At 56.5% G+C, this 115,343-nt stretch carries 103 protein-coding genes and 1 pseudogene (2 of these 104 only partly in view); 54 read left to right on the forward strand and 50 right to left on the reverse strand.

Annotation, left to right across the window (positions count from 1 at the left end):
- The 9 genes from RBB82_RS20240 to RBB82_RS20280 form a co-directional block, all read left to right on the forward strand.
- On the forward strand, window positions 1-602 hold the 3' portion of the coding sequence (locus tag RBB82_RS20240) for a sugar transferase (protein ID WP_433972544.1). Its footprint begins 178 nt before the window's first position; the window shows 602 of its 780 coding nt (coding positions 179-780); its start codon lies beyond the left edge, outside the window; the stop codon is at window positions 600-602.
- Between the two features lie 170 nt (window positions 603-772).
- The gene (locus RBB82_RS20245) at window positions 773-2,728 is read left to right on the forward strand and encodes a glycosyltransferase 87 family protein (protein WP_433972545.1); all 1,956 of its coding nucleotides are present in this window, start codon (window positions 773-775) and stop codon (window positions 2,726-2,728) included.
- 242 nt (window positions 2,729-2,970) lie between these two features.
- The gene (locus RBB82_RS20250; protein ID WP_433972546.1) at window positions 2,971-3,654 is read left to right on the forward strand and encodes a response regulator transcription factor; all 684 of its coding nucleotides are present in this window, start codon (window positions 2,971-2,973) and stop codon (window positions 3,652-3,654) included.
- A gap of 112 nt (window positions 3,655-3,766) precedes the next feature.
- A complete protein-coding gene (locus RBB82_RS20255) occupies window positions 3,767-5,509 on the forward strand; it encodes an ATP-binding protein (RefSeq protein WP_433972547.1) in 1,743 nt (580 codons plus the stop codon).
- Window positions 5,506-7,086: a hypothetical protein gene (locus tag RBB82_RS20260; protein ID WP_433972548.1), complete on the forward strand. Its 1,581-nt coding sequence runs from the start codon at window positions 5,506-5,508 to the stop codon at window positions 7,084-7,086. Before RBB82_RS20255 ends, RBB82_RS20260 begins: the two co-directional genes overlap by 4 nt.
- 11 nt (window positions 7,087-7,097) lie before the next feature.
- Window positions 7,098-7,835, forward strand: a complete 738-nt coding sequence (locus RBB82_RS20265) for a hypothetical protein (RefSeq protein WP_433972549.1) — start codon at window positions 7,098-7,100, stop codon at window positions 7,833-7,835.
- A gap of 176 nt (window positions 7,836-8,011) precedes the next feature.
- Window positions 8,012-8,821 (forward strand): cytochrome c biogenesis protein CcsA, encoded by an 810-nt coding sequence (gene ccsA, locus RBB82_RS20270; RefSeq protein WP_433972550.1) that lies wholly within the window; start codon window positions 8,012-8,014, stop codon window positions 8,819-8,821.
- On the forward strand, window positions 8,818-10,107 hold the full coding sequence (gene hemA / locus RBB82_RS20275) for a glutamyl-tRNA reductase (protein WP_433972551.1): 1,290 nt from the start codon (window positions 8,818-8,820) through the stop codon (window positions 10,105-10,107). The genes ccsA and hemA overlap by 4 nt, the downstream gene beginning before the upstream one ends.
- A 143-nt stretch (window positions 10,108-10,250) precedes the next feature.
- Window positions 10,251-11,186: an NADP-dependent oxidoreductase gene (locus tag RBB82_RS20280; RefSeq protein WP_433972552.1), complete on the forward strand. Its 936-nt coding sequence runs from the start codon at window positions 10,251-10,253 to the stop codon at window positions 11,184-11,186.
- A gap of 22 nt (window positions 11,187-11,208) precedes the next feature.
- Here RBB82_RS20280 and RBB82_RS20285 read toward each other — a convergent pair whose 3' ends face one another.
- The gene (locus RBB82_RS20285; protein WP_433975427.1) at window positions 11,209-11,706 is read right to left on the reverse strand and encodes a DinB family protein; all 498 of its coding nucleotides are present in this window, start codon (window positions 11,704-11,706) and stop codon (window positions 11,209-11,211) included.
- A gap of 69 nt (window positions 11,707-11,775) precedes the next feature.
- A pseudogene (locus RBB82_RS20290) lies at window positions 11,776-11,853 on the reverse strand (twin-arginine translocation signal domain-containing protein); the annotation flags it as partial.
- Window positions 11,854-12,072: 219 nt separating this feature from the next.
- Here RBB82_RS20290 and hemC point away from each other — a divergent pair.
- Window positions 12,073-13,059 (forward strand): hydroxymethylbilane synthase, encoded by a 987-nt coding sequence (gene hemC / locus RBB82_RS20295; RefSeq protein ID WP_433972553.1) that lies wholly within the window; start codon window positions 12,073-12,075, stop codon window positions 13,057-13,059.
- 8 nt (window positions 13,060-13,067) lie between these two features.
- Here hemC and RBB82_RS20300 read toward each other — a convergent pair whose 3' ends face one another.
- Window positions 13,068-15,197: a TonB-dependent receptor plug domain-containing protein gene (locus tag RBB82_RS20300; protein ID WP_433972554.1), complete on the reverse strand. Its 2,130-nt coding sequence runs from the start codon at window positions 15,195-15,197 to the stop codon at window positions 13,068-13,070.
- Between the two features lie 257 nt (window positions 15,198-15,454).
- On the opposite strand from RBB82_RS20300, the gene RBB82_RS20305 reads away from it, so the two are divergent.
- Window positions 15,455-15,802: a cupin domain-containing protein gene (locus RBB82_RS20305; protein ID WP_433972555.1), complete on the forward strand. Its 348-nt coding sequence runs from the start codon at window positions 15,455-15,457 to the stop codon at window positions 15,800-15,802.
- 106 nt (window positions 15,803-15,908) lie between these two features.
- Window positions 15,909-16,670 carry a uroporphyrinogen-III synthase gene (locus RBB82_RS20310; protein WP_433972556.1) on the forward strand — a complete coding sequence of 254 codons (762 nt, stop codon included), beginning with the start codon at window positions 15,909-15,911 and terminating at the stop codon, window positions 16,668-16,670.
- Window positions 16,671-17,079: 409 nt separating this feature from the next.
- On the opposite strand, the gene nth is transcribed toward RBB82_RS20310, so the two are convergent.
- The gene (nth, locus tag RBB82_RS20315) at window positions 17,080-17,850 is read right to left on the reverse strand and encodes an endonuclease III (protein ID WP_433972557.1); all 771 of its coding nucleotides are present in this window, start codon (window positions 17,848-17,850) and stop codon (window positions 17,080-17,082) included.
- A gap of 5 nt (window positions 17,851-17,855) precedes the next feature.
- On the reverse strand, window positions 17,856-18,698 hold the full coding sequence (locus RBB82_RS20320) for a chlorite dismutase family protein (RefSeq protein WP_433972558.1): 843 nt from the start codon (window positions 18,696-18,698) through the stop codon (window positions 17,856-17,858).
- 69 nt (window positions 18,699-18,767) lie between these two features.
- Between RBB82_RS20320 and RBB82_RS20325 the strand changes: the two genes are divergently transcribed.
- Window positions 18,768-19,394 (forward strand): DedA family protein, encoded by a 627-nt coding sequence (locus RBB82_RS20325; RefSeq protein WP_433972559.1) that lies wholly within the window; start codon window positions 18,768-18,770, stop codon window positions 19,392-19,394.
- A 53-nt stretch (window positions 19,395-19,447) separates the two neighbouring features.
- On the opposite strand, the gene RBB82_RS20330 is transcribed toward RBB82_RS20325, so the two are convergent.
- Window positions 19,448-19,930: a hypothetical protein gene (locus tag RBB82_RS20330; protein WP_433972560.1), complete on the reverse strand. Its 483-nt coding sequence runs from the start codon at window positions 19,928-19,930 to the stop codon at window positions 19,448-19,450.
- Window positions 19,931-20,040: 110 nt separating this feature from the next.
- Window positions 20,041-20,661: a YceI family protein gene (locus tag RBB82_RS20335; RefSeq protein ID WP_433972561.1), complete on the reverse strand. Its 621-nt coding sequence runs from the start codon at window positions 20,659-20,661 to the stop codon at window positions 20,041-20,043.
- Between the two features lie 334 nt (window positions 20,662-20,995).
- Between RBB82_RS20335 and RBB82_RS20340 the strand changes: the two genes are divergently transcribed.
- Together RBB82_RS20340 and RBB82_RS20345 are read left to right on the forward strand one after the other, a co-directional pair.
- Complete coding sequence (locus RBB82_RS20340; RefSeq protein WP_433972562.1) at window positions 20,996-21,964, forward strand: winged helix-turn-helix domain-containing protein; 969 nt, start codon at window positions 20,996-20,998, stop codon at window positions 21,962-21,964.
- Window positions 21,965-22,062: 98 nt separating this feature from the next.
- Window positions 22,063-23,418 carry an inositol-3-phosphate synthase gene (locus RBB82_RS20345; protein WP_433972563.1) on the forward strand — a complete coding sequence of 452 codons (1,356 nt, stop codon included), beginning with the start codon at window positions 22,063-22,065 and terminating at the stop codon, window positions 23,416-23,418.
- An 83-nt stretch (window positions 23,419-23,501) separates the two neighbouring features.
- On the opposite strand, the gene RBB82_RS20350 is transcribed toward RBB82_RS20345, so the two are convergent.
- From RBB82_RS20350 to RBB82_RS20360, 3 genes are all read right to left on the reverse strand, one after another.
- Window positions 23,502-23,990, reverse strand: a complete 489-nt coding sequence (locus RBB82_RS20350) for a hypothetical protein (protein ID WP_433972564.1) — start codon at window positions 23,988-23,990, stop codon at window positions 23,502-23,504.
- Window positions 23,991-24,201: 211 nt separating this feature from the next.
- Window positions 24,202-24,813 (reverse strand): ribosome biogenesis GTP-binding protein YihA/YsxC, encoded by a 612-nt coding sequence (gene yihA / locus RBB82_RS20355; protein ID WP_433972565.1) that lies wholly within the window; start codon window positions 24,811-24,813, stop codon window positions 24,202-24,204.
- Window positions 24,814-24,918: 105 nt separating this feature from the next.
- Entirely contained in the window at window positions 24,919-25,728 is an 810-nt protein-coding gene (locus tag RBB82_RS20360) for a hypothetical protein (protein WP_433972566.1), read from the reverse strand.
- Between the two features lie 811 nt (window positions 25,729-26,539).
- Between RBB82_RS20360 and RBB82_RS20365 the strand changes: the two genes are divergently transcribed.
- The gene (locus tag RBB82_RS20365) at window positions 26,540-28,663 is read left to right on the forward strand and encodes a hypothetical protein (protein WP_433972567.1); all 2,124 of its coding nucleotides are present in this window, start codon (window positions 26,540-26,542) and stop codon (window positions 28,661-28,663) included.
- A gap of 109 nt (window positions 28,664-28,772) precedes the next feature.
- Here the strand turns inward: RBB82_RS20365 and RBB82_RS20370 are convergent, their stop codons facing one another.
- The gene (locus RBB82_RS20370; protein ID WP_433972569.1) at window positions 28,773-28,862 is read right to left on the reverse strand and encodes a hypothetical protein; all 90 of its coding nucleotides are present in this window, start codon (window positions 28,860-28,862) and stop codon (window positions 28,773-28,775) included.
- Window positions 28,822-29,085: an L-rhamnose mutarotase gene (locus RBB82_RS20375; protein WP_433972570.1), complete on the reverse strand. Its 264-nt coding sequence runs from the start codon at window positions 29,083-29,085 to the stop codon at window positions 28,822-28,824. The genes RBB82_RS20370 and RBB82_RS20375 overlap by 41 nt, the downstream gene beginning before the upstream one ends.
- Window positions 29,086-29,441: 356 nt before the next feature.
- Between RBB82_RS20375 and RBB82_RS20380 the strand changes: the two genes are divergently transcribed.
- Complete coding sequence (locus RBB82_RS20380; protein WP_433972571.1) at window positions 29,442-31,757, forward strand: Ig-like domain repeat protein; 2,316 nt, start codon at window positions 29,442-29,444, stop codon at window positions 31,755-31,757.
- 16 nt (window positions 31,758-31,773) lie between these two features.
- Here RBB82_RS20380 and RBB82_RS20385 read toward each other — a convergent pair whose 3' ends face one another.
- The 8 genes from RBB82_RS20385 to RBB82_RS20420 form a co-directional block, all read right to left on the reverse strand.
- On the reverse strand, window positions 31,774-32,502 hold the full coding sequence (locus RBB82_RS20385) for a ZIP family metal transporter (RefSeq protein ID WP_433972572.1): 729 nt from the start codon (window positions 32,500-32,502) through the stop codon (window positions 31,774-31,776).
- 94 nt (window positions 32,503-32,596) lie between these two features.
- Window positions 32,597-33,112 (reverse strand): DUF4149 domain-containing protein, encoded by a 516-nt coding sequence (locus RBB82_RS20390; protein WP_433972573.1) that lies wholly within the window; start codon window positions 33,110-33,112, stop codon window positions 32,597-32,599.
- Window positions 33,113-33,961, reverse strand: a complete 849-nt coding sequence (locus RBB82_RS20395; RefSeq protein WP_433972574.1) for a zinc metalloprotease HtpX — start codon at window positions 33,959-33,961, stop codon at window positions 33,113-33,115. It lies immediately after the preceding gene.
- A gap of 10 nt (window positions 33,962-33,971) precedes the next feature.
- Window positions 33,972-35,258: a carboxypeptidase regulatory-like domain-containing protein gene (locus tag RBB82_RS20400; protein ID WP_433972575.1), complete on the reverse strand. Its 1,287-nt coding sequence runs from the start codon at window positions 35,256-35,258 to the stop codon at window positions 33,972-33,974.
- A 73-nt stretch (window positions 35,259-35,331) separates the two neighbouring features.
- The gene (locus RBB82_RS20405; protein WP_260738705.1) at window positions 35,332-35,625 is read right to left on the reverse strand and encodes a hypothetical protein; all 294 of its coding nucleotides are present in this window, start codon (window positions 35,623-35,625) and stop codon (window positions 35,332-35,334) included.
- Window positions 35,625-36,101, reverse strand: a complete 477-nt coding sequence (locus RBB82_RS20410; RefSeq protein ID WP_433972576.1) for a cytochrome c-type biogenesis protein CcmH — start codon at window positions 36,099-36,101, stop codon at window positions 35,625-35,627. Before RBB82_RS20410 ends, RBB82_RS20405 begins: the two co-directional genes overlap by 1 nt.
- Window positions 36,094-38,163, reverse strand: coding sequence for a heme lyase CcmF/NrfE family subunit (locus RBB82_RS20415; RefSeq protein ID WP_433972577.1), 2,070 nt, complete (start codon window positions 38,161-38,163; stop codon window positions 36,094-36,096). Before RBB82_RS20415 ends, RBB82_RS20410 begins: the two co-directional genes overlap by 8 nt.
- Window positions 38,164-38,241: 78 nt before the next feature.
- Window positions 38,242-38,637, reverse strand: a complete 396-nt coding sequence (locus tag RBB82_RS20420; protein ID WP_433972578.1) for a response regulator — start codon at window positions 38,635-38,637, stop codon at window positions 38,242-38,244.
- A gap of 335 nt (window positions 38,638-38,972) precedes the next feature.
- Here RBB82_RS20420 and RBB82_RS20425 point away from each other — a divergent pair, with 335 nt between their 5' ends.
- The 4 genes from RBB82_RS20425 (at window position 38,973) to RBB82_RS20440 (ending at window position 44,860) form a co-directional block, all read left to right on the forward strand.
- Window positions 38,973-40,778: a sodium:solute symporter family protein gene (locus RBB82_RS20425; RefSeq protein ID WP_433972579.1), complete on the forward strand. Its 1,806-nt coding sequence runs from the start codon at window positions 38,973-38,975 to the stop codon at window positions 40,776-40,778.
- Window positions 40,779-40,907: 129 nt separating this feature from the next.
- On the forward strand, window positions 40,908-41,162 hold the full coding sequence (locus RBB82_RS20430; protein ID WP_433972580.1) for a hypothetical protein: 255 nt from the start codon (window positions 40,908-40,910) through the stop codon (window positions 41,160-41,162).
- 160 nt (window positions 41,163-41,322) lie between these two features.
- The gene (locus RBB82_RS20435; RefSeq protein WP_433972581.1) at window positions 41,323-42,144 is read left to right on the forward strand and encodes an alpha/beta fold hydrolase; all 822 of its coding nucleotides are present in this window, start codon (window positions 41,323-41,325) and stop codon (window positions 42,142-42,144) included.
- Between the two features lie 229 nt (window positions 42,145-42,373).
- Entirely contained in the window at window positions 42,374-44,860 is a 2,487-nt protein-coding gene (locus RBB82_RS20440; protein ID WP_433972582.1) for a protein kinase domain-containing protein, read from the forward strand.
- Between the two features lie 139 nt (window positions 44,861-44,999).
- Here the strand turns inward: RBB82_RS20440 and RBB82_RS20445 are convergent, their stop codons facing one another.
- Entirely contained in the window at window positions 45,000-45,923 is a 924-nt protein-coding gene (locus tag RBB82_RS20445; RefSeq protein WP_433972583.1) for a hypothetical protein, read from the reverse strand.
- A gap of 201 nt (window positions 45,924-46,124) precedes the next feature.
- Window positions 46,125-46,277 carry a hypothetical protein gene (locus RBB82_RS20450; RefSeq protein ID WP_433972584.1) on the reverse strand — a complete coding sequence of 51 codons (153 nt, stop codon included), beginning with the start codon at window positions 46,275-46,277 and terminating at the stop codon, window positions 46,125-46,127.
- Here RBB82_RS20450 and eno point away from each other — a divergent pair.
- Window positions 46,276-47,568, forward strand: coding sequence for a phosphopyruvate hydratase (gene eno, locus RBB82_RS20455; protein ID WP_433972585.1), 1,293 nt, complete (start codon window positions 46,276-46,278; stop codon window positions 47,566-47,568). The genes RBB82_RS20450 and eno overlap by 2 nt on opposite strands.
- 139 nt (window positions 47,569-47,707) lie before the next feature.
- On the opposite strand, the gene RBB82_RS20460 is transcribed toward eno, so the two are convergent.
- Window positions 47,708-48,043: a cupin domain-containing protein gene (locus tag RBB82_RS20460; RefSeq protein ID WP_433972586.1), complete on the reverse strand. Its 336-nt coding sequence runs from the start codon at window positions 48,041-48,043 to the stop codon at window positions 47,708-47,710.
- Window positions 48,044-48,230: 187 nt separating this feature from the next.
- On the opposite strand from RBB82_RS20460, the gene RBB82_RS20465 reads away from it, so the two are divergent.
- Together RBB82_RS20465 and RBB82_RS20470 are read left to right on the forward strand one after the other, a co-directional pair.
- Complete coding sequence (locus RBB82_RS20465; RefSeq protein ID WP_433972587.1) at window positions 48,231-49,736, forward strand: hypothetical protein; 1,506 nt, start codon at window positions 48,231-48,233, stop codon at window positions 49,734-49,736.
- A 127-nt stretch (window positions 49,737-49,863) separates the two neighbouring features.
- Window positions 49,864-50,577, forward strand: a complete 714-nt coding sequence (locus RBB82_RS20470; RefSeq protein ID WP_433972588.1) for an SIR2 family NAD-dependent protein deacylase — start codon at window positions 49,864-49,866, stop codon at window positions 50,575-50,577.
- Here the strand turns inward: RBB82_RS20470 and RBB82_RS20475 are convergent.
- The gene (locus tag RBB82_RS20475; RefSeq protein WP_433972589.1) at window positions 50,574-51,359 is read right to left on the reverse strand and encodes a PP2C family protein-serine/threonine phosphatase; all 786 of its coding nucleotides are present in this window, start codon (window positions 51,357-51,359) and stop codon (window positions 50,574-50,576) included. The genes RBB82_RS20470 and RBB82_RS20475 overlap by 4 nt on opposite strands.
- Window positions 51,360-51,551: 192 nt before the next feature.
- Here RBB82_RS20475 and gpmI point away from each other — a divergent pair, with 192 nt between their 5' ends.
- The gene (gene gpmI / locus RBB82_RS20480; protein ID WP_433972590.1) at window positions 51,552-53,192 is read left to right on the forward strand and encodes a 2,3-bisphosphoglycerate-independent phosphoglycerate mutase; all 1,641 of its coding nucleotides are present in this window, start codon (window positions 51,552-51,554) and stop codon (window positions 53,190-53,192) included.
- 216 nt (window positions 53,193-53,408) lie between these two features.
- On the forward strand, window positions 53,409-53,669 hold the full coding sequence (locus RBB82_RS20485) for a lysozyme inhibitor LprI family protein (protein WP_433972591.1): 261 nt from the start codon (window positions 53,409-53,411) through the stop codon (window positions 53,667-53,669).
- An 89-nt stretch (window positions 53,670-53,758) separates the two neighbouring features.
- On the opposite strand, the gene RBB82_RS20490 is transcribed toward RBB82_RS20485, so the two are convergent.
- From RBB82_RS20490 to RBB82_RS20510, 5 genes are all read right to left on the reverse strand, one after another.
- The gene (locus tag RBB82_RS20490; protein WP_433972592.1) at window positions 53,759-54,775 is read right to left on the reverse strand and encodes a metallophosphoesterase; all 1,017 of its coding nucleotides are present in this window, start codon (window positions 54,773-54,775) and stop codon (window positions 53,759-53,761) included.
- A 73-nt stretch (window positions 54,776-54,848) separates the two neighbouring features.
- Entirely contained in the window at window positions 54,849-55,472 is a 624-nt protein-coding gene (recR, locus tag RBB82_RS20495; RefSeq protein WP_433972593.1) for a recombination mediator RecR, read from the reverse strand.
- The gene (locus RBB82_RS20500; RefSeq protein ID WP_433975428.1) at window positions 55,473-55,805 is read right to left on the reverse strand and encodes a YbaB/EbfC family nucleoid-associated protein; all 333 of its coding nucleotides are present in this window, start codon (window positions 55,803-55,805) and stop codon (window positions 55,473-55,475) included. It abuts the gene before it with no gap.
- A gap of 29 nt (window positions 55,806-55,834) precedes the next feature.
- Window positions 55,835-57,874, reverse strand: coding sequence for a DNA polymerase III subunit gamma/tau (gene dnaX / locus RBB82_RS20505; protein WP_433972594.1), 2,040 nt, complete (start codon window positions 57,872-57,874; stop codon window positions 55,835-55,837).
- Window positions 57,875-58,056: 182 nt separating this feature from the next.
- Window positions 58,057-58,518, reverse strand: coding sequence for an SET domain-containing protein (locus tag RBB82_RS20510; protein ID WP_433975429.1), 462 nt, complete (start codon window positions 58,516-58,518; stop codon window positions 58,057-58,059).
- A 112-nt stretch (window positions 58,519-58,630) separates the two neighbouring features.
- Here RBB82_RS20510 and RBB82_RS20515 point away from each other — a divergent pair, with 112 nt between their 5' ends.
- Together RBB82_RS20515 and RBB82_RS20520 are read left to right on the forward strand one after the other, a co-directional pair.
- A complete protein-coding gene (locus tag RBB82_RS20515) occupies window positions 58,631-59,365 on the forward strand; it encodes a hypothetical protein (protein ID WP_433972595.1) in 735 nt (244 codons plus the stop codon).
- Between the two features lie 269 nt (window positions 59,366-59,634).
- The gene (locus RBB82_RS20520; RefSeq protein ID WP_433972596.1) at window positions 59,635-60,168 is read left to right on the forward strand and encodes a DUF1569 domain-containing protein; all 534 of its coding nucleotides are present in this window, start codon (window positions 59,635-59,637) and stop codon (window positions 60,166-60,168) included.
- Window positions 60,169-60,176: 8 nt separating this feature from the next.
- On the opposite strand, the gene RBB82_RS20525 is transcribed toward RBB82_RS20520, so the two are convergent.
- Entirely contained in the window at window positions 60,177-60,614 is a 438-nt protein-coding gene (locus RBB82_RS20525) for a hypothetical protein (protein WP_433972597.1), read from the reverse strand.
- Window positions 60,615-60,665: 51 nt separating this feature from the next.
- Between RBB82_RS20525 and RBB82_RS20530 the strand changes: the two genes are divergently transcribed.
- A complete protein-coding gene (locus RBB82_RS20530; protein ID WP_433972598.1) occupies window positions 60,666-62,021 on the forward strand; it encodes a tetratricopeptide repeat protein in 1,356 nt (451 codons plus the stop codon).
- Between the two features lie 139 nt (window positions 62,022-62,160).
- Here RBB82_RS20530 and RBB82_RS20535 read toward each other — a convergent pair whose 3' ends face one another.
- Complete coding sequence (locus RBB82_RS20535) at window positions 62,161-62,391, reverse strand: hypothetical protein (protein WP_433972599.1); 231 nt, start codon at window positions 62,389-62,391, stop codon at window positions 62,161-62,163.
- A 198-nt stretch (window positions 62,392-62,589) separates the two neighbouring features.
- On the opposite strand from RBB82_RS20535, the gene RBB82_RS20540 reads away from it, so the two are divergent.
- From RBB82_RS20540 to lysA, 3 genes are all read left to right on the forward strand, one after another.
- Window positions 62,590-63,618 (forward strand): alpha/beta hydrolase, encoded by a 1,029-nt coding sequence (locus RBB82_RS20540; RefSeq protein ID WP_433972600.1) that lies wholly within the window; start codon window positions 62,590-62,592, stop codon window positions 63,616-63,618.
- A gap of 149 nt (window positions 63,619-63,767) precedes the next feature.
- A complete protein-coding gene (locus RBB82_RS20545; protein ID WP_433972601.1) occupies window positions 63,768-64,109 on the forward strand; it encodes a PspC domain-containing protein in 342 nt (113 codons plus the stop codon).
- A gap of 269 nt (window positions 64,110-64,378) precedes the next feature.
- The gene (lysA, locus tag RBB82_RS20550; protein ID WP_433972602.1) at window positions 64,379-65,743 is read left to right on the forward strand and encodes a diaminopimelate decarboxylase; all 1,365 of its coding nucleotides are present in this window, start codon (window positions 64,379-64,381) and stop codon (window positions 65,741-65,743) included.
- A 1,071-nt stretch (window positions 65,744-66,814) separates the two neighbouring features.
- On the opposite strand, the gene RBB82_RS20555 is transcribed toward lysA, so the two are convergent.
- Window positions 66,815-67,819: a hypothetical protein gene (locus RBB82_RS20555; RefSeq protein WP_433972603.1), complete on the reverse strand. Its 1,005-nt coding sequence runs from the start codon at window positions 67,817-67,819 to the stop codon at window positions 66,815-66,817.
- Window positions 67,820-68,290: 471 nt separating this feature from the next.
- On the opposite strand from RBB82_RS20555, the gene RBB82_RS20560 reads away from it, so the two are divergent.
- From RBB82_RS20560 to RBB82_RS20575, 4 genes are all read left to right on the forward strand, one after another.
- Window positions 68,291-69,043 carry a YebC/PmpR family DNA-binding transcriptional regulator gene (locus tag RBB82_RS20560; protein ID WP_433972604.1) on the forward strand — a complete coding sequence of 251 codons (753 nt, stop codon included), beginning with the start codon at window positions 68,291-68,293 and terminating at the stop codon, window positions 69,041-69,043.
- A gap of 83 nt (window positions 69,044-69,126) precedes the next feature.
- A complete protein-coding gene (locus RBB82_RS20565) occupies window positions 69,127-69,873 on the forward strand; it encodes an acyloxyacyl hydrolase (protein ID WP_433972605.1) in 747 nt (248 codons plus the stop codon).
- Window positions 69,874-69,992: 119 nt separating this feature from the next.
- Window positions 69,993-70,907 (forward strand): glutamate formimidoyltransferase, encoded by a 915-nt coding sequence (gene ftcD, locus RBB82_RS20570; protein ID WP_433972606.1) that lies wholly within the window; start codon window positions 69,993-69,995, stop codon window positions 70,905-70,907.
- 179 nt (window positions 70,908-71,086) lie between these two features.
- Window positions 71,087-72,046 (forward strand): hypothetical protein, encoded by a 960-nt coding sequence (locus tag RBB82_RS20575; RefSeq protein WP_433972607.1) that lies wholly within the window; start codon window positions 71,087-71,089, stop codon window positions 72,044-72,046.
- Between the two features lie 678 nt (window positions 72,047-72,724).
- Here the strand turns inward: RBB82_RS20575 and RBB82_RS20580 are convergent.
- Entirely contained in the window at window positions 72,725-73,441 is a 717-nt protein-coding gene (locus RBB82_RS20580) for a lipid-binding SYLF domain-containing protein (protein WP_433972608.1), read from the reverse strand.
- Window positions 73,442-73,573: 132 nt separating this feature from the next.
- Between RBB82_RS20580 and RBB82_RS20585 the strand changes: the two genes are divergently transcribed.
- Together RBB82_RS20585 and RBB82_RS20590 are read left to right on the forward strand one after the other, a co-directional pair.
- Window positions 73,574-74,350 (forward strand): SDR family NAD(P)-dependent oxidoreductase, encoded by a 777-nt coding sequence (locus RBB82_RS20585; RefSeq protein ID WP_433972609.1) that lies wholly within the window; start codon window positions 73,574-73,576, stop codon window positions 74,348-74,350.
- Window positions 74,351-74,595: 245 nt separating this feature from the next.
- A complete protein-coding gene (locus RBB82_RS20590) occupies window positions 74,596-75,675 on the forward strand; it encodes a twin-arginine translocation signal domain-containing protein (RefSeq protein ID WP_433972610.1) in 1,080 nt (359 codons plus the stop codon).
- 96 nt (window positions 75,676-75,771) lie between these two features.
- Here RBB82_RS20590 and pdxS read toward each other — a convergent pair whose 3' ends face one another.
- Window positions 75,772-76,731: a pyridoxal 5'-phosphate synthase lyase subunit PdxS gene (pdxS, locus tag RBB82_RS20595; protein ID WP_433972611.1), complete on the reverse strand. Its 960-nt coding sequence runs from the start codon at window positions 76,729-76,731 to the stop codon at window positions 75,772-75,774.
- Window positions 76,732-76,961: 230 nt separating this feature from the next.
- Between pdxS and RBB82_RS20600 the strand changes: the two genes are divergently transcribed.
- The gene (locus tag RBB82_RS20600; protein WP_433972612.1) at window positions 76,962-77,681 is read left to right on the forward strand and encodes a glycosyltransferase; all 720 of its coding nucleotides are present in this window, start codon (window positions 76,962-76,964) and stop codon (window positions 77,679-77,681) included.
- Window positions 77,682-77,687: 6 nt separating this feature from the next.
- Here the strand turns inward: RBB82_RS20600 and RBB82_RS20605 are convergent, their stop codons facing one another.
- The 3 genes from RBB82_RS20605 to RBB82_RS20615 form a co-directional block, all read right to left on the reverse strand.
- The gene (locus RBB82_RS20605; RefSeq protein WP_433972613.1) at window positions 77,688-78,233 is read right to left on the reverse strand and encodes a PaaI family thioesterase; all 546 of its coding nucleotides are present in this window, start codon (window positions 78,231-78,233) and stop codon (window positions 77,688-77,690) included.
- A 98-nt stretch (window positions 78,234-78,331) separates the two neighbouring features.
- On the reverse strand, window positions 78,332-78,709 hold the full coding sequence (locus RBB82_RS20610) for a VOC family protein (protein ID WP_433972614.1): 378 nt from the start codon (window positions 78,707-78,709) through the stop codon (window positions 78,332-78,334).
- 93 nt (window positions 78,710-78,802) lie between these two features.
- The gene (locus tag RBB82_RS20615) at window positions 78,803-81,385 is read right to left on the reverse strand and encodes a RecQ family ATP-dependent DNA helicase (protein WP_433972615.1); all 2,583 of its coding nucleotides are present in this window, start codon (window positions 81,383-81,385) and stop codon (window positions 78,803-78,805) included.
- A 217-nt stretch (window positions 81,386-81,602) separates the two neighbouring features.
- On the opposite strand from RBB82_RS20615, the gene RBB82_RS20620 reads away from it, so the two are divergent.
- The 3 genes from RBB82_RS20620 (at window position 81,603) to RBB82_RS20630 (ending at window position 83,808) form a co-directional block, all read left to right on the forward strand.
- A complete protein-coding gene (locus RBB82_RS20620; protein WP_433972616.1) occupies window positions 81,603-81,944 on the forward strand; it encodes a YciI family protein in 342 nt (113 codons plus the stop codon).
- Between the two features lie 14 nt (window positions 81,945-81,958).
- Window positions 81,959-83,266 (forward strand): RNA polymerase sigma factor, encoded by a 1,308-nt coding sequence (locus RBB82_RS20625; protein WP_433972617.1) that lies wholly within the window; start codon window positions 81,959-81,961, stop codon window positions 83,264-83,266.
- A 92-nt stretch (window positions 83,267-83,358) separates the two neighbouring features.
- Entirely contained in the window at window positions 83,359-83,808 is a 450-nt protein-coding gene (locus tag RBB82_RS20630; RefSeq protein ID WP_433972618.1) for a rhodanese-like domain-containing protein, read from the forward strand.
- Here the strand turns inward: RBB82_RS20630 and RBB82_RS20635 are convergent.
- Window positions 83,805-84,266, reverse strand: coding sequence for a DUF1761 domain-containing protein (locus tag RBB82_RS20635; protein ID WP_433972619.1), 462 nt, complete (start codon window positions 84,264-84,266; stop codon window positions 83,805-83,807). The genes RBB82_RS20630 and RBB82_RS20635 overlap by 4 nt on opposite strands.
- Before the next feature lie 209 nt (window positions 84,267-84,475).
- On the opposite strand from RBB82_RS20635, the gene RBB82_RS20640 reads away from it, so the two are divergent.
- Both RBB82_RS20640 and RBB82_RS20645 read left to right on the forward strand, forming a co-directional pair.
- Window positions 84,476-85,573, forward strand: a complete 1,098-nt coding sequence (locus tag RBB82_RS20640) for a Dyp-type peroxidase (protein ID WP_433972620.1) — start codon at window positions 84,476-84,478, stop codon at window positions 85,571-85,573.
- Complete coding sequence (locus RBB82_RS20645; RefSeq protein ID WP_433972621.1) at window positions 85,566-86,378, forward strand: family 1 encapsulin nanocompartment shell protein; 813 nt, start codon at window positions 85,566-85,568, stop codon at window positions 86,376-86,378. The genes RBB82_RS20640 and RBB82_RS20645 overlap by 8 nt, the downstream gene beginning before the upstream one ends.
- A gap of 13 nt (window positions 86,379-86,391) precedes the next feature.
- Here the strand turns inward: RBB82_RS20645 and RBB82_RS20650 are convergent, their stop codons facing one another.
- The 5 genes from RBB82_RS20650 to RBB82_RS20670 all read right to left on the reverse strand — a co-directional run bounded on the left by RBB82_RS20650 (window position 86,392) and on the right by RBB82_RS20670 (window position 91,717).
- On the reverse strand, window positions 86,392-87,081 hold the full coding sequence (locus tag RBB82_RS20650) for a hypothetical protein (RefSeq protein WP_433972622.1): 690 nt from the start codon (window positions 87,079-87,081) through the stop codon (window positions 86,392-86,394).
- A 201-nt stretch (window positions 87,082-87,282) separates the two neighbouring features.
- On the reverse strand, window positions 87,283-89,838 hold the full coding sequence (locus RBB82_RS20655; RefSeq protein WP_433972623.1) for an ABC transporter permease: 2,556 nt from the start codon (window positions 89,836-89,838) through the stop codon (window positions 87,283-87,285).
- Between the two features lie 179 nt (window positions 89,839-90,017).
- Window positions 90,018-90,170: a hypothetical protein gene (locus RBB82_RS20660; protein WP_433972624.1), complete on the reverse strand. Its 153-nt coding sequence runs from the start codon at window positions 90,168-90,170 to the stop codon at window positions 90,018-90,020.
- Window positions 90,171-90,315: 145 nt separating this feature from the next.
- Window positions 90,316-91,116, reverse strand: a complete 801-nt coding sequence (locus tag RBB82_RS20665; protein WP_433972625.1) for a hypothetical protein — start codon at window positions 91,114-91,116, stop codon at window positions 90,316-90,318.
- A gap of 4 nt (window positions 91,117-91,120) precedes the next feature.
- Window positions 91,121-91,717 carry an RNA polymerase sigma factor gene (locus tag RBB82_RS20670; RefSeq protein WP_433972626.1) on the reverse strand — a complete coding sequence of 199 codons (597 nt, stop codon included), beginning with the start codon at window positions 91,715-91,717 and terminating at the stop codon, window positions 91,121-91,123.
- A gap of 293 nt (window positions 91,718-92,010) precedes the next feature.
- On the opposite strand from RBB82_RS20670, the gene RBB82_RS20675 reads away from it, so the two are divergent.
- Window positions 92,011-94,626, forward strand: coding sequence for a TonB-dependent receptor (locus RBB82_RS20675; protein WP_433972627.1), 2,616 nt, complete (start codon window positions 92,011-92,013; stop codon window positions 94,624-94,626).
- A gap of 220 nt (window positions 94,627-94,846) precedes the next feature.
- Here the strand turns inward: RBB82_RS20675 and RBB82_RS20680 are convergent, their stop codons facing one another.
- The gene (locus tag RBB82_RS20680; RefSeq protein WP_433972628.1) at window positions 94,847-95,548 is read right to left on the reverse strand and encodes a hypothetical protein; all 702 of its coding nucleotides are present in this window, start codon (window positions 95,546-95,548) and stop codon (window positions 94,847-94,849) included.
- 293 nt (window positions 95,549-95,841) lie between these two features.
- On the opposite strand from RBB82_RS20680, the gene RBB82_RS20685 reads away from it, so the two are divergent.
- A complete protein-coding gene (locus tag RBB82_RS20685) occupies window positions 95,842-97,773 on the forward strand; it encodes a winged helix-turn-helix domain-containing protein (RefSeq protein ID WP_433972629.1) in 1,932 nt (643 codons plus the stop codon).
- A 315-nt stretch (window positions 97,774-98,088) separates the two neighbouring features.
- Here RBB82_RS20685 and RBB82_RS20690 read toward each other — a convergent pair whose 3' ends face one another.
- Together RBB82_RS20690 and RBB82_RS20695 are read right to left on the reverse strand one after the other, a co-directional pair.
- Window positions 98,089-99,588 (reverse strand): hypothetical protein, encoded by a 1,500-nt coding sequence (locus RBB82_RS20690; RefSeq protein ID WP_433972630.1) that lies wholly within the window; start codon window positions 99,586-99,588, stop codon window positions 98,089-98,091.
- On the reverse strand, window positions 99,585-99,905 hold the full coding sequence (locus RBB82_RS20695; RefSeq protein WP_433972631.1) for a PadR family transcriptional regulator: 321 nt from the start codon (window positions 99,903-99,905) through the stop codon (window positions 99,585-99,587). The genes RBB82_RS20690 and RBB82_RS20695 overlap by 4 nt, the downstream gene beginning before the upstream one ends.
- 78 nt (window positions 99,906-99,983) lie before the next feature.
- Between RBB82_RS20695 and RBB82_RS20700 the strand changes: the two genes are divergently transcribed.
- The 4 genes from RBB82_RS20700 to RBB82_RS20715 all read left to right on the forward strand — a co-directional run bounded on the left by RBB82_RS20700 (window position 99,984) and on the right by RBB82_RS20715 (window position 105,336).
- Window positions 99,984-100,757: an ABC transporter ATP-binding protein gene (locus tag RBB82_RS20700; RefSeq protein ID WP_433972632.1), complete on the forward strand. Its 774-nt coding sequence runs from the start codon at window positions 99,984-99,986 to the stop codon at window positions 100,755-100,757.
- Window positions 100,750-102,540: a hypothetical protein gene (locus RBB82_RS20705; RefSeq protein WP_433972633.1), complete on the forward strand. Its 1,791-nt coding sequence runs from the start codon at window positions 100,750-100,752 to the stop codon at window positions 102,538-102,540. Before RBB82_RS20700 ends, RBB82_RS20705 begins: the two co-directional genes overlap by 8 nt.
- A 98-nt stretch (window positions 102,541-102,638) precedes the next feature.
- Window positions 102,639-102,887, forward strand: coding sequence for a hypothetical protein (locus tag RBB82_RS20710; RefSeq protein ID WP_433975469.1), 249 nt, complete (start codon window positions 102,639-102,641; stop codon window positions 102,885-102,887).
- A gap of 94 nt (window positions 102,888-102,981) precedes the next feature.
- Window positions 102,982-105,336: a hypothetical protein gene (locus tag RBB82_RS20715; protein WP_433972634.1), complete on the forward strand. Its 2,355-nt coding sequence runs from the start codon at window positions 102,982-102,984 to the stop codon at window positions 105,334-105,336.
- A 133-nt stretch (window positions 105,337-105,469) separates the two neighbouring features.
- Here the strand turns inward: RBB82_RS20715 and RBB82_RS20720 are convergent, their stop codons facing one another.
- From RBB82_RS20720 to RBB82_RS20730, 3 genes are all read right to left on the reverse strand, one after another.
- Window positions 105,470-105,712 (reverse strand): IS110 family transposase, encoded by a 243-nt coding sequence (locus tag RBB82_RS20720; protein WP_433972635.1) that lies wholly within the window; start codon window positions 105,710-105,712, stop codon window positions 105,470-105,472.
- A 44-nt stretch (window positions 105,713-105,756) separates the two neighbouring features.
- On the reverse strand, window positions 105,757-105,957 hold the full coding sequence (locus RBB82_RS20725; RefSeq protein ID WP_433972636.1) for an IS110 family transposase: 201 nt from the start codon (window positions 105,955-105,957) through the stop codon (window positions 105,757-105,759).
- A gap of 869 nt (window positions 105,958-106,826) precedes the next feature.
- Window positions 106,827-109,022 (reverse strand): hypothetical protein, encoded by a 2,196-nt coding sequence (locus RBB82_RS20730; RefSeq protein ID WP_433972637.1) that lies wholly within the window; start codon window positions 109,020-109,022, stop codon window positions 106,827-106,829.
- A gap of 141 nt (window positions 109,023-109,163) precedes the next feature.
- Here RBB82_RS20730 and RBB82_RS20735 point away from each other — a divergent pair, with 141 nt between their 5' ends.
- Window positions 109,164-109,625 carry a hypothetical protein gene (locus RBB82_RS20735; RefSeq protein ID WP_433972638.1) on the forward strand — a complete coding sequence of 154 codons (462 nt, stop codon included), beginning with the start codon at window positions 109,164-109,166 and terminating at the stop codon, window positions 109,623-109,625.
- A 611-nt stretch (window positions 109,626-110,236) separates the two neighbouring features.
- Here RBB82_RS20735 and RBB82_RS20740 read toward each other — a convergent pair.
- Window positions 110,237-111,322, reverse strand: a complete 1,086-nt coding sequence (locus RBB82_RS20740) for a hypothetical protein (protein ID WP_433972639.1) — start codon at window positions 111,320-111,322, stop codon at window positions 110,237-110,239.
- Window positions 111,323-112,345: 1,023 nt separating this feature from the next.
- Between RBB82_RS20740 and RBB82_RS20745 the strand changes: the two genes are divergently transcribed.
- The 3 genes from RBB82_RS20745 to RBB82_RS20755 form a co-directional block, all read left to right on the forward strand.
- The gene (locus RBB82_RS20745; protein WP_433972640.1) at window positions 112,346-113,389 is read left to right on the forward strand and encodes a hypothetical protein; all 1,044 of its coding nucleotides are present in this window, start codon (window positions 112,346-112,348) and stop codon (window positions 113,387-113,389) included.
- A gap of 187 nt (window positions 113,390-113,576) precedes the next feature.
- On the forward strand, window positions 113,577-114,644 hold the full coding sequence (locus tag RBB82_RS20750) for a hypothetical protein (RefSeq protein WP_433972641.1): 1,068 nt from the start codon (window positions 113,577-113,579) through the stop codon (window positions 114,642-114,644).
- Between the two features lie 332 nt (window positions 114,645-114,976).
- Window positions 114,977-115,343, forward strand: partial view of a glycosyltransferase gene (locus RBB82_RS20755; protein ID WP_433972642.1) — the start only. Its footprint extends 398 nt past the window's final position; only the first 367 of its 765 coding nucleotides appear in the window; the start codon lies at window positions 114,977-114,979; the stop codon falls past the right edge of the window.

Here is a 115,343-nt window from a genome sequence, read left to right on the forward strand (position 1 = left end):
TTAAAACAGATCTCGTCAGAAAATTCTCGCCCCGATGTTATGGCTTGACTAAACGTAGCTGTGACATCGTAGGGTCGTCTATCCTATTAATTGCGTTGCTTCCTCTTTGTCTTATGATTGCAGTTTTAATCAAATTGGACACGTCTGGTCCGGTATTGTTTCGGCATCATCGCATCGGACGGAATGGCAGGCAGTTTGTTCTGTGGAAGTTTCGAAGTATGCGGAAAGATGTGCCGAGATATGGAATCTCTCCTTGTAATGTGGAAGATCTGCGGCTAACTCGTGTTGGCCGCTTGATTCGTCGCCTCAGCATTGACGAGTTGCCGCAGCTTATCAATGTTTTACGAGGTGAGATGAGTTTCGTCGGCCCGCGACCCGAAATGCCGTTTATTGTGGATCGGTATCGCCCCTTTGAACGCGAACGTCTCGTCGCCAAGCCAGGTATAACTGGTTTGTGGCAAATTAGCCCAGCTCGGGCACTCCCAATTCACGAGAATCTGCAGTACGATCTGCATTACATCAAAAACCAAAATATCTTGCTCGACTGTGCAATTCTACTTCGAACGCTCGCTGCGGTCGCGCGCGGTGTTGGCGCTGTATGAGTGCTTTGACACCTACAGGGATAAAGCGCTGCCAACGGGCAGAAACGCAGGTCGCTGTATGGGTTCGGCTGACAGAGTGGCTGCTATTCGTATTGATGCTTTCTTACCTCGGCCTTCATACGCTGCCTGCCGCATGGAAGACTCTCAACACTGACTTTCCAAACTACTATTTGACGGCGCGTATCGCTCGGGAGAAAGAAAGCACATCCCGTATTTATGAGTGGGTATGGCTTCAACGGCAGAAAGATCATCGCGACATCGATCAACGTATCATAGGGTTAGTCCCAATTACACCGTTCTCGACTCTCACGGTATGGCCATTAGCTTCACTTCTTCCGCTGACGGCCAAGCACTATTGGCTAATCATCAACATGGCAATGGTCGGCGCGATTGCTGTCATCCTGCGATTGATAACTCGACTGTCATGGAGACACATTGCGTTAGTAATAGTTCTGAGCGTACCTCTAAACAAAAATTTTTTATTTGGGCAATACTACGTCCTACTCCTGTTCACACTGACGCTAGCCTGTTGGTGCTATGTACGCCAAAAGCGGCTAGTTGCTGGACTTCTTATAGGTCTTGCCTTTGGATTGAAGTTGTTTCCGCTGCTTTATCTTGGCTATTTCTTACGCAAGAAGGATTTCAGAGCCTTTATTGGTGGTGTTATCGGTAGCTCTGCTGCGGTAATTGCTTCGATTGCCGTCTTCGGGATTCAAGCGAACCGAGTACTTTCGATTCAGGTCTTACCTTGGGCTATGCGTGGTGAAGGGATGAGCCCGTACGACATCTCAAGCGCGTCGGTTGCTACCTTACTTCACCGGTTATTCATCTATGAGCCACAGTGGAATCCGAACCCTCCGATACATGCTCCATGGATGTTCGCCATACTGCTTCCCCTTGTGCAAACTTTATTGTTCGCTCCCGCGCTGTTATTGGCGAAGCCGAACAACATGGATCCCAGAAGACTGCATCTTGAATGGTCGGGCGTTTTGATCAGCAGTTTAGCGATCTCTACTCTCCCTGCTGGCTACCATTTCACTCTTCTAATTCTTCCGGTATGTCTTATGTGGGACTCAGCTCGAAAAAGGGCTGGATGGATTGGAACTGCTGCTCTTTTATTTTTGTTCGCAGCAATCGGATACCCAGGCTGGAAGGCGCTCGGAGCCACTTCTAATTCAGTCTTGTTCAGCGTGCCGCGATTGTATGTTGTGGTTGCATTGTGCATGTGTAGTTATTGGCTACTAGCCTCGGAGCAACGCGGTGCAAGACAAGATCGTGAAACCCTTTTCTGGGCCGGCGCATTTGCAATGATGGCGTTCCTTAACATCGCATTGGGTTTGCGCCATCAGCATGAACTATACGCAGACTATCCATGGCGTCTTCCGATTGCGAGCAACGTGTTGCAGGCCGACAATCCCATAGCGCAGAACAACACAGTGTTATTTACTGCAATGCTGCCTGATGGATATCATGCGGCCACGCAGAACAAAGACGTGGTTCATTTTGATAAGAACTATAGCGATCAACTCGCATTAGCTGCGACCTCTTCCGAACGGTGGACAGAAGAGGTCGACTCCGAATCGATGATTGTCTCCAGCCATTCCGATCGAGAGGTCATTCATCAAGCTGAGTCTCCCGTAGCTTCACCCAATGGCAGGTGGTTAGCGTTTCTCCGCGAGGAACATGGCCGCAATCGTATCTGGCTCCGTGTTCTTGACAAACCGGGAAGCGCAGATAGAATCCTCACTCCGGTTGCGCTGAACGTATCGGAGATGTCATTCCTCCCAAATGGCTCGCTTATCTTTTCGGCCGAGCCAAACGGAGGACATCCCGCCCTGTTCCTCGTCGATCAGGTAGGCTCCATCAGTTCGCTCGGTCCCGAGGAGAGCCGCTACCCAGCCGTTTCTCCTGATGGCCACTGGTTGGCATACAGCAAATTGGTAGGTGGCAACTGGCACCTGCAACTCCGCAATCTAAACAACGGCCAGACCGACACTCTCACCCAAGCTGATTGCAATAACGTGGAACCGGCGTGGCCACCTGATTCGAAGACGTTGATCTACGGCAGCGATTGTGGACGGGCGCTCTGGTTTTACGCTCTCTGTCGCCGCCCTATCCCTCAATAACTCAAAGTCAACCAAACCCGTCAGGCATTCATGAAGCATCTGTATCCGGAATGTGCCTTCGATCAACTACAAAACCGTTGGCATCAGGTATGAGATGTCTCCAACGTGTCACGATCTTGTCATTTGATGATATGAATCAGATACTTAGCCGCATTCGGCCAGAAAATCATCAGCCTATCTATATAGAATGAAGGAGTCGGAGATTCGCACAATCTGGTGACTGCGAATCTCGGGAGATAATCGTGAGTTTGATTCTGGTAATTGAGGACGATCCAAGAATACAAAAGGCGCTCCACAGGCAGTTCACGACGGAGGGCTATGAGGTACACGTAACCGGTGACGGCGCACAGGGGTTGGCCAGTTGCAAGAGCCTCAAACCTGCCGGGGTCGTTCTCGATCTCATGCTGCCGAACATGTCAGGGCTTGAGGTCTGCAAAGGCATCAAGAGCTGGTCGGCGAGTACTCCGGTAGTCGTTCTCAGTGCCGTCTCGGAGGTGGCCGATAAGGTGCTGCTCCTCGAACTGGGCGCAGACGACTATGTTACAAAGCCATTCAGCCCACGCGAGCTGATGGCCCGCGTTCAGGCCGCAATTCGAAGAACGAAGAAACCAGCAACCCACACTCAAGCAAGCTTCGGGACCGTCACGGCAGACTTCTCTGGGATGGAAGTGTTTAAGGATGGTGCGCCGGTTCTCCTGACCGCACATGAGATCAAGCTCCTGCAATACTTTGTTGAGCATCCCGAACGAGTCATCACTCGGGAGGAACTATTGAACGATGTCTGGAACTATACCTCGTATCCTACGACTCGCACTGTCGATAATCACATTATGAAGCTGCGGCAGAAGTTGGAAGTCGATCCGGCGAAACCTGTATACTTCCGCACCATCCATGGCATTGGCTACAAATTCGTCCGCGGAAATTGACGATACCATCGTTCGTGGGAGGACGAGGCTGATGGACAGGCTGCGGATGCGAACCACGCTGTTGATCCCTCTGCTCATCCTTTCCTTAGGCTGTACAGTCTTGAGTCTTTTGGTGATTCGCACCATCGTTCAACAACAGACGCAGGCGAATCTTGCTTCGGATCTCCAGCATTCAGTAAAAACCTACCAGAACTTCCAACATCAGCAGCGCGAACTTCTGTCGCGCGAGTCTGCTCTGTTAGCCGACCTGCCGAGTCTGAAGTCCTTGATGACCACCTACGATCAGAGAACGATCGAAGACGGTGGAGTTGAGTTCTGGCAAGTGAGCGGATGCGATTTTTTTGCCCTGCTCGACCTGAACGGAAAACTGATCGCATCCTACAATCGAGGTCCTGCGCTCGATCAATCCGGCGTAGCCAGAGGCCTGGAGATAGGGCAGCGCAGGTCTGAGGAACCGACCCTCCTCGTCCTTGACAATCGTATCTACGGGGTATCGACGCAGCCGCTTTACTTCGGGCCGAAGGAGCGCGGAACTCTCCTCGGCTTTGTCACGGTCGGTTACGCCATCGATGAACATGTTGCACAGGCAGTCAGTGAAGCCGCAGCCGCTGAGGTTGGTTTTGCTGTCGACGGCAAAGTCGTCGCCAGCACACTGACACCAATGCTCCAGCAGCAACTCATCGAGCGCGGCGGCGAACTACTGCAACTGCCGACTCAGAACAGAATGATTCGGCTCGGGAAAGTAGATTATCTGGCAGCATCGGAACATCTCACAAACTCCGGCGCGTCAGAGAGCCCAGGTCAGGTCCCACAACTCGTCGTCCTCAAGTCATTCGAACAGGCCACTCAACTGGTGGATAGGGTTAATCGGTGGGTGCTGGCACTGGCTCTTCTAGCCTTGGTCGTTGGATCAGGCATGCTTGTTTCCATCTCGCGCACACTGACTCGGCCCATCGAAACCCTTGTAGGAGGGACTCGAGCCCTTGCACAGGGCAACTTCGACTATCAACTCAGTGAGGATGGTGCTGAAGAGATAAGAGAACTTAGCCGAGCATTTGAACGCATGCGAGTTCAACTGCGACGGTCTCAGAAAGAGCTCCTCGACTCAGAGAGGCTCGCCACGATCGGTAGAATGGCTAGTTCCATCTCGCACGATCTCAGGCACTATCTCTCTGCAATGTACGCCAATGCGGAGTTCATGAGCGATGGCAACATCTCTCAGTTCGAACGAGAAGAACTCATGTTGGAAGTGAAGTCAGCCGTCCAGGGCATGACCGATCTTCTGGATTCACTGCTCCTCTTCACCCAGACCGGCAGGGCGCTCCACCCGGAGTACGAATCGATTGCGCTGATGATCCAGCGTGCTGTCAGTATGGTCCGTTCTCATCCCGCGGGCCGCGATGTCAAAATCAACTTAAGTGGACTTTCTTCCCTGCAAGCGTGGGTCGACGCAAAAAAACTCGGACGCGCCGTCTACAATTTGCTGCTGAACGCGTGCCAGGCGGCGAAACGCGGCAATGGATCTCCCACGGTAACCCTGAGCCTCATCGAAGGTGAGCGAGCGATTGAGATTAGAATTGCAGATAATGGTCCTGGGGTGCCTACGCCTGTTCGTCAGAAGATCTTCCTACCCTTCGTGAGCGAGGGACGGGAGAGCGGCATCGGGCTTGGACTCACCCTCGCGCAGCAAATCGCACAGGAGCATGGCGGCGGTATCGAGTTGGAAGAGACAGCCGAAAGCGAAACAGTCTTCACCATCCATCTACCCAAGGCCTCCCTGCAGGCACTTGGTGCTGTGGTTGAAAAAAGATCTCGCCCGCTCGCGCTCCGGCAGACGGAGAAGGTCGAAGAATGAGAGTGGCTCGATCTCTACTGATCGTCTGTCTGGCGATGGTCACGACGCAAGCTCCGTTGCGTGCGCAATCAACGGAACCTTCGCACAGTGTAGCCTCTTCATCCGCATCTACAACCAATGCCCAATCACTCGAACTACAACAGAAGCTGGAAGCGATCTCGTCAGATCTAGTTAGCACTCACCAGCAATTAGAGCAGTCTCAGAAGGAAATCGAGCAACTGCGAGAGCAGCTCGCTCTGATCAAGAAGCAACTCGCCTCCACCCAATCTGGCGTCGCTCAACCATCCAATCCAGTCAGCGACACAGATACAGCGAAGGCGACCGCTGCAGCGATCGAAGACGTGCAAGAACAGCAACAGGCGCTCGAGGCGCAGGTTAAGCTCCACGAGCAGACGAAGGTTGAAAGCGAATCAAAGTATCCGATCCGCGTCACAGGCTTGATCCTATTCAACTCGTTTATCAACCGGGGAATTGTTGACGACATCGACCTTCCGGAGGCAGCCCTCGCTCCAAGCGACGAGACCACTAACGGCAGTGCGGGAGCGAGCTTGCGCCAAACCATTCTGGGGCTCGAAGGGTTCGGCCCACGAATCGCCGGCGCGCGTACCTCCGCAGACATCAACGTAGATTTCTTCGGTGGTCTCGCTTATTCCAGCTCCTCAACCTCGGCCGGAATCGTTCGCATGAGAACAGCAAGCATCAATCTGGACTGGAGCCACGACTCGATCCAGGTTGGCATGACCACCCCGCTCATCTCGCCCCTGTCACCCACATCCTATGCGACGGTCGCCGAACCCAGCATGGCGGGAGCAGGGAATCTTTGGACGTGGTCGCCGCAACTTAGATACGCCCACCAATTTCAAATTCAAACCCACCGGCAACTACAACTGGAGTTTGGACTGTGGGATCCTCCGGCCGCTGGCTACAGTACCACTCTGACAACTAGAGTGCCAAGTCCCGGCGAGCAATCAAAACAGCCAGCCTACGAATCGCGCATCTCGTACGGTGCGCCTTCGGATAATAACTACGGGCCAGCGTCGGACGATCACTCCTTCCACGTCGGGCTCAGCGGATACTACAGCCGTCAAAGTTATCCGTACGATCACAGCGTAGACTCCTGGGCATTCACCACCGATTTTCGAGTACCGCTCACTCACCGTTTTGAAGTAAGCGGAGAAGGATATCGTGGTCGATCTCTCGGTGGCCTGGGGGGTGGAGTCTACAAGGACGTTCTATATGGAACCAGCCCAATCACAGGCTTGGCTTCCTATAGCGCACTGAACGCCATCGGCGGATGGACTCAACTGAAAACACGCTTCGGTCAGTCGTTCGAGGCGAATGCGGTCATTGGCATCGACAACGGTTTCGCAGGCGACTTTCATACCCTCATCTTTCCGGCAACAGCGACCGCGATACAGCTGCGTGCCCGCAACGAAATGGTTGTAGGCAACCTTATCTTCCGCCCAAAGACTTATCTCATCTTCTCGCCGGAGTATCGCAGAATCTTGACGTGGCCAATCTACGGCCTTGGCAACACGGCCAATATCTTTACACTCTCTGCTGGATATCAATTCTAGGAGATCCGATCGTGCGCAGCCCGCAACACTCGATGGCCGTTCTATGCTGCTTCCTTCTGCTCGGTCTCGCTGCGCCGCAGTTGCACGCGCAGGGAGTAGAAGTCACGGCAAAGATCGTCGTGAACAAAATGCTGGCTCCAGTTGCCAAAAAGCATACAGACCCTCCGAGTGCGGCAAACGTGGTCGTCTGGCTATCAGCCTTGAAGCCCGGCTCACCTGTCCCGCCGTGGACCGCTCATCCGACTCCCTATCGCCTGGTGCAAAAAGACAAGATGTTCACTCCCCATCTGCTTGTCATCCCCACGGGCACCTCGGTCCAGTTTCCTAACGAAGACCCCTTCTTCCACAATGTATTCTCGCTCTTCAACGGTAAGCGCTTCGACCTCGGTCTCTACGAATCCGGCACCACCCGCTCGGTACGTTTTGATCGCGAAGGAATCTCCTACATCTTCTGTAACATTCATCCGGAGATGGGAGCCGTCGTTTTGGCGCTCAGTACCCCATACTTCGGCATCTCATCGGAGACCGGCGGCGTTGCTATCCACAATGTTCTTCCAGGAAGCTACCGGGTGAATGTGTGGAGTGAGAACGGACAATCGATTGATCCAGCCGCAGCCGAGCAAGTCGTCCAGATCTCATCGGAGCCGGTTCACCTTGGCAATATCTCGCTCCTACCCACTACGAACGTTCTTGCGAACCACAAGAACAAGTTCGGCGAGGACTATCAGCCAAGTCACGACTCCCATTAACCCGTCCTGTGGCAAATGATCGCATAAGGCACAAAGAAGGTACCCGTATAGGCTCTGCGTAGTTTGAGGCTCCACGCCTGCAGCTCCAGGCATAGGCGTCTGTCAGATAACCTTGCAAAGCGATATACTTGACGTTTGCGGCTAACATTGCAACCAGCAACACCTTGTACCCACTTATGTCTCTCCTCTGGCTCCGAGTCGCGGTCTTTCTCTACGGCATCGCCGCGCTTGCGGTGCTACCGGCGGCTCTGTACGACCGCCCACGCTGGCGCCACGTCGCTATTCCCGCCACCATCGCCGCGGTCCTCTTTCACTTTGTCTCGCTGGCCGAGATGCTCAACGCCGCCCACCATTCTTTACCGATCGACACCCACGAAACCCAAACATTCCTCGGTCTCATCCTCGCGCTCGCCTTCCTTCTGGTCTTCTGGCGCTATCGCACGGTCTCGCTCGGCATCTTCCTTCTGCCCATCTGCTTCCTTCTTGGTCTTGTCCCTGCCTTCCATCCTGGTCAGGAGCTCACGACCTTTCCTCTCCTCCACACACGCTGGATCTTTCTCCATGTGGTTCTCCTTTTAGCTGCCTACGCCGCGCTGCTGCTCTCTCTTCTGGCCTCGCTTCTATACCTCATTCAAGAGCGCCGTCTCAAGCAGAAGTCACCTACCGTCTCCTGGCTCCCCCCGCTCGAAACTACAGATCAGATCGCTCTCAAAGCTCTGCTCTTCGGATTGCCTTGCATGACTGCCGGCCTGCTCATCGGCTCGCTCATTGCCCAGGCTACCGTTGGCTCCTCGTACTTCCGCGATCCAAAGATCCTCCTCGCCTTCGCCATGTGGCTCGCTTACATCGCGATGATCTATATCCGGCGGCACTCTGGTCTTCGTGGGCGGCGCGCCGTCTATCTCTCCAGCTTTGTATTTCTCGTGGTGCTGGCAGTCTGGGCCGCAAACCAGTTCTCCGCGGTCCACAGGTTCACCGCGCCATGACCACAAACAACATCAAACCGGGCAGCCTGGTCCTCCTCGGCATCAATCACAACACCGCGCCCATCGAGGTCCGCGAGCGCCTTGCCATTCCCGCCGAGCGCCTCGCCGATGCCACACGCACCCTCCTCCATCAACCCGGTATTCGCGAAGGCCTCATCCTCTCCACCTGCAATCGCGTCGAACTCCTCACGCTTCAGGAGGAGAACACCGACACCGACACCTCCGGCGTGCAAGCAAAGAACACAACAGACCTCCTCCGCTTCCTCCACGAATACTTTGCTGTCCCGCCCAGCGACATCCAGCCCCACCTCTACGAGTTCCGCGAGCGCGAGGCAGTTCGCCATCTATTCCGTGTCGCCAGTTCGCTCGACAGCATGGTCGTCGGTGAGCCCCAGATCCTTGGCCAGGTCAAAGAGGCCTACACCATCGCCCGCGACGCCGGTGCCGTCTCTACTCATCTAGAAGCCCTTCTTCAACGCACCTTCACCGTCGCAAAGAAAATTCGCACCGAGACCCAGATCGGCTCCAGCAGTGTCTCCATCGCCTCGGTCGCGGTCGACCTCGCAAGAAAAATCTTCGGTTCTCTGCAGGGAAAGACCGTCCTCCTCGTAGGCGCTGGCAAGATGTCCGAGCTTGCCGCACGTCACCTCATCCAGCAAGGCGCGTCCTCGATTCTCGTCGCCAACCGCACTCAATCCCGCGCAGAAAAGATCGCGGCCACCTTCTCCAGCGCCTCCGTACTCACAGCCGTCATACCTTTTGAAGCCCTGTACGAGCAGGCCGATCGGGCCGACATCGTCATCGCCTCCACAGGCGCTCCGCAAAAGCTCTTTGACCGATCTCATGGTCAGCACTTCCTGCAGCGCCGTCGCAACCGCCCCATGTTCTTCATCGATATCGCCGTCCCCCGTGACGTCGACCCGCGCATGAACGAGGTCGAAGGGTGCTTCGTCTACGACATCGATGACCTCCAGCAGGTGGCCGCCGCAAATCTCGCCGATCGCAGCCGCGAAGCCGAAGCGGCTGAGAGCATTGTCAGCAGGGAAGTCGACAAGTACCAGGAACGCCTCCAGTCGCGCGACGCAGTGCCTGCCATCAAGGCCCTTCAGCTGCAGGCAGAAGAACTTCGTCAAGCTGAACTCGCCCGTTCACAATCCAAACTCGCTGACCTCACCCCGCAACAACGCGAAGCAGTCGAAGCACTCACTCGCTCGCTCACCGCAAAGCTTCTCCACCCTCAACTCACGGCCCTTCGCGAATCCGTCCGCACCAAAGACTCCGACTAGGCTCCGTCGCAACAGTAATAAACTACAACCGGCCGCACTCAGAAGGCATCTGTGCAATAGATCGCTTCAGTTCGTAAGATCAGCGTGCGCGTTGCGTTGAAACTCGATCGTCGTTGAAACTCAAAGCCAAGGTGGCGATACGTATGAAAGCGATGCAGGTGCGTGATTCCTCGCAAGGCCTCACCCTCTATACGGCACAACTTCCTCAGCCGACACCCGCCGCCGGAGAGGTGTTGATCAGAGTTCGTGCAGCAGGCGTAACAACCACTGAACTCGAGTGGTATCCGACAACCCATCAAAAAAGCGCCGAACCACGTACAAACGCCATCCCCGGCCACGAGTTTTCCGGTGTCATCGAAGCGCTCGGAGATGGCGTGCAAAGCTTCACCGTTGGACAAGAGGTCTACGGCATGAACGACTGGTTCGCCGATGGAGCAACGGCGGAGTTCTGCCTCACCCAGCCGTCCAGCATCGCTCCAAAGCCAGCCAGCCTGAACCATGATGAAGCTGCCACCGTTCCAATTGGGGCGTTGACCGCATGGCAGGGCCTATTCGACCACGCAAAGCTTCAGCCAAACGAACGTGTGCTGATCCAGGGTGCTGCTGGTGGCGTTGGCCTCTTCGCGATACAACTTGCTCGACAGCACGGAGCGTACGTCATCGCAACCACATCCACACCAAACGTCGATCTGATCAGGCAACTCGGAGCCAACGAAGTCATCGACTACCAAAAGTCCCGCTTTCAGGATCTGGTGCGAGATGTCGATGTTGTCTTCGATACCGTAGGCGGAGAAACCCGCGATCTCTCCTGGTCCTCTCTCAAACCGAACGGACGAATGATTACGATCGCCGCCGACGGCGAAAGCAGCACCGATCCACGAATCAAGGAGCACTACTTCATCGTCGAACCAAACCAGAAACAACTGACAGAGATAGCGACCCTGATTGACGCCGGTTCACTTAAGACATACGTGAGGGCTGCCGTTTCACTTGAAGACGCCGCAAAGGCCTACGCAAAGTCGATTCCGCAAAAACTAAGTTACGGCAAGGTCGTTATCACCATCCCCGGCGTTAGCTAACCCCCAAACGTACCAATTCACTCTAACCCGCGTTCGAGGCCGCCCCGGGTAGACGCTTAAGCAGCAGATCGATCTGTCCAGCGTGATGCGATTCGTGTTCGCACACATGAAACCACTTGCAGTAGTTGTTGGTAGGCCCCCATGGCCAGGTCTTATCCACCGACATCAACCACGCATCGTCTCGCTTCTTGAACTCTGCGAGCGACTTCTCCCTCACCTCTTGCAACGTATCCAGATAAAACTTCAGGTCGTGGCCCTTGATGGTCTTCCGGCCTGCATCCCCAAGCTCCATCGCCGCATCCCACTTCTGCTTTACCGCGTCCGGCCAACTCCCCCAGTTCATTCCATCAAACGTATTCATCTGGTAGTAAGTCTCAGTGGCCGCGAGATGCAACAGCAGCGCGCCAATACTATTGGCGTCTTTGTCGAATAGATAATCCAGGTTCGCTTGGCTGATCTCTCGCGTGTACCTCGTTACGGCGGGCCGCATCCAGGTCAACATCGACACAAGTGTTCCCACCTGAGGGGTATATCCAGGCCTTGGCCCCAGAATATTTATTTCCTTAACTGGTGCGGCTGCTCCGAGAGGCGGCAGTAGCATCACAGCGGAAGCTGCAGCTGTCGTCCTAAGAAAATTTCTACGGTTGGTGACATTCGAATTCGTCAAGAAGCGGACCTCTCAGATGAAATTAAAAACAGGGCCCCTTACTGATCGCGCAAGTATATCGAACGCCCGAGAGCTTTCGACGTAACGCACTCTCAAAAACAAGAAAAATAAGAAATGCCGCTTCATTTACTCAACCGATGGTGTGTTTGACCGGTAAATCCGATCAACGCCAACAATGACCGAACAATTGTTCCCCACATCTCGTATCCTAGTTAAGACATGAGTTCCGAACACAACAATCCTCGCAATCCGATCCGCATCGGAAGCCGCGGCTCGCAACTAGCTCTCTGGCAGGCCAACCACATCCTCTACGCCCTCCGCGACGCCGGCTACCACGTTGAGCTCGAAGTCATCCGCACCACTGGCGATCGCATGCAGCAACCCGGCTTCGTCGCTCCTCCAAACCTTGACGGCAAAGGCATCTTCATCAAAGAAATAGAGGAAGCCCTCGAAGAGGGCCGCATTGATCTCGCCGTTCACTCGCTCAAGGATCTCCCAACCAAACTCGCCCCTCAGTTCACCCTCGCGGCGATACCCAAGCGCGCCGACGCACGCGACGTCTGGGTCTGCGAGCCCTACTGGGCGCTCCACACCCTCCCCGCCGGAGGCCGCATTGGCACGACCAGCCCGCGCCGTCGCGCACAGATCCTCGCGCTCCGCCCCGACGTCACCTTCGTCGAAGTTCGCGGCAACATCGACACCCGCCTCAAAAAACTAGCCTCCGGCCAATGCGACGCCCTCGTCCTCGCCGCCGCCGGCCTCGACCGCCTCAAGCGCGCCGAGTGGGTCCACCAGCGCTTCTGCCCAACAGAGATGTGCCCCGCTCCCGGCCAGGGAGCGTTGGCCCTCGAAACCCGCAGCCCCGAGCACTCCATCGACGAGTCACGCGACGCCTACATCCGCAACGCCATCGCCTTCCTCGAACACCCTCACACCCGCTTCGCCATCAACGCCGAGCGCACCACACTCGATGCCTTAGGCGGTGGCTGCTCACTCCCCATCGGCGCACACTGCATCCCCCCGACAGACGAGTTCGGCAAGTGGCGCATGATCGCCCAGGTCGTCGCGCCCGATGGCGAAGCAATGGTCCAAATCGACACCGAAGCTCCTTACAACATCGATCCCATCGCCCTGGGCCAGAGCGTCGCAGACAACCTCAAATCCAAGGGCGCCCTCGACCTCCTCTCGGCCGTCGCAATCAGCTAAGCTCCAACTCAAAACACATACTTGATCCCACCATCGGGAAATCTTGGCATCTGGTCTTGTTCCAGTACGCCGAGATCTCCCGCTCGTGGCCGCCATTGGTTCGAATAAAAGTTACTCGACCCCAACGCATTGTCAAGCCCAACGTGCCACGTGAACACACCTCGTCGTATCGGACGACTCTGCTCCAACCTGAAGTCCAGCCGATGATATGCAGCAGATCTCGCCGCGTTAATCATGCTCAGATCGTAAACGTCGCGATCCTGCGCGTTGCTGAGCATCAGGTTATCCGGCGTATACGGTCGGCCAGATGTCTGGCTATACCGGCAAGAGAGCACCGTCCTCCTGCGCAAAGCCAGTGTCCCCGCAATATTCGCGACGAACGGTATGTCATAGTTGCCGCGCCGCAACACTCCATCCAATCCCGAGTACCAGCTCCTCGCATACGTCACCGCACTCGTCACCGTAAATCCCGACGTAGGTTTATAGCGAACGGATAGCTCCGCCCCCTGCGCAAGCCCGAGCCCTGCACTCGTCATAGGAAATAATAAGAAGGCCTGCCCAAAGGTATCGGCAATATTAGCCAGAGAAAGCTGTGGGTAGTTAGTAGCAACCGGATAATCCATGTATCTCTTCCGATAAGTCTCGATAGAAATTCCGACATGCGAGCTCCGCACGACATCGATCCCAGCCGTAATCTGCCTGGAACGAATCGGCTTCAACGTCTGCTGGTTTGCAAACGCGACGAGATAAAGATTGGGCGGCAGCTGGGCATACTCGGCGTACCCTGCATGTACGAGCCGGCCCAGAACAGGTGCCATAAACAAAACCTTCGGCGTCCAGATCGTACTTCCAGTGATAGCCCACTGCGAGAGCCGTTCCCCTCCCACCACCTTCATGCCATGTGGTAGCAACACGCTGGCTTGTCCATATGCGGCCGAAGAGAACGGTGCAAATCTTCGATTCAGCGCCATCGCATCCAGCGGGGCCGGATCTTCACTGTAAGGATTCTGCAAACCCAGCGGTTGATCAACGCGATAGTTCAAACGATCGAGCGAAGCCCGCCCACCTGAGGTCACAGTCAACCATTGCTTCGCCTGCAAAGTCCAGTCATACTTCAACGTGCTTACACCATCTCTGGTGTCTTCTGAATAGATAGGTGCTCCATCCAACAGTTGTGCATCTTCGACCACGTTCTGCGACTGCTCTGAGTTACTCACACTCAGCACGCCAAACGACCGAGCCGAAAGCACATGCTGCCAGTTCAAGCCAGTAGTATTTCTCCAACCCTGGTAATGAATATCGTAAGGATTTGTCTCAAACGGATCCGTCGGACTTGGGTGAATCTTGATCGAATCAATTCCCGTCAGCGATAACCCCCACCAGGTATTCTTATCGTCCACGCGCCTGTCCGCTCTGATCAACGCGTTGGAATAGATAGGTACCCCGTTGAGCCCGATATCGTCAGTCAGCAGGTTCAGAATGCTTCGCCTCGCCGACACAAACAACGACCCATCTCCCCACGGCACACTCCTCGACCCTCCCATTCCAGCGATGCCTATCTCCGATTCGGAGTGGGGCACAGTCTTGCCCTCGGGTATGGTTGAGAACTCCACAACAGAAGATAGCCGCTGATCATATTTGCTGTCGTAAGCATCCGTGTGCAACGTCATCTTCTGAACGGCAGCATTATCGATCATCGACACGAAACCGCCGGTCGTATCGGAGAGAGCAAGCTGGTTGATCGAAGGGACCTCGATGTTATCGACCAGGAAAAGCGTCTCATCCGGGTTTCCTCCGCGGACGATAAAGTCGTTGTACTGATCGTTATCAGAGACCACACCCGGCAGCACCTGCATAAACCGCGACGGATCGCCAAACGTGCCCGCAGACTCCTCAATCTCCTTCTCGCTGACCTTTCGTTCAAACCCCTCCGTCGAATCCGTATTGGTTGGTCTACCTTCCACCTTGATCGTCGTTCTCAACATGCCAACAACACTTGAGGTCTTCAACTCCGCAGATGGAGATACTGCATCCGGGGCGTCTATTGTTGGCTTCCGATCGTCTTTTGCAACTGCAACGGTAGTTGTTGTCGCTGGTTTTGCAGGCCCTCCTGCAAGACAACCTGTAGCTATTGTCACGGAGTTAGTATCTGCTATCGCCCCGGCCACTCCGGCACAACTGGTGTTAGCAATATCGGATGCAAGTAGCCTGTGCGAGTAGTTGCCAGCTAGGCAACCGTAGAAAAACAAAACTAACTTCGAAGTACGGTTCACGGAATACCTCTAGGACGAGCGATAGTCGTCTTATCGGCATGGAAGGCTCTTTGGTAATACCTAAAGTGAGATCAAGTCCCACAATGGAACTCTGAGCATTCCACCGCAATACAATGATCCGCATGAACCCTAATCCCTTTTCTGCGGCAGGTGTTTCGTTTGAAGTTCACGAGTGGCGAGGTAGCGGACCAGCAGCCTTGCACGTCCATCATGCCGACGACGAGGCGTGGCACATCCTGGAAGGAGAGTTAACCTTTCGCTACTCGGACCGATCCAAGACGGTTGGCCCCGGGACCACAGTGTTCGTGCCAGCAGGCATCGCGCACACCTACACCGCAACAGAAGATGCCCGATACCTGATCATTCTCACCCCGCGACTGAGCGCTCTTATCACCGCACTCCAGTCAGAGCGAGACCGAAGTCGCCACGGCGACATCTACAAACACTTCAACTCCGAGTTGTTGGAATAAAAGCAAAAGTCATACGGCAGCTATGATTCCGGACTATCCAGATGATCAGCAACGCCGAAACGAACACCTCCATCCATCGAACTCCAGTAGTTACAATCGATCACAGATGTCACTCAAGAACAAACGCATCCTCATCACGCGAAGCCGTCACCAAGCCTCCGAGCTAGCCACTCAGCTCGAAGCGCTCGGAGCCACACCCATTCTTATCCCTGCTATCGAAATCATTCCTCCCACCTCCTTTTCAGCACTCGACGCAGCCCTCACCTGTCTTCGAACATACGATTGGCTCATCCTCACCAGCGCGAACGCCGTCGAAGCCTTCCACCGCCGCGCCCAGTTTCAACACCTCACCCAGCTGCCCAAAAAGATCGCCGTCATTGGACCCGCCACCGCTCGCGCCGCCAACGCAATTGGCCTGACCGTCGACCTCATCCCTCCTCGGTACATCTCCGAGTCGCTCGCCGAAGCCCTCCTTCCCGAAGCAGCCGGCAAATCCTTCCTCCTTGTCCGCGCCGCCGAAGCTCGCGACACAGTGCCAGAAGCCCTCACTGCCGCCGGTGCCACCGTCACCGTGGCGGAAGCCTACAGTAACCAGATCCCTCCAGATTCCGTCTCCGCACTGCGATCGTTCTTCAGCGATCCAGCGAACTATCCCGATGTCATCACCTTCACCAGTGCGTCAACAGCACGAAATCTCATTGCTCTCCTCGACACTGCGAACCTGACTCTCCCATCACAGATCTCACTTGCCTCAATAGGACCCATCACCAGTCAAGCTCTCCGCGAACTCGGTTACGAGCCCACGATCGAAGCAGCCGAACCAACTATCCCCGCCCTCATTCAATCCATCGCCGATCTCAAGGAATAAGCACCACTCAATCACCACAACTCACCACCGAAACCACCACAACTTACCAACAGAAGAAGCAATGGTAACCAGGAGCATCGCCAGCTGCGATGCTTTTGGTCGTTAGCATGCGAAAATTCTGTCAAGCCCCTGACGCTACAAAACCCGCGCCAACCGCCAACAATCGCGTGGCGTATGAGTTCCATTCAAACCGTTATCATTAAGAGTAGGAGTTGAATGACTTGAGTTGATCTGTGGAGTGAGCAGCCGAGCGGTTCTGTCGGAAGCGACCGCTAAGTTGAACAGAGCAAGTATTTTGTGCGCAAGTGGCCTAGAATCAATATTTTGCAGAGGGGTTTCGTCGCTAAATAACACAAAATAAAAGAGATGCCTGCAAGATACCCCAAGAGGGGAGGGGGAGGGCAGTGCGCTAGTGGGAACTCCAGGTCTTATCCCCTGAGTTACATAGCTTTTCAAGCGTACAGTCCACGCACCGAGGCTTCCGCGCCACACATACCTGCCGCCCATGATGGATCAACTCATGCGAAAACGCGATCCATCGATCCTGCGGAAGGATCTTCATCAAATCTCTCTCTACCTTTTCGGGAGATGTCTCCCTGGTCAACTCCAGGCGCCCCGACAACCGCATAACATGCGTATCGACGACAACTCCCACCGCAATGTTGAACCATGACCCGAGCACCACATTCCCTGTCTTCCGAGCCACCCCGGGAAGTGTCAGGATCTCCTCCATCGTCTGAGGCACCTTCCCCCCAAACTCCTCAGTCACAACCCGTGCTGCCCCCTGAATCGACCTCGCCTTATTCCGAAAAAATCCCGTCGTCCGAATCAGCTCCTCAAGCTCCGGAAGGGAAGCCGCAGCCATCGCCTTAGGAGTAGGAAACGCCTTGAACAGCGCCGGAGTTACTAGATTTACCCGGACATCGGTACACTGCGCAGAAAGAATCGTAGCCACCGTCAACTCCCACGCGCTCTTGTGATTCAGGGCACAAACGACTCCGGGATAAGTGTTCCGCAAAGCATCCAGAATCGCTGCAATCCGCTCCGGCGCAAGTGGATTCTGCGTCTTTCCAGCTCTCTTCTTCGCCGAAACCGGCTCCGACTTCGCGATAGCGCGAGCCTTCGCTCCAATAGCAGCCTTAGTCTTTGCAATAGTCTGAACCACGGTCGTCTTGGCCATGCACTTTAGCCCAGACGATCCAGCATCTCCGCCGCCGGAACACGCACACAGCTGAAAATCGGCGTGTCCTGCAGTGTGTACATGCTGATCTCGGTCTCACGTAGCTGCTGCACCAGATCCAGAAAGTCCTCCGGAAAGTTGGTCTCGAACGCAACCACAAACTCCTGGTCGTCGATCCCGAACGAGTAGGTCGTATTCAGCTTCACCCGCGGATACATCAGGCCAATCCGAATATGCTCATCCATCAGCCGCTTCCGCTCCGTTGCAGGCAGCAGATACCACGGCCGAGTCTTCCAGAACGGATAGATAAAGATGTACTTCTGTCCACCCGGACGAATCGCTCCACGTCCTTCACCCTCGCTCTCATCCGGCCGGTCAATCTGGTACTGCGAGCGCTTCGTCATAGCCAGAAAGTTGTGTGGCGAGTTCAGATACCCGCCAAGCGGCGTCCTCATCAACTCACTCCGCATCTCGTTCAGCTCATCCACACCATAACCAATCGACCAGACGCACATATCCACGTCGCCGCGCGTGCCAATCGTCGAGTACGTCAGCGATACGAATTCCCCCGGCTTATTCCACTTTGCCAGGATCTCGGCGAACGCAGCCTTATGTGCCGCCTTCTCTTCAGCCGGCAATCTCCGCCACTCGGGCATCACCTTATAGAAGCTGAAGCACACAATCTGTCGCTTCACAGGCGGCTTTGACGGATCATGGGGCGCCGCCCCATAGCTGCTTGCGGGCCTTCCCGCCTGCGCAGTAACGGAAGTGGCGGAAGCAGAGCTTGTGGAGGCAGAATGCTCAGTGGTAACGGCGGTTGCAGAGGCATCGGTGACAGTGTTCGACATGGGTACATCTCCTAACTCTTCCATGCTAGCTCATCCTTACCAAACCCTCACCTCGTATACTGGAGCTACATGTCAGAGAAGATCATCGCCCTCCTGATTGGCGCCATTGCCAGCGGCGGCTACGCCAGTGTCGTCCTACTGATGGCAATCCAGTCCGCCTGCATCCCCATTCCTTCCGAAGTCATCATGCCGCTCGCGGGTTACGCTCTAGCCCACACGCAGGGGCAGCTCATCATCCTCGCAACCGTCGCATCGCTGGCCTCCAACCTCGGCTCCATTCCCGCATACTGGGTCGGAGCAAGGGGCGGACGCCCCATGGTCGAGCGCTACGGCAGCATGATGCTCCTCAGTCGCCGCGATCTTGACCTCGTCGATCACTTCTTCTCCAAGTACGGCTCCATCACCGTGCTCATCGGACGCATGCTTCCCATCGTCCGCACCTTCATCGCCTTCCCAGCGGGTGTTGCGAAGATGAACCAGCTCCGCTTCCATATCTATACCTTCATCGGCTCCTGGCCCTGGTGCTACGCCCTCGCCTACATCGGCATGAAGCTAGGCGCAACATGGAACACCAACCCTCGGTTCAAAGAGATATTCCACCGTTTCCACCTAGGCGTAGAAGCTGTTATAGTCATCGGCTTCATCTGGTTTGTAATCTCCCACTGGAAGAACCGAATCCGCACCGAACCTGCCTGAAACAACGATCTGTCGTCCTAAGACAACAGATAGCGTGCCTCAGTACGGGCGATTCATTTTGCAAAGCGGCGAATGCCATAAGCGACCGGCAATCCGAACACGACCATATGAATCAGCAGGCCATAGCGCATGCCGCGAATGGTGATCGGATCGTATTGGTGCAGAGCAGACAGCGGCAGCACGATCAGCATCATGACGAGCTGAACACCTGCGCCAAAGCAAAGCCCACAGACGAACCAATACTCCGTCATAAATCGCAGCCTGCGGCTTACCACGTAGTAAAACGCCGAGAAGATAAGAGAGATAATGATGTGCAGCAACACACCCAAAGCATAGTTGCCAAAGCCTCCCTTAAGCGCCTTCTCCCCCACCAGCCCATACGTAATCACGAGGATGATGTCATGGCCCGCAAGGATGCAAGCCTGTAAAAGATCAAGTGCTGCGGCGGCAAGCCCTGCTACACCGATCGCCAATAGTGCGTTTTCTCTTGTTGTTCGTGCCGGCGCGGACTCTTCAATCGCGGACTCTTGAATCATTAGCATCTCCCTTTTCACATCTGGTTGGTTTGCAACACCGTTGTTAACCAACCGACCTCGTCAATTCGCTTGAGTTTGTAGTCGAGGCAGCCGGGCGGAAGACGACGGAATTACTGTTGAGGAGTCGAGGTATTCGCGTCCGCTTCGACGTCAATCTCAATATCGACATCGGGTACAGTAGAATTGCCGACTTCCGCCGAGTTATCTCGCACCCCCATCTCGAAAGCGGCACGCTTCAACCCTGCGGTTCCATGGAACGCCACTCTTGCAGGTTCGTTCGGCTCGGTATCGGAGAAGGTCCCATTGAACTTGAACGTGAGCGGCACCACCTTGGTAACGCCGTGCATGGTCAGTAAGCCGTCCATTCTCCACAGATCCGATGAAATACGTTTAATGCCCCGTCCTCGATAGTTCATGGTCAGAAATTTCTTCGCATCAAAGTATGCGTCGCTGCGGAGGTCCTCATCACGTTTGCCGATCTGCGTGCTGATTGTGGAAACGTTGATCGCGACGTCTACCCTGCAAGCCGCTGGGTCCGGCGATACGGTGATAGTCCCTGTAACCTTATCGAACCGGCCGCGCACACGCCCGACCAGATGGTGCCACGCGCTGAAGTAGGCGAAGCTGTGAGCGGGATCGATCTTGTATGTTCCCGGAGTTGGAAGCGCCTCTCCCTTAGTGCTCTTTTGGACGGGTTTCTGAGGCTCCGCCACCGCGAAGGTCCAGGACATCGCGCAAGTTGCCAAAGCCAGAGCACTGACCCCGAAGAAATCGTGCAGTTTCTCTAAGACCGATCTTCCTGCTTTTCTACCGACCATCTCGCTTGCCTCCGATTGATGCAACTTGCGTTTCGGTTCTTACGCTACGCAGAGAAGTTCGCGGAAGTCCTGAATCCAGTCTGAAATACTCTGAATAGTTCTGAATTCAGGCCGAAAGTGGGTAACTGGCAGATTCGCCGTCGTTGGAGGAATTAGCTGCCTGTGGACGGTGGCATCGGTATAATCGGCAAGCGCCGATTTTCTATGCCGCCCTCTATAAAAAGACAGAGAGTAGTCCCGGACCTGTATGCAACGTTCCCCCACCACAATGCTTCGCATCGGCACCTGGTGCGTTAATCCGACATCTGGCCAAATCTCTCGAGATGGCGAGACCGCTCGACTGGAAGCTCGAACGATGCGGCTGCTACTCTGTCTTGCCGAACACGCTGGCGAAGTGGTCAGCATCGACGACCTGCTCAATCAGGCCTGGTCCGGCGTAGCGGTCTCCTCTGACTCGGTCTATCAGGCCGTCGCGTCGCTGCGACGGTTACTTGGCGACGACCCAAAGCAGCCTACCTACATCGCGACCGTGCCGAGGCTGGGGTACCGGATGGTGGCAACTGTCAGTCCTTGGACCGAGGAACCGGCTATACCGCCGAGCACACAAGCAATTGCGCCAGCGGTCTATCCAATGCCTTCAGAGATCGAGGCGATAGACGCTGTACCTCTCAACGCCCCAAACCTGGGCTTACACAGCAGAGCCTTATGGGCTGTCGGTGCTGTGGTCTGTCTTGCGATTGCCGTTGACTTTCTGCCTCGTGCCCACACTGCCAACCACAGTCACGAGGAGTCGCCTGTGGCCACCCCTGTGCAGGCGCAGAAATTTATCGCGGTCCTGCCATTCTCCGATCTGACTGAAGGAATGAAGGAAGGCGAGTTCGCCGATGGTATGACAGAGGAACTGATCGACAAGCTTAGTAAACTACCCGGGCTACACGTTCCCTCTCCCACATCTTCGTTCTATTACAGAGACAAAGAGATGCCGGTGGCCGATATCGCGAGGGCGTTGGGTGTCGTATACATCCTCGACGGGAGTGTGCGCAAGTCTGGCGCTCGGGTACGAGTAGCGGCGCGCCTTGTTCGAGCGGACAACGGATACGTCATCTGGTCAGAGACATACGACCGGCCATTCCACGACCTGCTGATGGTTCAAGACGACATCGCGGGCGAGGTGACGAAGGCTCTAGGTTCAGCGACAGGGCTCAAGGCAGGCTGACGTGCAGTCGCCTCCATTTGCCCCCACCCTCCCCCCTAAGCGATACTAAAGAGTCCGCATTACACGGAATATCGCACGATAGAAGGGTACCGCCAAGAATGTCTACACCCCCGGCCGCTAAGCCAGCATCCGCTGCGCAAGAAGCGGCAGCCATCAAGCCTGCCACTGGAAAACTAGGCGTCATGATTCCCGGCATGGGAGCCGTCGCCACCACACTCATTGCCGGAGTAGAAGCCATTCGCCGCGGCTTCGCCAAACCCATCGGTTCCACCTCGCAGATGGCCACCATCCGCCTCGGCAAACGCACCGACGCACGCAGCCCCCTCATCAAAGAGTTCATTCCCCTCGCAGACCTCAACGACCTCGTCTTCACCGGCTGGGACATCTTCGGCGGCAACCTGTACGACGCCGCCAAAACCGCGCAGGTCCTCGACCGCGACCAACTCGAACAGATGCGCCCCTTTCTCGAGTCGATCGAGCCCATGCCCGCCGTCTTCGACCAGCACTACGTCAAACGCCTCACCGGCCAGAAGGTCAAGACCGGCAAGAACAAGTGCGACCTCGCCAACCAGATCCGCAACGACATCGCCGAGTTCAAAACCAAGACCGACCGCCAGGTCATGATCTGGTGCGGCTCCACCGAGATTTACCTCGAGCAGACCGCCGTCCACCAGACCCTTGAAGCCTTCGAGAAGGGCCTCGTCGACAACGACCCCGGCATCTCCCCCTCGATGTTGTACGCCTGGGCCGCTCTCAAGGAAGGCATCCCCTTCGCCAACGGCGCACCCAACCTCACCGTCGACATCCCCGCACTGCAAGAGCTTTCGAAAAAGATGAACGCTCCCATCTGCGGCAAGGACTTCAAGACCGGCCAGACCTTTATCAAGACCGTTCTCGCTCCCGCATTCAAGGTCCGCAACCTCGGGGTCAGCGGCTGGTACTCCACCAACATCCTCGGCAACCGCGACGGCGAAGTCCTCGACGATCCCGACTCCTTCAAGACCAAAGAGGTCTCGAAGCTCGGCGTCCTCGAGCACATCTTCCAGCCCGAACTACACCCCGACCTCTACAAGGATCTCTACCACAAGGTCCGCATCAACTACTACCCACCTCGCGGCGACAATAAAGAGGGCTGGGACAACATCGACATCTTTGGCTGGCTCGGCTACCCAATGCAGCTCAAAGTAGACTTCCTCTGCCGCGACTCCATCCTTGCCGCACCTCTCGCCCTCGACCTGATCCTCTTCATGGATCTCGCAGCCCGCACACCGCTACTGCGCGGCCTCGGTATTCAGGAGTGGCTCAGCTTCTACTTCAAAGATCCCGACTCCGCACCTGGTGTCTATCCAGAGCATGACCTCTTCATCCAGCACATCAAGTTGAAGAATACCCTCCGCCACATCATGGGAGAAGACCTCATCACCCACCTCGGCCTCGACTACTACGGCGACTAACGCACTCGAAACGAAAGCACAAAAGGCGACTGTGAAGAAACTCTTTCACAGCCGCCTTTTGCAGTTAACGAGATGCGTGTATCCTAAGGTTGGACCATCGGAATCTGCGAGGCTAGCTGAAGGTCAATCAGCATGACCAGCCGCCGATCCAGCTGGAAAAATAATGCGGTTTTTTTGCCGGTTACTACCTTGCCGAATAGGGGTACGTATTTCAGTCGCAACTGTGCAACCGATTGATCAACCCCGAGCGTCTGGCGCGCCAAACTCAATGCTTGATCGTCGCTAAGCGTGGCATAGTTGGTAGCGTATTCCTTAATCGCCGCATACTTCGCATCGTTGATCTTCACCAACTCAGCAGTGTACTGGTCGTAGACCGGCCAGAACTTCACCGCTTCTGCGTCCGTAAGCTGGAGATTTGCCGCAATGATTTGCTTCTTCTGCGAGCGAATGTCCTTCCTGAGTAAATCAATATCCTGATCCGTAATGCTCTGGGCCGAATTGTTTGCAGGTGTTTGCGCCGAACTTTGACCTCGCGAGATGCCAGTCAAAATCACGACAGCTGCCAAGCTCATCGATAGAAGTTTGTTCCTAATCACAGATCGCTCCTCCTCAAAGCATGCTTTCATTTCATGTCGACCCGCCATTTGGCCCGGGAGGCGGATGGGTGCAATCTGATATCACGGCGATCAAACTGTCAACTATCTTTGTGCTCTGCTGAAGCTTCAGTGCGGCAGCACATCCGAAGTCGACGTGCGCCAACCAGCGATGCAAATCACCCAAAAACTACTCTGACACTTCCATCAGCTTCGCCCAAAGCAACTTCGTTCCGGCGTCAGTCTTCGCCGAAACGGGCAGTATGCCGTCCACCTCATGCGCCTTCTTCAGCGCCGCAACCGACTTTGCGAGTTGATTATTCGATAGCCGGTCCGCCTTAGTTCCCACCACAAGATAAGGTCTTTGCGTTTGCTTGAAATATGTAATCAATTGAGTATCATTTTCCTGTGGCGGAATATTCGTATCCACCAGGCAGATACAGAGCGCCAATGTCTCCCGCGCCGCAAGATAAGGCTCAATAAACGAGGGCCACTCCGATGAGATTGATTTCGAGATCTTGGCATACCCGTATCCGGGTAGGTCTGCAAAGATCAACAGGGGCCTCACCTTCATCTTGTCGCCCGCGCCCTCATGAAGCGCAAAGAAGTTGATCGCTCGCGTTCTTCCCGGAGTTGACGACACCTTCGCCTCCCGCGACCCGAGCAAAGAATTGATCAACGAAGATTTACCCACATTAGAGCGTCCAAGAAATGCAACCTCGGGCGCGCCATAGGTCTTGGCTTCAGAAGGGAAGTGCGCGACGTCGGTCGCAGACAACAGAAAAACAGGGTTCAGTCGCATGCCTCAAGTCTACCGCCAGCAACCTCCGCTCTCCGCAACAGCGCAGCGGCAAAAAAAGAAGGCACCTACCCTAAACAAAAGGATAGGTGCCCGTACCGCTCCAATTTATTGTTGAGGCGGGGGGGCGGCCTCTGTCTGCTGTGGCTCCTTAGCCTTCACTGTAATCGTGACCGGCGCCGTCAGGTGAAAGCTTATAGTGGACTCGGACGGGATCACAACATCCTTGTTGCCCGTAAAGGCCGCGCCAGCTGTTCCAGCACCTGCACCGATAAGGCCGCCGATTAGAGCACCTTTTCCGCCGCCAGCTAATCCCCCAATGAGAGCGCCACCACCAGCTCCGCCGCCGATAAAGCCAGCTGTCCTCTTGCCTTTGCCTTTCTGCTCCTTCTCATAGGCGCTTGTACTAACCTGCATGCCTGAGATCGACGTGACTTGAATACCAAGCGCCCCCGATCCCTTAAACTTTCCTTGCCCCTTCGCGGCTACCACGGTACCCACCACGTGAGCCCCGCGTGGGAAGACTGTTCCACCACCGGAACTTTTCACCGGGGCCGCCAGAACACCCGTAAATCCGTCGCCAACATTGTTCTTGCTTGCGCTCAACTGTTCGGTCACTGTTACGGTCACAGCGGCGCCAGCCGGTGCGGTTAGTTTTACCGGAGGTGGCGGGGGCGGCGGAACTTCCGCCACAGGAGTAGGGGCAACTGCCGGAGCGCCTGATGGTGCCGCGGGTGGAGGTGGCTCAGGAGCAGTCGCTGTTGTTGGCGAAGTCGCCGGTGCAGCGCTAGGCGCGGTTCCATCGGGGGTTGCACTCTGAGTTGGCGCTGGAGTAGGCGTCGAACTTTTGCATCCACCCAGAAACAGGGCTGCTGAAAGAGCCAGGCTTGTCGCAAGAGACATCGATTTCAAGCGCATTATTTTCTCCGGTCACTGGGATCTGGATTTCAAGCTCGATCTACAGGGATAGATTAGCCTTCTTTGGTGAAAGTTGTCCGTAAAATTCGCACGTGCGTTGGTCAGTCCGTCTTGAAGGGGAAGGACGAACATGCGATCCGTAACTCCAACCATAAACCTCTCTATTACGAGACCAAAAAAATATACCCGCGCATGTCGAACGACGGCAAGTGAAAGAAATGACGATCCATTGATGGAGGTCCATTGAGTTGCGAATTTAATCGAGTGCGGGAGAACATCAAACCGGCAGTAAAGTTTGTATAAGTTTTATTTGTCAAATTGTTGATGAGCAGTCACTTATGGTCTATCGCTTGCATCTTCGCTTGGTACGGGTATACCTTGCCACGAGATCCAGACTAGTCGGTTCATGTGCTGAACGCTCATCCACCGTGAGTGTTGCTCGAACTCCATAGCCAGAGTCACAACACAGCCACACAAATCTCTGCACTCATGAATGACCCAAAAGTATTACGAGTAATTAAGCAACAGAATGGCTAACCTCGTTTATGCTCCATCTTGAGACGTTGAAGATTTCTCCTTTGTGCTGTACCTATCCTCCCCACTGGGAGCTGCGCTCCCAAGAAGGGCTCTTGAAATCGAAGGAAGCGTTAGATGTTTTACAGAATTCATCCGGTCGCCTCTCAATCAGATACCTTTTCCCTAAGGCCGTCTTCTCCTTGACTGACGTTCTCCCCAGATCTCTATGACCTGCCGCTGAGGCAACTACACATTGAACAGCAACCCGTATTACCACCTTTCGGAGGGAACACCCATGATTGGCAATAACTTCGCCCGGCTGACGGGCTCAAAGCGAAATCTGCTCGCGCTACTGGCATCGAGCGCTTTATTCACGGCTGGTTGCGCGAATATGGCGACGACCGCTCCGGACGCAAATCCTTTCAGCTCAGCTGCCACCCTTAGCGGGAATATTCACGGCGGTAGTCAGCCAGTGGTGAACGCTGTCGTAACCCTGTACTACGCAGGCCAGAAGGGCTCGTCGGGCTTTCCAGTCACCCCGGCAGCTACAACCACGACTGACGTTAACGGGAACTTCACTTTTCTCAAAGATCCCACCGACGGGGACACGACCACTGGCAACACCTACTCCTGCCCTCTACCCGGGACGGTCTCAAGTCCCCTCGTCTATGTGATCTCTAAGGGCGGAAACACTGCGGGTAACGTTACTGGTCCAAGCAACGATGGCGCCGCGTTCATCGGTGTCTATGGCAGCTGCAATAAGCTCAGCGCTTCGAACCAGCTCTTTCTGAACGAAGTGACGACGGTCGCCACTCTCGCCGTCATGCAGCAGTTCTTTGAGCCAATCGGTGAGGGCATCACTGCCGACGGAACCCTCCAGCAATACAACGTTCTCAACAACGTTCCCAATACGATCAATCTCCTCGCTAATACGACTACTGGTCAGGTTGTTCCTTCGACGGTACTCAAGGCGCCCGTGAACGGGCATCTCATCAAACCGTCGGTCCAGATAACCGCGACTTCTGAGTCCACCAAAATCAATCTGCTTGCGAACATTATGTCTACCTGTATCAACCAGGCAACCGCGACAGGCTGCGCCCCACTATTTGCTGCTGCCGTTCCAGGGAACAGTGGGTATACCAGCAATTTTAGTGATGGTACGTTCCCAGCTGCATCGGATACTCTTCAGGCTATCTACTACCTTCTCACCAATCCTAGCAATGGCGGTCCGGCCTTTATGACGGCAACCTTCGGATTGGCGCCTGGAGTCGGTGCACCTTATCAGCCGGCACTCGCAACCCAGCCTACCGACTGGACGATTGCCATCAACTATGCAAGCACCGGCAGCACCTGCGGTACCACAACAGGCGGCTCGGGCGGCTTCATCAGCTCGCCGTCCGATATTGCCATCGACTTCCAGAACAACGTGTGGATCGCAAACTCACAGGCTGCCTCAGGTAATCTCTCTGAACTCTCATGGGCCGGCATTCCAACGACCTGCGTTTTCCTCGGAAGCGGCGGATTGACGGGAGTGACCATCGACTCGGCAAATCCGACAACGACGGGCGGCAACATCTGGGTTGGCTCTGGCAATAATATGTACCGCTTCAACCCTCTTAACTTCCAAACATCCACTTATCCAGTTGGCGCGGGTGTAACGCCGCTCGCAGTGGGAGCCGACGGCTTGGGTAACATCTACTTCACCTCAGCTGCGACTACTTCACTCTACCAACTTCCCCTCGCAGCGAGCACAACAGGTGTGGCACCACTTCAGATCTCCAATAGCGTTGGTGCCAATCCGATCCGCTTGATGCCTGACTTTCAAGGTAGGACGGTTGCCAGCAATATCTTTGTCTCCTCGGGCGCACCCACTGTCTCAAAGGTCTCACTCGGTGCTGGTGGCCTCAATGGCTATGTCACAACCCCGATCACAACTGTAGGCAACTCCTATGGACTATCGTTGGGACCCGACAACAGCCTTTACGTCTCCGCTATCGATACCGGTGCGATCACTGGATTGCTCGCTGGTACAGGTGGAGTCTATACAACAGCTGTAAACAGCAACTATCCCTTTACGGCCGCAACCGCCGGTATCGCTGCCCCCACTTCCATCTCAATCGATGGGCGCTCAAACGTTTGGATTCCCAATAACACCAACGGCACCGATGCCAGCAGCAACCCGGCAGGCAGTCTCAGCTATATCAGCAGAGACGCGACGCCACTTTCACCGGCTACGGGATTTCAGAAAGATCCAACCTACCTAAACTCCAGCCGCGCCTTGGCTGTTGATCAGGCTGGAAACGTATGGGTCGCAGGCGACGGGAACACCTTTATCACCGAGATCGTCGGCGCAGGTGTTCCTATCTTCCAACCCTATGCGGCTGGCATCGCAGTCGGCAGATTCCAGAGCATCCCATAACCAACGCACTCAACCTCAAAAGGCCCCGGGACATGCTCTCGGGGCTTTTTGCATTGATCCATCTAGGCATCATCGTATCCACCGTCGCCGGATTCGATCAAGTTCTGTCCTACTGCTCATCCAGAGTGAATATCTTGTCCATGACCATCCACCACTGGTCATGGCGAGCTTTGGGCAGCCGCTGCTGAAACTGCTGCATTGTCGCCTCCCACTCTTGGAACCTTCACGTTAACCGCATCTGCGGCGACCTTGGCCGACGGCGAAAACGCATCATCCACATCCATGATCATGAAGTTCCTGGTCCCAAGAAGATAGATCTCCATCGCAACTATTCCAGAGTCGAGCAAACTCTGTTTAACTTCGGGCCATATCTTGATGTGATAGCGCTTATATTCCGCGATCGCGGCTTTGTTATCTTTCAAATCCAGCGTTAGGTAATAACGTTGCGTCTGCTCTCAATCCTTCATCGGATGCTCGGCACGGACCAACAACGAAGCACCAAAGTAGTATCCTGCTCGAAGTGATTCAGGTAAAGTAAGACAAGTTTGGCTATATCGCAGACTAATTTCTCCCCGCAGATTGCGCTTAACAATTCTCCATGGGTATGCAGAGCACCACTCACCCTTCTTGGCCCAAGCACTTTCCAATCCGGATCGCATTTTTTCTCCTGCTCTGCTGCATACTCCGCACTGCGTCCTTCGCTCAAACTCCTACCGTTTCGGCCCTGACTGTTCCTCTCTTCATCCCCTCCGCGATAGTCTTTGATGCAACAGGCAATTTGTATTTCGCTGAGACGGGGCATCACCTCATCCGCAAGCTCGATTCACTCGGCAACATAACAACGATCGCCGGCACCGGCACGCAAGACCTCTCCGGTGATGCTGGACCAGCGACTGCCGCTGCCCTAGACTCCCCGCAGGGCCTGGCACTCGACACCGCCAACAACCTCTACATCGCCGACACCCACAACCATCGCATCCGTAAACTCAACCTCACTACCGGCACCCTTGTCACCGTAGCTGGCACCACTTCAGGCTTCTCCGGGGACACGGGTCCTGCCACATCGGCCCAACTCACTCTCCCCACCGCCCTCGCCCTCGACGCCGTCGGCAACCTTTACATAGCTGACACCGGAAATCACCGTATTCGCAAGCTCACTCTCGCAACCGGCATCATCACAACGATCGCAGGCATTGGCACACAAGGCTTTTCAGGCGACAACGGCCCTGCCACGTCAACTGCAATTGACTCGCCAACAGGTCTTGCCGTAGACATTGCCGGAAACCTTTACCTGGCCGACACTCACAATCACCTTATCCGCAAGATCACTGCCAGTACCGGAACAATCACCACGATCGCTGGCAACGGATCACCCGGGTTCTCCGGCGACGCTGCAGCTGCTACCACCGCTACTTTGGCATTTCCTCACGGCCTTTCGCTGGACGCCACTGGCAACATCTACCTGGCTGACACAGAAAATCATCGCATCCGCCGCATCGATGCCATCACCGGTATCATCACCACGGTAGCCGGCGACGGCACACAAGCATTTTCGGGGGACAACGGTCCAGCCATTGCCGCCTCGCTCGATAGCCCCAGCGCAACCTCACTTTCTCCAACCAACCTCCTTACCCTCTCCGACACTGGCAACCAGCGTATTCGGCAACTCACCGCGCAGCCCGCTGCCAACACAACAATCAAGACCATCGCCGGTCTCGGCATCCAATCTCCCGAAGCTCTTATCCTCAGCGCCCCGGCTGTCATACCTTACGGCTCCGGCCAACTAAGCGCCTCCCTAACTGCAGGATCACTTATCAACGGCAGCATTACCTTTGTTGATATCACTAATGCCGCCGCGAATGCCACGACGACTCTCGGCACTGCTACCCTACTCTCAAACGTCGCCAACCTCCCCGTCACAACTTTGGCTGTTGGCCTCCATACCATCATCGCCACATACTCGGGCGACCAGGCCCATCCCTCCACGCAAAGTCAAATTCTCACGCTGACGATTACCCCTCTACCGATCACCGCGACCTCGGTCTCCATCACCCGCTTGTATGGTCAGCCAATCCCCGTCATCAATGGATCTGTCACCGGCATCCTCCCACAGGACGCTGCGAATATCACTGCTATCTTTACGACCACCGCCGTCTCAACGTCATCGGTCGGAACATATCCCATTACGGCAATGCTTAGTGGTCCAGCAGCAGGGAACTACACCGTCACGATGACACCTGTTGCACTTACGATTAATCCTGCTTCCACCTCGATAACCCTCAGCAACCTCATCGCCAGTGCAGCCAGTGGATCAACAGTTCCGCTTACCGCTTATGTCGCTAGCACCACCTCTGGCACGCCAACCGGTTCAATCACTCTTCTTGATGGGACGATTCCACTCTTCACCACACCGATCTCCACCACTGGCGTCGCAGTCTTCACTATCAGTTCACTCGCTGCTGGCTCTCACACATTGAGTGCCGTCTATAACGGCAGTACAAACTTCACGCCTAGCGCTTCCTCTCCACAACAGATCACTATCGGAACAAGCTCAAATTCGAATCCCGACTTCACCCTCGCGGCCACCGGCCTTATGAGTCAGACCATCCTCTCCGGGGCCAGCGCCAGCTATACTTTTTCGGTTCAGATGCAGGGTAATCTCTCCAGCGCAATCACTTTGGCTGCATCCGGGCTGCCGAATCTTGCCACCGCATCGTTCAATCCCCCCACTCTTCCACCCGGCATCAACATCTTCACCCTGACGATCGCAACTCCAAACACCACAGCCTTCAATAGACCCGGCGGCATGCGACCTCACCCGTCGATCGCCTGGGCACTTCTGTTATGTCCCATTGCCTGTGTTGCAATCGGCCACCGGAAACGAAACGTCATAACAAGCATCTTGATGATCGGAATCATAAGTCTTCCCCTCATGTTCGTGGCAGGTTGTGGAGATCGTATCGATGCAGCCGACGCACTTTCTCTCTCCGCGAAAACCTACACTATCACGATCACCGGTACTGCCACTGCGCCGACCGGCAGCACACTTCAACACTCCACGACAGTTACCCTGCTTGTAGAGCAAGGCAACTAACATCAAACAAAGCAATTTATCCCGGTCCCAGTAGACGCAGCAGAAAAAACACAATCACACCGGCAAAGAAGACAAGCGCCATTCGAATCCCCGGCTCCCGGTTTACCTCCGGCACCAAGTCTGTCGCTGCGACATAGATTGTCACCCCGGCTGAAAGAGGCAATCCCACCCGCACCCAACTCGGCTCCAAGTTAATCACGAGCACGCCCAGCACCGTCATCGCGCCGAGAAATAGTGCCGAGTTCAGCGCCATCGCCGCACCCCGCCCACCGGCCAGCATGACGCTCGCCATCGTAAAACCTTCTGGAATCTTGTGCAAAAACACTGCGAAGAACAGAATCCAACCCAGCCAGTGCGACAGCACGAATCCCGACCCGATCGCCACGCCATCGAAGAACGTATGTGTCGCCAACCCGAGCAACACCGAGTAACTGGTCTTCGCCGAAAGAAACTCATGATGGTGCGTCTCTTCGCCAAAGTGGAAGTGCGGCACCAGCGAATGCTCCAACAGATGCACCCCACAGTACCCGGCAAGAATCAGCAACGGAGCGAACCGGGGATTTACATGCATTCCCTCCGGGATCATCTCCAGCACGGCAGCGGCGAGCATAAAACCGGCGCCCAGTGCGACGAAATATCGCAACGCTCGTGCCGAAGGGGACCGTCGCACCAGCAGAAAACCACCCAGGAAGTCCGCGAGTCCTGCAACTAATCCCAACGTCAGGCTCAACCAAAGCGCTGACACGACTACGCCTTGTGGCGGATGGTCAACGCATCGCCGCCCATCATCGTGAAGATATGCGCCGCGCTGACTCGCAGCGACCTTACCATTCTACTTTTCATATCCTTTCAATCTTACCTGTCTCAGGCCATTGCGACTCGCGAGACAACACAAACACCACGCCCAGCCCACAAAAGAAGACAAACCCTTCCAGCCGTTCAGACAGTATGTGCAGTCGCTCGAAGTCAACACGCCCAGCATCTCCCAACGGCGCTGACTCCACCACACCACCGGCCAGGGCGCGATCCACCTCCATTGCTGGCAAAATCTTGAACTGCGAGTAGAACGTTGCCGCCATCATCATGCCCGTCAAAATCATCTCAATCGCGAACCCAAGCCTCGCAGTCACACCCGCCCGCAACCATAACAGCGCCGTCGAAACGTAAAACACGCCGCCGCCGACGAGTCCTATCCAATGCAAAACCCGCAACGTCCCCCCAACAACAATCCCCGCCTCATGCGAACTCGGCAGACTATGAAAAGCCACCGGCGCAACCACAAAGGCAAAAAATCCGAGCCCGCCCACCCATGCCACCATCGCAAACAACCGCAAGGCCCGCAACAAAGTTTGCATCTAGACGTGGTCCCTTCCAATCAACCGTTGAATCCGTTCTTTCATAGGCGGGTGGGTCGAAAAAAGATTCCCGATCCCTCCACTCCCCAGCAGCGGAGCCACAATAAACAGATGCGCGTTCGAAGGCGAAGCCTGCATCGGAATCCGCTTCGAGTAGTCCTCCAGCTTTTGCAGCGCACGAGCCAGCGCGTAAGGATTTCCCGTCGTCGCAGCCCCCGTCGCGTCCGCCTCAAACTCCCGTGTACGCGAGATCCACAACTGAATCAATGAGGCCGCAATTGGCGCCACGATGATCATTAGAAGCGCGCTCAGCCCACCTCCGCCGCGCTCCCGACCTCGCCCACCACCACCAAACAGCGAAGCCCAATACCCCATGCGCGCGACCATCGTGATTGCCCCGGCAAGCGTCGCTGCGATCGAACTGGTCAGAATATCTCTGTTACGCACATGTCCTAACTCATGCGCGAGAACGCCCTCGAGTTCTTCATCATCCAACAACTGAAGTATTCCATGTGTAACCGCTACCGAAGCATGCTGCGGATTCCGTCCTGTCGCGAATGCATTTGGGGACTCTGTCGGCAGCACATAGATCTTCGGCATCGGAAGGCCTTGCTTTGCCGTCAGCCTCTCCACCGCCGCATACGCCCGGGGTAACTGCTCTCGTGTCACCGGCTGCGCGTTGTACATCTTCAGCGCGATCTTGTCAGAGAAGAAGTAACTCCCAAAGTTAAAGGCAATGGAGATAACAAACGCAAGCAACATTCCGTTGCGACCACCAATTCGGTCTCCAAGGAAGATAAGAAACAACGTCAGCAGAACGAGCAGCAACGTCGACTTAAACGTGTTCATCGCGATTACCTCAAACAGCTGGGCCCGCTACATTAGACGTATCGGCACTACGTTCGCCGCGCCCGAGCGCGCGCCGCAGCACCACCTCAAGCGCTGCCTTCTGTTCGACGTACTCGGTTTCGGTTAATCGGCCCTGCAGTTTATCGGTCTCCAGCGCAAAAAGCTCTTCCTTCATTGCCGCGAGCAGGGAATCGGGACCAGTCGCAACTGTCGCTGCGCCGACCGGATTCACTGTCTGCACTGGACCGTTCTTCAGCATCACACCCGCGCCAACCGCCATCACCAGCCCCAGTCCGCCGAGGATCCACCACTTATACTTCGCCCAAGGATCGTTGGTTCCTTCGGGGTCGAGCGGAACTCCCAACCCGCCTCCAGGCCGCGTATCACTAGCCGCCGTGCCACTAGCTCCAGCCTGCGCCGAAGCATCCGCCGGAGCCGGTCCGCCCTCACCAGCCGTAGTAGGAGTACCGGTATCCCGTGGCATCTGTCCCGTACCTGAAATCGTAAAATCCAGCGCCTGCGAGGGCTGCACCGAGCGTGCCACATACGTCTGCGCCGTGGTCTCTTCAGTCACCGGCGTATAAGGTGCAGACGGACCCGGCTTAAACGTCATACTCTTCGGCATCATGACCGCAACAGTATCCGTCGGCATCATCACACGCGGGGCAAACTTCAAGCTCCCGCTATAGGGCAACCGATACGTAATTTGAAACCGCGTCTCCCCCGGCCGAATCGGAAAGATAAAGGCATAATGATTCGGCTCACCCAGAGGTACTGGCGAAGCCTGCACCGGCATCCCTCCAGGTGACAACGCAGCCGACCCCTCGACCACTGCGCCGTCCGGAAGGTAAAACTCAAACGGTCTGTCGCTGAACTGGGTCAACGGAGGATTCGACTCATTCTTTACAAAGAAATTCTCAACGATATGCAGCGCCTTCCCACTCTCGTCCGTCTGCAGACGCATCACATCGGCCTCGCTGCTCACGCCCTTCACCTTGGCAGCAGCGTTATAGACGTCCACTTCAACCGACTGCGTTCCCGGAGGTGCCGGACGAAAATAATTCGCCTTATCATGCGTCACCCGCACCAGATGAATTCCGTTATCCGGAAGATCCAAAGTAAAGTGCCCCTTCGAATCGGTCTTGGTCCGCGCCGCTTCCTGCATGCCTTGTTGCAGACGGATCAGAACAACATCATCTCCAACCGCAGGCTTATTCGTCGTCTTATTTGTAACTGTGCCGGTGATCGAGTCAGCAAATGCAAAGCCGGAAAAGGCTGCCGTCACTGCAGCAGCCATAACAACACGTCGGAGGAAAGAAGGTAAAAAGGTCACGCTTAAGTTTACGTCAAACTAGCCGCCACCAACGACGTCAGGCCCTGCTTCGCCGCCCAAAATCACCACGAGCCTGCAGCGCATCCATCTCAGCGATCACCCGTGCCGCTTCATCTTCCAATCCTGCCCGCTGTTCCGCATAGTCCTGCTCCGGATACTTCCCAGCAAGAAACTCGAAGTTCAAATCCCGCAGGTTTTCGTAGATGACATCCTTCCGCTCGCGCAGATAGTCGACCCGTGTCTTATCTGCCTGCACAAAAGGATTGCGCTCCGGCCAGAAGATGAACACGAACAACGCAAACGTCAGCACCACTCCCGCAATCATGCCCATCAGTACTCCGTCTCCCGTCGAATCCGTTCCCGCAATGCGTCACCGGCAACATTCGGCACTGCAACACTAACCGGAAGTTGTCGACCCGAACGCAGCTTCCACATCCGGATCAATAATCCGGTTCCCACTGTAGCCAAAAAGAACACCGCCATCGGCGCAATCCACGCCACGTTATCGAAGCCACCGCGAATCGGAGCTGCCAGTACGGTAGACCCATACTTCGCCGCAAACCAATTGAAGATCGAAGTAGCCGACCCGCCACCATCCACCTGTGCGTGCAGTTCCCCAATCATCACCGGCGAAACCGGGCATCCGACATGGTTGCACTCCAGCAACACCTGTCCGCATCCACAGGTGCAGATCATCTCGTGGCCAATTTTCTCGAACCGCGACGAGGGAGTCGCGCCGAGCATTACCACCGCCAATAAACAAACCAACCCAGCCTGCATCCACCGACGGAACGAGAGTCTAAACATGGTGGACCTCAGCTTCAACCATCGGCGTCTCAGGCACGACACGCGCCGCCGTTCGTGTGAGGTTCGGCACCAGCGCCAGGAACGTACCCCCCACCACAATCAACACCCCAATCCAGATCCAATTCATCAGCGGATTCAGGAACACCTTGATGATTGGCCGATCCGTATCCGGATTCTTTCCCTCATAGATCACATACAGATCGCTGGCCAAAGTCGAATGCAGCGCTACCATCGTCGACGAAGTCTGACTCGCCTGATAAAAACGCTTCTCTGGCGCAAGCTGCGTAATCTGCTTGTTGCGCTTGAACACATCTAACAGGGCATACTCCGTGTCGTAGTTCTTGTTGCTGTCCTGCGTGAAGCTCTTGCACACCAGCCGATACGGCCCAAGCTTCAGCGTATCGCCATAGCCCATCTCCTGCTCATGCGACTGGTTGAACGCCCCACCTGCGATCCCGATAAACATTACGACAATTCCGAAGTGAACAATGTACCCGCCGTATCGCCGCGTGTTTCGCCTCACAAGAAGCACAGTCGAAGCCAGCAAATTCTTCCCGGTCTGCGTTCGCACCACAGAAGCGCCACGCAGAAACTCTGCCGTGATTGCCGTAATTACTCCAGCGGCCAGCGTAAACGTCACTAGAGAAAACAAGGTAGCCTGCCAGTCGTCACCAGCCTCCCAAGGTCGCACGCCAACAATCAACAGCACAACTAACGTCACACCCATCGCGATCGAGGGCAGAATAAAATTCCGGCGAATCGATCGCAGCGACGTGGACCGCCAAGCCAAAAGGGGGCCAATCCCAGTAAGAAACAACAAAAACAGACCAATGGGAAGGTTCACGCGGTTATAAAACGGCGCTCCCATCGTAACCTTCGTGCCCTGCACATACTCCGAAAGCACAGGAAACAAAGTCCCCCACAGCACTGTAAAACAAGCCGCCAGCAAAATCAGATTATTGAACAGAAAGCTGGATTCGCGGCTAACCAGCGACTCAAGCTTGTTTTCCGACTTCAAATGATCCTTCTGCTTGAAGAACGTAAACAAACAAACCGCAAACACGATCAGGATGAACCCATAAAACCAGTCACCAATCGAACTCTGCGCAAACGCATGCACCGAGCTAACGATCCCCGATCGCGTAAGCAGCGTCCCCAGAATCGTCAACATAAACGTCGAGAAGATGAGCCACACATTCCAGCTCTTCATCATCCCGCGCTTCTCTTGCATCATCACCGAGTGCAGAAACGCCGTTCCCGTCAGCCATGGCATCAACGAAGCATTCTCTACCGGATCCCAACCCCAGTACCCGCCCCAACCCAGCACGCTGTAAGCCCAATGCGCGCCAAGAAAGATCCCGCACGTCAAAAACAGCCACGTCACCATCGTCCAGCGCCGGGTAATGTGAATCCACTTCTCACCCGGGTACCGCATCATCAGCGCACCCAGTGCAAACGCAAACGGCACCGAAAACCCCACGTATCCCAGATAAAGCATGGGCGGATGAATCACCATCTCCGGATACTGCAGCAGCGGATTCAACCCGAACCCATCCGTCGCTACCGGCCCAGGCTGAATCGCAAACGGCGGTGCCGCAAAGTTCAGCAGAAGCAGAAAGAAGACCTGAATCCCAGCCAGAATCGTTGACGCAAACGCCGAGAGCCGCACATCCACCTTGTGTCGCAGCCGCAGCACAAACCCATACGCCGAAAGCAGCCACGCCCAAAGCAGCAGCGAGCCTTCCTGTCCCGACCATAAGGCGGAAAACTTATAAGCCGTATTCAGGTCCCGATTGGTATGGTGCAAAATGTACGAGACAGAATAATCATTAGTAAATGAGGCCCACACCAGCGCAAACGCAGCGCAACTCAACGCTACAAAGCTGCTGATTCCTGCCCGCCTGGCCGTCTCGCCCAGACGCCCCGCCCCGCCGTCCACACCTGCGGAGAGCCCGCGCGTACGCCATAGGGCCACCCCACCCATCACTAGGGTGTAGACGCTCAGCGCCAAGGCCAGCAACAGCGTGAAACTACCAAACTCCGGCATCGGATGCAGTCGCATGTATTCCTCTACCCTATTCTCTCAAGGGTAGCGTGTAACGGCAATCGGCCATGGGGTGGATGAGAGTTTACCGGCGAACTAATTGACGGTTGGGGGCACTGAACCAGGACTATCCCGCACCAATTGATGTACCGTCGCCAACAGTTGGTCCGGCAACAGCGGTTTCATCCGGAAGGTTACATTCAATCCGTCATACTCCTGCTCCGCTTCTTCCAGACCGCTAATCACCATCACAGGCAAAGCCGGATGCGTCTTGCGCAAAGCTCGAACAAAATCCGAGCCATTCAACCCTGGCATCAGGTGATCAGTAATCACCAGCCGGATCTCGGTAGGGAAATCTCCACCCTGAAACTGTTCCAGTGCACGCGCCGGATTTAAAGCCGCAATTACGAAGTAGCCGGCACGTTTCAGAATCGTCTGCCGCGTCGCTGCTTGTATAGCGTTGTCGTCGATAAGAAGAAGGGTAGCTGCCATGCGGGAAACCGTTTGCTCCAAGGGAGAGTTCGACAATAAATTCACTTTCACACCTATCGGTGGAACATATTTCTCTGCGTGAGCAGAGCTAGCTGGACAACTCAACTGCTACATGTGATGCATGATCTTGATTCTACGTTGGTAGCAGCCTCTTTTTTTGAGACTAAGGTTGTATGGCCCGCGTGCGTTACGTGGCGGCACTCGTGCCATTGAAAAAGGCACCTGTCAGACAATATCCACGCGAGACTTGGACGCCTACCCCTAAAACATTTAGAGTTGGCCCCAGCACATATCGATCCTCACAATTCAGATTGTTGTAAACACTAAGGGTTACCGTGAATCTCTCCATCATCGACTGGCTCATCATGCTGGTCTATTTCGTCTTCGTTCTGGGCATCGGCTTCGCGCTCAAGCGCTACATGCGTACCTCGAACGATTTTTTCCTCGCGGGCCGTTCTATACCCGCCTGGGTCTGCGGCCTTGCCTTCATCTCCGCCAACCTCGGTGCTCAGGAGGTAATCGGCATGGGGGCTTCCGGTGCGAAGTATGGCATCATCACCAGCCACTTCTATTGGATCGGTGCCATCCCCGCTATGGTGTTCGTCGGCATCTTCATGATGCCCTTCTACTACGGGTCAAAAGCCCGCTCCGTCCCCGAATACCTCCGCATGCGCTTCGACGAGAAGACCCGCGCCGTCAATGCCTTCTCCTTCGCCATCATGACCGTCCTAAGCTCCGGCATCTCGATGTACGCGATGGCGCTGCTCATCCAGACCCTCGGTCTCCTCCACGGCGTCATCCCCGATGCCTACATCTTTCACGTCTCCGTCTTCTTATCGGCAATCATCGTCCTGGGCTATATCTTCCTCGGAGGCCTTACCAGTGCCATCTACAACGAAGTCCTCCAGTTCTTCCTCATCGTCGCCGGCTTCGCCCCTCTGGTCTGGATCGGCCTGCGCAACGTAGGCGGCTGGCAGGGAATCAAGCACACTCTCCCCGCCAACATGACGCACTCCTGGCGCGGGATGGCCCATGCTTCCACCAACACGCTCGGCGTTGAGTGGGTCGGTCTCGCAATGGGTCTCGGCTTCGTCCTCTCCTTCGGCTACTGGTGCACCGACTTCCTCGTCATCCAGCGAGCTATGGCGGCAGACTCCGAGGTCTCCGCCCGTCGCGTACCTCTCATCGCCGCCATCCCGAAGATGTTCTTCCCCTTCCTGGTCATCATGCCCGGCCTGATCGCTGTCACAGTCACGAGCCACATGGCCGGAGCGGGCACTCCTACGACTATCTCCACCGTTGCCCCTGACGGCACCCCGCTTCCACTCGATGACCAGCACCCCCACGGCATTATCCCCGTAAAGACCGACCCACTCAGCGGCAAACCCGTCTTGAACAGCAACGGCACCCCCGTCTATAACTACGACCTCGCAATACCGGTTATGCTCCTGCACTTCTTCCCAACCGGCATCCTTGGTCTTGGCCTGACGGCGCTGCTCGCTAGCTTTATGTCCGGCATGGCTGGCAATGTCACAGCCTTCAACACAGTCTGGACCTACGACATCTACCAGGCTTATATCAACAAGAAAGCAACCGACGCACACTACCTGTGGATGGGTCGAATGGCCACCATAGGTGGCGTCGCTCTCTCTGTCGCGGCAGCCTACATCGTCACCAACTTCAACAACATCATGGACGCGCTCCAGCTCGTCTTCTCCATTGTCAACGCGCCTCTCTTCGCAACCTTCCTCCTCGGCATGTTCTGGAAGCGCACCACAGGCCACGGAGCCTTCACCGGCCTCCTCGCCGGTACAGGAGCCGCGCTGCTGCATCACGGCCTCACCATCCCCACCGACGCCCACCCCGGCATCCACGGCGGCTGGATCGCCATCGTCCACCACTACCCCAGCGACATGGCGCAGAACTTCTGGACAGCCATCTTCGCTTTCACGGTCAATCTGCTCATCACTACCGCGGTCTCACTCGTCACCAAGCCCCGCCCCGAGCCCGAACTCGTAGGCCTCGTCTACTCCCTCACCCCCAGACCGATCGATACCCATCTGAACTGGTATCAAAAACCCGCAATCCTTGGTGTCGTCGTCCTCGCCATGCTCATTGCCCTCAATCTTGTCTTCGCATGATGTCCACGCTGTCATTTCGAGTGGAGCAAGGAACCCCGCACTAACGTGTCTGCCGTTGCCTTTCTTGTTGTCTCCCCGCAGGGGATCTGCTGTTGCACTTCGGAATACTCAAACTTACTGGAGCACCAAATGGGACTCGACATCCGCATCCCCCTCGGCCTGATCTTCCTCCTCATCGGCGGCCTCATGAGCGTCTACGGCTTCCTCACCCGCACCAGCGCCGCTATCTACGAAAAATCGATGGGCATTAACCTCAATCTCACATGGGGCCTCCTCATGTTCGTCTTCGGCCTCGTCATGTTCCTCGTAGGGCGACGTCAGAAGTGGCAAGACGACCCCGTCAATCCCCGTCCCTGGGAGCAGGGAAACCGTCCCAATCACTAAGCATTCCATTCCCTGAACCCAGCAACTCGGCCATCATTCCTGGGCAGCAAGCATAGCGGTCGGTGCCGGTACACCATCGCATACATGCGGCTCGTAAAAAAACACATCCGGTTTCCTCTTCGAAGAGTCAAACCGCGAAGAATCAACTAAGGAGAACACCATGAGTACATTCACCACCAAAGACGGCACTGAAATCTTCTACAAAGATTGGGGCACTGGAAGCCCTGTCGTCTTTTCGCACGGCTGGCCCCTGAACGCCGACGCCTGGGATCTCCAGATGATGTTTCTTGCCGACAAAGGCTATCGCGTCATCGCGCACGACCGCCGCGGGCACGGCCGCTCAAGCCAACCATGGAACGGCAATAACATGGACACCTACGCCGACGATCTCGCTGAACTCGCCGAACACCTCGATCTGAAGGGGGCAACCCACGTCGGCCACTCCACCGGCGGAGGCGAAGTCGCCCGCTACATCGGCCGTCACGGCACCAAGCGCGTTGCCAAAGCCGTCCTCATCGGCGCCGTCCCTCCGATTATGTTGAAGACCGACGCGAACCCGGCCGGTTTGCCCATCTCTGCCTTCGACGGCATTCGAGCCGGAGTTCTCGCCGACCGTTCCCAATTTTTCAAAGACCTCAGCCTGCCCTTCTACGGCTATAACAAGCCAGACGCAAAGCCTTCCCAGGGCGTCCGCGACGAGTTCTGGCGCGAGGGAATGCTTATGTCGATCAAGGGTGCCTACGACTGCATCAAGCAGTTTTCTGAGACCGACTTCACGGAAGATCTGAAAAAGATCGACGTTCCCACCCTCGTTCTTCACGGTGACGCCGATCAGATCGTCCCAATCGTCGCATCTGGCCTGCTCACAGCGAAGATCGTCAAAAACGCAACCCTAAAGGTTTATCCCGGTGCGCCGCACGGCATGTGTACGACGCAAGCCGACAAGGTCAATGCGGACCTACTGGCCTTCCTCATGTCTTAACCACAAAACTGTGACAAAGACTGGCCACCTCACCTGTTCGAGGAGGCCAGATCAAAATCATTGCGTCGCATTTGAGCGAAAGAAGCTAACAAAGTTCTTTGTTGCCCGAAAACGGTGAAAGCAAACGCGAGCTTCGTATCTTTGCCGCATCGTTCCCATCTTTGCATCAATGAACGGCAAATAACGCTCCCTAAACCATCCACACCTCGTCACTTGCGATAATGGACTGATGAAGCGCCGCGAAATCAAGCAGTACGAGTTTGTCCGCAAGATAGGCGCAGGCGGCAGCGGCGTTGTCTTTTTGGCCAACGACACCCTCCTCCAGCGCCCCGTCGTCCTCAAACTCCTTAAACGCGGCAACCTCACCATCGAGCAGATGCGCGCCACCCAGCTCCGCGAAGCCCGTCTTGCCTCAGCCATCGACCACCCTAACGTCTGCGCCATCTACGACGTAGGCGAAGCCCCCGAAGAGGACGGCAACGGAGAAGAAGCCTACATCGTCATGCAGTACATCCCCGGCAAGAGCCTTGACAAGCTCATCGCCGAGGGCCCCGCCAGCCTCCAACTCGTCCTCTCTGCCGGCATCCAGACCTCCGACGGGCTCTCTGCCGCCCACAACCTCGGCATCTTCCACCGGGACCTCAAGCCCGCTAACGTCATGCTCACCGACGGCGGCCTCATCAAGATCCTCGACTTCGGCCTCGCCCGCCGCCTCCGTCCCGACCAGGCCGAGTTCGACCCCTCCGGCCCCACCAACAAGCGCACACCCGCCGCCCCCGGAGCGACCTACACCGCCCGCGGCGGCACCATCGCCTACATGGCGCCCGAGCAGTTCGTCACCGGCCAATCCAGCGTCCAGTCCGACATCTTCGCCCTTGGCCTCATCCTCTACGAACTCGCCACCGGCCGTCACCCCTTCCATCGTCCCGACGCAGCCGAGTTCCAATCGATCCGCGCCATCCAGTTCGCCGATCCACCCTCTATCCGTGAGATAGCCCCCAACCTCCCCGTCGAACTTGAATCCGTCATCCTGCGCTGTCTCGAAAAACAACCATCCGCCCGCTTCGGCTCCGCTGCCGAGGTTCGCGAAGCCCTCAAGACCATCATGATGGCCATGCAGCTCGACTCCGTCCTGCTCCCCGGAGACAACATCTCCCTCCGCCCCACCCAGGGCCGTCTCGCCCTCGATACCCCCGAAGAAGAGAAGCGCACCACCGGCATCCTCTCTATGCTCGCCGAGCGCTTCCGCGAGTCAGGCAACGCCTCCGTCAGCAACCAGAACAGCATCGTCGTGCTCCCCTTCGTCAACTTTGGCCCCGCCGACGTCGCTCCTCTCTACGGCTACGCCCTCGCCGACGCCATCGCCACACGCCTCACCCGCATGTCCACCCTGGTCGTTCGCCCGTCCAGCTCCTTCATGAACATCCCCACCCATCAGCTTGATCCGCTCAGCATCGGCAAAAAGCTCCTGGTCAACTTCGTCCTCGCCGGCAACTTCCTCCGCTCCGATCAGGGATTCGACCTCAACTGGCAGCTCCTCGACGTCCCCGGCCAGAGCGTCCGTGCCGGAGGCTCCATCAACGTCGCCTCCTTCGATCTAGTCTCCGTTCAATCCGAGATCTGCAACGAGGTCTTCAGCACCCTGCAAGGCTTCGGAGATCTCGCCTCACACGACACTCCCCGCGCCGCCTCGCTCTCCGAAGACGTCTCCGAGGAATACCTTCAGGCTCGCGCCGTTCTCTCCTCCTTCATGACCCGCACCGGCAGTCGCGAAGACCTCGATCGCGCCTGCGAACTCTTTACCAATGTCACCAAACAGAACGAGAAGTATGCCCCAAGCTGGTCCGGCCTCGGCATCACCCACCTTCAGTACGCCCGCCACGGTCTCGGCGGCCAGATGCACGTACTCGAAGCCCGTCGCGCCTTCGACAAGGCCCTCGCTCTCGATCCCGGCTCCGTCGAAGCCAACCTCTACCGCGTCTACATGCTCCTCTCCCGCGGCGAAAAAGAGTCTGCCCGGCACGGCATCGAGAACCTCCTCCAGACCGCCGGCAACGACTGGAACGTCCGCCTCGTCGCCGGTCAGACTCTTCGCATCGACGGCATGTATGACGAAGCTCTCGACCAGTTCAATGCCTCACTCCGCATGAACCCCTCGAACGCGGCGATGATTTACAACCATCGCGCCCGAGTCTACCAGTACCAGAACCAGATGGAACTCGCCGCTGACGAGATAGAAAAGGGTCTCACCCTCGAACCCCGTCAGCCACTCCTCCGCATCTCCCTCGGCTACCAGCAGATGCGTACCGGCGACCTCCCAAAGGCCATCGAAACCCTCGAAAACGTCATCCGCGACGACTCCTCCCTCCGCATCGTTTTTCCCACGATTGCCCTCTGCTACGTCCAGCTAGGCGACCGCCCAAAGGCCGCTAGCTTTATCGTCGACGAGACCCTCTCTGCAGCGGAGGCCGACAGCGAGATGGCCTACCGCCTGGCCACCTACTTCGCGCTTGAAGGCGACGAGTCTGAGGCTCTCCACTGGCTCCGCCGTGCCATCTACCTCGGCAACGAGAACTATCCGTGGTTCAGCAAAAACCCCGCATGGCGCAAGCTTCAAGGCCACGGTGACTTCGAACGAATCCTCGAAGACCTCAAAAAAAGCTACCGCCGCAACCAAAAAAACTGGAAGCGCCTCCTGGCTCAAGTTCGCAACTAGTAGGGTCCTGGCGCCGAAGGCGCGTCAGCCTCGATGGCAGATCGCGCCGTGCGCGCAGCACGCCGTTGTAGTTAGTCTTGAAGCGTTAAAGAAAAAAAGCCGGGAAGATATCCCGGCCTCCGGATCAAATAAATGAAGCCTACTGAGAAGCGCCTACTCCACCCACAACGCTCGTATTCAAGCTGCCAACGGGCGAGCCACTCAGCGGAGTCAAAATCATCGGTGTCGTCAGGCTGAACACCAACTTTGCATCTGTTGGAAGCGTCGCCTGACGATCCTGCTTCAGCCAGATCACTGTACTCACACCCGCGCCAATCCCCGCACCAACCGCGGCCCCAACCCCTCCGCCAATCAACGCGCCGGTTGCCGCTCCGGCACCCGTAACGCCACCAATAATCGCAAGCGTCTCCTTGGTGTGGCTCTTGCGCTTTAGCGTTCCCTCGTTATCCACGCTGAACTCATTCTTTCCCGTATCGATCAGCTGTGCATGCACGATGTAGTGCGTCCCATCCGGCAGCGTCACGTTCCTGGTCTCCAGATGCAGCAGCGCCGCACCTGAAATCACCTTCCCGCCATGAACCTCCGTTACCTGCCCATCGAGAATCGAGCCAACAGGAATGATCACGCGTCCATTTCTTTCGATAGGCTCCGTCACCTCCGCAGTAAATCTGGTCCCCACCACCGTCGAACTAGTAGAAAGCGTATTTAGAACCTTCGTTCTCAGCAGCGTTCCTTCGCGGAGTTCGCCCGCGCGTTCCGGCACGCTGGTAACGATCATAGCGTCCAGATCATTCGCCGGCGGATCATTACTGACAAAACTGGTGGCAGTGGTCGTGGAACCCGCAGCCTTATAAGGGACATACGGCCCATACACCGTCGCGTCCGTTGTCGAGGACGTCGATACGGCAGCACTTGGCTTGGGCGCTACCGGCGTCACCGGAGCCGCATCGTCTGTACTTGAGATCACCGCAGGGTCAGGACGGGAGACCCCCATAGTCGGGTTCTGGGAGAATGCGGGAACAGCAGCAAGCACAAGAGCGGCGGTCGTGATCTGTATCTTCATCGGTAGATCCTCGTTGGACAGATTCGAGCACTGGCTCATCCAGCACTCCTATCAATACAAAGGTTAGAACTCCTACCTCAACCGTGCAGCAAATTCGCCAGCAGGGAATCGAGCCTGCTAATAAGCCCTTCAACGCCTCCCACAGCCTAGTCAATTCACCGTACATTGCGGCACTACCTGCTTTCCCTTTGCTAAAATTCGTCAGGTGAGCCCATCCGACGCAAAGCTGGTGCAATCCATCTCCATAGCAGGTGGCCGCACCGTCCCAGTCGACCGTCGTCCAAAGTTAAACGAACGGTTGAACCACCGCGTCGTCTCCCAACATTCAGCCCCATCTACAAACAGGAGCAACATGACCGAGATCGTTTCTATCCACGCACGCGAAATTCTGGACTCACGCGGTAATCCAACCGTCGAGGCCGACGTCATCCTCGACGGCGGTGCCAAAGGCCGCGCCGCCGTACCCAGCGGAGCCTCCACCGGCGAGCACGAAGCCGTAGAACTTCGTGACGGAGACAAAGACCATTACCTCGGCAAAGGCGTCCTCCAGGCCGTCGAAAACGTCGAGACCATCCTCGGACCCGAACTCACCGGCATGGACGCCAGCAACCAGCGCCTCATCGACGCCACCATGATCTCCATCGACGGCACGGAAAATAAATCCAAGCTAGGCGCCAACGCCATCCTCGCCGTCTCCATGGCCGTAGCCCGCGCGAGCGCCGAAGCCCTCAAGCTCCCCCTCTACCGCTACCTCGGCGGAGTCAATGCCTGTCTCCTCCCAACGCCCATGATGAACATCCTCAACGGCGGCTCCCACGCCGACTCCAACGTCGACTTCCAGGAGTTCATGGTCATGCCCGTCGGCGCCGAGACCTTCTCCGACGCACTCCGCTGGGGCGCCGAAGTCTTCCACACCTTGAAGGGCGTTCTCAAGAAGAAGGGCTACAACACCGCCGTCGGCGACGAAGGTGGATTTGCCCCCTCGCTCAAATCCAACGACGAAGCTCTCGACCTAGTCCTCGAAGCCATTCACCTCGCTGGCTACACCGCAGGCGAAGACATCTCCATCGCGCTCGACCCGGCTTCCAGCGAGTTCTACAACAAAGAGACCGGCAAGTACGTCTTCAAGAAGTCTGACAAACGCGAGCTCTCCTCCGAAGAGATGACCGCGTTCTGGGAGAGCTGGGTCAAGAACTACCCCATCATCTCCATCGAAGACGGCCTCGCGGAAGACGACTGGACCGGCTGGGCGCACCTTACTCAAGTCCTCGGCGACAAAGTCCAGCTCGTAGGCGACGACCTCTTCGTCACCAACACCCAGCGTCTCCAGCAGGGAATCGAGCAGAAGGTCGCCAACTCCATCCTCATCAAGGTCAACCAGATTGGCACCGTCAGCGAAACCCTCGAAGCCATCGAGCTTGCTCGTCGCTTCGGCTACACATCGATCATCAGCCATCGCAGCGGCGAGACCGAAGACACCTTCATCGCCGACCTCGCGGTAGGCACCGGAGCAGGTCAGATCAAAACCGGCAGCGCATCCCGCACCGACCGCATAGCGAAATACAACCAGCTCCTCCGTATCGAAGAAGAGCTAGGCCAATCCGCTGAATTCCTCGGCATCGAATCGGTCAACTTCGGGGAATAAGTATCCCGAAGCTGCCTTCTCATCGTCAGCTAAAACCGCGTCATCCCGACCGAAGCCGCTCACAGTCTCATCGTGAGCGGCGCAGCGGAGGCCCCCCCGCATTTTGCCCTGTAGCGACAACACGATCCAACGAGCTACGTTAGCCCGCAACCGTCTCAGACTGTGCCAACTCAAACGTGAGATTCACTGACCGTGCTCCCACCGGCCGCGTCCGATGTCGTACCCCACGAGGAATCGTAAGCATCTGTCCCGGAGAGAGCTCCCGCGATCCGCCCTCAAACTCGATGCAGAGTCGACCTTCGACCATCAGAAACGTCTCATCCGAGTTTGGATGAAAGTGCCAATGGTACGGCTCGACCATAGTGGCAATCCGAACGACATGGTCATTCACTTTACCAATCGGATGATTGTCGTATCCGACATGCGATGAAGACTCTGCCGTCAGCGTGATGATCTCTGGAAGCTCTCCATTCATCGTCGACCCTCACTTCCAATCTAATCCCGCAAGTCTCAGCGTAACCGTTTGATCGAAGTTCTCTCGAAGTGCAATCGCGCAACGAGAGCCCGAAATGCAACCGCATCGCCTCAGTTTACAAACGATTGAATACCCATTCATAATGGCCAGCGACAGAAAACCCTAGCCTCGTCGGTACGGAGAACGCATGCTAAGTCCCCGCAAGCGCACCACTCTCACCCTGCTCTTCGCAATCATCCTTGTGGCCCATCACCTTCCTGCCCAAACCGACGCCTTCGTCCAGCGCATCGGAACCAAACTCACCCTCGGTAGCTCTCCCTTCCGCTACAGCGGCCCCAACATCGAGTGGCTAGGCCTCGAAGGCTATGGCCCCCACGACCCAATGGGCCCCCGCTATCCAAGCCGTTTTGAGATCGACGATGCCTTCGCCACCGCCTCCGAGATGGGCGCAAAGGTCGTCCGAGCCCAAACCATGGGTGACACCGTAGGCTGCCCTCTCTGCATCGAGCCCGAAGAAGGCAAGTTCAACGAAGCTGCCTTCCAAGCCAGCGACTACGCTGTCGCCGCCGCGCAAAAGCACGGCATCAAGCTCATCATCCCTCTCGTCGGCGACTGTGCCACCTGCGCGGGCGGTGGCATTGGCCAATACCTCGCATGGCACCGCAAACCCAACCCACAGGACTTCTTCATCGATCCCGCTCTCATCGCCGCCTACGAAAAACACATCGATGCTGTCCTCAATCACATCAACCCACTCACCGGAATCCGCTACAAAGATGACCCAACCATCATGGCGTGGGAGAACTGCAACATGTGCGGCCTCATCACCATGCTCTCCGGCGGAGGCCCAGCCGCCCTCGCGCAGGTTTCTGCGTGGTCCGAAACCATCGGCGCTCACATCAACCAGGTAGACTCACGCCACCTCTACCTCGACACCACCGGTATATTCCGCGTCTACCCACTCATCCTCGACAACAAGAGCATCGATCTTGTCACCTTCGAGTTCTATCCGCACTGGGATGCGCTCCTCGGCCCCAACCAACCTCCCACCACCGCAGCCACCTTCACCAAAGACGCCGCAGTCGTCACCAGCCACAGCAAGGCATTCATCGTGAATGAATTCGGCTGGGACCGCACCGACTGGAAGACTACCCAAGACTTCCAATCTGTTCTGGACACCATCGCCTCCGATCCGAACATCTCCGGCGATGGCTTCTGGGCGCTTCAGGCGCACCTGGACAACTTCGGATTCCAACCTATCCCCGCCGATGCCACGAACCCTACATTCGCGGAGCACGGTGAGAGCGGGCAGTGGTGGGCGCTCTACTATCCCGGCGTCAAAACCCTCGTCAACACTGCAGACGACATGGCCGCCCGAGCCCAGCAGCTCCGCACCCACGCCTACGTCATGTCCGGCACTCCAGTCCCGAAGCACATGACTCCACCACGCCCCGTTATCACAGCGACTGTGCTCGTCGGTCTTATTGCATGGCGAGGTTCTGCCGGTGCCATCAACTACTCCATCGAACGCAATGATCCCGGCACAAAAGAATGGAAGACCATCTGCGACCGCTGCGCGACAGACTCCGACGATCCCTGGGCCGATCCACATGGCACACTCGGCGGTGCTCACTACCGAGTCATTGCCTACAACGCAGACGGTGTCGCAAGCCAACCATCCGACCCCAGATAAAGGTATATAAGTCACGAAGTGACCGCCCGAACCGGGGTCCCCGCAAACAGGTCTTCGTTTGCGGGGTGGCCAAGCGCAGCGGGCCCGTCCGGCAGGACACAAATAGTCAGCCGCGCATCCAACCAACATGCGACTAACCGAACAAGATCATCTCTTCGTCCTAACCGGAGCCGGCATCTCAGCCGAAAGCGGTCTCGCCACCTTTCGCGGCTCCGGCGGCCTGTGGAACGGCTATCGAGTCGAGCAAGTCGCAACCCCGGAGGCCTGGGATGCAGACCCAACCCTCGTCTGGCACTTCTACTCCCAGCGCCGACGCAACGCCTCTTCAGCACAGCCTAACGCCGCACACGTTGCCCTCACACAAATCGAGCAACAGCTAGGCGACCGCTTCTACCTCTGCACACAAAACGTCGACGACCTCCACGAGCGCGCTGGCTCCAAACGCATCCATCACATGCACGGCTCGCTCTTCCAGTCCCGCTGCACTCGCTGCGATCAACCCTTTCCCGACACAGCCCTCTACGAAACCGCCGAGACCCTTCCGCAATGCGATCAATGCGGAGCCCCAGTCCGCCCGCACATCGTCTGGTTCGGCGAAATCCCCCTCGACATGGACGCCATCTATCGCCAACTGAGCCGTGCCACGGTCCTTCTCGTCGTAGGCACATCCGGCTCCGTCTATCCCGCTGCTGGCTTCGTCGACATCGCTAACCAGCAGCGCACCCGCACCATCTACGTCGGCCCCGAAGAGCCTCTCAACCGCGAAGCCTTCGACGAGATCCTCCTCGGCACCGCGACCGAAGTTCTACCCTCACTCATCGACCAAGCTAACGCGACCTAACGCGACCGAGGCCGCACCATCACCAGTGCAGTCAAGTCTTCCTCAACAACATCTTCCCGCCAGAATTGCAGATTGCGAAGACCGCCCTTAGGGCTCTTCTTGAAATCGTTCGCCGCGTGCAACGTAAACTCGGCAATCTCTGCCGCCGAATCTGTCTTTGCGCTATGCAAAACGCTCTGCACCCTCTCCGCCCCAAAATGCGTATTCCCTCGCTGAGTCTCGACGATGCCCTTCGTCACGAGAAGCAGTTTCGCCCCCGGTTCAAACGCCTGCATCGAAGGTTCGTACGTCAAGTGCGTGAAGAGGCCCATCGGCATCGCTACATTCGGCAATGAGCGCGTCCCCTCCGAATCATGAAATACCGCTGTCAGCCCACCCGCGTTGACATACGCAAAAAGCCCGAGCGCCAAATCGTAACAGCCAATAAACGTTGGTGAGAATCTCACCCCATGAGCCGCTCGCATCAACGCATGGTTGATCTCCTGCACCAACTGCGCTGTGCCGTCCATCAGGTTTGTCTCACGTGATTGGAAGACCTTAGCACCCGCCTGACGAAAGACCTCCTGCACCTTAGCCGCGATAGGTTCGGCCTGCTCTTTGGTGCCCGCAATATCGGTCAGCATAACGATAATGTGCGAGCCAAGATTAACCGCATCAAAAAAATCGCCGCCCGTGCGCGAAGAAAAGTACCGTGCGTGCAGATCAAGGTTCGGATGCGGCTTCAGCTCCAAAGGGAGTGGAGTCCGGCCATGCGCTGTCGATCCGGTCTGTGAAGAACTCATGGCAGCTCCTGATGGATTGTTCCGGAGATTGTAACCCGTCTGTACCTCAAGATTCAGACGAATCGAGACGTCGTGCATAAACAAGGCCTTGCCCAACATCAAGCCAGCTCAACAGGCCTCTCACATTGTTGTTATCCTGACCATGAAAGCATCAAAGTCCAGGCATCAAATACAGCGAGACACGAAGCCACTATGCCCAAAGCGCCAATAGTCCTCACCATCTTAGACGGCTGGGGATATCGCCCCGAGACCCACGGCAACGCCATCGCCCAGGCCCGCAAACCCACCTACCACGCGCTCCTCCGCGACTATCCCAACACGCTCCTCCGCGCGAGCGAACACTTCGTCGGCCTTCCTGACGGCCAGATGGGCAACAGTGAAGTCGGTCACCTCAACCTCGGCGCCGGCCGCATCGTCCGCATGGACATGACCCGCATCGACACCGCCATCCTCGACGGCTCGCTCTACACCGACCCCACGTTGGTCCGCGCCTACGAATTAGCCGGTCAGAAGGGAAGAGCACTCCACCTCATCGGCCTCCTCTCCGACGGCGGCGTCCACTCCCACCAGCGCCACCTCGACGCCCTCATCCGCATGGCCGCCCAGCACAAGCTCACCCGCGTCTTCATCCACGCCTTCGTGGACGGCCGCGACACCATGCCCACCAGCGGCCTCGGTTACCTCGAGCAGCTCTTCCACACCCTCAAGGAAGCCGGAACCGGCCAACTAGCCAGCGTCAGCGGCCGCTACTACGCCATGGACCGCGACCTCCGCTGGGAAAAAGAAAAACAAGCCTTCGACGCTCTCGTCACCGGACGCCCCGAAGGCGGCACCTACGCCGACCCCATCGCCCGCATCAAAGAGCTCTACAACAACGGCATCACCGACGAGTTCATCCCGCCCTTCACCTGCATGAAACCCGACGGAGACCACTCCAACGGCCTCATCCCAGTTGGGCTGATAAAAGACCGCGACGTCGTCATCAACTTCAACTACCGTGCCGACCGCGTCCGCCAGATCACCCGCGTCCTCACCCGCCGCTCCGGCCTCACCGCCGACCCCATCGGCAGCCAGGGCCACATGCTCCCCAAAGCGGCAGAGCTTGACGCAGAGATCCCGCTCAACACCGTCCCCGCCGACCTCCACTACGTCTGCATGACCCAGTACGACAAAAACTTCAAGCTCCCCATCGTCATCCCCGCCGAGTCGATGGACAACCTCCTCGCCAACCTCATGTCCCAGGCCAACCTCCGCAACCTACGCGTCGCCGAGACCGAAAAGTACGCCCACGTCACCTACTTCTTCAACGGCGGCATCGAAAAGCCATTTCCCGGCGAAGACCGCGCCCTCGTCCCCTCGCAAAAAGTAGCGACCTACGACCTCGCCCCCGAGATGTCCGCTGCAGGCATCGCCGACGCTGTCATCAAAGCAGTCAGCGACACCGCCTTTGACGTCATCATCGTAAACTTTGCCAACGCCGACATGGTCGGCCACTCCGGCATGATGGAGCCCACCATCCGCGCCGTCGAAACCGTAGACACACAACTAGGCCGCATCTATCGCGAGATCAAACAACGCGGCGGCACTCTCCTCGTCACCGCCGACCACGGCAACGCCGAGATGCTCATCGACCCAGCCACCGGAGGCCCCCACACGGCCCACACCACCAACCCGGTACCCTTCCTCTACATCACCGAAGAAGGCAACACCCCCACCCTTCGCGAAGGCGGCAGCCTCCGCGACATCTCCCCCACTATCCTGTCCTTGCTAAATCTAGACCAACCCAACCAAATGACCGGCGGCAACCTCCGCACAACCCATGCACCCGAATGAGATGGCATCCGGCGAGGATCTGGCATTTTTTGTTGTCATTCCGTAGCGAAGCGAAGGAATCTGCTTTCCGGTTGCTGCTGCAATCTGTCGATAACCAGCTCTACAAGACAAGCACTAGAGACTTAGTTCGAGGATGTAAGCAATGGGACCTAAAAAACATCACATAAAAGCGGTGCTGATGATTTCTACGGATGTGCAACGTGCTTCGGTCCGCAAATGAACGCGGCAGATGCTCCTTGTAAGTCGGCAGGAGTGAATACTGAGATAACGAACTGCATGTTTAACGCATGGAAAACCGCGGACGCGGAGTTAAACCGAGTCTATGCACAAAGTCGGCAGCGGTTAGAGGGTGAAGACTTGCAGCGGCTAATCGTCGCGCAACGCCTCTGGATCCAATTCAGGGATGCGAATTGCGACGCAGCGTACGGCCTATATGGGGTGGCAGCGCTGGGCCAATGGTGCGCGCGGCCTGTCTAGAGAAAGATACGAGGGAAAGAGTGAAAGAGTTGAAGATCATGTACGCCGACCACTAAAATCCCTCGACCTTCCGTGCCCGCGTCGTAGTCTTACCCAACAATCCCCACCGTCCCATCCACCCTCTTCGTAAACGAATGAATCAGCTTTCCCTTCTCATCCAGATGTCGCACCGTAAGCATCTCAGGCGTAACCTCCAGATCGCTGAACCCGTACACCCTCTCAGCCATTGGCCCACGCTCTGCCACATCGATAGCCAGCGGATACAAATCCGCCCCACCCCCACCCGACAAGACAAACGAAGTAGGATGCCCATCAAACTCCAGGTGCTGCATATCATGGTCATGCCCCGCCAGATAGAGATGCACCTTGTGCTTCCGCAGCAACGGCTCCCAATCCCGAATCAGCACCTTATGGTCCCCATGTGGCCCATTCGAATAGATCGGATGATGCCCCATCACCACTAAAAACGGCGTAGTCCGCGGTTTCTCAAGCTCCGTCGTCAACCAAGCCAACTGTTCCGCCTGCTGCTCCGGCGTCAACGTGAAGTTCGTTCCCTTGTCCCACTTCCCATCCTTAGACGGCATATTGCTATCGAGAGCAATCACCGTCATCAGAGGCTTCTTCGCCGGAAACTCAAAGCTGTACCAAAGCGAGGGCATCGTCCACCGCGTTCCACCAGCCTTCGCATACTCCAGCTCAGCCGCGACCTTACTCTCCGGCATCCTTTGATAGTCATGGTTCCCCGGAATTGCATACGCCGGGCAGTCAAACACGCTCTTCGGATACATCTCCTCGAACTGCGTCTGCCAGCGCTTGTCCTTCACTCCATCCGGCAGCGGTCCATACCAGTTATCGCCCAGCATAAACAGAGCCTCAGTTTTGAAGCCCTGCTCACGAACATAAGCCTGCATCCCCTTTGCCACGCGGCTCTGTGCTGTGAAGTTCTCATAACCCCAGTCACCCACCATCAACAGGCGCGAACCACCAGCACTCGCGCCAGCCTTCGAACCGGCAAACAAAGGCGAAGCGCCAAGCCCAGCCAACGCACTAAACGCAAAACTCTGACGCAGAAAGCGCCGCCGCGAAATCATCTCATTCGAACTCATATATTAATTCTCTTTCCCGCAGTCTTAGACGAAGACACTCGCCCAAAAGCCGCACCGTAAACCGGCACGGAGATTAAAGTTCACGCCGGCCTTCCATCGCCCGCGTCATCGTCACTTCATCGGCGTACTCAATGTCGCTACCCGCCGGCACTCCTGTAGCAATCCGCGTCACCTTCAAATCACTCTTAGCGTTGCGCAGTTCATGCGCCAGATACCCCGCAGTCGCCTCACCCTCCGTAGTCGGAGAGGTCGCGAGAATAACCTCATCCAACTCCATCAGCCGCGTCAACAGATTCGCAATCCGCAACTGCTCGGGCCCCACCCCGCCAATCGGCGACAACGTTCCATGCAACACGTGGTAAACGCCGTTATAGCTCCGCGTCTTCTCAATCGTCGCAATATTGGTCGGCTCCTCCACCACGCACACCACCCGCTGATTCCGCACCGAACTCGTGCAATACCCACAAGGATCGACATCAGTAATGTTGTTACACACTGAACAAAGCCGCAGGTGCAACTTCAACTCACGTATCGCAACCGACAGAGCCTCGGCATCCTCCGCAGACGACCGCAGCACATGAAACGCCAGCCTCTGCGCACTCTTTGTTCCAATTCCCGGCAGCTTCCTCAACTCTTCAATCAGCCGCGACATCGGCTCCGCAAACCGATTCGGATTCGTTTGAAAAGACCCAGCCATTTAGCCCAGCCCTGGCAGATCCGGCAACCCCAACCCACCCATCAGCCCCGCCACGCTCGACTTCATCGCCTCATCTGCACGCCGCCCCGCCTCATTCACCGCCGCCGCAATCAAATCCTCCAGCAGCTCAAGATCGCTCGCCGAACTTCCCATCGCCGTCGGCTCGATCTTCACCCGCAGCACTTCCTTCTTGCCATTCATCCGCACAGTCACAACGCCGCCGCCGCTCGAAGCCTCCACCACCGTCGCAGCGAGCTTCTTCTCCATCTGCTCCTGCATCTGCTTCGCCTGCCCCATCATCTCTTTCATCTTGCCCAGATCAGAGAAATCCATCATCACCTCCGTAGTCCCGCAGTTGTCGGCTATTCATTGTCCGTCAGGTCAATAACGTTCCGAATCTCCGCATTGAACAGTGTCTGTGCCCGCTGCACAATAGGATGTTCCATCGCCTTCGCCTGTGCACTTCCGCTCTTCACCGCTCGTGGCTTCTTTGCGCTGGCAGCGGTCTTTACTCCAGGCAGCAGTACAAGCTTCAACGCCCCAGCACCCGCCTCACGCAGCGCGTTTTTTACCAGCTTCTCCGCCTCTGCATTGATCACCATCGGCAGCATCGTCTTCGACAGCTCCGTCTGCACCCGAATCTCGTTACCGGCAACAGTCCATTCCGCATCAGCCATCGCATCCGCAGGCGTATCCTGATTCTTCGCCGCCGACAGAGCATCCACAGCGACCCGCTGCAGCTCCTCCGCAGAATGTAACGAAGAAGGTTGCACATCTAAACTACTCGAGGCATCCAGCTTCTCGATGACTGTCTCTCTGCGCTCTTCGAAAACCGGCAAAGCAACCGCAGCCTCCGCCAGATCCCCAACTTCCACCAGCGCAGCCCCCATGACATCGCCATCCGTCAGGATCAACTCGGCAGGGGCCACCAAAGGAACAGGCGTCGGCACCGCCACCGGCACAGGCATCGGTGGAGCGATCGGCACAACCGTAGCCACGGTCTGCGTAACCACGACCGCCTTCTCATCAAACCGGTTCCTGCTCTGGTCCTTCTCAAACGGCGAAAACGCCGGCGCACTCACGACGGCAGCATTCGTCTCCAACACTCGCGCCGTCGCCGCTCCGCTCACCGGATTCCGTACCGGCGACGCCGGAGGCGCACTCACCGAACGCGCCGTCGCCACACCAGGCCCCGGCCTCGAGCCGCCACCAACAGGGAACTGACTCAGCACCTCTTCAATCGGCAGCAACCGCCGCAGATGCACCAGCTTCAACAGTCCCAACTCAAAATGAAATCGCTGCTCCTGCCGATATCCCAGCTCATCGAACGTCCGCAGCATAACCTGCAAAAATCTGGTCAGCTCTTCCTCGCTGAACAACGCAGCCGATCGCCCCGCACGCCTCTGCTCATCCGCTGAGATCTGCAGCAGCTCCCCCGCCACGCCATCCGCACCAGCGCCATCCACACCAATACCCGCAATCTTCGCAATGACTGCATTCCGCAGATACCGTACAAACTGTCGCGCCAGCTGCGCCGGAGAGTTCCCCGCATCCAACAGCTGATTCGCAACCGTAATCACCTCAGCGCTGCGGTTTCCATCGACGGCCTGAAGAATCCGCTCAAACACCGCATTCGGGACCGTCCCCATCAGCTCACGAATCTGCCCCGCCACCAGCCGCGGCCGCCCATCCTCTACCGGAGCACTCGCAATCGCCTGGTCCATGATCGAAAGCGCATCACGCATCGACCCATCGCCAGCCTCAGCCAGCAGACTGAGTGCAGCCTCATCCGCATCCACACCCTCGCGCTCTGCGATCCCACGCAGCTCGCCAAGAATATCCACCAGCTTCACCGCATGAAAGCTGAAGTGCTGACACCGCGACCGCACCGTCTGCGGAATGTCCTCCGGCTGCGTCGTCGCCATCATGAACACGATATGATCCGGCGGCTCTTCCAGCGTCTTCAACAGCGCATTGAACGCCGCATCCGTAATCTGATGAGCCTCATCCAGAATGTAAATCTTGTACTTGTCTCTCGCCGGCCGATACCGCGCCGCATCCCGCAGCTCACGAATCTCATCGATCCCGCGATTCGTCGCCGCATCGATCTCAATCACATCGACAGCGTTACCCGCCTTGATCTCCGTGCAACTCTCGCACACCTCGCAAGGCTCAGCCGTAGGCCGCAGCGCCGATCCAATCGCATTCCGGCAGTTCAACGCCATCGCCAGAATTCGCGCAATCGTCGTCTTCCCAATGCCCCGATGCCCGCTGAAGATGTACCCATGCGCAATTCGTCCTTGCGTCAGCGCATTCATCAACGTCACAGTCACATGGTCTTGTCCCGCAACATCCGCGAAACGCTGTGGCCGGTATTTCCTCGCAAGAACCTGATATGCCATATAGAAAAAGTAGGGAAGTCACGAACACGAGCAGCAGCCCCGCCACCAACCCCGAACACCATTGTATCGCCCAAGGGCAAAGCTCTTATCCTCAGAGCAAAAAGCCAAAATGGCGTCGAAAAGCCCGTCAGCCTCGATGGCAGATCGAGGCCGTGCGCGCAGCACGCCGTTGCTTTAAGAAATCAAGAAGCCTTAGCCTTAGCCGCCGCCCGAGCCTTCCTCGCCCGTTTCTTCACCTCAGCCTCACTAAACATCGTCCCCCGGCACTGCTCAGCCCCACAATAACAATCCTGCTCCGCATCGTCGCTATCGTAGAGGTTGTATTCATAAGTCAACTCCGAACCAGCCGCGATATCCCGAATCGCCATCACAAAAATTCGTCCATCCACATCCTCCGTCTGGCAGTTCGGATCGCAGGAGTGATTGATAAACATGGCCGTCCCAAACCCATCGATCACCATGCCGTCGGTACCGCAGCTAAAAAGGTACGTAATATCCCGATCCTGATAGCGATCGTCGGCCTCATCTTTGGTAAACCGTGGCCCGTCATACTCAACCACCCGAGCGCCTTTCTTGATCGCCCGTGTCGTATAACAGCCAGCCGCATGAATCGACGAAGAACGAATAATCAGCCCATCAACCATAGTCAAAAGTGTTCCATCCAATAAAATAGGGGCAGGCAAGCAGCCCAGGTCAGCTGACTATAACAAACCACCGCGCAACACCGTCAAAGTATCAGACAACGTACCAAACCAAATGACCATTCTCACCACATCCCGAGCTCTGCTGGCCGCATTCTTCTTCTCCGCCGCCTCCTTAGCCCAGACCTCGCCCACTCAAAATCCTCCACCTCCTCCTTGCCCCGATCCAACCCAGACCCAAACCCAGAACCAGACCACCAAGCCCTGCACCCCACCCGCGGGCACGAAAGCGCCATCCGCCGCCGAGCAGTTCCCATTCCCCGGAGCCCCCAGCAAATCCGCGCCTCCGCCCGACTCCCCAACTCCGAGCGGCACCACGCCCAAGTCCGCCGCAGAAGAACATCCCTTCCCAACCGATCCCGCTCCCCGGCTCCCCGGCGACGACTCCAGCAGCAGCTGCAGCTCCGGCGGCACCGATCCCGACTCAGCACCACACGACCCAGCAGTCCCCGACACCGACATGCCCAAGCCCGGCGAAGAGGGAAGCTCCGTCCACCGCAAGTTACCCAAGGTCAAGCGCGTTCAGACCGACGACGAACGTGTCGACGAGGACCTCAAGGTCGCCCAGTTCTACATGCGCGACGACAACCTCCCCGGCGCCTATCTGCGCGCCAAGGACGCAGTCACCGTTCAGCCCGACTACTCCGCGACCCACTTCGCCCTCGCCGAGATCGCGCAGAAGATGAAGAAGAAAGACGAAGCAATCGCCGAGTACCAGACCTATCTAAAGCTCGATCCAGACGGCGAAAAAGCCAAAGCTGCCCGCCGAGCTCTCGACGAACTGAAGTAGCCAGCCACCAATGTAGTGACCGTAGCAACCGCAACTGCCGTAGCAACCGCAGCTGCTATTGCACTCGCAGTTATCTTTTTTCGTTGTCATTCCGCAGCGAAGCGAAGGAATCTGCTGTTGTCGTTGCAGTTGCAGTTGCTCGTTCTTTTATTGTCATCCCGCAGGGATCTGCTTTTGCAGTTGCCTTTGTTGTTGCTGCCGTTGCTTGTCCTTTAGCCGCAGAGAACACTAGCCGCAGCGCCGCAACCGGTGTAACGTGATCCTGCCTTATGAACCCAACCCTCCAACAACTCCAGCGAGAGATTGCATACTCCCTAAACGGGCTCGACGCGACCCAGACCCAACTCCACCCTCCCTCGCGCCCCGACAAGTGGAACATTCAGCAGATCATGGAGCATCTTCTCCTCACCTACTCCGGCACAGAGATGGCTCTCAACGCCCGCCTCACCAAACGCGCTCCCACCAAAGCCAAACCCAGCATCCCGCAGTACCTCGGCCAGTACACCCTCATCCATCTCGGATATTTTCCTCGTGGCCGCAAGGCCCCACCGCTGGTCGCACCTGTCGCCCCCACGACTCATCCGATCTGCGGCGAAGATCTCACGCAGGCAGCGACCGACCATCTCGCACAACTCGATCTCCTCTGCGCTGAAGCCGAAGAACTCTTCGGTCCAACCTGCAGATGCGCCAGCCACATGCTCCTCGGTCCGCTCAGAGTCGATCAGTGGCGCAAATTTCAGCTCATCCACGGCGAACATCACCTGAAACAGATCCTCGCCATCCGCAAAGCCCACCAGGTCTAAGCCGAAGCCTACTCGTCGGTCTCATTCACCAGAACCGCAGCCTCTTCCTCCAGATCGTCTTCCACCCTCAGGTACCGCCGCATATAGCGAAGCGGCTCCTCGGCAGCGGCCATCTCTTTCAGGTGATAGAGCCACGCATCCTCACGAGCGCTACGTCGCGTATAACCCTTACGCTTCACCGTACCGATCGACCCATCTTTCATCCTGCGCGTGAAGCTTTGCGTCGGCACCTGGAAGGTCATCGTCTCACCGGCCTTCCAGAATCTCGATGCAAACTCGTGCGAGAACAGCAGCGCATAGTACCGTCGCTCCGCCGCCAGCATCTCCACCGCCTGGCGTGCACTCTGCCAGGGTAACCCAAGCTTCCCGACATACCACCTGCGGAACTCGAACCCATTTGTCCGTGCCTGCCCTACCAACAACTGAAGCAACTCAAAACGTGTCATAAAGTCTGTCTCAGCCCCGTGAGAGCGCTACAACGCATCGAATAGCTCTCGATGCCAAAGGGTATAGTCTACGGAGTCGCACGTCCAATAAAACAAATCGTCCAACCAAGTATCATCTACATGGAAGTAACGCCCCCAGACGATAAGTATTCTGTAAACATCACGGATCAAGACGCAGGAGAAGAAAAAATAAAACGCAGCGCTAAAACTCTGAGCCTCTTTCTCGCTCTTTTGCTGGCATCCCCGTCCCATGGCCAGTCTTTCAATCCGGACGCCCACACCGATCCCATCAACCTCACCCCGCAGGTTCGCGACGCATTCGAGCACTTCTACGCCCTCGACTACGAAGGTGCCCTCTCTCGTTTCGAGGCCGTCCAGCGCGCCAATCCACAGAGCGTCATCGCCATCGGCAACGTTCTCCTCACGATTGTCTTCCGCGAACTCTATCGCCAGGATCTCCTCGACACCACCTACTACGCCCACGACTCCTTCCTCACCTCCAAGCGCAACGTCCCCGTTCCACAACCCGTCCGCGATCGCATCGAATCACTCACCAACGCCGCCGTCACCCTCGCCGACAAGCAGATCAGGGCCAACCCCAACGATGCCAACGCCTACTTCGCCCGTGGCTACGCTCGCGGCATGCACGCCGCATTCATCACGTTGGTCGATCACAGCTATGTCGCTGCTGCCCGTCAGGGTTACGCCTCCCGCAACGACAGCGAAGCCACTCTCAAGATCGATCCCAACTACGCAGACGCCAAAATGGCCATGGGCATCCAGCAGTTCGCCGTCGCCAGCCTCCCTCGCATCGTCCGCATGATGGTCGGCATCGCCGGTGTCAACGGCAACAAGGAGAAAGGTCTCGAACTCCTTCGCGAGTCCGCCGCCCACGGCATCGTCACCCCAATCGAGTCACGTACGGCACTCTCACTCTTCCTGCGCCACGACGCGCGCTACCCCGAGGCTCTGGTCGTTCAAAAAGGCCTCGCTGACCAGTACCCGCACGACTACCTCTTCCGTCTCGAGGTCGCCAACCTCACCAAAGACTCCGGCAACGGCCCCGGTGCCATCGCCGTCTACAACACCCTCATCGCCGACGCAAAAACTCCCGGCTACTTCGTCGAGCCTCGCCTCCACATGGCCTACTTCGGCCTGGCCGACACCCAGCGCGGCCAAAACCAGATCGCCGAAGCCGCACAGAACTATGTCCTCGCCGCAGCCCAACCCACCTGCAGCGACTGGATCCGCCGCCGCGCCCAACTCAACGCCGGCGAGATGTTCGATCTCCTCCACAACCGCCCCGCAGCCATCAAACAATACGAGCTGGCCTCAGCCGGAGGCGGCGACCAATCCCAAAACGACGCAGCCCGCCGCTACATCAAAACTCCCTACACCGGCAAATAAACCAAAACGCGAAGCGCACAATAACCGCAGCTCCGCCAAAAAGTCACAAACCCAAAAACGTTTGTCATTCTGAGCGAAGCGAAGAACCCCCGCATTTTGCTTTTGTCGTTGTCGTTGCGGTTGTTTGTTCCTTTGGTTGTCACCCGTAGGGATATGCTGTTGCCGTTGCCGTTGCTGTTGCTTGTTCTTTGGTTGTCATCCCGTAGGGATCCGCTGTTGTTGTTGCCGTTGCAGTTGCCTGTTCTTTTGTTGTCATCCCGTAGGGATCCGCTGTTGTTGTTGCCGTTGCAGTTGCCTGTTCTTTTGTTGTCATCCCGTAGGGATCCGCTGTTGCTGTTGCCGTTGCAGTTGCTTGTTCTTTTGTTGTCATCCGGTAGGGATCTGCCGTTGCCGTTGCAGTTGCTGTTGCAGTTGCCGTTGCAGTTGCAGTTGCTTGTTCTTTGTTGCCATCCCGAAGGGCAGCGAAGCGAAGGAATCTGCAGTCACATAACCCGTCAAAGGGCCACGACAAGCAGAAACAACCACCCACACTTACCCTCCCAACAAAACACTGCTAGCCTTATCCCCTATGCAACTACGCCACCTAATAGCCGTTGCCGCCCTCACCACCACCCTCCAGGCCCAACAACCACCCCAAACCAACTCCAGCACCCTCGACGCCAACGGCACCGCGCACGTCACCCGCGTCGTCCCAGTCCCCACCACTATCAGCCCCGAAGCCCAAACCTCCCTCCGCCGCCCCGCCGGAGCCGAAAACCAATCCCTAGCCGAGCGCCGCACCGGGACCGACGCCTGGCAGACCCGCGCAGGCGAAGCCTCCCTCAAAGCCTACCCAGTCAAAATCGAGTCCATCACCATCGCGGGAGTCCCCGTCCGCAACATCCTCCCACTCGACGCCCAACACCCTGACCGTGTCCTCATCAACGTCCACGGCGGCGGCTTCAACTCCGACTCCGGCTCCTTCACCGAGTCCATCCCCATCGCCAACCTCACCCACACCCGCGTCGTCTCCGTCCTCTACCGCCTCGCGCCCGAGCACCAATTTCCCGCAGCGATCGACGACACCATCGCCGTCTACCGCGACCTCCTCAAGACCTACAAGCCCACTCACATCGCCCTCTACGGCACCTCCGCCGGCGCTATCCTCACCGCCGAAGTAGCCGTCCGCCTCAAGCAGCTCAACCTCCCGCTCCCCGCCGCCCTCGGCATCTTCTCCGGCCTCGGCGACTTCAGCCAAAGCACCGACTCGCAAGCCATGTACAGCCTCCGCGGCCTCACCGGCTCTCTCCCTCTTCCTTCAAACAATGCTCTCGACACCGAGTACTTCGGCTCGACCAATCCCAAAGATCCCGTCCTCTCGCCCCTCTACGCCGATCTCCACGGCATGCCCCCAACCCTCTTCATCACCAGCACCCGCGATCTCCTCCTCAGCGGCACCACCATCCTCCACCGCGCCTTCCTCCAAAGCGGCGACAACGCCCAGCTCATCGTCTTCGAAGCTCTACCTCACGCCTTCTGGAACGACATCAGCCTCCCTGAAACCAAGGAAGCCTACGGCTACATGGCCAGCTTCTTCACCCAGCAACTAAGCCACTAACCAACACGAGCTCAACGGCGTATCAGCACCTACGGAACTAAATCGACCGTCCGGGAGTATAGCTACCTGAGCACCAAGTGTTTGGCGCACTCACGACCACACCGTGCCCTTGCTTCACTATGGCAAAATAGTATGTCTCGGAGGCGCTTATGTTCTGCACGCAATGTGGCAATAAAGTTGATCTCTCCTCCCGCTTCTGTACGTCCTGCGGAGCCCCCGTCTCAGCCTCTGCTGCTCCTCCTCCGCCACCTCCCGGCTATCAGCCCCTGGCTCCGCGCCTCACCCGCTCACGCGACAACCGCATGATCGCTGGAGTCTGCGCCGGCTTCGCCCAACACTACGGCTGGGACCTCAATCTCGTCCGCGTCATCACCGCGTTGGTCAGCTTCTTCTCCGGCGGCACCGGCGTCCTCGTCTACCTCATCGCCTGGGTCATCATCCCCGAGGCTCCATACGCTCTTCCGGCAAAGAGCACGGCAAACGCCTCCTGACGCATGTCGTCGCTAACGTCCGATTTGATCGAACCTTCATCGCACGAGGTCGTCCTGACCCTGAGCGTAGTCGAACGGGGAGGATCCTGTCTTTCGTAGTTGTCTTTGCCTGTCCTCCCCGCCAACCCACGACGCGTCATCTCGACCAAAGCAACAGACAGTCTCACCGTCTGTTGCGTAGTGGAGAGACCCCCGTATTTCGCCGTTGCTTGTTTACTTCTACCTCGATGCAACCTCAAAATCACCCCTCAAGCTAAGCTGTTAAGAACATGTCCAGAGCATTGCCGAAGAAGCTCCCCACACCCCAACCCAATCCCCGCCCCTTCGCCTACCGCAACCGCACCCTCCACTGCGATGGAGCCGACCTCACCGCCCTCGCCACCGAACACGGCACCCCCCTCTACGTCTACTCCGCCGAGCAGATCTCCCACCGCTTCCAACTCTTCGACCAGGCCTTCGCCAATCGCCCCCACACCATTTGCTACGCCGTCAAAGCCAACTCCTCCCTCGCGATCCTTCGCCTCTTAGCCAAACAGGGAGCAGGCTTCGACATCGTCTCCGGCGGCGAACTCGAACGCGTCCGCAAAGCCCACAAGCCCGCCCTCAAAAAAGTCGTCTTCTCCGGCGTAGGCAAACAACTCTGGGAGATCGACGCCGCCCTCGACGCCGACATCCTCCTCTTCAACGTCGAATCCGAAGCCGAGCTCCATCTCCTCGCCGCCCGCGCCGAAGCCCGCAACAAAGTCGCCCGCTTCGCCCTCCGCGTCAACCCCGACGTCTTCGCCGAAACCCACCCCTACATCTCCACCGGCCTCAGCGAGCACAAGTTCGGCATCGACATCAACGCCGCCCGCGCCATCTACCGCAAAGCAAAAAAATCGAAGTGGCTCGACCCCGCCGGCGTCTCCGTCCACATCGGCTCGCAGATCCGAAAAGTCGATCCCTTCGCCGCGGCCCTCACTCGCGTCACCAGCCTCATCGCCGACCTCCGCAAAGACGGCCACAACATCCGCTACATCGACGCCGGCGGCGGCCTCGGCGTCGACTACGGCCCCCGCCTCTCAGGTTCAGCACACTTCGACCCCGCAAAACAAGTAGAGAAATACGCAGCAGCCCTAACCAAAGGCCTAGCCGCCGAATCCTCGCATCTCCTACTCGAACCCGGCCGCTTCATCGTTGCCCAGGCAGGCGCGCTCCTCACCCGCGTCCTCTACGTCAAAAAGAACGGAACAAAAACCTTCGTCATCACCGACGCCGGCATGAACGACCTCATCCGTCCCGCCCTCTACCACGCCCACCACGAGATCCTTCCCATCAAGCAACCAACAGGGAAGCGCCCCACCAAAAACAAAGCGACCAATACAGAAGAAGAGAGCAGCGAAGAAGAAAACAAAGTAGACATAGTAGGTCCCGTCTGCGAGTCAGGAGACTTCTTCGCCCGCGACCGCGCCCTCCCACCCGTAAAACCCAACGACCTCGTCCTCCTCCTCGACGCAGGAGCCTACGGCATGTCGCAAACCTCCAACTACAACACCCGCCCCCGCCCCGCCGAAGTCCTCATCGACAACGCCACCACAAAACTAATCCGCCGCCGCGAAACCATGCGCGACCTCCTCGCCCCAGAAATCACTTAATCGCCGTTGATGTTGCCTTTGCAGTTGCAATTGCCGTGCCGGGTTCTATGGTTGTCATGCCCGAAGGGAATTGCAGCTGCAGTTGTCGTTGCCTATCTTTTAGTTGTCATCCCGCAGGGATCTGCTTTTGCTGTTGTCTTTGCCGTTGCTTCCCACTGTCAGACAGCCAAATACACATTGTCATTCTGAGCGAAGCGAAGAACCCCCGCATTTCGCTTTTGCAGTTGTCGTTGCCTGTCTTTTTAGTTGTCATCCCGTAGGGATCTGCTTTTGTTTTCATAACTCACCAAACTCGTCATCTCGACTAAAGCTACTCAGAGCTTCAGCATGAGCAGATCTCATATGCACAAAGAAAGGCCGCCCGAAGGCGGCCTTTCTGTTCTGACACCCACTACTGACAGCAGGTGCCACCATCACAACACGCAGGGTCTCCGCAGCAGGCGTTAAGCGTTGCGGCATAAGCCGACAGAGAGGAAAACATAACTGCTGCAAATACCAACGATAGGACTTTGATCTTCATAAAATTTCTCCTTAGGTTTTTCGGTGAAGAACGACACGGCCACATAAGAACGGGCTGTGAAATGCGGCACAGTTTAGAGAATCCCTCTAAACTCGCAAATCGTCCTTGAGCTGAAAAACGGCCGGATGATAGTGCAAACCTCGAGTAAGTTCATGCAGAGCCACGTCGAGCACAACGGCCGCCCTGGAATGGTCAACACGCTCAGAACGTGGCGTGAAACGAACTTCCTCTGATTTGCTCTCTTCTTTTTCGGCGGCTGTGATGGGCGCCCGACACGCTGGACAAGATCCCGGCGCATTGTTCACTGGTAGTGGGCAGCAAGGAGAATGGTCTGGCTGACATAGCGGAAACTTTGCAGAGAGATGCTCGGCAAAAGATGCGCTCGTGATCCAAAGGCATGCCAAAAGAAGCGCAAACATTCGACGAAGGTGGTTGCCCTGACTCACAGTTTTAACTGTATTCCATTCTTCTGCTGATCGCACGTTCGTTGGCGCATCCAGGGCATTCAAAACGCTTCTTCGGAATCTGCTTTCGCTCTTTCCATCCACTTGTTATCTCGAAGCACTAATTGATTCCCGCGCCGCAGCCAGCGGAGCCTTCGCGTCAAACAGCACTCCATGATTCGGCCCCGCACTCACACCCAACTCCTTCCACAACGCCGGAAGATCCACATCCACCGGCTTCTCACTCCACTTCGCATACATATCCGTAAGTACCGTAGTCCCCGTAGCCCGATCCCCAATGTCGAGCACCCGCGACAGCGGCCAATTCTTATCGATCCCACCCCCACTATCCACAACCGCACGCAGAGCATCCTGCAATCCCTTCCGATCATGCGTCTGACGTCGAATCGAAACATCCGCTATCAGGCAGAACATCGCTCCTCCCCAGTAAGTCCGTCCCCACGTCTGCGTCTCATTCATACCTCGATCGCCACGCTCTGGCTCACCATTGTGCATCTCGTGGAAAAATTCCCCCCAGACCCTCGCCTCAGTCAGCCTCCCACTCTCAGCACGAGCAATCGGTTCGATATAGGTCGCCAGCCCCTCCTCCATCCAGTGCTGATCTTCCGGAAGATCCGGCAGCGCCGTATGCACCAACTCATGCGTCATCACCCAGTCATCTTTCAAGTCGTCTTTGCTCACATGCTGCCCCAGCCGAATGCGAGTCACCGCAGGATAACCAGCCATATCTCCCCACGTCGTGCCGTGAATTGAGCTGGAGTCAGCCGCAATCGGATCAATCACCACCCGAGCCCGCGCCACCGGAAACCTGCCGTAGTACTTCGCCACCGAACGAGCCGACTCCTCAACCCAGGCCACCACATCCGCCTGCGAGAGATCGAGACTCCCAGTCAGGAAATCAACCTGAATCGTAGCTCCTCCAACAACAATGCTCTTTGAAGCCGCGACCGTCTCGCCGCGCCCTCCTCGATGATGACCTGCCGAAGCGTCACCCTGAGCGAACGCCGGCCAGGACGTTCCCAGAAGAATGAGCCCTACGCAGATCAAGAGGAATCCCCGGTCCAACGCGCTTCGTCCCACCGCACCTCTCATTCGCACCTCGCGCCGGAGTCTACGCCAAGCCAGTCACCATAAGACTCTTCTTCAGGCCAAACAGTTACACCATTCCATAGGACCATCTGACAACAAGCAGCAGCCGAATCACGACATGAACAGACAAGCATCCTCACGTCCCAACAAGCGCTCAAAATAAATCTCAAAAACGTGGCGCATTTTTCCGAGCCAAAAGAGTGGTCGCTAACAGACCACATTCACCATGCAACGCACCACAAAATGACCACAATTTACCATCAACTTTCACCTCAAAATCGCAAAAACCCCCTGCAAAAACCACGTTTCTCCACCTGAAATTAAATCGGGAACATAAGCTCTAAAAATCCTCCTCACGAAGCAGCTTCAACCCACACACGCAAGCCCGCGACCCTCCCAACATGGTAAGATCGCAAGGTCGAGTAACCCCGCAAAACACCGCAGGCACACGCTAAATCACCACCGAGGTAGTCCATGTCCGGCCACTCAAAATGGGCGACAATCAAGCATAAAAAGGGCGCGCTTGACGCCAAACGCGGCAAAATCTTCACCCGCCTCATCAAGGAAATCACCATAGCCGCCAAGACCGGCGGTGGCGGCGATCCCGACGGCAACCCACGCCTCCGCGGAGCCATTGCCGCAGCAAAAGCGGAGAATATGCCCGCTGACAACATCAAGCGCGCCATCCAGCGCGGCACCGGTGAACTCGAGGGCGTCAGCTATGAAGAGATCACCTACGAGGGTTACGGCCCCGGCGGCGTCGCTATCATCGTCGATGTCCTCACCGACAACAAAAACCGCGCCGTCAGCGAAGTTCGTCACGCCTTCTCCAAAAACGGCGGCAACATGGGCGCCGAAGGTGCAGTCGCCTGGATGTTCACAAAGAAGGGCGTCGTCGCCATCGCCAAAGATGCGGCCAGCGAAGATAAACTGACCGAGATCGTCCTCGATGCCGGAGCAGAAGATCTCTCCGACGAAGGCGAAAACTGGGAAGTTCTCTGTGACCCGAAAGACTTTGAGGCTGTCACCGAAGCCCTCAAAGCCGCAAAGATCACCCCCGAGCACGCGGAGGTCACGAAGATCGCCTCGACCTACACCAAGCTCGAAGGCGCTCAGGCAAACGCCATGATCCGCCTCCTCGAAACCCTCGAAGACCTGGACGACACGCAAAACGTCTACTCTAACTTCGACTTCGACGAAGCTGCGGTAGCCAATGCCAGTCACTGATTCAGAACGGTAGCTCAGTCCATCGGCCGCCGTTCATCGGCGGCCTTCTTCTGCACGCATCTTCCATACAACCGGAGCCATCAGTGACGAAAACCATGCCTCGTATCGGAGCAACCACCATCTGGGCCCTCGCCCTCCTGTTGTCCCTTGCCCGCTACGCCTCCGGACAATCCGCACCGAACAGCACCACGCCGTTCCGCGACGCCACCGGCCACCAGCCGCTTGAAATAGGCGCCATCGTACAGAGTGGCTTCGGCGTCACCGAAAATCGCGACGACTTCAAATTCCTCATGGCCGGAGTTCACGCAGGCAAAGTACTCACCGACAACTTAGGCCACGGCCCTCTCCGCGGCAACTTCGAGTACGCCGTTGAAGTCTTCCCCTTCTGGCAGTCCTACACGCCAAAGTTCCAGCGCCCGACCTGCATCAACCCACCCGGCACCGTGCCCGTGTGCTCACCCTTCTACACGGTAGGCGGCACCTTTAGCGGAATAACCATCACTCCCATCATCCTCCGTTGGAACGTGGTCGGCACTAAGCGGTTTTCCTTCTGGGGCCAGGCCGCTGGCGGCCTACTTTGGACAAACCACAAGTACCCGGCATTTGGCGGCCCACCCTACAACGAACAGAACGACGGCCCCAACGCCGACGCCAGCGTCTGGAACTTCACCCCTCAAGGCGGCGTCGGTGTCCACTACTTCCTGCGCCCCCGCCGCTCCCTCGACTTCGGCGCCAACGCCGTCCACATCTCCAGCGCCTCCCTAGGAGACCGCAACCCCGGAGTCAACGCCAGCGTCCAGTTCTCTCTCGGCTACACCTGGTGGAAATAATCAGGCTGTAAGGAATAGTGTCTAGGGGTGTTCATCATCATCGAATCCACGCAAGCGCAGAATAGGACAAACTCGCTAGTCACAACTCCCTATTCCTCGGTCCCAAGCCCCAGCTCTATATGAATCCAGAAGCCATCATCGAGTGCGTCCCAAACTTCTCAGAAGGCACCGACGCCGCCAAGGTCAAGCAGATCGTCGCTGCCATGCAGGTAGAAGGCGTGCGCCTGCTCGACTGGTCGCTCGACACGGCTCACAACCGCTCCGTAGTCACTATCGCTGGCTCTCCCACTGGTATCGTTGAAGCCGCGGTCCGTGCCGCTGGCAAAGCAGCTGAGCTAATCGACCTCACCTCTCAAAACAGCGTTCATCCTCGTATCGGCGCCGCCGACGTCATCCCCTTCATCCCTGTCAGCGGAGCATCCCTCGCCGAGTGCGCCATCCTCGCCCGCAACGCTGGCCTCCTCATCTGGCGCCGCTACGGTGTCCCTGTCTACTTTTACGGGGCCGCAGCAGCCCGTCCCGACCGTGTCCTCCTCGAGGACATACGCCGCGGCCAGTTTGAGGGCCTCCGCGACGCCGCTCGCCGCGATGCCGCACGCCGCCCCGACATCGGCGGCCCCGAACTGCACGAGACCGCTGGAGCAAGCGCCGTCGGTGCCCGCAGCTTCCTCATCGCCTACACCATCCACCTTCAGCAGCCCGACATCGCCGCGGCCCGGGCCATCGCCCGTGACATACGCGCCGCAAACGGTGGCCTTCATGGCGTCAAAGCTATCGGAGTACTATCCAATGGCCGCGCTCAAGTCAGTTTGAACATCACCGACTTCAACCTGACCCCGATGCGCCACGTCCACAAAACCGTCCAGCATCTAGCCCAGCGCCACGGTGTCCTCATCGAAGACGCTGAACTCATCGGCCTCATCCCCCAAGCCGCCTACGAGCCCGACTCCGATTGGGTCCGCCAGATAGCCGGCTTCGATCCGGACCACAAAGTGTTAGAGCGCAAACTCGACGCCCCCATCGAATGGCCATAATCAAGCATTCAGGCGAAGAACACGATCAGCAACCTCGCCTCCAAACCATGCCAACTACCACAAAAGTAGCAAGTTTGCTAACAAATCGCGCCTCATCCAGTCTTGATACTTGGGCGTATTCACGAAACAATAGACCTACTGACGCTACACTGTCTGTAGCTAACGGAGCAAAGGTAACCATGACATCGATCAAGCACAATCTCATCACCGCGGCCGTCGCCTTCGCGACCCTGATGGCCCCGACCTTCGCCACCGCCGCGCAGCTCTCCAGCGACGCCAAGACGGCCATTCCCAAGGATGTTCAGCAGCTCATCGTCGTCGACTATCGCGCCATGCAGAACTCCACAGCTGCAATGGACCTCAAAGATCGCGTTCTCCCACCTGAGCTCAAGCGCCTCGAGACCGCCCTCAAGAGCTCCGGCCTTAAGGTCGACCAGGACGCTGACGTTCTTGCTTTCGCTTCCTTCCGCGAGCAGGCAGGTCAGGGAACTCGCATCGTTGGTATCGCGCAGGGCCAGTTCCACACCCGCGAGATCATGGCCAACTTCACTAAGAACAAGATCAAGCCCAACATGGTTCGCAACAACAGCGTCTACCCCATGGGCTCCAACGGCATGAGCGTCGTCTTCCTCAACCAGACCACCATGGTCTTCGGCGACAGGGAAGCCGTGAAGGAAGCGATGGACGCTCGCGATGGCATCATCTCCAATTTTCTCGCCAACAGCGATATGGTCAACGATATGGCCGCAGTCGACTCCAAGGCAGTCTGGAGCCTGCTCGATGCAAAGGGAACCCAGACCATGATGAAGGGTGTCCTCGGCGACGCGTCGCAACTGGCCGACTACGACACCGTCAAAAATCGCATGAAGAGCAGCCGGTACACCATGGACTTCCAAAACGGCGTCAAGTTCGATATGGCTGTCGTCATGTCCGACACCCTTACTGCCGCGACCGCAGCCACCCTTCTGAAGGGCGTCTCAATCATGCGCAAGACCGCTGGCTCACCGCTCGAAAAGTCTGCCCTCGATCAGACCACCATCGACTCCAACGCAGGCACCCTGAGTGTGGACTACTCCTCCTCGGACAGCCAGTTTGCCAGCCTCCTAACCTCGCCGCTCTTCCAGTCGGTAGTCAAGTAAGCTCCGCAATTTGAAATAAGCGTCATGGCAGATCCCGATCCTTCGTCTCAATCCTGAAGGATCGGGATTTCATTTAAACCCAACCAGCAGATTCACTCTGTGTTCCGGTCACAAAATGAAGTTCTTTCCACGGTAGTTTGAAGTGGCGAGGTAGAGTCTCCACGTTGTGAGTCGTGTCGGCGGCCGATGCGGCCTCCCTCCCCCTCCCCCCATACCCGCGTGCAAGTCGCTTGTAATCAGCTCTTTACGTATCGCCTATCTCTCTAAATTCGTCCAAATAAGGGACTTGCGTCCAAATTCGTCTCAGCAAAGGAGTTAGGGTGAGAGGTTCGTTCTAAGATCTTTTTGCGACTTTTTTTAGTGTTCTTCCAGTGTATAGAGGAGTGGGAAGGGTAAATGCGCCACGCGTAACTCTAGTCGTAACAGTGGTTTATGGCAAATGGAGGCTTGACAAGGTTTTGAGGGATCAGGATCTAAGTTGGCTTGACCCACATGCGGCTATCCCGGCGGAGTGGAAGGAGAGCGGTTCGCGTTTTCGCGCGAATACCCGCCTGCTGGTTGTTTGCTTCCAGGGCAAGCTGGGCCGAACTTCTGGTAGTGAGAACTGATGTGTTAAAGGAAGCCAGACCTTGGAGGCATGGCTTCCTTTGCTTGGCTGACTGATCGCTTAAGTGGGAGTTAGTGTGCTCCAGCAGCGTGCGCCCCGCTGGCGTGGAAGAGCTGGTTGACGGTGCGGACGAAGTGGGCGGATGACGGCTTCACAGGAACGTGGCCGCTGAGGATCTTTTCGTAGGTGACGTCGGAGCCATAGTAGGCCATGGTGTCGTCGGTGTTCTGGTGGACTACGTCGCCGGTGAGGTCAACTCCAGCAAAGATGCCTTTGTTGCGGGAGTAGGTCAGAAAGGCGGCGCTGGCGACTTCGGTGGTGGAGGCTGAGGTGCTGCGTCCGACGGGACCGGCTGCTACGGAGGCGTCGCCACCGAGCTTAACTTTGTCGTGAAGGAGACGCTGGAAGGCGTCGCGGGTGGTGCCGATGAGGACGAGGTCAGTGGCTTGGCCACCGGCTTGGAGGCCGAAGCTGGCGCCGGTGAGCTGAATGAAGGCGGGTGCGCTCCATCCGTGGCCGGTGCGGCAGGTGACAACGCCCTGACCGTACTGTGCGCCGACGATAAAGGCTCCTTTTTTGAAGCTCGGAACGACGGCGACGCAGGTGGCTTTGGCAGCGATGTCGGTGGGGATGCCTTTGTCGGGCGTATCCATAAGCTCGTGAAGGACCGTATGAGCGGCTGCGATGCGATCATCGAGCTTTTGGATGTCGGTGGCGGCGGACGCGGCGACGGTGATGGACATGGTCAAGGCCGCAGTGGTGCAGAGTGTTTGAATGAACTTTCGCATTGTGGATGACTCTCCCTTTTGTTGCGAACTGTTTGATTTGTACGTCTGTTATGCGATGCGAGTTGAGGGTGTGCGGTTGTGCTGAGAAAAGGTTGCCTGTCGCGGTATGCTTGCGGCGTGGAGTCATCTCTTATGACGAACAAAAGTAAATCGGCGATTTATCCGAGTCTTGAAGATCGGCTTGTTGTGGTAACTGGTGGTGCGAGTGGAATTGGAGCGGCGATCGTTGAGGCGTTTGCAATGCAGAGGTCGCAGGTTGTGTTTCTCGATATTCAGGACGAGGCGGCGAAAGAGCTGAACGCGCGGCTCGGAGCAATAGGTACGAAAGTGCCGGTGTACTATCGCTGCGACTTGACCGATATCGAGGCTTTGCAGCGAACGATTACGGATGTTGTCGAAAGATTTCCTGCGATTGATGTACTCGTGAACAATGCGGGGAACGATACGCGGCACTCTGTTGATGAGGTGACGTCAGAGTACTGGGATGAGTCGATGGCGGCGAATTTGAAGCACCAGTTTTTTGTAACGCAAGGTTTCATCCCCGCGATGCGTCGAGTTGGTCGAGGCTCAATTGTCAACATGAGCTCGATCAGCTGGGCCATACCATCGACGGATGTGCCGGTGTATGTGACGGCGAAGGCCGCGATCGTTGGGATGACGCGCACGCTAGCTCATACGTTGGGTAAGGACAATATTCGGGTGAACTGCGTGATGCCGGGTGCGATTCTGACTGAGAGGCAGAGGCGGCTGTGGCTTACCGAAGAGTACAAGGCTGAGGTGCTTGCGCGGCAGGCGTTGAAGCGGATGATTCTTCCGGATGAGGTGGCGCGGCTGATTTTGTTTCTTGCGTCGGATGACAGCTCGGCGATTACGAACCAGAGCTATGTCATTGACGGGGGATGGATCTAGGAGAGATTTGTTGCTCTGACAGGCAAACGAGCTGCTCGGCGCAATGTGCAAAGCCCCGCGGCGCATAGGGGTTTATGGCGACTTGTCGAGTAATTCCTGTCATCTCTTGCGAATGTTAAAAGATGAATTCTGACGATAACGAGACATGGAAATGACGTACTGATGACAACTGTTGTGAGAAGGGAGGGCTAGTGTTTGGGCGAGCCTGACGGGCTCGGAAACAGCGAGGTACAAGTCTCATGCAAATGCAGAGTAGTTTCACGTCGAGTCCACTCAATCGCCGCTCTTTTATGAAGGGCGGCTTAGTGGCAGGAAGCGCGGCAGCAGTGGGCGCTGGACTGTTGAGCGATACAAAGCAGGCACTAGGGGACGAGTTCTTTCATGGGGGAAATCTGGACCGCGGAGATGCTGCCATTCTTCGCTTCGTGGCTGCGGCGGAGCTGCTCGAGACCGATCTGTGGCAGCAGTACACGGAGCTGGGCGGTGTCCCGAGCGGTACACCGAACGCATATCAGAACGCGTTCATGAATCTGGATGGCGATGGACCACAGTACATTATGAGCAATACTTTGGACGAGATGAGCCACGCAGAGTTTTTAAATGCGTATCTCGCTTCGAAGGGCGAGTCACCTGTCGATCTGGATAGGTTCCGAACGTTGCAGGGGAGTAAGGCGACTGGCGCGAAGAACATCGGGCGTTTGACGAACCTGATGCATTTGACCGTGGATACGAGCTGGTACATTCGCTATCGAAGCACGACGAACCCAGACTTCGGAGCGACGTTTCCGCAGGCGTTGAACATTGTGAATCGGACTGCGATTCCGGTGACGGATGCTGACTTTAATAATCCAACGCACATTCAGGTGATCGCGGATATTGCGGCATTTCACTTCGCCTCGATCGAACAGGGAGGTACGAGCCTGTACGCTTCGCTGGGACGGAAGGTGACGTCGCGGGAGGTGCTGGAGATCACACTGGGCATTGGCGGCAGTGAGATTGCGCACTTTCTGGAGTGGATGGACTTTGCGGGCAATGCCGTGTCGGGGCCGCCGATTACGGATGGAGGCCTGACGTTTCCGGATTTCAATGATCCTCCGAACCCGCTGCTGCAGACGAACCTCATCTTCCCGGTTCCGTGCGAGTTCATCAATCCGAAGCTGCCGAAGTGTGCGGTGATTCGTCCGCTGACCGATAAGTTTGGCGGCGCGCGGGCGGCGGCGAAGGGTCTGACGGCAAGCGGACTGTTTACGGGACAGTCGAAGGAGTTCTTTGCGACTCTGAATGAGCTTGCGGAGCAGGCTGATGCGGCGCGGCGACTGTTTTAAGTGACAACGGCCTTCCTTCGCATGAAAGACTCTGAGCTGTCTTGAAGACGATTCTTCCGACGGCTCAGAGCCAGTTTTGTTTTGTTGGGTTGCTGTCTACCAGCCGCGGGTTTGCATGAGGTCTTGCTCTTCGATGGCTGCTGCGGCAAGACCCTTCATGGAGCCGATGACCGCTTCGCTGGCTTCGGCGACGATCTTGGGATCGTTGAAGTGAGTTGTCGCAATGACGATGGCGCGGGCGCGGCTGACTGCCTCTTCGCGCTCCTTCGGATCGTTCTCGACGTCGAGGGGGGTGGCGCGCTCCTTCATGAAGATGCCGGAGCCCACGAAGATTGTTTCGGCACCTAGCTGCATCATGAGGGCTGCGTCGGCGGGTGTCGCGATGCCGCCTGCGCTGAAGTTGGGGACGGGGAGCTTGCCTGCTTTGGCGACCATGCGGATTAGTTCGTATGGGGCGCCGTGGACTTTGGCTGCGTTGTAGAGCTCTTCGTCGCCGAGGACGGTGAGGGCCTTGATCTCGCGGACGATCTGGCGCATGTGCTGGACGGCGTGGACGACGTCGCCGGTGCCGGGCTCGCCTTTGGTGCGGATCATGGCTGCGCCTTCGGCGATGCGGCGGAGAGCTTCGCCGAGGTTGCGCGCGCCGCAGACGAAGGGCGTGGTGAAGGCGTGCTTATCGATGTGGTAGGTCTCGTCGGCAGGGGTGAGGACTTCGGACTCGTCGATGAAGTCGACGCCGAGGTGTTGGAGGACCTGGGCTTCGGCGAAGTGGCCGATGCGGGCCTTGGCCATGACGGGGATGGAGACGGTACCGATGATCTGCTTGATGAGCTTGGGGCTGGCCATGCGGGCGACGCCGCCTTCGGCGCGGATCATGGCGGGGACGCGCTCGAGGGCCATGACGGAGATGGCTCCGGCCTCTTCGGCGATGCGGGCCTGCTCGACGTTCATGACGTCCATGATGACGCCGCCTTTCAGCATCTCGGCGAGGCCGAGTTTGAGGCGGAGGGATGGGGTGCCGAAGCTGCCGTTGCCGTTGAGGGTGTGATCTGACATGAGAGTGCTCCTTGTGCGCGGCGGTAGGGCGCTGTATTGGCTTATGTCCGCAAGACTTTTAAGTTTAGCAGTTTTGGGTGCGGGTAAAAGAAAGGTTTGACAGTGTTGGCGAGTTTTGGGCGGGAGGGGTTGATTTAGCGGGAAATTCAACTGAATTTTATCGAGGAGTTGGCTAGTGGGTTCAAGCTGCGCTTACGGGCCGGTGTGTGGGCCTCGACGGAGGCTCCTGGATGGTTGGTGAACTGACGATTGTTATTCCTGCCAAGAACGAAGTGGCGATGCTGCCGAGGTTGCTGGAGTCGCTCTGTCGACAGGACTATGCGGGGATGGCGCAGACGCGGGTGCTAGTGGCGGATGCTGGTTCGACCGATGGAACAGTGGAGGCGGCGTTGGGGTTTCGGGATCGGTTAGAGGTTGAGGTGGTGGTGGGTGGGTTGCCGTCGGTCGGGCGTAACGCGGGGGCGAGGCTGGCGACGACGAAGTATGTGTTGTTTTTGGATGCGGATGTGGAGTTGCCTGAGCCTACGCTGCTGCGAAGGGCGTTGTGGCGGATGGAGCGGCGGGATCTGCATTTGGCGACTACAAATATTGCCTGTCGGGAGGGTAGTTTTTTCGATGATCTGCTCTACGCGGGGAATAACTTGATGCAGAGGGTGGGTTCGTTTACCAAGCCGTTTGCAACCGGGATGTTTATGCTATTTGACCGCGAGGTTTTGTGGGAGTTGGGTGGGTTCAACGAACGGGCGTTGTTCGCGGAGGACTATCTGCTGTCGAAGGGCGTGGCGCGACAGCGGTTTAGGATCGTGCGGGGACGGGTGCTGACTACGAACCGGCGGTTCCAGAAGCTGGGACACTGGCGGATGGTGTGGATGTTCTTCAAGACGATGGTGCATACCTGGGATGAGGAGTATTTTCTCGAAGACCAGGGGTATTGGGGTGAGGCTGGCTGAGATTGATTAAGATTCCTGGGCCATGAGGCGCGACATGGTCAGCAGTTTTTCATCGATGGCGATGAAGAGGCCTTTGCTGCGGGCGAGGACGGTGCCGTCGGGACGCTGAATTTCGGCCTGGTGGAAGAGTTTGCGGCCAGGATTTCCGTCGGGTTGCGCTGGCCGGTCGAGGTGGCGGCTGATGAGGACCAGTGGCACATAGAGCGGGACGGGACGAAGGTAGTCGACCTCCATGTGGCGGGTCATGGCGAGGACGTTGAGCGGGCGATTGAGCTTGCTCATGGCCTCGTCAAGAAGCGCGGCGACGATGCCGCCGTGGATGTGACCCGGGGGGCCTTCGTGCATTCGGTCGAGCTGGAAGTGTGAGGTTGCGGTGATGGCTTCGGGGTTTGAGGTGTCGGTGGTGAAGGTGAGGTGGAGGCCCTGAGGGTTGGCGGGGCCGCAGCCGAAGCAGTGATTGGCGCGCTCGTCGATGGTAGGGTTGCCGTCCATCGAGGCGGGGGTGTGGCGGGTAGTGTCGGAGGCTTCTGAGTTAGGGTTGGGTTCGGTCATGGCTTGGCTGGCTCGTCCTTCGGACGTTAGCACAAACGGATTGAAATGAATAGCCATTCAGTTTGTTTGGCTGACCGGATTAGGTTTGGTGTTCGCGATTACCTGGTGATCGCTTCTCCGACAAATATCAGGCAGTCATTGGGGTCGGAGATGTGGAATTCGGTCATGCCGTAGTCGCGGTCGAAGAGGTCTCTGATTTTGTAGCGACTCTTGAAGGACTTTACGTGCTCCCAAAGTGAATGGATGGCTGAGACTTCGATGTAGATTTCGGTGTGGCCGCGGACGCAGCTCATAACCTCTTCTGACGCGGCCTTTTGAAAGTGGATGGTTTGGTTGTCTCGTTCGATGATGGAATACTCTGGCGACTTCATCGTTGGCGTGAAGCCGAGAACTTCCTGATAGAAGGCGAGGGTTTTTTCCATGTCTGCTACTGCCAGCATGGGGCTAATTCTCTTGGCCACAGTTGCGTCAGCCATGGATCGGCCTCCGACGTTTGAAGTAATTGCGTTGAAGGTATGGTGCCACGAAGAGAATGATTATGCGTGAAGCTTTCAGGCTGAATGGGTCGCTCAGGTGGTGCAGACCTGGATGATTCCGGGGCCGAACTTCTCTACTTTTTCGAGGCCAAGGCCGTGGACGGCTTTGAGTTGAGTGAGGGTCTGCGGACGGGCGAGGACGATGTTGCGGAGCGTGGTGGAGGCGAGGACGAAGAAGAGTGGAAGGCCGAGACGCTCGGACTCGGCTTTCCGCCAGTCGCGGAGGCGCTCGTCGAGGGCTTGTTGCTCTGGGGTGAGGGAGTCGGTGGGGTCGGGTGTTGCTGCTCGCTGGCGGTAGAAGGTTTCGGTAACAGTAGAGGTTGTGCTGCTCAAAGCAAAATGCGGGGGTCTCTCCACTCCGCTGCGCTCCGGTCGAGATGACGATTCTTTTGCGGGTGCTGGCGATTGCAACGTTCTCCATTGGCTGGAACCTTGCCCTGGTCGAGATGGCGATTCTTTTGTATGTGGGGGAGTTCTTGTTGTGGCGGAGATGAAGCTTGGCGAATGGGTGCCGCGAGGGTTGGAGGGGTCGATGATGCCGCTGTCGATTGGTGCTTCGGAGCGGCAGATGGCGATGATGGATGCTCCGTAGCGGTCGGCTTTTTCCTGGCCTATGCCGGAGACGGTGAGGAGTTGGGAGATGGTCCTGGGAGCGGCGACGACGAGGTTGTGGAGGACGCTGTCGGAGAAGACGATAAATGCGGGCTTGCCGGTTTTGGCGGCTTCGTTTTTGCGCCAGTTGCGGAGGTTGGCTTCGAGAGTTTTTTGCGTGGGGTTGTAAGTGGCGGTGGTTTGATCGCGCTCGGCTTTGAGGGAGGTTTTGGAGGGTTTGGGGGTGGTGCTTGTCCCCGATTTTTTGCGCGCGGATGATGTGGTTGAGTTGGTGGCGTCTTTGAGGAGGAGATCGGGTGGAAGTGGTCCGGTGAGGGTGCGGCCTTCGTGGGTGAGGGAGGCTTTTTTGAAGGTGATGAGATTGCCTTCGGGGTTGGTCCACTGATCTTGATTTAGCGTGATCAATCCGGCTCGGGTTAATGCGCCGAGGAGGGTGTCGAAGACTTTGCGTTCGGCGGCTGTGGTTCCGCGCAGTGCGCCGGTAGAGAGTTCGGTGTGGAGTTTGCCGGTGGCGCGGGTTTGACCGTCGAGTGCGCGGAGGATGGCGCGGAGTTGGCGCTCTTCTTCTGTGGTGGGTTGGCGGAAGGTTTGTGCGGTGGCACTTTGTGGGGCGCAGAAGTCGCAGTGGCCGCAGGGACGGAGGCCGTCGGCGGTGTCGCCGAAGTGCTGGATGAGTGCGGCCATGCGGCACTGCGCGGATTCCGCGAACTGCACCATGCGGTCGATTTGAGAGCGGCGGAAGTTGATTTGTTCGTCGTAGCCTTTGCGCCATGCTGCGCTGCGAGGGGCGTCTTCGGCCTTGCGGACGTTGCCGCCCATGTCGATGGTGGCTGCGCCCTGAGCGATGAGTTTTTCGACGGCCTTGTCGAAGGTCTCGGCGTCCATCTTGAGACGTTGGCGGAGGAGGTCGGGCATCTGGTAGTCGTCATTGAGGACGGCGGCGACGCGAGTGAGTTCGGTGATGGCGGGATAGTCGCGCTCGAGGAAGAAGTCGTGCATCTTGCGGTCGGCGAAGGAGTGGAGGAGTACGGTTCTCGATGGTTGGCCGTCGCGTCCGGCGCGGCCTATCTCCTGGTAGTACTGCTCGACGGAGCCGGGGAGCGCGGTGTGGACGACGGTGCGGACGTCGGCTTTGTCGATGCCCATGCCGAAGGCGATGGTTGCTACGACTACTTCGAGGTTTCCACTGAGGAAGTGGCGCTGGACACGCTCGCGTGTGGCGGGGTCGAGGCCTGCATGATAGGCGGCTGCGCTTCCTCCTAACGTCGAGGCCAAATCTTCAGCGGCTTTGCGCGATGGGGCGTAGACGATGGCGGGGCGATTGGATTTTTCTTTGAGGAGGTTTGCGGTGAACTCGTTGCGGCGAGGCTTGGAGAGCTCTACGACCTCGATGGCGAGGTTGTGGCGGCGAAAGCCGTGGATGAAGAGGTCGGGTTGGGTGAGCTTGAGTTGGGTGATGATGTCGCGTTGGACGGTGGGCGTGGCGGTGGCGGTGAGAGCGATGACGGGCGCGGGGCGGAGGGCAGGGAGGAAGTCGCCGAGGGTGCGGTAGTCGGGGCGAAAGTCGTGGCCCCAGGCGGAGATGCAGTGGGCCTCGTCGATCGCAACGAGGGAGGGCTTCTTTTTTGCGAGCATCTCGGGGAAGTTGGGGACGCGCATGCGCTCGGGTGCGATGAAGAGGAACTGGAGGGTGCCGTCGAGGTAGTCGCGGCAGGCCTGGCGGGCTTCGTCGCGGGAGAGGCCGGAGTGGATGCGAGCGACGCGAAGGCCGGCGGCGGTGAGTTTGGTGGCCTGGTCGTCCATGAGGGCGATGAGGGGGCTGATGACGAGCGCGGTGCCACCGCGGGCGATGGCCGGGAGCTGGTAGCAGAGGGATTTTCCCGCTCCTGTGGGCATTACGAGGAGGACATCGCGGCCGTCGGTGGCGGCGCGGCAGACGGCCTCCTGGTTGGCGCGAAACTCTGCGAAGCCGAAGGTTTGATGGAGGAGGGTCTTGAGGTTCATTCTGCTTGCTTGAGTTTCGCATAATCTTCGCGTGGGGCGAAGTGGTTGATGTGGAACACGAGGTAGATAGTTTGAGTCTTGGTTGAGCGGCGGGATTTTTCTGCTTTTGTCTTTTCTTGATGAAGTTTTTGCCGATTTAAACGGGCTGGTGTCTATTTCTTGTGATGTTATTCGTTATTGGCGTAGAAGGATGCCCAACCGGGCTTGAGGAGATGCAATGCCAAAGTACATGCTGTTGTTACGCGATGATCGTAAGGCCTGGGAGAAGCTTGGTCCGGAGCAGATGCAGGCGGCGGTCGGGAAGTATCTGGCGTGGCGGAATAAACCGTTTGTCGTCGATGGACAGCGCCTGGATGAGCAGACGGGACGACTGATGCAGAAGAAGAACGGAAGTGTAAGCATCACGGACGGTCCATTCGTAGAGTCAAACGAGGTGTTGGGAGGCTACTACACGATTGAAGCTGCAAGCTTCGAGGATGCGGTCAAGCTATCAAACGATCATCCTCATATTGATTTCGGAACGATTGAGATTCGAGAGGTTATGGTTCGGCCCACGTAATGGAAGGATTCCGTATGGAGCAGACGAGCAGTCCGGTGTTATTGGAGCACCTGTTTCGCAGACAGGCAGGCAGGATCGTCTCCAATCTTGCCGGGCTGCTCGGCTCACGACATCTTGAACTTGCCGAAGACGCGGTGCAGGAGGCGATGCTACGGGCCACGCAGAGGTGGCCATTTCAAGGGGTTCCGGAGAATCCTGAGGGGTGGTTGTTTCGTGTGGCGCATAACTATGCGATCTCTGCGCTGCGTCGCGTGCGGAGTTTTGGAGATCAGACAGATGTGTTGATCGCTGCGCTTGAGACGAATACCCGGCGAGTGGACGATGTCGATATTGAAGAGAGTTTTCGCGACGATGAGTTGCGCATGATCTTTATGTGCTGTCATCCGGAGCTGTCGCAGGATGTGCGCGTTGCTTTGAGTCTGAAGCTGGTCGGGGGCTTCAGCGTAGGGGAGATTGCGCGGATATTTCTTGTCGAAGAGGGAACGATCGCGCAGCGGCTGGTGCGAGCTAAACGGGTAGTGCGGGAGAAAGGCCTGCCTTTGCGCATGCCTGAGCGGACGCAAGTACGTGAGCGGCTCGACTCTGTGTTGGAGGTGATCTATCTGATGTTCAGCGGGGGCTATGCAGCTCACTCGGGGGAGGAGCTGATTCGTCGGGATGTGTGTCTTGAGGCGCTGCGGTTGGGGCGATTGGTGTGTGAGTCGTCGATGGCTGCACCACGCGTGGACGCTTTGGTGGCGCTGATGGCTTTGCAGACTGCGCGGCTGGGGGCGCGTACCGATGCGGCTGGGGACCTGGTTTTGTTGGAAGAGCAGGATCGCAGTCTCTGGGATGATGAGTTGATTACTCTGGGGTTCCACTACTTCGAACGGTCGATCGCAGGAGAAGAGATCTCTGTGTGGCATGTTCAGGCGGCGATTGCGACGACTTATGCGGCGGCTGAAAGTTGGGAGACGATCGACTGGCGGACGATTCTTGAGCACTATGACCACTTAGCGGAGATGACCTCGTCGCCGGTGGTGGCGCTGAATCGCGCCGTTGCTGTGAGCAAGGTTTATGGTGCTTCGGCAGCCCTGGAGGCGCTGGTTCCTGTGGAGGAACATCCGGCAGTTCGTGGTTATCATCTGCTTCCTGCGGTACGTGGGCGCTTACTTCTGGAACTCGGGCGGTTTGCGGAGGCCGAAGCGGCATTTTCTGCTGCGCTGTCGTGCGACTGCACGGAGCCGGAGAAGCGGTTTCTGCGGAAACAGATTGAGTTGGCGCTGTTGAACGCTTCCCGTGACAGCAGCGTTCTGGCCTTAAGCGGGGAGTCCACGCGGTAGTTCAGCCGTTGCAGACGTTCTGCGAGTAAAATCTCAGCATCTTTCGGTATGGTAGATCAATCAGATTGTTCAGGATAGTGGAGGATCGGTATATGTATCTGATTGCTATTTGTGTAGTTGGATTTCTCGTATTGCTCTTTAGCATCTTCAGGATCAGGCAGCTGCGGCGGAGGCGGGAGCTGGAAGCGCATAGCATCGACCCGGATACTCTGCACGATTTGATTTCGAAGAATCAGGAAATTTTGGTGTTCGATGTCCGTCAGCCGCTTGATTTGCTGGCACATTCGGAGATCATTCCTGGGTCGAGGAGGATTGCACCGAAAGAGGTTCTGGAAGAGGCGTCGCTGATCCCGAAGGAGAAGGATTCCGTGGTCTATTGCACGTGCGTCAGTGAGAGTACCAGCCGAATGATCCTTGAGAGAGCGTTGGCCCTGCAGTTTACGCGGATCAAGTTTCTTAAAGGCGGCTTGGCGGCCTGGAAGGAAAAGGGTTATCCAGTGGAGCGATATACGACGCCGTTCCACCTCGACACGGCCTCCTAATCGACGTTGAGCGCACGGGCCGCCAGGGTTGCTGATTTTTTCTTCCAGCCGCCGACGATTGCACCGATGAGCATGAGATCGATGAGGGAGTAGCCGGTGTTGATGGCGAAGATTTCGAGGGTGCGGACCTCGAAGATGTACTCCTTGGCCCAGCTGGTGGCAATGAAACCTATCCAGATGAGGATTGCGCAAAAGATGCCGCGACGGACGGTCTGTTCGCCTGTGGCCTGAATGGCGATGCTGAGGATGGTTGCGGCGATGATAGAGCAGAGTAGCGCGGTTGCGTATTGAACACCGGGCGAGATGGTTGTGGTTGCGGCACCTTGCAGCCACTCCATTGTGCGGCCGATGCCGGCCAGCCATTGCTTCATGAAGACTGTGAACCAGATCGCTTCAAAGAGAAACGAGACGATTGCCGCGACGAGGATTGCGAGCCAGTTGAGTTTTATGTTTTTCATAAGTCTCCCGAACAGGTCCCGTGATGCTCGGAGAATATGCGTGGACGCAGTGTCAGGCAAGGAAATTTAGTTTGTCCGGCGATGAGACGGCGAGAGCGCCGAGTCTGAGTTGTGGTTCTGTTTAATGAGTCTGCGAAGCGTCCTGGCCCAAGGCAGAGTTTGTCTCAGCAAAAAATGCGATACTCAGATGAAGCCAAAGTAGATCGGGATTGAAGAAAAGAATGGACGCCCCTGGTGAGCTCAACGAAATTGTTCTTCCACAAACGGTAGTCGGCCCGCTTACGCGGGCGGCGATCTTCCTGGTGCTGTGCATCCGACAGAACGAGGATGTTTATGTACGCCTGCGCGCTTTTTGCGCGGATCTCTCCGGGTTAATTCGTGCGGTGGAGTTTCGCGACGTGGAGGCGGGCCTAACGTGCGTCGCCGGATTTGGGTCGGATGCATGGGGCAGTCTCTTCGGAGCGCCTCGTCCCGCCGAGCTTCATCCGTTTCGGAGGATTTGCTCCGGGGGACGCGATGCCGTATCCACTCCGGGGGACATCTTCTTCCACATTCGCGCCAAGCGCATGGATCTGTGCTTCGAACTGGCGACGCAGATCATGGACAGCATCGGAGACATCGTCTCGGTGGCCGACGAGGTTCACGGGTTTCGCTATTTCGATGACCGCGACGTGATGGGCTTCGTCGACGGAACGGAGAACCCACGTGGTGATGCGGCGCGTGAGGCGGCGGTCGTCGGCAGCGAAGACCCGGCCTTTGCAGGCGGCAGTTACGTCATCGTGCAGAAGTACATGCACGACTTGAAGGCGTGGAATGGGCTCCCGGTCGAGATGCAGGAACGCATCATCGGCCGCCGGAAGCTCTCGGATATAGAACTGAGCGACGCAGACAAGCCCGCATACGCGCACAACGCGCTCACCAACATCGACGAGAACGGACGTCAGCTACAGATTCTGAGGGACAACATGCCCTTTGGGCGTCCGGGCCACGGCGAATTCGGAACGTATTTCATCGGCTACAGCCGCACGCCGCGCATCACCGAGATCATGCTCGAAAACATGTTCGTGGGCCGGCCACCCGGAAACTACGACCGGCTGCTCGACTTCAGCCGCCCCGTGACAGGCAGCTTGTTCTTTGTGCCTTCGGCGACATTTCTAGACAACGTTACTGCGGATGCGCCGGCCACAGAGAAAGATGCGAAGGCGCCCCCCAACGAAGCGCCTTCGTCTCCGCCTGTACCGGCACCCGCCGCCGTGCACGACACATCACTCAGGATAGGATCACTAAAGGGAGAGCAAGATGAATAACCTCCATCGGGAGCTGGCACCGATCTCTGACGCGGCATGGGCGGAGATTGAGGAAGAGACGACGAGAACACTGAAGCGGTATCTGGCCGGGCGACGCGTTGTGGATGTTCCTTCGCCGGGAGGAATCCCTTTGCCTGGAGTTGGGACCGGGCACCTGAAGGGGATCTCCGCTCCCGCGGACGGCATCCTTGCAAGACAACGCGAGGTGAAGCCGCTCGTGGAACTGAGGGTACCGTTCGAACTGTCGCGTCAGATGATCGACGATGTGGAGCGCGGCTCGGATGACTCTGACTGGCAGCCTGCGAAGGACGCCGCGCAGAAACTGGCCTTTGCGGAAGACCGGGCTATCTTCAAGGGGTACCATGAAGCGGATATTCAGGGGATCCACGAAAGCACCAGCAACCCTATCGATACACTGCCCGCGGACGTGCGGGATTATCCGGATGCAGTGGCGCACGCGCTGAGCCAACTGCGGCTGATGGGTGTCAATGGGCCCTATTCGGTTGTACTCGGGGCAGACGAATACACAGCGCTCGCCGAAACCCGCGATCACGGATATCCTGTGCTCGAGCATGTGAAGCGCATCGTGGACGGCAACTTGATCTGGGCGCCTGCGATTGAAGGCGCATACGTTTTGACGACGCGAGGAGGCGATTTTGAACTGAACCTGGGACAGGATGTTTCGATCGGCTATCTCAGCCATACCGATTCCGTCGTACAACTGTATCTTCAGGAGACGTTCGTGTTTCGAGTGCTCACCAGCGAAGCATCGGTCGCGTTGTCACCGTCTAAGAAATCTTCTTAACTAGTTTTCCGACTCATTGCGGAACGGCGCGAAGGCTGAAACTCGCGATGGATGCGGGGCTGGAGTTCGGACGCACCTGGAGCGTGCCGAGGACCTCAGTCGCTGAAGGGGTCTGATCGCGGAGTCGAAAGACGAGGACGCCGGGCTGCACCTCTTTGGCAGAGAGCAGATTGAAGCCGCCAGTCTGCCGTCGGAGCTCGATCTGCGCAGTGCCTGCGGAGGCGAGCGCGACATTGGGTAGAGCAGTGCCAAGCTCAGTGTAGCTTTCCTGGTTAAAAGCAGCGAGCCAGCCGTAAAGAAGGCGGCCGGCGGGGGTGTCGGGGATGAGGCCCACCTGGTCGCCAAAGCGGGGCAGGCGAACGAGGACGGTGGGGTGAACGGGGCTGACGTGGTCGCCTGGGCGACCGGGCACGGGAGCGTCGGCAGGGTCGCCGAGGACGATGGTGTCGATCTGGGATGGGTCGTCCTTCTCGTCGTCAGCTGAAGCGGATTTGGATGTTGGGTTGGAGCGAGCTGAGCCGGAGCCGCTGGAAGTGAGATGTGCGTGTCCGTTATGACCCAGGACATAGAGGACCGACGAAAGCGCGCCGACGGCGGCCACAATGGCGAGTAGGATGGCTCCCGGGTTGAGCGACTGCCGGCCGGTGAGGTAGAAACGGGGAGCGGTTGCGGTAGGAGTTCCGGTGGGAAGGGGATGCTGCATGGTGGGTGGTCCTGAGTATTCGGAGGACATGTGGGTCGGAAGAGGTTGGGCGGATTGACTGCCACTGGTAGTGTAGACGGGTTATCAAAGTGTTGCGTGAGCAATTTGGTGGGATCGGCAACGGGATGGACGACAATGGTGCTCTACCTGAGCGACATCAAATGTGAGTTGATCCAATTGGCCAAGCGCAACCGTGATGATCTAATCCGCTCGCAGCGCCTCTACCGGATTGATAGAAGCAGCTCGTTGGGCTGGAATGATGCTTGCCAGAAAAGCGCACAGACTCAGAGCCAGCACAGATCCACACAACACGAGCGGATCCCATCCTTTCACTTGGTATAACTGTGCCGATATGAGGCGGGAGCATGCGATCGATGCTGGGATCCCAATCGCTAGTCCTATGAGGATCTGCACAAAAATGCCGCGCAGAACGAGCCGAACCACATTCATTCGGTTTGCCCCGAGCGCCATACGTACGCCAATCTCGTTCGTCTTACGTTCAACTGTGTATGCTGCTACGCCATACAGTCCAACCGCGGCCAGGACCAGAGCCAGTATGCCGAGCAAACCAGTCATCTTCGCCACGGCACGCTGCTGATCAAAGTTCGAATCCACCTGATCCTCGAGTGTCTGTACTCCTAACAACGTCAGGTTGGGATCGACCTCGCTCAGTACACGCCGCACCTGCGACTCCAAGCCTTCCATGCTACCGTGCAGTTTGAATACCGCGCCCTCGATAAAGTGGGTGCTGTCATCAATTGACTGCATCAGCGGATGGTCATAGGACACACGCTGGGCCAGGGGCACGAAGAATAGGGGCCTAGTCGGATCTTTGCCGGTAGGGTCCTGATACTTCGCATCGCGCACTACTCCCACGATCTCGTAGGTCGCGCTGTACTTCGGTAGATCCAACCCAAAATACGTCCCTAGAGGCTCTTCACCTGGCTTGAAAAACCTCTTCACAAACGCTTCATTCACGACAGCAATCTTTTGTGCCGAAGCATTGTCATCTTCGGTGATCGACCGCCCGCGTAGAATCTTCTGGCCCAATGTTTCCAGATAGCCTGCGTTTACATGGTCCCAGGATGAACCGACAGGATCGTTCATACTAGGCATTCCATGTCCCTGTCGGATGACAATCTCACCCCAGTTGTCCTGCAGCGGAGTGTACTGGGCTAGAGCTACCCGCTCTACTCCCGGGAGATGCGACAGCCGTTCTTGTAGCTCGCGGTACATTGCATCGAGCTTCGGCTGCGGATAGGAGTTGAATGGCGCGCTCAGGCTGATCGTCGCTCGATGATCCGTCTCATAGCCGAAGTCCTGGTGCTGGAGATTTTTCAGACTTCTCGTCAGCAATCCAGCCCCGGTCAATAAGACAACGGACAGCGTAGCTTGCACAATCACCAAAGATTTCTGCGAGATCGATGAAGAATCCTTTGTGCTTCGGTTGGCACCGCGTAGGGCTTCCGCTGGGTTCACATGAGTTGCCAGCCATGCTGGTGCTGTCCCAAACAATACGCCGGTGACAAGCGACATTAGAAACGCGAACCCCAACACTGGCAATGATGGAGCTGCATCGATTGGTACGTACTGCGCTCCTCGAAATGCTAACGCGACAACAACCTTCACTCCGATGAACGCAACCGCTAGACCAAATAGTCCACCCATGATCGACAGCACCAGGCTCTCGGTTAAGGCTTGACTCACCAATCTCTTTCTGGATGCGCCCAATGCCAGTCGAACGGAGGTCTGTGTCTGTCGTGATGCGCCACGCGCCAACAGTAGATTTGCGATGTTTGCACATGCGATCAGCAATACCAGGCTGCAGACCGCTAACAAAATATTCAGGCTCGCTGAGTAGTTCGCTCGCATCACACCTACGCCGGTTCCGGCTGGTACGACGTTGATCTTCTGCTTTGGCAGTTGCGCTTTGACTCCTGTCATCCATTCAGCAGGGAAGCCGCTCTCGTTGATCAGCCAACCCCGGAGTAAATTCGTCAATCGGCCTGGCAATGCATCTGGAGACGCTCCTGGCTTCAGTCGCCCAATCACCCGTACCCACGCACTGAAATGGTGGAGCAGGGAGTTGGTTCCGCTCAGCATCGGCTCCTGATTGATCGGTACCCATATGGCAGGCGGGTTGCTCCGAAGCGTCTCACCGAAAAAACCAGGGGGCGTAATGCCGACCACGACAAAGGGTCGACCGTTCAGGATGAATGTCGATCCCACGACATGTGGATCGGAGCCATACTCCTGCTGCCAGGTGCGATAGCTGAGCATCGCGACTGGCACCGACGTTGGCTGATCATCGGAAGGAACAATGGTTCGACCGGTGAAGGCGCTCACGCCGAAGGTGGAAAAGTAGTTACCGCTGACAAACTCTCCACCCAGCGGTTTCGCCACGTGGTCGTTCTCTCCGCGTCGCATGCTGAACTGGATTCCACCTGCCTGAAAAGCTGCCAACTCTTCGAACTCCGACGTATTTTCCCGCATGCGTTGATAAAACAGGTAGGAGAACATCCCCCAGTTGTCCTGCGGGCTGCCCTCAATGCAACAATCCTGTCCATCACCGATCCGGTACAACCGCGAAGGATCGGCTACCGGGAGCGACTTCAACATCACCGTATGAATGAGTGAAAAAATGGCCGTCGTCGCGCCAATACCCAAGGCCAATGTCAACGTGGCGGTAAGCGTGAAGACGGGAGACAGCCGCATCTGACGAATCGCATACGCGATATCCTGCCGCAACGTTTGCATGAAAGGTCCTCTCGAACTCATACGGAAGCTTTACACGCATTGTTCCCTTCCTGTTGAACAGGCTGCGGGAGCCGATTAAGCGTTATCTGCACCGCTATTTCTGTTTTGGCTTTGCGCTCTTTGTATCCGATGCGATTTGCAGCTTATCAGCATACGGGAGCAAGTTCAGTGGCCGTACTTTACTTTGCGCATAGCATCGCTTTCAAATGACCCAATTCAGCGGCGTCAAGCGTTCCGTCGTGATCGGTGTCGGGCAGGTCAAATTGAGTGTTTATGAATGTGTCGAACTCTTTCTTAGAGATCGTGTTGTCCTTATCGCCTTTGCGATTCATTAGTGCCAGCCAATGCCTGCAGCCCTGTATCACCCTTAAGATCCTGCTCAGCGGCTAAATGCCGCCACACCAAGAGCTAGAGTGGACGTCTCTCGCAGCCGATAACGATCAAGTGGGTGAATATCCCAATCGCGTGCCGGTTTGACTATGTAGGATTTTCTCCGTGAAAGTACTTCTTGTACGCAGCGATCCAATCGGTAGCGATCTCGTGTTGCGCCGACGCTAAATCGATCTGGTTACTACAAACCATGCGGTGTAAGCGGTCTTCTAATGCATCTTTGGCATGGGCGTTCCATACCGTAGCACCGTACGGCTCCGGCCAGAGATTGCGAACATCGGCCGTGCCCCCGAGTTGTGGATTGATGAGATAGTCGACCTGGTAGCCATCCGTTTTCGTGCTGCTCATCATCCCGTACTCTTGAAATACGACTTTTCTAAGATGGTCCGAGACTGCAGGATCAAGATCCTCTTCTCGTTGAGAACAGACCTCTGTCAAACTAATCGAACGGGTTGCCCCTGGCGTAAAAGTTTTATCAGGTAGTAGGCGAAGCGCTTTTTGATCGGAGTTCGGCTGAGTGTAGGTGAAGGTGCTCGTTCGAAACAACGCTATGATCGCTATCGCAAATATCGTTGCCGCAACGAGTAGGTACCCACGGTGATGAGTGAATTGCACAGGCGAGGATGTTGGAGATTCACGACGTACAGCTGCCAGACGGTCTCTCAGTTGTGCGCGACGTTTCAGACTCAGTTCCAGAGTCGCAGGCTTGATTGTCGAGGAATATAGCTCCGCAAATTTAGATTGAGCATGTTCGAGCCTGGATCGACGCGATCTGCAAAGCAGGCATTCCGCACAGTGCGTGCGAGCCCCATCCGCAGTTATTGATGTCTCGCCATCGATCAACTTGATCAGTTCTTCATCGGTCAGGTGCCCATTTTGGTCGAACATCCGATTACCTCTGATTTAGGAGCGCCAATCGAGACAGCGAGCGCCCAAGTGAATTCGATACGGTTCCCAAAGAAACTCCTACAACATGAGCGATCTCTCGATACGTCAATCCCTCGGCGCGAAGTTGGAGAACAAGCCTATCATTTTCCGGGAGGGCTTTGTAGATCGCTACGAGCTGTGCTCGGTGCTCTCCTTCGATTGCAATCTGTTCAGGATTGAGTGCATCAGATAAGTACTCCTCTGGTCGATAGCTGTCGACACTGATCAGAGCGGACTGGTTTCTATGGAACAGCCGACGCTTCAAAGCGAGATTGTGTGCCACACGAAAGACCCATCCGCGAAGGTTATCCCGCGAACGACCTTTCCGTAGATGATCAAACAACGCTAAAAAGGTCTCCTGAACGATGTCCTCTCCTTCGGCGATGGAGAGGCGGAATGAGATCGAATAGCGCAGAAGGGGAAGTTGCAACGAGTCGTAAACAGAGAGAATCTCGAGTTCCAGTGCCTGAGCTGTCTCGATCCTGTCATCCGCCCAGGAAATTCCCGATATATATTCAGCAATTGTGTCGTCGAACACGAGACGAAATACCTTACTCCCCATTATCCAATATCCAAACCACTCCAAGTCTTTGGGTCGGATAAAAATAGATTGAAAATAGGCTGAACAAGAGGCTGTCCTTTGGACTATGTCATCAGCATGGCAATTATCTACAAGTGCAAGTACACGTTGCGAAGGGCAGGTCCATGTTTTTTCGCCACTGCTCCACGATAGGACTTCTCATTCTGTTGGGTATTTCCTCATTACCTCTTCCTGGCCAAACGACAGCAACTTCTCTCTATGAACAGAATAGAGGTGAGATCCGCCTTCAGATCACCGATTCTACAGGTGCCGCGTTGAAGGCCAGTGGACGTCTCATCGGCCCGCAAGGAACTAATCGGAGCTTTCAGACGGATGCGATGGGAGCCTTCACACTCATTGATCTGCCATTGGGGCAGTACCGGTTGGAATTATTCCGGAACGGCTTCTCCTCTCGCACCATCGCAATCGATGTTGCCTCTGCGACCCCTGTATCTCAAGAGATATCGCTGACAGCCCGGGGAGGGTCAACAAGCGTCACGGTGATCTCTCCTACTCCTATTGGACAAGGGGATCAGCCTCTCGACCAAATTCCGGTTAACGTACAAGGTTTGACCGCGAAAAATCTTGAGGATAGCAATGCTCTGGATCTTGCGCAGCTAATGAACAGGCGTCTGAGTGGCGTTTACATCAACGACAATGTGGGCAATCCGTTTCAGCCGAACATCAACTATCGCGGCTATACTGCCTCTCCGTTGCTTGGTACTCCCGAAGGACTTTCCGTTTATCTGGATGGGGTTCGACAGAACCAGCCATTTGGTGATGTTGTGGCCTGGGACCTGATCCCCAAGATAGCCATTCGTGACATGGCTCTGATTCCCGGCTCCGACCCAGTCTATGGTTTGAACACTCTAGGCGGAGCGGTGTCGGTACAGACCAAGGATGGTTTGACTGCTCCTGGAGGGTCACTGCAGATCACCGGCGGCAAGTTCGGCGTTCGTGCCGGTGAAGGAGAACTGGGCGTGGCGCTGGCCAAGGGCTTCAACGTTTACCTGGCAGGCAATCTCTATCGCGAAGACGGATGGCGGCAGTACTCGCCTTCGGAGGTTCGACAGGCGTTCGCAAAGGTAGGGTGGACGAGCACAAAGACGAGTGTCTACTTGAGCGGGGGCTATGCCGACAACTGGTTGACCGGCAACGGCACCTCCGACTTCCGCTTTCTCAAGGCCAATTACACCGATGTCAACACTATTCCCGATGTTACCTGGGACCGATCACCGTCCTTAACGTTCAATGCGACTCACGACGTGACGGACAATCTCAGCTTTTCCGGCAATGCTTACTATCGCTATGTCCGCTCCGATAGCTCCAATGGTGATTTGAACGACGACTCCTTTGATCAGTCACTTTACAATTTGAGCGCAGCTGATATTGCTGCGCTGACGGCGGCTGGATATACGGGATTCCCGACCACCGGCAACCCCACCACCGAACCTTTTCCGTTCTGGCGCTGCATTGCGCAATCGCTGGAAGGAGAGGGCGGCGAGCCTTCTGAAAAGTGCAATGGCGTGATCACACGCACGACGGACAAGCAAAATGGTTACGGTCTCTCTGGTCTGATGACATGGCGGACAAAGTACAACCGCCTTTCCGTTGGTGCAAGCTGGGACCGAGGTGCCTCGACCTATCACCAACTCACTCAGCTTGGCTATCTGAACACGGACAATGTCTCATTCACACTGATTCCGGTATTCCTGGATGGTACGACCTTCTCTAACGGCGACCCCGTGGACAGCCGCGTTCAGTTGCATGGAACCTCCAACACTCCTAGCGTGTACGCTACCGATACCTTCGTTCGCGGGCCGTGGACCGTAACGCTTTCGGGTCGCTACAACCATACGTCTCTCGACAATGTTGATTACCTTCCTGCGTCGTCTGTGCGTGGTGACCTGACCAGTAACAATGTCTTTCAACGCTTCAACCCCGCTGCAGGGTTCACCTATAAGCCAACTCACTTCTTCAACACCTACTTCAACTACAGCGAGGCGAGCCGCGCCCCGACGTCGATCGAATTGGGATGTGCTGATCCTAACGAGCCGTGCAATTTGCCGAATGCACTGGTGAGTGATCCACCACTCAAACAAGTTGTTTCGCGCACCTTTGAGGTAGGCATCCGTAGCAACGAGGGGGGCACGTTTCACTGGAGTGCGGACTACTTCTTCGGTCAGAACTACAATGACCTGCTATTCGTGGCTTCGGAGCAGACCGGCTTCGGTTACTTCCTCAACTTTGGCAAGACACGCCGGGACGGTGTTGAGTTGGAGATTGGAAAGGACTGGCGGCACTGGAGTGCAAGTGGCAATTACACCTTCCTGAATGCGACGTACCAAAGCCCGCAAACGGTCGATGGGGGTAGCAACAGCGCGAACGACAGTGCACTGGCTGGTCAGCCTGGTATCGATGATGACATTCACATCATTCCAGGTAACTTCATTCCGCAGGTGCCACGCAATATGCTCAAGGTCCTCGGTCAGTACAAGCCTTCGCCGAAGCTGATTGCAGAACTGAATATTCTCACCGTGGGCTCCTCGTTCGCGCGTGGCAATGAAAACAATCTCGACCAACCGGATGGCGTGTACTACCTAGGACCAGGCAAGTCGGCTGGGTATGGGATCGTCAGCCTAGGAGCGAGGTATCAGATCATCTCTCGGATTCAGCTCTTCGTACAGATGAACAACCTGCTCGATAAGCACTACTCAACGGGCGCGCAGCTTGGCACGACACCTTTCGACAATGACAACCATTTTGTGGCGCGACCGTTTGGGACTCCATATGGTACTGACGATATCCCGATCCGTACCTCGACCTTCCTGGCTCCGGGGACGCCGTTCAACATCTACGGCGGACTTAAGATCACGCTGTGGAAGAGATAAGTATCGAAGGCGGTACATCGCCATCTTTCCCTAATGCACCGCAGCATCCTTGGTGAACCAGGCAGGTTTATGAGGGGCACAATCCAAATGTTGGTTTCCAAAGAAGATCGACTTGTTTGGGGATACATTGATTGTCTTGGCCCCTGCGTTGTGGAATGGATGCCCGCAAGCGGAGAGAGCAGGATTGGGCGATGCACCCGCTCTCGACCGCAAGCAAGATTCAGGGATTGCAACTGCCCGGATGTGAGTCATCAGGATCGGTGCAGAGCGGGCCCAACTGTGTTTTTTGATCCGGCACGCTGATCATCGCGAAGGGTCCCGCCTTGTGTTCGCCATTGAACGGAGTGAACTTGGTGGGGTCGTTCGCTGGAAAACCGCAGGCAGCAGCGTCTTGTGGATTGTTGAACCAGAACCCAACGTGAAAGGTGTTGGTAGGTGGCAAGGACGCGTCCGGATCAAAACCGAAGATCTGGTCGAGCAGGATCGTCTTGATGCGAACATGACCGTCGTCAGTGTGAGTTCTAATCTCAATGTCCGACTGGTACCACGCAAGACCGAAGCTGCCCTTGAAGACGCTCTTGAAGTTTGGATCGGGCGTTTTATCCGACAAGAACGGACTGCGTTGTACCGTAAAGAGATCGAAGGTGAGACCGGGTTTGAATCCATCGAGATCCAGAATCATGGTGTCATTGAGTTTCCCGCGAATAACCGTCGCCCGAGCCCTAGGTTCTTCATAATGAGATTTGCGAAGGCACTCGACAAATTGCGGATTTGGCACCAGATCAAAAGTGATCTCATCTTTCTTGTCTTGAGCGGAGGCCGCGACCGGAGCGACAACGGCCCCTATGACCGAAGTCAAAGCGAAGATGATAATGCCCGACTCAAGGTAGTTCCAGCACTGCGTGAACTTTCTCATTCTCATTACATTCTCCATTTCGTTTAGAATTAGACCGAACCACGAGGCCCGGACAGGTTCGCCCTCTTGATGGGAGGGAGGTGGCGGAACGCGGGTCGTGGTAGACGGAGATCGACTGGCAACGAGAAAGCTGTGATCGACCACTTCCAGACTTTCGTCGCCCGGCCCCTGCAAACTCGACCAGCAATGCGATCACGCTACGGAATCGTGGCTCGCGAGTCCCTAGGGTTCATCAAGAGTTTTCCAAGGAATTTCCAAAGGATTTGCAAATCTAGCTAAGGCCTTTGGGGGGCAATCACTTGTACCAGTTCTGTACATTTCGCTTCGACCCCGAAAATCACTTGCTGGAGAGTGAAGGAAATCCTATTTCGCTTACTCCGAAGGCGTTTGAAATTCTTTTGGTCCTGGTGCAGAACGGCAGTCGCCTGACAACCAAAGAAGAACTCATGCGTAAGGTCTGGCCCGACAGCTTTGTGGAAGAGGCGAACCTGACTGTCAACATATCCGCACTTCGCAGAAATTTGGGCGAAACACCGAGCGGTCAACAATATATAGAGACTGTCCCCAAGAAGGGCTATCGCTTTGCGGTGCCGGTGTCGCAACTGTCGGTGAACAATCACACGGGCGGGTCGCCGCTCGATCTGGCCGACCCACGGCAGATGGTTTCAATCCCACGTACAGATCCTTCGGCAGGGAAGCTGCCAATATCCGACAACGCCCGCGAAGACCGGAGATGGCTTCGCTCAACCGTCACGACGCTCGGCCTGATAGCAGTTTTTGTGCTGGCCGCGTTGGGCTATCGGACTTATCGGAACAAGTCCAACCCCGGACAGCTCTCGCAGATTCCCCGTCGTCTTGCGGTGCTTCCATTCCAAAATCTGCAGGAGAATGTAAATACAGACTATCTTGGATTCTCACTCGCCGACGCCATCATCACAAAACTCGGTTACGTCAGTGAGCTCACGGTTCGCCCTTCCTATGCCGTTCAAAAATATAGGTACCAGACAATCGATATTCCGAAAGTGGCTGCGGACTTGAATGTCGATACGCTGCTCACCGGAACATTTCTCCGCGAAGGTGACGATCTTCGAATCGCTTGTCAATTGATCGATGTCAAGACGGAGAACCTTCTTTGGAAGGGAGCGTTCGATCTCAAATACGACAAACTTCTCACAGTTCAGGACCGCGTGGCCCAGCAGATTATTCGAGGACTGGAAGTGACGCTTTCCGCCTCCGAAGCCGGACGACTGAAGTCCGATGAGACCGTTAGTCCGCTTGCCTACGAATATTATCTGCGCGGAGTTGATCTCTACTCGAAGGGCGACTTTTCCATGGCCATCAAGATGTTGGAGAAGTCGACCCAGCTCGCTCAGCAATTCGCTCTTGGCTGGGCTCATCTCGGCAGGTCTTATACCGCGAATGCGTCCTTTCAGTTGGGTGGTGCGGAACACTACCACAAGGCTGAGGCGGCCTTCGCGAAAGCCCTTTCTCTGCAACCCGATGAGATCGAGGCGCGGATCTACCTGGCCAATATGTACACCGACACGGGCAGAGTGGAAAAAGCCGTGCCACTCTTGCGCGAGGCACTCAAAACAAATCCGAATTACGCTGAAGTTCACTGGGAGTTGGGCTATGCCTATCGATTCGCAGGTATGTTGCCCGAATCGGTCGCTGAGTGTGAACGGGCCAAGCAACTCGATCCGGGCGTAAAACTGAATAGCTCCACTCCGAATGGTTATCTCTATCTTGGACAGTACGACCAGTTTCTACAAAGTCTTCCTATGACCGAGGATGCAACCCTTATCGTCTTCTACCGCGGCCTCGGCGAGTACTACAAAAAAAACCTGGAGCAGGCAAAGGCGAACTTCGATCGCGCATTTGAGCTTGATCGCACCCTCCTTCAAGCGGAAGTTGGAAGGGCCCTTAGCCTTGCGATTCAGCAACAAAATTCCGAAGCCGGTGGAGTTCTTCACGCATTGGAAGCCAAGATCAACGAACATGGCGTGGTCGATCCCGAGGCGATGTACAAGATCGCTCAAGCATATGCATCGATCGATGATAAAACTTCAGCGCTCCGCGTCTTGCGCCACTGCATCGAGAATGGATTCTTCCCTTATCCTTACTTTGCGACCGATCCGCTTCTCGATTCGCTTCGTAGCGAAGCAGAATTTTCTAAACTTATGGACGCGGCGCGCCAACGCCACGAAGAGTTCAAGCGCAGATTCTTCTAGTGTGGGCAGTTTCGGACGAAAGCTGGCAGGGTTGAAACAACTGAATTCGATATCCTGTACTGTCAGTAACTCGGACTTTTGGAGCTTTTCTGCTTTTCAATTGGCGACCAAACCGCCAAGAGGCTAACCGACAAATGAGGGCGATTTACTTGTCTGTATAGGCTTGTCGGACAATTCGAGTCCCGTAGTTCCTTGAAATCGCCGGAGTTCTGGCAAATTCGGACCTACAAGACGGAACGGGCCGCTGAAGTTGCCGGTACCACGACTTTCAGAAAGCCGAATCCACGTCACGCTCTATTCAAATCTGGTTGATCGTTAGAAGTAACCTGGCGCTTCAAACGCGGGTTCGGCAAACAAACTCTCCCAAGACGCATCGAGATACAGCCACCTCTGCTCGCTAAACCAACTCGTAGCCATCTCGGGAACATGCAATAAGCCATGACCGCTGACACAAATCAGCTCTGTTCCGTTCCAAGCCAGAAAACTTCTAGAGGGTTGTCCCACCCTGGCCGGATTACTCAACTTCCCAAGGCACAACGGACACCGTTGCCGCTGGTCGCGCAGACTCCAGCGAAGTCCAAAGAGACACACTGAAAACGCAGACATCAGTTGAATGTACTCTGACGTAACTGGATCCATTCCGCTGCGTAGATGAGCAACATCCAACGACACGAAGTAGACGATTGGGAGCAGCAGCGCCAGTTTGCAACCAAGAAAAGTCCAACGGCGGACTCTGGTGAACCATGATAGTCGTCGCGAGCTGGCCCGGTACTCCCCAAGCGGAAGCGAAGTCGTCGCCGGCAGCGCCAGGCACGCCAGCAGAACAGCGAAGAGAAAGACATCTCCCGGCCCCCGCGTTCTCTCAGTAAGAGACTGGCAGAAAAAGTCATCCGTCGTGCCCGCCGGCGTTGGCGCGGACATGTGCCATGCTTCTCCCCAGCCCGCATGCGGTGTCTGAAGATGCGCTACCACAAATCCCAGCCCCCCGGAGAAGACATGATCCTGCGGCACTAATAACCATGCATCGGTCTGACCGGGTAGCCTCCACTCTCCAGGGTCCACCACTCCACTCACCATGGCGGAATCTGACCCCACATGGACAAGCCGTCCGAAGATGTGAGGATCGCGGCCAAAGCGCCTCTTCCACATCTGCTCGCTGAGGATCAACCGGGGAAGGGAACCGGGAGCCTCTCGAGCGTAGCGCACGCGCAGACCAAGTAAATCGAAAAGATTGGAGCTCGCAGAAGCAACCGCTCCCTCAGTCGCCTTGCTGCTCTCTATCGAGAGGGGCTGCTCCGCAATCTGGTAGAAAGCAAAGCCATTGAACAGCTTCTGTCGCCGCCGCTTCCAAAGCTGGTACTGCTCTGCCGAGATCGTCGCCACCGAATCGTCGGAGGATTGCGCGTCACGAAGAAGCATCAGGTTTTTTGTGTCGCGATAAGCCGAGAAGTGCAGGATCGCCGAAACATCCGGCAACAACACTGCAACACCATAGCTGATGGCTATCAGACCGAAGAGCACCTGAACGCACTGCATCGCAGATCCCATCGTCGTCGCCAAACGTATGCGTCGCAGTTTGAACTGTTCTCGAAAGCAAAGCGCGTCCGGAAAAGCTCCAAGGCAAAATGCCGTAACTTCTCGCTCCGCCATCCACGAGAAGCTATCTTCTGCAGCACACGCTCGGCGGACATGCCAAAGCTCCGATCGCCACTCTCTCCACCACTCCTCTCGCTGCTGGCTTGGCACCAGCCATGAAGCGCCACGCAACAGAGCGAGACACAACAATTCGCAGAAAGCCGAAGGTCGCAGCGTCATACCTGCTCCTCCTGCTCCGAAGGAATCAACTTCGCGAGCAGCGGATATCGCTTTCGTGAAGCTTCGAGCGTCGCCTTACCTGACTTGGTGAGCTTGTAATACTTTCTCGGCGGCCGTTGCTCCGCATCCGCAATGGCCTGCCGCTCCCAGCTCGATCGGATCAACTCATCGCGCTCCAGCCTTCTCATCGCGGGATACACCGTGCCGCTTGGAAGGCCGGTCATCTCCATCACGCTGAAGCCGTAGACATATCCGGCATTCACCGCCTGGAGAATCATCGCGGCCGTATGCGAGAGCCTGGTCTCAGAAGCTGCCATGGCAGAACTATATCTATGTAGCAAGCTACTTGACTAGTCCCTATTATGAATGCTACATAGGGTACAGAGGAACTCTGCATGCTAGAAGTCAAAGCGCTCTGCAAAAGCTACCGTGGCCTTCCCGCAATCGATAACGTTGCCTTCACCATCCGCGCCGGCGAGATCGTCGGCTACGTCGGTCCCAACGGCTCCGGAAAATCCACGACCGTCAAAATCGTCACCGGCCTGCTTGAGCCCAACACCGGCCAGGTGTTCTTCGAAGGCAAGAGTATCCGCCTCAATCTCGACGGCTATCGGGCTGCTTTCGGCTACGTGCCTGAAGAAGCACACGTTTACACCCACCTCTCCGGCTTCGAATATCTCCAACTGGTAGGGCGTCTGCGTGAGATGGAGGAGCCCCTGATCGACCTCAAGGCGAACCGGCTCCTCGCGCTTCTCGGCCTCGAGCCCTGGCGGCACTCGCCCATCTCGCTCTACTCCAAAGGCATGAAGCAGCGCATCCTCATCGCTGCCGCGCTCTTGCATGATCCCAAGCTCCTGATCTTCGACGAGCCGCTCTCAGGACTCGACGTCCTCTCGGCCCGGCTCTTCAAAGATCTCTTGCAGCAGCTCGCCGCCCAGGGCAAAGCTATCCTCTACATCTCCCACGTCCTCGAGGTCGTCGAGCTGGTCTGCCATCGCGTCATCGTCATCGCAAAGGGAAGAATCCTGGCCGACGCACCTCCCTCCGAACTCAAGACCTCCCTCGCGCTGGCCAACCTCGAAAGCGTCTTCGCGCAACTGGTCAAGCAGCAGGACACGCAGAGCGTTGCGCAGCAGCTCGTCCAGACTATGGCGGTGCATCATGTCTGAGTACGCCGGCCTCTTCGCTCCACCTCGGCATCCCGTCCTCTCGCTCGCCGTTCAGGCGCAGACCACATCACCCGTGCGAATCCAAAGCAGCTTCGAAGTTCTGGTGCGCCACATCCTCCACCGCTTCTTCCACAGTGAGCTTCTCGCCTCCGACGACGAGACCAAGCGCGTCATGCAGATCGCCGCTGCCGTCGCGCTGCCAACCCTGATCGTCTCGCTCTTTCTCTTTCCTGCGTACCACGCCTTCCCGCCCGCCCCTCTTCATCGTCCCTTCTGGTCGCAGGCAGGCGATCACTCCTTCTACGTCGTTTACTCCTTCGTCGTCATGGGAGCAGTCACCGTCTACGAGTGGGATCTGCTCTTCCCCGACATTCTCGACATCTTCGTTCTCACCGTTCTTCCCATCCCCAGCCGCAAACTCTTCTTCGCTCGCGTCCTTGCCCTCGCTATCTTTCTCCTCCTCGTTCAACTCGGCACCAGCATCCTGGGCACGCTCTTCTTTCCCCTCGCCGCCGAGCAGCACAACTTCCTACGCCATCTTTTCTCACACTTCGTTGCCGTCACCATCAGCGGAGTCTTTGCCGCAACCAGCTTCCTCTCCATTCAGGGCATTCTCCTCAACGCCATCGGCGAAGGTCTCTTCCGCCGAATCACACCGCTGCTCCAGGGCATCTCCATCATGGTCTTGCTGGCGGTCCTTCTACTCTGCCCCACCGTGGCAGGATCGCTCGAAGCTCTACTGACTTCCGGCAGCCCCGTCATCTGCTACTTTCCGCCCTTCTGGTTTCTCGGCATCTACGAGTTCCTCCTCAACGGACCGTCAACCCCCGCCATCTTCCACGCCCTGGCGCGAACCGGATGCTACGCATGTTTTTTAGCCTTGGCGTGTACTTTGCTGACCTATCCTCTCGCCCACCGCCGCCGCGTCCGTCAACTCATCGAGGGATCAGCCGCAACCAGTGCCAAAGGCCAGGGAACCAATGTAGTCCGCCGTCTTCTCCACGTCACCATGCTGCGCCACCCCTCGCAGCGAGCTGTCTTCCACTTCATCAGTCAGACCATCCTGCGCGGACAGCGTCAGCGCATCAGCCTCGCCATCTTCGGTGGTCTAAGCGTCGCTCTTGCCTTGGCCCAGATGGTCACCCTCCAGGTCGAACAGGGCCACACCCGCATTGCGCTGCAGCCCGATGGCATCCGCTCTGCAACCCCGATCATGGCCTTCTTCGCCGTCGCCGGACTTCGATCCGTCCTCGCAGCGCCAGTCGATCGCCGAGGATCATGGCTCTTCCGCGTCCTCATCGGGCGCCCGCGCTCCGGCCATCTCGCCGGAGCCTACCTCTGGATCTCTCTCGTGACCTTTCTAACCGGGAGCAGCACCGCTCTTCTACTTCACAGCCTCTCACCCGCCACCATGAGGATCTCCCGCATAGCAACCGGCCAGGTTCTTGTAGCAATAGGCTTGGCTCTTTTACTTCCCGACGTACTGTTGTTCTCCGTGCGCAGCATTCCGTTTACTCAACTCCATAAAAGCTCAGTAAACGATCTGCCTTTGGCAGTTCTTCGTTACCTCGTACTCTTCCCCATCTTCGTCTCAATCCTGGTCGCGAAGGAAGCGTGGATCGAAGCCTCCGTGACTCATCTCCTTGCCACAGCACTCCTCGCCATAGGGACACATCTCTTACTGCAAAGAGCACAGGCCAGCCAGCTAGCGCAGGACACCCACGACACCCCACCAGACGAGGCTGACGAGTTTCCGCAGAGGCTGGGGCTACGCGATGTCTGAATAAACGCGACGCTCCTTGAAAAGGGGGGCACTAAGATGGTCCGCCGCATGATCTTCCCGGGGAGATCTTGTATGCAGATTCAAGGAGGAGCATCGACATGCAGATTCAATCGGTTGGTATTGACCTTGGCAAGACGACTCATCACCTGGTGGCCCTTGGTGATAACGGCAAGGTGCTACTGAAGAAGAACTGTCGCCGGCACAAGACCCGCACGAACGCGAGCGGCATAGATCAGCTCCTCGTCTCGGCAAAATCGGATTATCGAGACGTCGAATCCATGGGTCTCAGGCGTCTAACCACCAATTACGAATTCCTGCCCCAAGTTGATACGGTGCTTTGCCCATAGTGCGAAATCCAGTCTCAGCTGATCGAACAACAAGCTAAGCGACAATAAGGGTCAGCAAACGATAAGTTGTGGGGTGATGGGTTGGGAGGTGGTTATGGGTCCTGTCTCGATGGTGATGCCTGGGTCTCCTGGTACTGGGCTAGGTGCTGGGCTTGGCAGCAGACTTGGTGCTGGGTTGCATAGTGGGCTTAGAGCTGGAACAGGTCTCATCGTTTTCTGCGTGGCCTTGGCGTCTTGTGGTGGCAAAAGTGCGCCGGCACCGGCTGCAGCGGACTTTTCTCTCTCGTCTACGCCCGCGGCGATCACGCTTGTGCCTGGCGCTGCGGGGCAGCAGTTGAGTGTGACGGCGACAGCGGCGAATGGTTTTACCGGGATGGTTGCCGTTGCAATTACCGGACTGCCGGCTGGAGTGACTACGCAGCCGGCGACGCTTACGCTGACTCCAGGAACGGCGCAGAGTGTGACCGTAGCGGCGGCGGCAAGCGCTATGAAGGGTAGCGCAAAGCTGACGCTGACGGGGCATTCGGGGGCGTTGATGCATAGCTCCACGGTGGCGGCGACGATCTCCGCACCCCGGCCCGACTTTACGCTGACGCTGTCGCCCACATCACTGACAGTGGTGGGCGGAGCGGCTGGTGTGCCGGTGAGCGTGACTGCAGGCGCCCTGAACGGGTCCAGTGGCACGGTGGCGGTTGCGATTACGGGATTGCCTGCGGGAGTGACGGCGAATCCTGCGACGCTGAGTCTTGTTCCGGGGACGGCGCAGAGCACGATTCTGACGGCGGCGCTGAGTGTGGCGTCGTCGTCGTCAACGGTGACGTTTACCGGAACGTCAGGAGGTATCGTTCATTCTGCGCCGCTGGCTTTGACCGTGCAGTCGGTTGCGAGGACGAACGCGCCGGATGTGACGACGTTCCACTACGACATTGCGCGCGATGGATTGAATGCGCAGGAGACAATATTGACGCAGAGCAATGTGAACTCGACGCAGTTCGGCAAGATCGGATTCGATACGGTCGATGGCAAGGTGGACGCGCAGCCGCTCTATCTGGCTAATGTGCCGATACGCGGGCAGCTGAACAGCCTGGTGCCGATGCACAATGTGCTGTATGTGGCGACCGAACATGACAGCGTATATGCGTTCGACGCAGACACGGGCATGCAGCTATGGGTGACGTCGATCCTGGGCGGTGGCGAGACGACGAGCGACGACCATGGATGTTCGCAGATTACGCCGGAGATCGGTATCACCTCGACGCCGGTGATCGATCGCAAGCAGGGACCAAATGGAACTCTGTTCACGATTGGGATGACCAAAGATGCGAGCGGGGGATATCACCATCGGCTGCATGCACTGGACCTAACGACGGGCGCGGATCTGAGCACGCCGACGGAGATTGTGGCGAGCTATCCGGGAACGGGAGACAATAGTCAGAACGGCAGCGTCGTCTTCGATCCTGCGCAGTATGCGGAGCGGGCGGCGCTGCTTTTGGTGAACGGCACGATCTATACGGGCTGGACTTCGCACTGCGATGTGGGTTTATACACGGGATGGGTGATGGGGTATAGCGAGTCGACTCTACAGCAGACGCACCTGCTAAACCTTACGCCGAATGGGCACGAGGGTTCGATATGGATGAGCGGGAATGGAATGGCTGCCGACAGCAACGGATTCATCTATCTGCTAGATGCGAATGGGACGTTTGATACGACGCTGACAGTGGCTGGATTTCCGACGCTGGGTGACTACGGGAATGCGATGGTGAAGCTTTCGACAGCAAGTGGGAAGTTGGCGGTGGTGGACTACTTTGAGACATATAACGGGAACGCGGAATCGAGTGAAGATCTGGATTTGGGATCGGGGGGAGAGATGCTGCTGCCGGATCAGAAGGATGCGAGCGGCAGAGTGCATCACCTGATTGTGGGCGCTGGCAAAGATAAGAATATCTATCTGGCCGATCGGGACAACATGGGTAAGTTCAACCCCGCGAGCGATCCGATGGACAGCAATATCTACCAGGAGATTCCGGGCGCAATGGCAGGGTTGGTCTACTCGACGCCAGCGTACTTCAATGGGGTGGTGTACTACGCGGCCGACGGGGATGTGCTGAAGGCGTTTCCATTGACGAATGCGGTCATGGCGACGAGTCCTTCGAGCATGACGTCGGTGACGTTCCAGCATCCTGGGGCGACACCGACGGTCTCGGCGAATGGAATTCAGAATGGGATCGTGTGGGCGCTGGAGTCGGGCTTGACGATGCCGGGAGTGCTGCATGCGTACGATCCGGCAAACCTGGCGCATGAGTTGTATAACAGCGGCCAAGCCGCGAATGGACGCGACAGTTTTGGGAATGGCAACAAGTTTATTGCGCCGGTGATCGTGAACGGGAAGGTGTACGTCGGCACGCAAACCGGGGTTGCCGTATTTGGATTGCTGCCGACGCAGTAAGTTAAGTAGAGACAGCCGCTGGAGCTTTACCTCGTCGCGATCTGGCGCTTCCTCGGAAGCGGTGGTCTAGTGCTTCGAAAGTAAGGATTTTTATGTAAAAGAAGCACAAGATACCCAGCCGTTCTCAAGCACCTCAGGCAGAGCTTCTTTCAGCCCGCATCGGGCTCTTGGCGAACACGATGCCCCGCTCCAGAAGAGATGCACAAATCTGGTGGATCAGAGCAGTTCTTCGCGCCATGAGCCGGTCACGCACGCGATGGAGAGCTTTAAGGTCGAACTGATCATCTGTCTTGATCGGCACGAAGCGCATGTTGTCGCGATCCACGGCCTCAGCAATCGTTTCAGCGTCGATGAATAGTTCTTGTTCGGACTTCACAAACGGCTTCACGAACTGGGCTGAATTGACTTCACATCATGGTCTTATGCCCGCAAAAGCGCGGCCGAGGAAGAGCTACCCGAACATGCTTCCATCCCGATTAAACAGGTCTGCATGTTCGCGGTGAAGGCAATCAACTGCTTCTGGGTAAACTTCTTCTTCAGCAGCACCTTGCCGTTATCACCAAGGGCCACCAGGTGATGAGTCGTCTTGCCAAGGTCAATACCAACCGATCGAATCTGCATGTCGATGATCTTTTTAATCTGCCTACAAGATCTCCCCGGGGAAGAGCATGCGGCGGACCATCTTTGTACCGGACTTTGCAGGATGATTGCAGGGTTATGCTTTCTCCATGACCTTGGGTCGCAAGAGTGGAGCCGATGAAGCGAACTTGGACAATCGTAGGGGTAGGTGCCGATCACAGCGCTACGCTGAGCCACGAACAAGCGGCTGTATACCGGGAGGCCTTGTCCGAAATGCAACGTAGGGTAATCCTCATCGTGCTTGCGTTGCGCGATCGGCCAGATTTATCGGGCCATGCGGCGCCCGCCTCACTCAACTGACTATGCGGAGAGATCGACGCATACGCTCGGATCGGGCGAGACGATTCGGTGCTGAAAAAACGATTAGGAGACAGAAAGGCCGCGGCTCTCTTGAAGAACCACTACTTGTCTTTGCATTCACGTACTCGCATCACCTACCTGATTCAGCGGCGTTGGGGAAGAGCGGCGTGTGTGCGGACTTGGCGAGACGGTGTGATAGCTTTCCGAATGGAATTGACTAAGCTCTCGTTTCTGGTCCCGACATAATTTGCGAAGTGAAGCATCCTCAAGGTCTTTCAAAGACCTAGCCTAGTCTTCGGAAGAAGAGTCGAAAACCCGCGATAATGCACGTATGAAAAGTTCATTGTGTGCATTTTGACTCGGACGCATGTGTCCCTCGTTGATGAGGGCAGGATCGATTCTGCTTTGACTACTTGATCAACCCCGATATGTTGGCCAGTGCCCGCCGATCTGTCTCCGCGTGATCTTGGCTGACGATATCAGGGCGATGCACTCATTGACCGATTCGGATCGGTCCTTCAGCAAGTGGACGTAGAAGCGGGGAGTATGAGTTACGGCACCTTCCAGTCGAGAGAGTAGACTTCCTGGGTTCCCGTGTCGCGCGGCAGAATCGGTGAATCGTCGGGAGCGATGCCGAGCCAGATACTGTAAAAGCCTGTCTGTCGGAAGTTTTTCAGGTCTGCCACGCGCTCGACCTTTCGGTCTCGTATACGCACTCTCATTACCCACTGCAGGTCCGGTAGCTGCAGGAAATAAACATAGTCTCCGCCTCTCGACCAATTGGGGAATGCCGGTCTTATCTTCTCGATCTCCGCCCAGGTTTGGCTGGCAAAATCGAAGAGCATAAGGCAGCGGGAATCGAAAGGCATGGCGACGACATAGCGTCCATCGGGCGACCAGCGTGGCGCGAAAAGGCCCTCTGATCCAGGCAGGGTTGAAACTTGATGAGTCTTGACCTCGAGGATCCGAATGTTCGAGCCACCACCAGCCACATTACCGCCGAACGCAATCTTTGTTCCGTCGGGTGACCAGGTAGGGTCGGATTGTTCCTGAGAGTCTCCGGGCATCATTTCGCGCGGCGTTCCGCCATCGGCCGAAATCGTATATACCTTTGACCTCTGGCTCGGCGAAGAACCATAGAAGACGATCTGCTGTCCATCGGGTGACCAGCTAGGAAGCACGGCAATCAGCGGCGGATACGTAAGCTGAAATCGCTGACTACCGTCGGTTTTGCTTTTCCACAGTGTGCCCTCCGGAAAGCTGACAAAGGTGACCCACTGTTCGTCCCTAGAGAAGCTGACGCTGTCTGCCGAAATCCCGGAGAGAAATGGAACGAAGTGTGAGGACTTCGCGTCGTAGCGGGCCAATTCGCCGCGCCGGAGCGTCCCCACAACGAAGAGCTTTTTGGCGTCCTTGCTGGGCACCGGAGAGGAGAAAGTCATCGGCCCGGAGGTCAGCTGGACAGGTTGCGAAGGAGTTTTGCTGAACAAATTTCCCTTTTCCGCACGCGCCCAGATACTGTCTCCTGACTGAAAAATAAAATATTTTCCGTCCGGAGTCCATTGTCCACAACACTCGTTGGGAGGAGTTCGCCATGCGGGGAGCAAGGGATGCAAGTTCGCCCCATTGACCGAAACCTCCCAAAGCTCACCTAGAGGAAGCGGTGGATGCGCGACGTTGAATAGAATCCTAGAGCCATCCGGCGACCATGCAAGAGCGAGCGCTCGATCGGGGGCGGAGACAAGCTTTCGAGGTTCGGAGCCATCACTCTTTGCAAGGAACAAGTCGCGCCCGTCGGCATAAACAATCATTTCGCCGTCAGGAGACCATGCAGCGGCCTGACCGCCGACCTCTCCCAATCTGCGAGGTGACCCTCCGAGCACAGGCACCTCCCAGAATGATCCGCGGACTGCCGCCTGAGCCACCGTATCTGTTACGAGCAGGGTTGCCCCATCGGGGGAAACCGCAAGGAGTGACATGGCAGGAAAAGGAACTTGGACGTGCCCCACCTCTCCACCGGAGCCCGAGACCTGTCCGATGCCAGGACCCGCGGAAAAGAATTCATTCAAGTAAAGGCGTGGCCCGTCCGTCCCGACCAGAGACTTTAGATTGCCGTCGTTTGTGACTGGGACATAATCTGATACTTTGGGCGGAGGGAGTGGACGAGACTGCTGGTAGATGAATACGGCGATCGTCGCCGCTCCGACCATAAGAAGAACCCATCGCCTTGTTCTCCTGGAGGTTCGAGACTGCTCGCTCGCGGAACTCTTGCCGCTCTCGAGTGTTCCCTCGGCTCGGTTCTTTCCGGCTTCCGTCGATCCTGCGCCATCAAGTCCGAGAGGCGCGGTCTGGTCCCCATTTTCACTCTCCGGAGAGACCCGCGCCGGCGCCGTGGCATGCGAGCCAAGGTGAGTTTCGCGAGGTATGAAGGTCGCGGTATATCCACCCTTCGGGATCTCGATGAAGATTGGATCAGCTGCGCCGGCGATATCGTAGTACTCCCGCAGCCTGGTGCGCAGGCGCCCCGCCTCTACCCGCACCGTGGCGTCTATCGCGGGATCGTACTCCGCTCCTCTTCCGAACACATCCACTGCGATCTCGTATTCCTTTGGGGGAGCACCCGATAGGGATCTCTCCACGATGTATCGCAGAAAGCTTTGGCTACGCTGGGCGGGTAGGAAGACCTTCGAAGCAAGAACGTGGTCCAGTTCTTCTTTGATCGCCCGAATATCCACATCGGATCGCATGATTCGCCTCGCCACGGTACCGCAGAGCCCACATTCTACTGCGTTACGGCGTAACTTACGTGACGAAACTTCACCTGTGGCGTAAATCGGGTCAGTGTGTCTCTAGACGGGCAGAGGCTGTCCCCTAAAAGGAGAATCGAAATGAAAAATTCACATCTCGCTTTCATTATTCGTTCCACTCTCATCGTTTGTACCCTGATGATTGGGACGCTCGCGTCGACACAATCCGCTTCAGCCCAGAGCCCCGAGGCCCTGGTCACGGTAAATATTCCCTTTGCGTTCTGCATAGGAAATCAGACGATGCCCGCCGGCATGTATCGGATCGATCTCGTATCGAATCATGTAGTCAAGTTGCTTGGACCCGATCATGCCGTTGGCTCTGTGGCAATGCATAGTGCGACTAAGTTACTTGCTACTGACACTGGAATCATTGTCTTCGATCGCAATGGGGAGAACTACTTCCTGCGGCAGATCTGGACGGCAGGAAACAAGGATGGCCTCGAATCCTGGCAGACTCGCGTCGAGAAAAATACGCTACAAGCGAACGATCGGAAAACCCGAAGCTCGATTCAGCTGGCTTTCAACTCCACTCCTCGGCAGTAGCCCAGAGGGGCAGGCCAGATCGTACGCATCTCTTTACCCTGAACCTCTAGTGAATCAAAGACACGAGTCTCGAAATCCAAGAGCAAGCGACTATAGTTGCAACGCTCACTTCTTCAGGTTCTTCTGTTTTGTTTCGCCTCGCAGTTTGATCTGCGAGGCGGAGCTTGTCGCAGCGATTTCAGATGAGTAATGACAAATGGGATGAGTTGTTCATGACCTTTGGTCACAACGACGGATGAAAATGGAGTTAGGCTGTTGTGGTTGTGCCCGCATGAGGTCGTGCCCTGCATTGGCGTTTCGAACCCGAAGACGAGTTTGACTCTGGATGCGTTCAGGAACAACGGACTGTAGCCTTCCTCACGGAAGAGCACGCGAGGGAGACTCTCGCTCTCTGCATCCTTGCGAGCACGGCAGAGGAGGCAAGGATGGATGGTCGATCGGGGCCGGTTTAGGACGACCCCAAAGGCCATCGAGAAGTGGTTCACCGGCGTTCGCCATGGAGGCCGGCGTTCATTCGATCTGGATCAGCGAGCAGTTGCAGGAACTAGGCCACGAGGTGATCGTTGATGCAGGCTCAAGCGCCGGTTCGGTTCGAGAGGAGAGTCTATGCTTCACGACAACATGAGAGAAGTGGTTCCAGATTGACCAGGATAGACTACTCGTAGCCGTGTTACATAGTTGCGACCTGCGAAAAGTTTTTGGGTGATAACAGCCTTTCGTTCGGTGCCGCTATCATCGTCCCCTGCCAGAAATCTAGGTACGCCATCAATATCTTCGAACAAGGTGAGCACACTATCCGAAGCGCCCTTCGTTTCGATCGTGTAAGCTCGTGATTCCGTTGGTTTGATGGCGAAATCCATCTGCTCACCTGAATTCAAATCTGCCGAGGCCGGCTTGAGAGGCTGAAGAGTCGATAGCTTCTTGGACATGGACGGGTACCACTTGAGAACCCAACTCTTATCGGTCACCGATAAGAGTCCGGGCGGGGTAAGGCCATTTGCGTACTGCTCCGGCTTGGCGATAAGGCCTGCCTGAAACTCGTACTCCATGATCGAATCAGGATCCCAGGTGGAACCTTGAACCTGCTGCGAAGTCAGCTTCTGCAAGATGTTCTGATATGTCGTACTATGACTCCAATTGTTGGGGGGTGCCCCGAGGGCGGCGTAGACCGCCTGATCATTCCATGTGATCCCGGCAAACGGGCTCTGGTGTTCATGCTCCATACCGAGTACATGACCTAGCTCGTGCAACGCAGTGCCACGGCCGTACACAGAGGTCAAGTCCCAACCATATTGGGTAGTTGGCTGATTCAGAGGAACGCTCAATACATCTCGCCCGACAGATGATTGAGAGGCACCCTCTTTTACCGAATAGCCAATGCGAACTTCAGCCTCCGCGAGCTTTTCGACTTCAAGAAAATCGAGTCCGATCCCCACAGCCTTCCATTTAGCAAAGGCGTCCCGGACAGCGTCGGCTTGAACCTTGGGGACAGAATACTTTCCACTGGTAAAGAAACAATAGTGGAGCACTGTTCCATTGACCCATTTTGACTGGGTGCTGAGAATAGCTGATGCTCTGAAAGGATTGGCGGTCACAGCGGGTGATAGCTGAAGGAGCGGGCGCGGTGGATTGAGACACAGAGGTTTCTGTTGTGATACAACCGGACTCTTCGTTGGACCGGCGGTCTTAAGTGCCATGATGATCTCCACGTTCGAATATGAATTTGGCCCCAAACATACTTTTGATCAGAATGCTTCTGACCGGCAAGCTAGGAACCGGCGCATTTTTATCATTCCTGACTGACTGATCCAAGAGTGGTCATTACTTTACCACTTTGAATGAAGGGGGGGATATTCCATCTATGCCGAGAATCCTCTTAGTCTAGAAGAAGGAATTAGTCTGAGATGGTGGGCACTGGTAGGGCTGTCCAGTATCTGTGCCGGTTGGCTGGATGAGAGACTGTACCGTTGTTGGAGGAGCAGTACGCACGTTTTCAGGGTGAAGCTAAAGAGCTCGAGACAAGGCAACGTTGATCTACAAGCTACAGATCAAAGCTCCCGGCGACGATGTAGATAAGACGTATATGCTTGAAAAGCATGCGTTAGCTAAGTCTTGCTCAGCCAGATCCAGGGTAGGCATCACGCAAGGGAGATCGTTTCATTTAACGGCGTGGCCGCTCACCCAGCAGCAAAAAACCTTGTTTCCCGACTTGAAGGCTGCGCATCCAGATAAGGCCACGCAGGATCTACATAACACTACTGGACGAATAGAGCCAACCTCAGATGTCTATTCTTGGACGGCGAAGATCTTTTGTGGGCACCTATTTTCGGCGATACGGTTCTTATGCCCGGAAAACTCCCGGCTCCAAATATCAGGGATTGGACCGCAAAGGACGCCCGTTTGTCGGGACTCCTCGATATCGACTTTGACCGTAATTTGATCTTGGTGGAGGGCAACGGAAACTACTTCCTAAAGCCGGTACCGCAGGGACCTACTGCCTGAGCTGCAACCTGAATCGTTCAAGGGCGCCATCGGCAACTGCACTCAAAAAGTCAAAATCTGGTACGGGGTGGCGACGTATATTCGAAGTTCGAGCAGCAACTTCGTAATCGGTATCTACATCGAAAGCTGGCCTTGAGGTTTAGGCCTCCTGCGCGATTCCTTGTTTGGGAAGAGGAAAGCATTGGAAGCCGATCCAGGTTGGATGAGTTTCAACCTGGATGGAAATGCTTTATTCTGCTGCAGTGATACTAGCGACCCCTCAACGATTTTCGAGGCTCAGCGAGGTCTCGGCGCGGCTCGCATGCGAATGGCCAGCCATTCACAAAGCAATTGCTAGATCTGAAAGCGAGTTGGCCGATCTCCAGATCTTATTTTCGACGAAAGATGGAAACGCCCTTGCGAACAACTGCAGCCTAGTTCTATTCGGATCTCTCGCTCGCTGCGAATTTTCTGATCAGAGTGACCTCGATTGGATTTTGCTCGTGGATGGCAACTACGAAGATAGCCACCTGTCAGTGGTAAAAACTGTGAATCAGAAACTTGCCGCGTCAAACAAGATCGGGCCGGCCAGCGGCGGAATCTTCGGCAGTCTTGTGTTAAGTGATTGCATAGTTGACTCGATTGGTGCCGACAAAACAATCAGAGAGCTTTCCCTTAGGATGTTACTTCTGTTGGAGTCGGTTTCCATAGGAGATGACAAAGCCGCCCGGCGCGTTATTCATACGGTTCTACAAACTTACCTGACTCGAAATAAGAATCGAACATGGCAATGCCTCCTCGAAGACATAATTCATTTCGGCAAAACCATGGGCGTAGATCTCGCCGGTTCGCTCCCGGATGGATCTGGATCTGGGTGGGGCCTACGCAATGCTAAGAGGCGGTTTTCGCGCAAACTTATTGTTTTGACAGGTTTCCTCGGTTGCCAGAGACGGCATGACGGATTTTGGCAAGGTTCTAATGACTTGATAGACGAAACAAGGCTTGATGAACTCGGGCGCTTTTTTTCCCGGCCTCCTCTTGAAATCCTTGCTGATGAACTATTGCTTAGGGATACTTCAAATCCCGTCCTTCGGAAGATTTTCTCGTCGTATGATCAGTTCCTCCGGCTCCTTGATGATCCGGCATCAAGGAATGAATTACAGAATACGTCGTGTGAGTTCGCCAGCAAGAGCATTGTCTATCGATTGGTCCAAGAAATCAGTCAAGAATTTCAGGATGCTATTTGGCAAGCGTGCCCCGCTGTTGGCACGTTACGACTATAGGCTCATGGGTGGACGAGGTAACTATTTAGAGTTCAGCGGTGGCGCAGCACAATCTATGAAATGCTTTGACGCAGATTTCCATGCCTCGACTCGGACAATGCGGCTCTTTACGCACGATCGCGGAGATTTCGCTTCGATTCGTAATGAACGAGTGCTCATATATTGGCCGCATGGGTTTGGAGACCTGGTGGGACTTGGATACATACTTCCGCTTCTTGAGCCGACAAACGAATTGTGGCTCACCCGCTTTGGCGACGACTATGTGGCGCTCATGGAAGGAAACGAATATGTTTTTCCGGTATTCACCGGGAGCCCTCCCGCGGTTTGCGCTGGTAATGGGGAGTCACTAAAGCTCCGTGACCTGGGGATGGCCTACGACACGATCAATGGTGGAGAACAGAAGGTGGTGCTACCACGTTCGGTGTATGACACATGCAGGCAGCGTAAGATACGTAACTTGCTTTGGAGCAGCTATCCTGAAACAAACGGGCAGGCTCCTTTTCCATATCATTCGAAGGCACGGAATCTCGCAAAGCACATATCGCCTCGATCAAATCACCGGATCCTTGAATCTGGTCTGCCGCTCACTAACAGCATTAGTTTTGCGGTCCCGCCATGGCTTACCGCGTGGGTTGAGGCACGTCTCAGAAACAGAACAGGCTTCGGAAGTCGAAAACTTTGCATCATCAGTCGTAATGGCTACACTTCGACGGGAAAGAATTGGGGCCATCGCTGGCGAGAAGACTTGCCGACTGAAAAGCAACGCGAGGGAGAGGAGTGCCGGGATTTTATGCGTCTTCTTCTGAAAAGGGATCACCGCTGGATGTTTCTTTCCATGGAAGACCGAATCTTCACGAACGCTCATACACTGCGTTCTCACGATTTGAATTGCTATAGCTACGCTGAATTGTTTGGGCCAATAGAAACTAGCAACGTTCCTTTTGCGCTAATCCTGAAGGCAATTGTAAATCTGGCTTCTCTTAGCATTGGTGTCCCAACCGGACCATTCCATTTGACGATGGCGAAACCGGGCTTGCCCACCGTTGGCATATGGCTCGAGCATTCGCCGACTTGGTATGACGAACCAAAAGATTGCGCATTGCACTTGATTGGAAGTGAAGTGCTAAAGGCGCATCCGCAGTTGCTGAAAGACAATTGTGAAGGAAAGACTTTTGGTCATCGCGTCATTACTTTACCGACCCGGATCATTTCGGGGGAACAGGCGATGTGCGCTGCGGAGTCGCTTCTCCACTAACTGCGAGATGGGCCCGCATGTGCCTTCACGACGTTGACGTCGGTCACCTTTGCTACCTGTCGTACTCATCTCGTATTTCGACCTGGCAGGCAACATCGGAGGATGCTACTATTTTGGTCTAAACTTGAACGGCGTCGTCAGTGTTCGGGTGTTAGATTCTGCTCGCAGGTTAGGTCGGCCGGGCAGGGCTTAAACAGGGAGTGTCATACGGATCGGATCGATTGGGCTTGGGTAGCTCTGCTGAAAGTCTGCTATATCAGGGGCGAGCGAAATTTATTGACAAAATGATTCGATCCGAAATAAAATGGTACCCCTAGATCTGACTGCTCCAAATGAAAGAAGGCAATCGGACCGTACACGCGCTCTGGATAGGCAACAAACTGTCGAAGCTTGAGTTGCTGACGATTTCGTCCTTCATTGCTCAGGGCCATGAATTCCGATTGTGGACCTACTCCGACTTGGTAACGCCACTTCCCAGGGGCGTAGTACTCTGTGATGCTGCAAAAATTTTGCCACGGGAAACAGTATTCCGATCGGTCGCAAACGATCAAGAAACGGGTGTGGGCAAAGGAAGCTTCGCGAACTTTTCTGATTTGTTTCGGTACAAGTTGCTGTATCACGAGGGTGGCTATTGGACGGATATGGACATAACTTGTCTGAAGCCGCTTGAATTTTCTGAGCCGTATGTATTTCGGTCGC

The organism is Tunturiibacter lichenicola, assembly GCF_051013355.1.
Taxonomy (GTDB): Bacteria; Acidobacteriota; Terriglobia; order Terriglobales; family Acidobacteriaceae; genus Edaphobacter; species Edaphobacter lichenicola_F.

Coding starts and splice junctions, on each gene's coding strand:
- RBB82_RS20690 (WP_433972630.1), bottom strand. CDS start 99,588: ATGACGCTGCGACCTTCGGCTTTCTGCGAATTGTTGTGTCTCGCTCTG.
- RBB82_RS20600 (WP_433972612.1), top strand. CDS start 76,962: ATGGTTGGTGAACTGACGATTGTTATTCCTGCCAAGAACGAAGTGGCG.
- RBB82_RS20615 (WP_433972615.1), bottom strand. CDS start 81,385: ATGAACCTCAAGACCCTCCTCCATCAAACCTTCGGCTTCGCAGAGTTT.
- RBB82_RS20670 (WP_433972626.1), bottom strand. CDS start 91,717: ATGGGGAGTAAGGTATTTCGTCTCGTGTTCGACGACACAATTGCTGAA.
- RBB82_RS20405 (WP_260738705.1), bottom strand. CDS start 35,625: ATGGGCATGATTGCGGGAGTGGTGCTGACGTTTGCGTTGTTCGTGTTC.
- RBB82_RS20660 (WP_433972624.1), bottom strand. CDS start 90,170: ATGAATCGCAAAGGCGATAAGGACAACACGATCTCTAAGAAAGAGTTC.
- RBB82_RS20340 (WP_433972562.1), top strand. CDS start 20,996: ATGCAACGTTCCCCCACCACAATGCTTCGCATCGGCACCTGGTGCGTT.
- RBB82_RS20575 (WP_433972607.1), top strand. CDS start 71,087: ATGACATCGATCAAGCACAATCTCATCACCGCGGCCGTCGCCTTCGCG.
- RBB82_RS20715 (WP_433972634.1), top strand. CDS start 102,982: ATGGGTCCTGTCTCGATGGTGATGCCTGGGTCTCCTGGTACTGGGCTA.
- RBB82_RS20390 (WP_433972573.1), bottom strand. CDS start 33,112: ATGCAAACTTTGTTGCGGGCCTTGCGGTTGTTTGCGATGGTGGCATGG.
- RBB82_RS20445 (WP_433972583.1), bottom strand. CDS start 45,923: ATGAAGATACAGATCACGACCGCCGCTCTTGTGCTTGCTGCTGTTCCC.
- RBB82_RS20410 (WP_433972576.1), bottom strand. CDS start 36,101: ATGTTTAGACTCTCGTTCCGTCGGTGGATGCAGGCTGGGTTGGTTTGT.
- RBB82_RS20540 (WP_433972600.1), top strand. CDS start 62,590: ATGCAACTACGCCACCTAATAGCCGTTGCCGCCCTCACCACCACCCTC.
- RBB82_RS20730 (WP_433972637.1), bottom strand. CDS start 109,022: ATGCGATCCGATGTGGATATTCGGGCGATCAAAGAAGAACTGGACCAC.
- RBB82_RS20370 (WP_433972569.1), bottom strand. CDS start 28,862: ATGCAGCAGTTTCAGCAGCGGCTGCCCAAAGCTCGCCATGACCAGTGG.
- hemC (WP_433972553.1), top strand. CDS start 12,073: ATGAGTTCCGAACACAACAATCCTCGCAATCCGATCCGCATCGGAAGC.
- ccsA (WP_433972550.1), top strand. CDS start 8,012: ATGTCTCTCCTCTGGCTCCGAGTCGCGGTCTTTCTCTACGGCATCGCC.
- RBB82_RS20465 (WP_433972587.1), top strand. CDS start 48,231: ATGCTAAGTCCCCGCAAGCGCACCACTCTCACCCTGCTCTTCGCAATC.
- gpmI (WP_433972590.1), top strand. CDS start 51,552: ATGCCCAAAGCGCCAATAGTCCTCACCATCTTAGACGGCTGGGGATAT.
- RBB82_RS20725 (WP_433972636.1), bottom strand. CDS start 105,957: ATGCAGATTCGATCGGTTGGTATTGACCTTGGCAAGACGACTCATCAC.
- RBB82_RS20490 (WP_433972592.1), bottom strand. CDS start 54,775: ATGAGTTCGAATGAGATGATTTCGCGGCGGCGCTTTCTGCGTCAGAGT.
- RBB82_RS20345 (WP_433972563.1), top strand. CDS start 22,063: ATGTCTACACCCCCGGCCGCTAAGCCAGCATCCGCTGCGCAAGAAGCG.
- RBB82_RS20280 (WP_433972552.1), top strand. CDS start 10,251: ATGAAAGCGATGCAGGTGCGTGATTCCTCGCAAGGCCTCACCCTCTAT.
- RBB82_RS20630 (WP_433972618.1), top strand. CDS start 83,359: ATGTATCTGATTGCTATTTGTGTAGTTGGATTTCTCGTATTGCTCTTT.
- RBB82_RS20740 (WP_433972639.1), bottom strand. CDS start 111,322: ATGGCACTTAAGACCGCCGGTCCAACGAAGAGTCCGGTTGTATCACAA.
- dnaX (WP_433972594.1), bottom strand. CDS start 57,874: ATGGCATATCAGGTTCTTGCGAGGAAATACCGGCCACAGCGTTTCGCG.
- RBB82_RS20735 (WP_433972638.1), top strand. CDS start 109,164: ATGAAAAATTCACATCTCGCTTTCATTATTCGTTCCACTCTCATCGTT.
- RBB82_RS20450 (WP_433972584.1), bottom strand. CDS start 46,277: ATGTTGCTCCTGTTTGTAGATGGGGCTGAATGTTGGGAGACGACGCGG.
- RBB82_RS20415 (WP_433972577.1), bottom strand. CDS start 38,163: ATGCGACTGCATCCGATGCCGGAGTTTGGTAGTTTCACGCTGTTGCTG.
- RBB82_RS20530 (WP_433972598.1), top strand. CDS start 60,666: ATGCCAAAGGGTATAGTCTACGGAGTCGCACGTCCAATAAAACAAATC.
- RBB82_RS20510 (WP_433975429.1), bottom strand. CDS start 58,518: ATGGTTGATGGGCTGATTATTCGTTCTTCGTCGATTCATGCGGCTGGC.
- RBB82_RS20360 (WP_433972566.1), bottom strand. CDS start 25,728: ATGCGCTTGAAATCGATGTCTCTTGCGACAAGCCTGGCTCTTTCAGCA.
- RBB82_RS20665 (WP_433972625.1), bottom strand. CDS start 91,116: ATGTTCGACCAAAATGGGCACCTGACCGATGAAGAACTGATCAAGTTG.
- RBB82_RS20400 (WP_433972575.1), bottom strand. CDS start 35,258: ATGGCTGCTGCAGTGACGGCAGCCTTTTCCGGCTTTGCATTTGCTGAC.
- RBB82_RS20680 (WP_433972628.1), bottom strand. CDS start 95,548: ATGAGAATGAGAAAGTTCACGCAGTGCTGGAACTACCTTGAGTCGGGC.
- RBB82_RS20605 (WP_433972613.1), bottom strand. CDS start 78,233: ATGACCGAACCCAACCCTAACTCAGAAGCCTCCGACACTACCCGCCAC.
- RBB82_RS20460 (WP_433972586.1), bottom strand. CDS start 48,043: ATGAATGGAGAGCTTCCAGAGATCATCACGCTGACGGCAGAGTCTTCA.
- yihA (WP_433972565.1), bottom strand. CDS start 24,813: ATGCGACTGAACCCTGTTTTTCTGTTGTCTGCGACCGACGTCGCGCAC.
- RBB82_RS20650 (WP_433972622.1), bottom strand. CDS start 87,081: ATGCAGCATCCCCTTCCCACCGGAACTCCTACCGCAACCGCTCCCCGT.
- recR (WP_433972593.1), bottom strand. CDS start 55,472: ATGGCTGGGTCTTTTCAAACGAATCCGAATCGGTTTGCGGAGCCGATG.
- RBB82_RS20520 (WP_433972596.1), top strand. CDS start 59,635: ATGAACCCAACCCTCCAACAACTCCAGCGAGAGATTGCATACTCCCTA.
- RBB82_RS20745 (WP_433972640.1), top strand. CDS start 112,346: ATGGAAATGCTTTATTCTGCTGCAGTGATACTAGCGACCCCTCAACGA.
- RBB82_RS20535 (WP_433972599.1), bottom strand. CDS start 62,391: ATGACAACAAAAGAACAAGCAACTGCAACGGCAACAGCAACAGCGGAT.
- RBB82_RS20335 (WP_433972561.1), bottom strand. CDS start 20,661: ATGTCCTGGACCTTCGCGGTGGCGGAGCCTCAGAAACCCGTCCAAAAG.
- RBB82_RS20545 (WP_433972601.1), top strand. CDS start 63,768: ATGTTCTGCACGCAATGTGGCAATAAAGTTGATCTCTCCTCCCGCTTC.
- RBB82_RS20260 (WP_433972548.1), top strand. CDS start 5,506: ATGAGAGTGGCTCGATCTCTACTGATCGTCTGTCTGGCGATGGTCACG.
- RBB82_RS20705 (WP_433972633.1), top strand. CDS start 100,750: ATGTCTGAGTACGCCGGCCTCTTCGCTCCACCTCGGCATCCCGTCCTC.
- RBB82_RS20700 (WP_433972632.1), top strand. CDS start 99,984: ATGCTAGAAGTCAAAGCGCTCTGCAAAAGCTACCGTGGCCTTCCCGCA.
- RBB82_RS20350 (WP_433972564.1), bottom strand. CDS start 23,990: ATGAGCTTGGCAGCTGTCGTGATTTTGACTGGCATCTCGCGAGGTCAA.
- RBB82_RS20325 (WP_433972559.1), top strand. CDS start 18,768: ATGTCAGAGAAGATCATCGCCCTCCTGATTGGCGCCATTGCCAGCGGC.
- pdxS (WP_433972611.1), bottom strand. CDS start 76,731: ATGTCAGATCACACCCTCAACGGCAACGGCAGCTTCGGCACCCCATCC.
- RBB82_RS20305 (WP_433972555.1), top strand. CDS start 15,455: ATGAACCCTAATCCCTTTTCTGCGGCAGGTGTTTCGTTTGAAGTTCAC.
- RBB82_RS20585 (WP_433972609.1), top strand. CDS start 73,574: ATGACGAACAAAAGTAAATCGGCGATTTATCCGAGTCTTGAAGATCGG.
- RBB82_RS20580 (WP_433972608.1), bottom strand. CDS start 73,441: ATGCGAAAGTTCATTCAAACACTCTGCACCACTGCGGCCTTGACCATG.
- lysA (WP_433972602.1), top strand. CDS start 64,379: ATGTCCAGAGCATTGCCGAAGAAGCTCCCCACACCCCAACCCAATCCC.
- RBB82_RS20320 (WP_433972558.1), bottom strand. CDS start 18,698: ATGTCGAACACTGTCACCGATGCCTCTGCAACCGCCGTTACCACTGAG.
- RBB82_RS20590 (WP_433972610.1), top strand. CDS start 74,596: ATGCAGAGTAGTTTCACGTCGAGTCCACTCAATCGCCGCTCTTTTATG.
- hemA (WP_433972551.1), top strand. CDS start 8,818: ATGACCACAAACAACATCAAACCGGGCAGCCTGGTCCTCCTCGGCATC.
- RBB82_RS20470 (WP_433972588.1), top strand. CDS start 49,864: ATGCGACTAACCGAACAAGATCATCTCTTCGTCCTAACCGGAGCCGGC.
- RBB82_RS20440 (WP_433972582.1), top strand. CDS start 42,374: ATGAAGCGCCGCGAAATCAAGCAGTACGAGTTTGTCCGCAAGATAGGC.
- RBB82_RS20635 (WP_433972619.1), bottom strand. CDS start 84,266: ATGAAAAACATAAAACTCAACTGGCTCGCAATCCTCGTCGCGGCAATC.
- RBB82_RS20430 (WP_433972580.1), top strand. CDS start 40,908: ATGGGACTCGACATCCGCATCCCCCTCGGCCTGATCTTCCTCCTCATC.
- RBB82_RS20560 (WP_433972604.1), top strand. CDS start 68,291: ATGTCCGGCCACTCAAAATGGGCGACAATCAAGCATAAAAAGGGCGCG.
- RBB82_RS20330 (WP_433972560.1), bottom strand. CDS start 19,930: ATGATTCAAGAGTCCGCGATTGAAGAGTCCGCGCCGGCACGAACAACA.
- ftcD (WP_433972606.1), top strand. CDS start 69,993: ATGAATCCAGAAGCCATCATCGAGTGCGTCCCAAACTTCTCAGAAGGC.
- RBB82_RS20310 (WP_433972556.1), top strand. CDS start 15,909: ATGTCACTCAAGAACAAACGCATCCTCATCACGCGAAGCCGTCACCAA.
- RBB82_RS20500 (WP_433975428.1), bottom strand. CDS start 55,805: ATGGATTTCTCTGATCTGGGCAAGATGAAAGAGATGATGGGGCAGGCG.
- RBB82_RS20645 (WP_433972621.1), top strand. CDS start 85,566: ATGAATAACCTCCATCGGGAGCTGGCACCGATCTCTGACGCGGCATGG.
- RBB82_RS20525 (WP_433972597.1), bottom strand. CDS start 60,614: ATGACACGTTTTGAGTTGCTTCAGTTGTTGGTAGGGCAGGCACGGACA.
- nth (WP_433972557.1), bottom strand. CDS start 17,850: ATGGCCAAGACGACCGTGGTTCAGACTATTGCAAAGACTAAGGCTGCT.
- RBB82_RS20475 (WP_433972589.1), bottom strand. CDS start 51,359: ATGAGTTCTTCACAGACCGGATCGACAGCGCATGGCCGGACTCCACTC.
- RBB82_RS20365 (WP_433972567.1), top strand. CDS start 26,540: ATGATTGGCAATAACTTCGCCCGGCTGACGGGCTCAAAGCGAAATCTG.
- RBB82_RS20555 (WP_433972603.1), bottom strand. CDS start 67,819: ATGAGAGGTGCGGTGGGACGAAGCGCGTTGGACCGGGGATTCCTCTTG.
- RBB82_RS20485 (WP_433972591.1), top strand. CDS start 53,409: ATGAACGCGGCAGATGCTCCTTGTAAGTCGGCAGGAGTGAATACTGAG.
- RBB82_RS20610 (WP_433972614.1), bottom strand. CDS start 78,709: ATGGCTGACGCAACTGTGGCCAAGAGAATTAGCCCCATGCTGGCAGTA.
- RBB82_RS20620 (WP_433972616.1), top strand. CDS start 81,603: ATGCCAAAGTACATGCTGTTGTTACGCGATGATCGTAAGGCCTGGGAG.
- RBB82_RS20435 (WP_433972581.1), top strand. CDS start 41,323: ATGAGTACATTCACCACCAAAGACGGCACTGAAATCTTCTACAAAGAT.
- RBB82_RS20420 (WP_433972578.1), bottom strand. CDS start 38,637: ATGGCAGCTACCCTTCTTCTTATCGACGACAACGCTATACAAGCAGCG.
- RBB82_RS20395 (WP_433972574.1), bottom strand. CDS start 33,961: ATGAACACGTTTAAGTCGACGTTGCTGCTCGTTCTGCTGACGTTGTTT.
- RBB82_RS20515 (WP_433972595.1), top strand. CDS start 58,631: ATGACCATTCTCACCACATCCCGAGCTCTGCTGGCCGCATTCTTCTTC.
- RBB82_RS20625 (WP_433972617.1), top strand. CDS start 81,959: ATGGAGCAGACGAGCAGTCCGGTGTTATTGGAGCACCTGTTTCGCAGA.
- RBB82_RS20655 (WP_433972623.1), bottom strand. CDS start 89,838: ATGCAAACGTTGCGGCAGGATATCGCGTATGCGATTCGTCAGATGCGG.
- RBB82_RS20710 (WP_433975469.1), top strand. CDS start 102,639: ATGCAGATTCAATCGGTTGGTATTGACCTTGGCAAGACGACTCATCAC.
- eno (WP_433972585.1), top strand. CDS start 46,276: ATGACCGAGATCGTTTCTATCCACGCACGCGAAATTCTGGACTCACGC.
- RBB82_RS20695 (WP_433972631.1), bottom strand. CDS start 99,905: ATGGCAGCTTCTGAGACCAGGCTCTCGCATACGGCCGCGATGATTCTC.